A 111,451-nucleotide genomic window follows, 5' to 3' on the forward strand; every position below is an offset into this window, starting at 1 on the left:
ACTGATCTGGCGCCGCACTCCCAAGCCGAGCTGAACAGGATCGCGCGACGCCTGAACGAGCGGCCACGAAAAACGCTGGACTTCGCAACTCCAGCCGAGCGATTTAGCGAGTGTGTTGCATCGACCCGTTGAGACCGCCACGAAAAGCGGACGCTCAGAACATGCTTCTCCCGCATGGGCGGGAGAAGGTGGTCGCGAAGCGACCGGATGAGGCTGGGTGGTTTGGGATTGAGCGCGGCGTTGGCTGACGCGCTCTATTCTGATGCTCGCCCCCTCACCCGCTCGAACGCGTTCGAGCCCTCTCGCGGGGGAGAGGTGAGAGCGGCGCTCAGCGCACCAGCGGGTCGCCGTTGTCGAAGAATTTTTTCACGGTGTCGAAGAAGCCTTGAGTTTGTGGGTGGGCTTCTTCGCCGCAATCCTTGGCAAATTCCTCGAGCAGCTTGCGTTGCTTGGCGGTCAGATTCACCGGCGTTTCCACCAGCAATTCGACATGCAGATCGCCGCGCTCTTTCGAGCGCAGATGCGTCATGCCTTTGCCTTTGATGCGGAAGCGGCGGCCGGTTTGGGCGCCGGCGGGAATGGTGATCTTGGTGCGTTCGCCTTCGATGGTGGGGATTTCCATCTCGCCGCCGAGGGCTGCTTTGCACATCGGCGCGGGCGCGCGGCAATAGAGATCGGCGCCGTCGCGCTCGAACAGCGAATGCGGCTTGACCGAAAGGAAGAGATAAAGATCGCCCGGCGGGCCGTTGCGCAGACCTGAATCGCCTTCGCCGGAGAGGCGGATGCGCGTGCCGTCTTCGACGCCGGCTGGGATTTTGACCGAGAGCGTGCGCTCTTTCTGCGTGAGGCCGCGGCCGCCGCAGGATTTGCACGGGGTTTTGATGGCTTGGCCGCGGCCGTGGCAGGCAGGGCAGGTGCGCACGATGCGGAACATGCCTTGGCTGGCGCGCACTTGGCCGGCGCCGTTGCAGGTGCGGCAGGTCTCCAACGGAGCTTTGCCTTCGGAGCCGGTGCCGGCGCAGGGCTCGCACGCTTGAGCGCGCGGCACGACGATTTCGCGCTCCATGCCTTTAAAGGCTTGTTCGAGCGTGATCTCGACATCGTAGCGGAGGTCGGCGCCGCGTTCGGGGCCGTTGCGGGGCCCGCGCCCGCCGCCGCCGCGCGCGAACATGTCCTCGAAGCCGCCGCCGAAGATCTCGTTGAAGATGTCGGAGAAGTCGTTGAAGCCGGCGGCGCCCGGGCCGAAGCCTGGACCGCCGCCGCCATCGAAGGTCTTGCCGAAGCGATCGTATTGCGCGCGCTTCTCGGGATCGGAGAGCACGGAATAGGCCTCGCCGATCTCCTTGAACCGCTCCTCGGAGACCTTGCAGCCCGGATTTTGGTCCGGGTGCAATTTCATCGCGAGCTTGCGGAAGGCCGACTTAATCGTCGCCGCATCCGCGTCACGCGCAACGCCGAGGATTTCGTAATAATCGCGAGTAGCGGCGGTCATACGATTTTACCTGCACGCACGATCATGTTCGGCTCCGACCCTTACGAGTTCTTCTTGCCGTCGACTTCTTCGAAGTCGGCGTCGACGACGCCGTCATCGTTTTGCGCGCCGCCGCTGGGGCCTTCGCCGCCGGGGCCCGCGCCGCCATAGAGCGCTTCACCGATCTTCATCGACGCTTGCACCAGAGCTTGGGTCTTGGCGGCGATGTCGCTGGTGTTGTCGCTTTCGAGCGAGGTCTTGAGCGCGGCGATCGCGTTCTCGATCGCGGACTTGTCGCCGGCCGGGATTTTGTCGCCGTTTTCTTGCAGCTGCTTTTCGGTGGCGTGGACCAGGGCCTCGCCTTGGTTCTTGGCTTCCGCGAGCTCACGGCGCGATTTGTCTTCGCCGGCGTGCTCTTCGGCTTCCTTCACCATGCGCTGGATGTCGCTCTCGGACAGACCGCCCGACGGCTGGATGCGCATGCTTTGTTCTTTGTTGGTCGCCTTATCCTTGGCGCTGACCGAGACGATGCCGTTGGCGTCGATGTCGAAGGTGACCTCGACTTGCGGCATGCCGCGCGGCGCAGGGGGGATGCCGACCAGATCGAACTGGCCGAGCGCGCGGTTGTCCGCCGCCATTTCGCGCTCGCCTTGGAAGACGCGGATGGTGACGGCTTGCTGATTATCCTCAGCGGTCGAGAAGATTTGGCTCTTCTTGGTCGGGATCGTGGTGTTGCGCTCGATCAAGCGGGTGAACACGCCGCCCAGGGTTTCGATGCCGAGCGAGAGCGGGGTGACGTCGAGCAGGACGACGTTCTTCACGTCGCCTTGCAGCACGCCGGCTTGGATCGCGGCGCCCACGGCCACGACTTCATCCGGGTTGACGCCCTTGTGCGGCTCGCGGCCGAAGAATTCCTTCACCACCTGCTGGATTTTCGGCATCCGGGTCATGCCGCCGACGAGCACGACTTCCTTGATGTCGTTGGCGGTGAGGCCGGCGTCTTTCAGCGCGGCTTTGCAGGGGCCGAGCGTGCGCTGGACCAGGTCTTCGACCAAGCTTTCGAACTTCGCGCGCGTCAGCTTCATGTTGAGGTGAAGCGGATTGCGGTTGGCGTCCATGCTGATGAACGGCACGGAGACGTCGAATTCGGTGCGGCTCGACAGCTCTTTCTTGGCTTGCTCGGCCACTTCCTTGAGGCGTTGCAGCGCGAGCTTGTCTTGGCGCAGGTCGACGCCGTTCTGCTTTTTGAACTCGTCGGCGAGGTAATTCAGGATGCGGATGTCGAAATCTTCGCCGCCGAGGAAGGTGTCGCCATTGGTGGAGCGGACTTCGAACACGCCGTCGCCGATCTCGAGGATCGAGACGTCGAAGGTGCCGCCGCCGAGGTCATAGACGGCGATGGTCTTGGATTGGGTGGTCTTGTCCAAGCCGTAGGCGAGGGCGGCCGCGGTCGGCTCGTTGATGATGCGCAGCACTTCGAGACCGGCGATGCGGCCGGCGTCCTTGGTGGCTTGGCGTTGCGCGTCGTTGAAATAGGCGGGAACCGTGATGACGGCCTGCGTCACCGGCTCGCCGAGATAATCCTCGGCCGTCTGCTTCATCTTCTGCAGCACGAAGGCGGAGATTTCGGACGGCGCGTATTGCTTGTCGCGGCCTTCGATCCAGGCGTCGCCGTTCGGGCCTTTGACGATCTTGTAGGGAACGAGTTCCGAATCCTTCTTCGAGATCGGGTCGTCGTAGGAGCGGCCGATCAGGCGCTTCACGGCGTAATAGGTGTGCTGGGGATTGGTGATGGCTTGGCGCGCGGCTTGGATGCCGATCAGGCGTTCACCGCTCTCGGAAAACGCGACCACGGACGGCGTGGTGTTGGCGCCTTCGGCGTTGACGATCACCTTGGGCGTGGAGCCTTCCATGACGGCGACGCATGAATTGGTCGTGCCCAAGTCGATACCGATGACTTTACCCATCTCTCTTCCTCGTTCCTTTCAGCAGCGCGGCCCCGTTTCACGGACCCTGTTAGGCGTCCCCGAAGCGCGCGTCCTGTGTCTTCTCAGTTCCGATTGACCGACCCATCGCCCCCTCAAGCTTTAGGTCGTTCGTTTCCCGGTTCATGTGGTGTATCGCCCACATGGTGCAAGGCTTTGAAGAGCGACTATCCGCATTCGCCGCAGGGAAATAGAGCCAAGCCCCGCCGCGCTTGATCCTGCTCAGTTTTTGAGGGGAACAAAAAAGAAACCGAATACCTAGATGGGGCTTAGAACCTCGGTAAACAGCATGACCCGTCCCGCCTCCGACCTTGATGGTTTCCGCCTTTGGCCCGGTCTGCTGGATCGGGCCGAGCAGGAAGCGCTGCGCGACGCGGTGTTTCAGCGCTTCCGGGCGGGGCCGCTCTACATTCCACGCATGCCGAAATCGGGCCTGCCGATGCGGGTGCGGATGACCAATTTTGGGTCGCTCGGCTGGGTGACCGACAAGGAGCAGGGCTATCGCTATCAGGAGACGCATCCCGAGACAGGCAAGCCTTGGCCGGACATGCCGGAGAAGGTGCTGGAGCTTTGGGACAAGTTCGCCGCCTATCCGGCGCCGCCCGAAGCGTGCCTGGTGAATTATTACGAAGGCGACGCGCGCATGGGGCTGCACGTCGATAGCGACGAAGAAGCATGGGACGCGCCGGTGCTGTCGATCTCGCTCGGCGACACGGCGCTGTTTCGCATTGGCGGTTCGCTGCGCTCTGATCCAACGCGTAGCGTGCGCCTGGCGTCAGGCGATGTGTGCATGCTCGGCGGCGCGGCGCGACGTGCGTATCATGGCGTCGACCGCATCATGAACGGCACGTCGCGTCTGATCCCGAAAGGCGGGCGGATCAATTTGACGGTGCGACGGGTGACGGTTCCGCAGCTGGCGATGTAGCTGCGGCCGCTTCTCGTTCGCGCACGAAGTCCGGGACCCAGCCTTCGGGTGGACCGCCGGGGGAGGGCGCTAAACGGCCGGCCTGGATTTCGTGCGCTTTCCAGACCATGGCATTGTGCACGCGATTCCAGCCCGAGGGGTGGTCGTAGAAGAACCATTCCTCAAGCGCGCTTGGCTCCATCTTGCGATATTCGGAGAGCAGCACGGCGGCCTCGGCGAAACCGTCTGGCTCGCGCGCAACGTTCAGTCCGAACATGTCGGCTTGCTGTTCGTGAAAATAGACGATGTTGCGTTGAATGGGCGACGCAATCAGGCTCACGGCGGAGATCAGCACCAGGATCAGGGGCAGACCGGCGGGATCTGCGATATCGCGCACGCCCCAGCGCTCATTCTTGGCGAGTGCGCGGAAGCCGAAATGCACGATCGCGAACATGATGACGATGGTGATGCCCATCATGACGAGCAGGGAATAGGTGTGGCCAAGCACGTAATGGCCGATTTCGTGCCCCATCACGGCGCGCGTCGCCTCCGGGCTCGCGCGTTCGAGCAAGGTGTCGGCAAGCGAAATGCGCGTGGTGCCGAACATGCCGGAGACGTTGGCGCTGATCGAATTGGTTTGGCGCGAGCGATCGTACACAAAGACGTCGTCGGCGGGCACGCCGTTCGCTTGCGCCATGGCGATGATGTCGTCGCGCAGCTCGCTTTGCTCCATCGGCGTGTAGGTGTTGAACAGCGGCGAGATGAAGACGGGCGCGATCATGCCCATGATGGCGATGAAGACCAATGTGACCGCCGAGCCCCAAATCCACCACGTGTTCCGCGCGGCGCGGATGATAACGTAGAGAATGGCGATGAAGATCGAGCCGACGATGAGGCCGATGCTCGCGCCCATCATTTGCTCGCCGAACCATTCGGGAAAGGTCTGGGTCGAGAGTTCGTAGCGGTGCTCGCGCACGAAATCGACATAATAGCTGAACGGGAAGGTGAGCACGCTTGAGACGAGATTGACGAAGAAGGCGACGCCCAACGCCACGAGCGGAAACCACTTCACGGTCTTCTCAAGCCAGGCCCGGACGCCGCGCGCCCAACCGAGCGCGAGGATGAGCCCGGCGACGAGGATGGAGAGCAGAGTGCCGGCGAAATCGATGATGTAGCCGCCCTCGAAATACGCGTTCGAGCGCGCGGTCGCTTCGTCGCCCATGGTATTGAGCCAGGCATGGGTGGCGAGCTCGGGATCGAAGGGAAGGGGATTGGCGGCCCAGGCTGGTCCCGCAAGTGCGAATGAGGCCGCGAACGCAGCAAATCCAAGTACCCGCATCGTTCTCCCCCGAATGCTCTGGCCGGAAGCCTGAACCCGAACCATGTTGCTGTGCAAGGGGATGCGCGACGGGCGCGACCGAGGGAGAGATTAATGCGTCTGGATACGCCGGAAGGTAATTTGCCGCCGACCCGCCGCGCGATGGCGGCGTCCTTGTTTTTCGCCGGCTATGCGAGCGCGGCGGTGTCGTCGTGCGCCTCCCCGGTGACGACGCCCAGCGACGAGCTGATCGTCGAGGATGTGCACATCAATGGCGCTGGCGGCTACAGCCTGCCGGCGTACGTGGCGCGGCCAGCGGGGCGCGGGCGGCATCCCTGTGTGATCGTTGTGAATGAGATTTTCGGCATCCATGATTACATCAAGGACGTCTGCCGTCGTTTCGCGCGCGAAGGCTATGTCGCGATCGCACCGGACTATTTCGATCGCGCCGGCGATCCCGCGCCGATGACGGACTTCCAGCAAATTCTGGCGATCGTCGGCACGGCCAACCACGAACAAGTGATGGCCGACACGGAAGGCGCGATTGCTTGGCTCAAGGCGCAGAGCTTTGCGCGCAATGCGATCGGCATCACCGGTTTCTGCTGGGGCGGAACCGTGGTTTGGATGGCGGCTGCGCGTTTCCCCGACATTAAAGCGGGCGTGGCTTGGTATGGCCGCGTGGTGCGCCCGGCGGCTGGGCGCTGGGGCGCGGATGAAGATCGGCCGTGGCCGTATGATATTGGCGGCACGTTGCAGACGCCGGTGCTTGGGCTGTATGCGGAGAACGACAACGGCATTCCGCTGGAGAGCGTCGAGCAAATGCGCGCGTCGCTGCAGGCGGCGGACAATCCGTCGAACTCGCAGATCATTGTCTATCCCGGCGTGCAGCACGGCTTTCACGCCGATTATCGCGAGAGCTACAACGCAGAAGCGGCGGCGGATGGTTGGGCGCGTTGCCTTGCGTGGTTCCGCGCGAACGGCGTCGGTTGAAAGCATGAGCGCAGACATCTGCTCGCCCTTGATGGGCGAGCTGTCGCGGCGCGCAGCGGCGTGACTGAGTGGGTGACAGCGCGGCGGTTGACGGACTGCGCCGCCACCCACTCCGTCTCGCGTGCGTTCGCACGCGAGCCACCTCGCCCATCAAGGGCGAGGATGAGTGCGCCGGGATCTCCTAGACGTCCGTCAATTGCCAAAAACGCCTTCTTGTGTTAGCTAAGAGAAATCGCGCCGCATCCCCGGCGCGATTTTTTCGACCTCTGTATCGCTCCATCCAAGGCTGACGCCCGCGCCTGTTGCGCGCGCCGCTGCGATCGCGCGGGCTCTGGTCGTTTCTTGATTGTCATCACTCGCAGCGGGCCGTTCGGCCTCGGGAGAATGCGCATGCGTTATCGCAAACTCGGCCGCACTGGCCTTGCCGTATCTGAAATCTGCCTTGGCACTATGACGTTCGGCGGCGACGGCTTTTGGAAAGTCATCGGCGCATTGGAGCAGGAGACCTGCACGAAGCTGACGAAGGCGGCGTTCGATCAGGGCGTCACTTTCATCGATACGGCGGACATTTATTCCAACGGTCTGTCCGAGACGGTGTTGGGGGAGGCGATCAAGGAATTGCCGCGCGATGAATTGGTGATCGCCACCAAAGTGTTCGGCCGCATGGGCGCCTATGGCGGGGCCGACACGCCTGAAGCGCAGCGCCGCGCCAAGAACTCCAATCTGTGGGGCCTTGGGCGCAAGCACATTTTCGACGCGATCGACGCCAGCTTGGACCGCTTGCAGCTCGATTATGTCGATCTCTATCAGGTGCACGCATTCGATCCGGCGACGCCGATCGAAGAGACGCTGGAAGCGCTCGATGAGGTCGTCGCCTCAGGGCGAGTGCGCTATATTGGACTCTGCAATTTCGCGGCGTGGCAGATCGCCAAGGCGCTGGGCGTGTCCGAACGCAATGGGCTGGCGCGGTTTGAATCGCTGCAGATGTATTATTCGATCGCGGGCCGCGATCTCGAACGCGAGGTCGTGCCGCTCGCCAAGGATCAAGAGCTGGCGATCATGCCGTGGAGCCCGCTGGCGGGCGGCTTTCTGTCCGGCAAATTCACGCGCGACAATGCCGGGCCGAACGATGCGCGCCGCACTGCGTTCGATTTCCCGCCGGTGGATAAGGACAAGGCCTACGACATCATCGATGTGATGAAGCAGCTGGGCGATGCGCGTGGTGTGTCGGTGGCGCAAATCGCGCTTGCGTGGCTGCTTCATCAGAAGCACGTGACGAGCGTCATTATTGGCGCCCGCAATGAGGATCAGCTCGCGGACAATCTCGCGGCGACCAGCGTTGCGCTGACCAGCGACGATCTCGCCAAGCTCGATGAGGTGTCGAAGCTGAAGCCGGAATATCCAGGCTGGATGCTGGAGCGCCAAGGCGCCGAGCGTCTTGCCGGATTGGGCTAAGCCTAAAGAAAAGCGGCGGCGCTCTTGCCAGCGCCGCCGCCATCGCGTGCGTCCCCCGGGCCCTAAGCCCTGTTAACGCGCGATTTGAATTTGATACCCGCCGATCGAGCCGCCAAGGCCGCTCGCCTGCAGGACGAATGATCCGCTCTGCTCGGGCGTGAACCGCAGGCGGGCGTCCAAACCCGCGCCGCCGTCATCGTCCGAAGCAACGCGCTCGCCATTGCTGTCCAGCACCGCGACGAATGCATCGCTCAATGGGCTGTCGCCATGGCCGCGCACGTCAATCGTATAGCGTACGCCGGCTTCAAGTTCGACCTGGTAGGAGTCGACATCCCCAGGGATTTCGATGCGATTGATGCGATCGTCGCCATTGCCGTCCAAATATTCATCGGTATTGGCGCCGCCTGGCACCTCGGTGTCGAGCGCGCGGACATAATAGCGTCCCGTGCCGCCGCCATAGCCGGACACGGCCAGGTAGTAGCGACCGCCCGCAGCCGACGTGAACGCGAGGTATGAGTTCAGCCCGGCGCCGCCATCGTCATCGGACGCGACGGTCGCGCCGTTCTCATCGAGCAGCGTGACCATCGGATCGGCCAGGGGATCCGGATCGTAGCTGTCGATATAGAAGCGATGCGGACGGCCTTCGATCAGGTCGACGGCGAACCAATCGACGTCGCCGGCGGCGCCGATCATGCTGACGCGGCCTTCGCTGTTTGGCGCGAGATATTCGGCCGTGTCGGGGGTGTCGCCGACTTCGCCGCCATTGATGCCGATGATGTAGCGGCCGGCCGCATCATCGCCGAAGCCGCGCGCTTCGATGAAGTACGCGCCGGCGGTCGCGGCTGTGTATTCGAGCCACGCGCTCAAACCGTCGCCGCTGTCGTCATCGCGGGCCACTTCGGCGCCATCGGCGCTGTAGAGCACCAGATACGGATCGGAGAGGCCGTCGCCCGTCTCAGCGGAGGTCAGGCCGATGCGCACGCTCTGGCCTTCGGCGAGTTCGAGGCGATACCAATCCTTGTCGCCGGCAGGGGCGAGCACGCCTTCGCGATAATCGCCTTCCGCGCTGAGCGTGATGTCGGTGCTCGCGTCCGCCGGGGTGTCGCCTTCGAGCGCGGTGAGCACGTAATCGCCGACGGCGTCGTCCATATAGCCGCGCGCTTCGACGAAATAATTGCCAGTCGTGGGGGCGGTGAATTCGAGATACGAATTCAGCTGGCCGCCGCCATCGTCATCCATGGCGATTTCCACGCCGTCTGGGCCGATGAGTTTGAGCAGCGGATCGCCGAGCGGGTTGCCGGTTTCGGCGCTGTCCAAACGGAAGCGATAGGATTGGCCCTCGGTGAGGCGGATGCGATACCAATCGATGTCGCCGGCGAAATCGAGCGACGCATTGACGGGGCGACCGATATTCAAACGGCCGCGGGTGTTGCGGTCGGCGCTGGTGCCGTCCGTTGGCGCGCGCTCGGCGTCGACGCGCAGCGTGTAGCCGCCCTGGTAGGCGTTGGCGTAGGCGCTGGCCACCACGTAAACCGTGCCGCGCGCTTGCGGCGTGTAGTTCAGCAAGGAATTGAGGCTGCCTTCGCTGTCGTCGCTGGCGGCGAGTTCCATGCCCTCGGCGTCGACCAGGCGCAGATAGGGGTCGCCTAGCGGCGTCTCCGCATTGGCGTTGCTGTTGAGCGCGATGCGATAGCGTTGGCCCGGCCGCACGCTGAGGCGATACCAATCCTCGTCACCCTCATATTCCAGCGCGCCGTTGATGTCGCGGCCTGTCGCGGCGGTCGCGCGCGTGTTGGCGTCGTTGCCGGCGTCGTCCGGCGGAATGGCGGCGGCGCTGATGGTGAAGCGATAGCCGCCCGTGGAAGCCTGATTGAACGCGCGGGCCTCGACAAAGACATCGCCGGTGGCGTTCGCATTGTATGAGAGTTGCGAATTCAGCGTGCCGTTGCTGTCATCATTATAGGCGATCTGTTCGCCGGCCTGGCTGTAGACCGAGAGCACCGGATCGATCGCGTTCTCCGGCGCGTCCGAAACGGCGTCGAGCGCGATCGTGTAGCGCTGGCCTTCCTCGACGCGCAGACGATACCAATCGGTGTCGCCAGCGGGCGAGATGGCGCCGTCGGTCGCGCCCACGGTGAGGCGCGCTTCGGTGCTCGCATCGCCGGGCTGATCGACGTCTTGCGCGGCGGCGGGCAGGGCGAGCAGCAATGCGGCGGTGGCCGCGCCCAACAACAATTTTCCGCGCATGTAAGACTCCCCTGATCTGATTGGCCGGTATGGTTAACAATCAGCAATGCAGGAGGTAAAGGCGAAATTCGTCGGAACCGCGACTAATCCCGAGCAAGCTCGCATGGCGACGCGTGCGCCGCGCATAGCTCAGACCTTAATATCGACGGTTCCACTTGGCGCTTGCGCGCCGTTCGCGGGTCCGCTTGAGACCAGGACCATCGCCGCGCGCAAGGTGCGCTCGCCCAACACGAAGCCCGGCTGCATCACCTCGGCCACCGCCCCCGAGGGATAGTCCGAGGGCGCTTGCGCCACCGCTTGGTGGACGTTGGGGTCAAACGTCTCACCCTTTTCGCCGACGCGCTTCAAGCCGTGTTTGGCGAAGGCGTCGAGCATGGTGCGCTCGGTGAGTTCGAGGCCGGTGATGAGATTGCGCACGCTGACGTCCATGCTGTCGCGCGGCGCCGCGAGCAGTGCGCGTGACAAGGTGTCCGCGATCGGCAGCAAATCGCCGGCGAAGCGGTCGATGGCGTAGATGCGCGCTTCGGCGACTTGGCGTTCGGCGCGGCGGCGGGTGTTCTCGGCGTCGGCCAAGGCGCGCAGCATGTCGTCGCGCGCTTTGGCGAGCTCGGCCTGCAGCGTTGCGATGTCGGGCGTTTGCGATTCAGACGCTTCGGCTTGTTGTTGCTCTGCGTTGCTTTCGTCCGTCATTCCATTCCTCGTTCACCGTTCCGATCCGCGGGCGTCGAGCAATCTGCCGACGACGCGGGCCGTGTAGTCCACCACCGGGATCACCCGGGCGTAATTCAGTCGGGTCGGGCCGATGACGCCGAGAGCGCCGACGACCCGCCGCTCGGCGTTCATATAGGGCGCGACGATCAAACTCGACCCCGACAATGAAAACAGCGGGTTCTCGGAGCCAATAAAGACACGCACGGCCTCGCCAGCCTTGGCGAGGTCGAGCACTTGGATCAATTCGCGGGTCTTTTCCAGGTCGTCGAACAGCCGGCGCGCACGTTCGAGGTCGGCGATGGCCTGCTGATCCTGAAGCAGATTGCCGCGCCCGCGCACGATGAGCGAGCGGCCCATGGTCGGGTCTTCGCCGGACCATTCGACCAAGCCTTTCTCGACCAGCTTGGCCGCGGCCTGATCCAAGGCCGCGCGATCGCGGGCGATCGCTTCGGTGGCCTCGGTGCGCGCTTCGCTCAAGGTTTTGCCTTTGAAACGCGCGTTCAAATAATTCGCGGCTTCGACCAGCGCGCCGGAGGGGAGGTCGGGCGGCGTGTTGATGATGCGATTTTCGATTTGGTTGTCTTCGAACACGAGCACGAGCAAGGCTTGACCGGGGCCGATACCGACAATCTCGGCGTGGCGGACGGGCGCGTCGCGCTCCGGTGTGACGACAAGACCTGCGCCGCCGGCGAGACCCGACAACAATTCCGACGCCGCGCCAAGCAGGTCCTGAGGATTGGTGCCGGCCTGTGAAATGCGCGCGTCGATCTCGCGCTTCTCTTCGGGCGGCACGTCGCCGAGTTGGAGCAGGCTGTCGACGAAGAAGCGGAGGCCCGCCTGGGTCGGGCGGCGGCCGGCCATCGCGTGCGGCGCGTCGAGCAGGCCGAGCCCGGCGAGGTCGGCCATGGTATTGCGGATGGAAGCCGCGGAGAGGCCGACGCTGCCGAGCTTAGAGAGGGTGCGCGAGCCCACGGGTTCGCCGGTCGTCAGATAGGACTCGACGATCTCTCGGAAAATCTCCCGCGCCCGGGCGTCGAGCGAGGTGAGGTCGGGGGCAGGGGGCTGCGCCATCGCGCCTCTAGGTAGCGAACATGGGCGCTGGCGCAAGCCGGCGGCCCCGCGACTTGAAATCGCCGTCTTCCACCTAGAGGAACGCGGCCCATGCGATTGCGACTTTTCGGCTTTATCGCCGCCTTGAGCTTTGCCGCGCCGGCCCTGGCGCAGACCTCGTTCACGCTGGACGCCCGGAACGGCCCGCCCGTGGTGGAGGCGCAAATCAATGGTCGGGACGTGCGGCTGGAAGTCGACACGCGGGTGCCGGACATGCTGGCGGTATCGACGCCCAGCGCGGAACGGATTGGTCTGCGGCGGCTGCCGTTTGCGGCGGTGGCTGTCGGCATCGAAGGCGGCAGCACCATTCGCGGCCGGATCGCGCGCCCGCGCATCAGCTTTGGCGAACGCGCTTCGCGCGCGTTCGCGGGCGTGTTCCCGGCCCCCGCAAGCCATGTCGCCGAAGGGCTGATCGGGCCGGGGGCAATGCCCTACGACGTGATCACGATCACGCTTGACGCCGAGCCGGCGCAGGCGCGTGAGATTCGCTTTGCGCTGGAAGATGCGGACGTGTGGCGGGTGAGCACGCAAGTGGGCGGCGAGACGCTGCTGGTGACGTTTGACGTGACCAATCCAGCGAGTGTGTTCAATCGCTCGGCCGCGCGTTTGTTTGATCGCGCGGGCGCGATTCCAGCGGCTGGCGAATTGGCCGAGACGCCGATGGTGCTGGGCCTCACCACGATGATGCAGCCGGTGACGACGGAGTTCACCGTCGAAGGGCTGACGCTCGCGCCAGCGTTCGCGCGCACCAATGCGCCATTGCTGGGCGCGTTGGAGGAAGATGCAATTGTCGCGGCAGGGGAGACGGACGCGCCGCCGCCGTCGCTGGTGGTGGGCCGCGCGGCATTGGCGCGCGCCGGCTGCAGCTCGATCAGCGTCCATCGCCGCACGCGGCAATTGACATTGCGCTGCGCGGCATAAAACGCTGGTGCGCGTGTTCGATGGGCCGGTATGCCGGCTAGGCCTTTTTCTTTGCCTTCGGTGGTGTGAGCGGATCCATCGCGCGGCGCATATATTCGTCGAATTTCGGCACCGTGAAACCGATCAGGCCGCGCTCGGGCGAATAGGCCATGCCTTTCTTGATCAGCTCGTCGCGGATGGGCGCGGCTTGGCTCAGGCTTAGGCCCATCGCGTCAGCGATCTCCGAGGAATGCACGGGGTCCGCACCGAATTCGGCCATGGCGCGGGCGTAGGCTTTCTGGCGATCGGTAAGACGGGCGAGGCGCACTTTGAAAATGCCTTCATCGAGCGCGGCGACGGCGAGATCCGTGGCGCGCTTGGCGTCCGCGAGCGTGATCGGCGATTTCGCGGCGACCTCCCAGCAATGCGCACCCCACACTTGCAGGAAGAACGGATAGCCGCCGGTTTGCTTGACGACGAAGTCGAGCGCATCGGCGGCGTATTTCACACCTTCGCGTTCGGCGGGGGCGGTGAGGGCGAGCCGCGCGCCAGCGTCATCGAGCGGTCCGATCGGGGGATAATCGAACAGGCGCTCCGCGTAGGATTTGGCGTCGCCCGCGAGCTTGGCGAGTTGCGGCAGGCCGCCGCCGAAGAGGAGCAGGGGCAATTGGCGCTGTGAGATTTTGTGCAGCGCCATGATGAGCGCGCCCAGATCGCTCTTCTGCAGATATTGGATTTCATCGATCAACAGAATGATCGCGGTCTCGCGCTTCTTCGCGGCTTCGGCGATGGCGACGAAGAGATCGGTCAAGTCGATGGTGAGGTCGCCAGTGGCTTGGCCGGCGGCGAAGCTAAAATCGACGTCGCCGACGGTCGCTTTGAACATCGAGGCGAAGGCCTTGAGCGATCCAAACGCCTTTTGCAGTTCGGCGCCGGCTTTCTTGATGCGGTCGAGGCGGAAGAGGATTTGCTGAAGCTGCGGCGCGAGCTGCTGCGCCAACGGCATGGTCGGTTCGATTTCCAGCAGCGCGGTTTGGCAGCCTTCCTCTTCGGCGATGGCCTCGAAGGCGTTGAGCAGCACGGTTTTGCCGACGCCGCGCAGCCCCAACATGATGGCGCTTTTCGCGGGCCGCCCGGCCTTGGCGCGGACGATGGCGACGCGCGCCATTTCGATCAGCGCATCGCGGCCGGCGAGGTCCGGGGGAGGGACCCCGGCGCCGGGATTGTAGGGATTGTGGGTGGCTTTCATATGATTGTTTGGTCAAGTTAGGCGGGGTGAGCCTAACAATCCTATAGATTGCTATTGGGTTAAGGAGTTAGGCCGAGTCGGCCAAACTTGTCCAAACTGAGCTATGCGGCGCCCCAGGCCTCCCAGGGGTCGACTTGGGGGCGCTTTTCGGCCAATGGGCGGGCCTTCGGTTTCATAGAGCTCTGTAGGAAAGTTAGGTCGAGTAGGCCTAACTAGACCAAACAATCCGATAGAGACGTATTTTGGAGAAGTTCCCATGCGCCCGTCCGGCCGCGCCAGTGACCAATTGCGTGACATCAGCCTCGAGACGGCGGTGTCCCGCTACGCCGAGGGCTCCTGCCTGGCCAAGTTCGGACAGACGCACGTGCTCTGCACGGCGAGCGTTGAACAGGGTGTCCCCGGCTGGATGAAGGGTCAGGGGCGGGGATGGGTGACGGGCGAATACGGCATGCTGCCGCGCGCCACGCACACACGCGGCCGCCGCGAAGCAGCCCAAGGCAAGCAATCGGGGCGGACGCAGGAAATCCAACGTCTGATTGGGCGCTCGCTTCGTTCGGTGGTCGATCTCAAAATGTTGGGCGACCGCACCATCACGCTCGATTGCGACGTGATCCAAGCTGACGGCGGCACGCGCACGGCGGCGATCACCGGCGCCTGGGTCGCGCTGGCGCGGGCGTGCAAATATTTGGTCGAAGAGAAAGTGATCAAAGAAAACCCGATCACCGGGCAAGTCGCGGCGATCTCATGCGGCGTGTTCGAGGCTGCTGCCGTGCTCGACATCGATTACGCGGAGGATTCCAACGCCGAGGTCGATTGTAATTTCGTGATGTCCGGCGATGGCCGACTGATCGAAGTGCAAGCCACTGGCGAGAAGCGTCCCTTCACAGACGAAGAATTCGCGGAGCTGATCCGCTTGGCGAAGCTCGGCTGCGGCAAGCTGTTTGAGCTGCAGCGTCAGGCGATCGCATGAGCGTGCGCGCGCTTGTCGATGCGGGCCCGATCGCGCGGATCACGCGCGTCGGACATGCGCCGTTCGAGGGCGACGATCCGATCGAGATTTTCTTTGCGAACGGCGCGGTGTTTCACATCGACATCGGCTTTGAAGGCGCGACCGACATCGTGATCCGCGAAGGCGCGCTGCTGGATCACGCGTACGGCCATCTGCGCACGGAAGAGCCGGATACATACAGGGCGATCGCGCGCGATTGGACGCACGAAGATATCGACTTGCCCTGGCTGATCGGCGCGTCGCTGAAGCTGCCGCGCCGGCTGACCATGACCAATCCGTACAGCGTCGATGTTGGCTATGTGTTTGACGCGGGCGGGCGGGATTTCGCGCTGTTCGGCGAGGCCGATTACATCAATGCCGCCGCGCTTGAGGATCCGGAGTTGGAGAGCTTTCGCTTCGAAGTCGGCGCGCTGATCGTTTAGTCGGCGTCGGCTTCCTCGAGCGCGTCGGTGTCGCTCGGCTCGAAGCTGAGCAATTCGCCCGGCTGACAATCCAGCACACGGCAGAGCGCGTTGAGGGTGGAGAAGCGGATCGCTTTCGCCTTGCCGGTTTTCAGGATCGAGAGGTTCGCGAGCGTCACGCCGACCTTTTCGCTGAGATCGGTCAGCGACATGCGGCGTTCGAGCAGGATGCGGTCGAGAGTGACGCGGATCGCCATCAGATCGTCAGCTCCTGCTCTTCCTTGAGGCGCGCGCCTTCGCGGAAGACCTCGGCCAAGACGACCAGAATGAGGATCGAAAGCCAGGTGGTGAAATCGACCGAGATTTCGATCTGACCGTGAATGTCGGGTGCGAATGTCGTGATCAGCACGCCGGTCAGCGCCATCAGCGCATAACGCGCGAGTTCGATCGCGGTCATGGTGATCCAGATGACGCGAAGGTGGTGGGCGTTCTCGCGGCGAAAGGGCTCGCCAGAGGAGAAGCTCTCGAACAATTGTTTGAGCCGCCACACAATCACGAGCGAGCCGGCGATGGCGACGGCCCCGATCAGCAGAGCAGGGACCACGACGGGCCAACGTGCGCCGCCGGGTTGATCATAGGTGAGATGGAAATCGCCGGAGCCGCCGCCGACGCGAGCCGCGCCTTCGCCGCCTTCCAAGAGCGCCGGATCAATCGAACCGTTCGAGATTAAAAAGAGGATGACGCCATAGGCGATCGCGCCGATGACGAGCAGGCCGGCCATCACCCAAAGGACGACCCAAGCGATCTGCAGGCCCACCTGGACGATGGAAGCGATCGAGCCTTTGCCGAGGGCTTTCATGAATGGTCTGATCCTGCCGAACGCCGGAGCTTAGCCGGACTTTATTGATAAACGATATAGACGCTGGGCGGTCAGGTCAAACAAGTGTCGCTTATGCCCCGTCTTTCAGGCCGTCTCGTCGTCGCCAGCCACAATGCCGGAAAGGTGCGCGAGATCGGCGCGCTGCTGGCCCCGCTTGGCGTGGAGGCGGTTTCCGCAGCGGATTTGGGCTTGGCCGAGCCGGAAGAGACGGAAACCACGTTCATCGGCAATGCGGCGCTGAAGGCGCGGACGGCGGCGGAAGCATCCGGCTTGCCGGCGCTGGCCGACGATTCTGGGCTCGAAGTGTTTGGCATTGGCGGCGATCCGGGCGTGTACTCGGCGCGCTGGGCCGGGCCGAACAAGGATTTCGGCTTCGCCATGCAGCGTGTGCATGAGGAATTGCAGAAGCGCGGCGCGACCGATTTCTCGGCGCGCTTTGTGTGTGCTCTGGCGTTGGCGGAGCCGGGCGGTGCGGTGGACACGTTCGAGGGCGAGGCGCGCGGCACGATCGTTTGGCCGCCGCGTGGGACGCAGGGCTTCGGCTACGATCCGATCTTTCAGCCGAATGGTTTGGACCGCACGTTCGGCGAGATGAGCCACGACGAGAAGCTGCCGATGACGCATCGCGCGCGCGCGTTCGAGAAATTGCTCGCAAGCCTCAAATGAGCGCTTTCGGCATATATGTGCATTGGCCGTATTGCGCCGCGATCTGCCCCTATTGCGATTTCAACGTCTATCGCGCGCGCGGCGCCGACAACGCACCATTGCTTGACGCGATCATTGCCGACATGGAAGCGCACGCGGCGCGTTTGGGTCGGCGCGAGGCGGTGAGCTTGTTCTTGGGCGGCGGCACGCCGTCATTGCTACGCGGGCATGAGATCGCGAAACTGATCGATGCGGCGTCGCGCATCTACACGCTGGCGGCCGATTGCGAGATTACGCTGGAAGCGAACCCGGAAGATTACGCGCTCTACGCGGAGCAAGCGGCGGCGGGTGTGAATCGCTTTTCGGTGGGGGCGCAGGCGTTTGATGATGCGGCGTTGAAGGCGCTGGGACGTCGGCATGATGCACATGCGGCGCGCCGGGCGGTCGATGCGGCGGCGGCGACCGGGCAACGCGTGTCGCTCGATCTGATCTATGCGCGGGAAGGGCAGAGCGAAGCGGAATGGCGCGCAGAGCTGACGCGCGCGCTGGAGCTGCCGGTCGAGCATGTCTCGCTCTATCAGCTGACGATCGAGCCGAAGACCGCGTTCGCGCGGCGTGTCGATCGCGGCCAGCTTGTGCCGCCGGACGACGAGAAGGCGGCGACGCTTTACGAGCTGACGCAAGAGGTGTGCGAAGCGGCGGGTTTTCCGGGCTACGAGATTTCGAACCACGCGCGCAGCGAAAGCGCACGCGCGCTGCACAATCTGCTCTATTGGCGCAGCGCGGATTGGATTGGCGTTGGCCCCGGCGCGCATGGACGTTTCACGCAGGATGGCGCGCGCATCGCCACCGAAGCCCAGGCGCGCCCGTCGGATTATATCGACGCAGTGCGCGAGCATGGTGTGGGATGGATCGAGGATGCAACGCTGTCCAATGAGGAAAATGCAGACGAAGTGCTGCTCATGGGCGTGCGGACTGTTGAAGGCGCCGAGCTTCAGCGCATCGCGGACTTGCGCGGTCGCCCCGTCAATTCCGAAGCGCTCGCTTGGCTGAGCGCGCAGGGCTTGATCACATATGACGACGACCGCGTGCGTCTTACGGCGCGCGGTCGTCTGGTCGCGAATTCGATTGCGGCGGAGTTGGCGGTCTAGCTACCCTGACGCGCGAAGCGGCGCGGGGCGGCTTCCAGCACCGCGACGTCGTTCTGGCGCACTTCGATGATTGCAAGGCCGCGTTCGATCGCGCCGTTATTGCGGAATCGGAAGAGGCCGTCGGAGCCGGCGAAGCCTTCTGGGTTTTCGATCGCGGCGCGATTGAAGCCGCGCGCGCCTTGGTCGCGTGAGAGCAGGGCGGCGAGAGCGACAGCGTCGTAGCCCAAGCTGGCGAGGCGCGTCGGCGCCTGGCCGTAGATATTTTGGTAGCGGCCCTCGAATTCGCCGCGTGAGTTCAAATCGGGCGATACGTACCAGCCGCCCGCGAGCGTCGGTTCGCGTTGCGCTTCGCCCGCCCAGACGCTGGTGCCCATGAAGCGCACTTGGCGTTGATCGACGCCGCCGCGCACCAGAGCCGTCGCGATCGAGCGCAAAGGTTGGCCGCTTTCGGCGATCAGGATGCCTTGCGTTGGCGTCGTGCGCAGCGTGGCGGCCATGGCGGTGGCGGCGGCCGCGGCCTCTGTATCAGTGCGGCTGTAGAGTTGCGCGGATGTGATGGTCACGCCGTGGAGGCGGGCTTCGGCGCGCAAGGCGCTTTCGACGCGGCGGCCGTATTCGTTCGAGGGCGCCAGCAGCGCGATGGTGCGAATGTTGTGCTCAGACGCGTACGAGACGATGCGTGAGATTTCGTCTTCGAGCTGGAAGCTCAGCAGGTAGACGCCGTTGCCGGCGACGGTGCGATCGGACGAGAAGCCGATCACCGGAATGTTCTCGGTGCGCGCGGCGTTGCCAGCGCCAGCGACGCCTTCGCGCAGCACTGGGCCAATGATGATGTCGGCGCCGTCATTGACGAGCGCGCGGGCGGCGGCGGTGGCGGAGGCTTCATCGGCGCCGGCGTCGCGCGGGATCAGCAGCGTGTTCGGGCTGCCGTGATCGAAGAGGGCGAGTTCGGCGGCGTTGTAGAGCGCCGAAGCGTCCTGCGGCCGCAGCGAGAAGGGCAGCAGCAGGCCCACGCGCACGATCTGTTGGCCGCGCATGAAGGGTGGAGTCACGCCTTCGCGGCTGGTGACGTCGGTTCCTGGGGTCGGGGCCGGGCCGGGGCCGGGCATTGGCGTGGGGCCAGAGGGCGCGGTGGCGCAGGCGGCCATGAAAGCGGCCAAGCTCAAAGCGGCACCGAGCTTCAAATGACTTGGCGCAACGCGCGGCAGCGCCGATGATTTGGCGGAAGCCATGAACAACCCTTCGCAAGACCCCGAGGAAATCGCGCGCGACCGTATCGGCGCCCGCGAATCCAGTCCACCTCCCGAAACGGGCCTTTATGTGGTCGCGACCCCGATCGGGAACCTGCGCGACATCACATTGCGGGCATTGGATATTCTGGGCGGGGTGAGCCGGGTCTATGCTGAGGATACGCGCGTCGCCCGCAAGCTGATGGACGCCTATGGGCTGAAGCCGCGGCTCGCCGCGTACCACGAGCACAATGCCGAGGCCGCGCGGGAGGACATTCTCGACGCTTTGGCGCGCGGGGAGAGCGTGGCGCTGATTTCGGACGCCGGCACGCCGCTTGTGTCTGATCCTGGCTTCAAACTGGCGCGGGCGGTGATCGAGGCCGGGCATCGCGTGTTTCCGATCCCTGGCGCATCGGCTTCGCTGGCGGCGCTCGTCGTCTCTGGCCTGCCGAGCGACCGCTTCTTGTTTGCGGGCTTCCTGCCAAACAAGCAGGGCGCGCGCAAAGCGACGCTCGCGGAATTGGCCGACGTGGATGCGACGTTGATCCTTTACGAGAGTGGGCCGCGCCTGGCGGAATCGCTCGCGGACATGGCGGAGATGCTTGGCGCGCGGCCGGCGGCGGTGGCGCGCGAACTCACCAAGATGTTCGAGGAGACGCGGCGCGATACGCTCGATGTGTTGGCGGCGCACTATGCCGAAGCTGGTGGGCCGCGGGGCGAAATCGTCGTTGTCATTGGTCCGCCTTTGGAAAGGGGCGAGGTGAGTGAGGAGGCGCTCGATGCGTTCTTGCTCAAGGCCTTGCCGCGCGGTGTGAAGGATGCGGCGGCGGAGGCGGCGCGCGCATTGGGTGTGCCGCGCAAGCGCGCCTATCAGCGCGCGCTCGAACTCAAGGATCGCGCTTGAAACGGCAAAAGGCCGAGCGCCGCGGCCGCATCGCGGAATGGATCGCGATGTTCTACCTGATGGCCAAGGGCTATCGCATTCTCGGTCATCGCTGCCGTACGCCGCATGGCGAAGTCGATATCGCGGCGTGGAAGGGCGGGGTGCTTGTGATCGTCGAGGCCAAGGCGCGTTCGACGTACGAAGCCGGTATGTTTGCGGTGACGCCGATGGCGCAGCAGCGCATTGCGCGCGCGGCGCAGACTCTGGCCGGGCGCTGGCGTTTGCATTCAGCGCCGATCCGTCTTGACGTGATCGTAGTCGGCGCCAGTGTCTTACCCAAACATGAACGCGCGGCGTGGTTCGACGAGCCCTATCGTTAACGCGGGCGAAACGATCCGAGCGCACACTGCGCCTCATGCGCACCTCCATCGCCACTTTGGCCGCTCTTGCGGCATGCGCCGCCACGAGCGGCTGCGTCACGGCCGCGTTAGGCACAGCGGCGAGCGTCGGCGTCTACGCCGCGCAAGACCGCACGATCGGGCAGGGCATCGATGATGCGAATGCATCAAACCAAGTGAAGATGCGTTTGCTCGCAGCCGATCGCGCCGCCTTCCAGGAAGTCGATGTCGAAGTCGCCAATGGCAATCTGCTGCTCTCGGGCGTGACGCCAACAGAAGAGCATCGCCAAGCCGCCGAGACGATCGCGCGCTCGCTGCCGCTGGTGCAGAACGTGTACAACGAGATCTTCGTCGGCCCGCATTCAAGCATGATGCGCAGCGCGCAGGATGAATTCATTACCGCGCAAATTCGCGCCCGTTTGGCCGCGAGCCGTTCGGTGCGGGCGATCAACGTCAATATCGAGACCTTCCAAGGCAATGTGTATCTGATGGGCACCGCGCGGTCGGAAGAAGAGCTGCGCCGTGCAGCCGAGATCGCCAGCGTCGTCGGTGGCGTGCAGCGTGTTGTCTCGTTCATGCAAGTGCACGCCCCGCCCGTGCCATATTACGCGCAAAACAGCGCGTCGGGTCCGGCGCCAATCGAGCGCCCGGCCAACGACGATTTGATGGGATCGGGCTACTAATTTTCTCTCTTTAGCGGCGCGGATTTCCATGGCGTGCTCGCGCGCCTGGGGGTAGGCTCGACTATCGGTTGCGCTCACACGCGCCGATGTTCATTTTTAGTTGCTCATTTGTTCTGATTATGTACAAATGAACGCCCGGCTTGTGGATAAAGGGCGGGCGCTATGCAGACTTGCGCGAATGCGACCACGGTGGCGTTCCAAGGGCTCGAGGCCCGGCGCGTCGAAGTTCAGGTTCAGCTCACGCCAGGCACTGGCGCCATCGTTATTGTCGGCCTTGGCGATAAGGCCGTGTCGGAAGCGCGCGAACGGGTGCGGGCGGCCTTCGCTTCAATTGGTCTCGCCATTCCACCCGGACGCCTCGTCGTAAATTTGGCTCCAGCCGACATGCCGAAAGAGGGGACGCATTACGATCTGCCGATTGCGCTCGCCATGATGGCGGCGATCGGCGCGCTGCCGCATGACGCACTGGATGGTGTGGTGTGTTTCGGCGAAGTGGGGCTGGACGGCTCACTCGCCGCCGCGCCCGGCGCGTTGCCCGCGGCGATGGCCGCGCATGGCATGGGCGCCGCGTTCGTGTGTCCGGAGGTTTGTGGATCGGAAGCGGCGTGGGCCGGCGGCGAAGTGCTGGCCGCACCGAGCTTGCTCTCCCTGGTCAATCATTTTCGCGGCGGCGCGGCTTTGAAGCCGCCAGAGCGGGGCGATCTGATCGCGGGCGCGGGCGTGCCGGATTTGCGCGACGTGCGCGGGCAGGAGCAAGCCAAGCGGGCGCTCGAAATCGCCGCGGCCGGCGCGCACAATCTGCTTTTTGTCGGCCCGCCGGGGGCGGGAAAATCCATGCTGGCTCAGCGTCTGCCGGGGCTGTTGCCGCCGCTCGCCTCGGAAGAATTGCTCGAAGTTTCGATGCTGCATTCGGTGGCGGGCTTGTTGGAGCGCGGGCGTTTAACGCGCACGCGGCCCTTTCGCGCGCCGCACCATTCGGCGTCGATGGCCGCGCTTGTCGGCGGCGGATTGCGCGCGAAACCTGGTGAAATCAGCTTGGCGCACCAGGGCGTGCTGTTCCTGGATGAGTTGCCGGAGTTTTCCCAACAAGCGCTCGATGCGTTGCGCCAGCCGCTTGAGACCGGCCAAGTGCTGATCGCGCGCGCCAATCACCACGTGACGTATCCGGCCCGCATTCTGCTGGCTGCGGCTATGAATCCCTGCCGCTGCGGCGGCGGTGGCGTGGGTGTCGGCGCGTGTCGGCGTGGGCCGCGTTGCGCGATCGATTACCAGGCGCGCCTTTCCGGCCCGCTTCTGGATCGGATCGATATTCAACTCGACGTGCCGCCTGTGACGGCCGCGGACCTGGCGCTGCCGCCGCCGCCCGAGGGCACGGCCGAAGCCGCCGCGCGGGTGTTGCGGGCGCGCGAGGCGCAAAGCGGACGCGGCGCAGGCCTCAACGCGGTGCTCGATCAGCCTTCACTGGAGAAAATCGCCACGCCGGACGCCCCCGGCGCGGCCTTGCTGGCGAAGGCCGCTGAATCGCTCGCGCTGTCAGCGCGCGCTTATCACCGCACGCTCAAGGTGGCGCGCACCATTGCTGATCTCGACGGCTCGGATGGGGTGCGCCGCATTCATGTCGCGGAGGCGCTCAGCCTGAAACGTCAGTGGGCGGGCGCCGAGCAGCCGGGATTTGCTAAGGTTTCTTAACCAGCGGCGCGCCTTATCGGCGTCATGTCCTGGCCCGCTACGGCCTCCGCCTTCGATGCGTTCGACGCATTGCCCGATCCGGTCGCGATCCTCGCGGCGGACGGCGCGCTGGTGCGCGCCAATCCCGCGTTCCGCGCGACCTTCAAACATTGGATCGGTCCGCGCCGCGCGCCGTGGGGCAGGGTGATCCCGCCGCCGTTCGAAAACAAGGAGCGTCGCTTCGATGCGCCGGCGCCGGATGGGCGACACTTTGAATGGGTCGAGCGGATCTTGCCGGATGGCGCGCGTCTCGCGGCGGCGCGCGACATCACCCGCCACGTCACCGCCGCTGAAGATGCGTTGCGCGCGAAGACAACTTTGTTCGCTACGCTGACGCATGAATTGCGCACGCCGCTTAATGGCATACTCGGCATGGCCGGCTTGCTTGAACTCGGCAAACTCGAGCCGAACGCGGCCTCCTATGTGGATGCGATCAAGCAATCGGGCGAGCACCTGCTCGACCTGATTACCGAGATTCTGGATTATTCGCGCATCGAGGCCGGCCACATCGCGCTCGATTCAGCGCCCTTTGATCCCGAAGGGATCATGCAGGACGTGGCGGAATTGTTGTCGCCGAAAGCGCACGCCAAAGGTTTGGAGGTGGTCGTCACGCTGCGCGGCGAGACGCCTGCGCAGGTCGTGGGCGACGAGGGGCGATTGCGGCAAATCCTCTTCAATCTCGCGGGAAACGCGGTGAAGTTCACAGAATCCGGCGGCGTCACGATCGAGCTTGCGCGGCGGCCGGATGATCGGCTGCGCTTCAGCGTACGCGATACAGGGCCTGGCGTGCCGCCTGACAAGCAAGCGCTTATCTTCGAGGAATTCACGCAAGCAGACGCTGGCGTGGCGCGTCGACACGGCGGCACCGGGCTTGGGCTTGCCATTGTGCGCAGGCTTGCGCGTGCGATGGGCGGTGAAGTCGGACTGACGTCCCGGCTGGGCGCGGGCGCCAGTTTCTGGGTCGAGCTGCCATTCGAGAATGCACGCTATGCGCCGCCGCAAAATCTCGGCGGCGTGCGAGTCGCCGCGGCGACGCAATCACCGACGCTGATGCATTCGCTGCGCGCGGCGGCGGCCTCGCTCGGCTGTATTCCCGTGGAGGAGGACGAACAGCCGGACGTCATTCTGTTCGACTGGCGCGATGATGCGGACGCCGAGCAGATCGAGGCGCTGAAGCGCAACGCGCGCGCGGTGATCGCGGTGTGCGCGCAAGAGAAGCGCGATCACATCAAGCAGGCGCGCGACGCGGGCTTGGAGCACTATATTCTGAAACCAGTGCGGCGCCGGTCGCTGGTCGAACGGATCGAGCTGGCGCTCGGGCGCGACGTGATCGCAAGCGCTGAACCAAGGGAGCGCGAGCAGAACCGGCCCTTGGCGGGCATGCGCGTGTTGCTGGCGGAGGACAATCCGATCAATGCGCTGTTGGCGCGCACTTTGCTGACGCGCGAGGGCTGCGTGGTCTCGGCGGTGCAGGATGGGCAAGAGGCCGTCGATGCCGCCGCCAGCGGCGTTTATGATCTCATCTTGCTCGACATCCGGATGCCGCGCCTCGACGGGCTTGAGGCGGCGCAGCGGATCCGCGCCGGGCAGGGGGCCTCGGCGCGGGCGCCGATCGTGGCGCTGACGGCGGATGCGGGCGAGGCGGAGCGCGTGCAGGCGCTGCAGGCGGGCATGGACGATTTCATCACCAAACCAATCGACGCGACCCGGCTGCTCGCCGTCGCCGAACGCTTTACCGGCCGCCCGAACCCCGCCACGTTCGCAGGCGAGTAAGGCGGCGGAGACCCGCAGATGAGTGATCAGAGTTCCGGCGCCGCGGCGGCCAAGCCATCGACGTGGCAGGCGCTCGCGGTGTTTTTCGAACACCGCACGTTGGTGATGCTGGCGCTGGGTTTTTCAGCCGGTCTGCCGAACCTGTTGCTCTATGACACCATCTCCGCCTGGATGCGGCAAGCAGGCCTGCCGCTCGACGTGATCACGCTCTTCAGCCTGGTGACGATTACGTACGCGATCAAATTCCTTTGGGCGCCGATCGTCGATCGCGTGAAGATCCCCGGGCTCTATCAGATGCTCGGCAAGCGCCGGTCGTGGATGCTTCTGGCGCAGATCGGCGTCATCTTCGGTATTTGGGCGATTGCCGTGAATATGCCCGCGGTGTCAGCTGCTGTCGCCGGTGGCGTTGAAGGCGCGGTGCAGCCGCCGCCGAATGTGAATCTGATTGGCGTGGTTGCGATCTTTGCGGCGATGACGGCCGTGTTCGGCGCAACGCAGGACATCGCGATCGACGCGTGGCGTATCGAAGTGGCCGCTGTTGAGCGGCAGGGCGCGATGGCCGCTGCGTATCAATGGGGCTACCGCCTAGCCATCGTCGTCTCGGGCGCGGCGCCGCTCTTCCTTGCATCGCGCATCGGTTGGACCGCGTCATATTCGGCGATGGCGATCGTGATGGGCGTCGGCGTGCTTGGCGTGCTGTTGGCGCCGAGGGAAAAGAGTGTTGAGCCCAAGCCGTTTCCGCCCGCGACGACGCCGATCTGGATGGAAGCGCTGGAATGGATCGGCCGCGTGGCTCTGCTTGCATTCGGCGCCTGCTTCATTGGCGCGGGTCTCTCCGGCAAGGCCGAACCGCTCACCTTCATGTTTCCATGGATCGGCATGGAGGGCGGGATTGCTGGCTTCACGGCATGGTGGACTGGCAAACCATGGGGCGCGGTGTGGCAGGTCTTCGGCGTGGCGATCGGCTTGGCGGTGGTGGCGTTCGCGACCTATCCCATGTTCAAGTCGCGGCCGAGCGCTTATTTCGCGGGCACGCTGAAAGAGCCGCTTGAGGATTTCTTCAAGCGCTATCGCGGCACGGGCGCGCTGATCCTGGCCATGATCTGCGTTTATCGCATCGCCGATTTCGTGCTCAATTTGATGACCGCGTTTTACGTCGACGTCGGCTTCACGCTCGATGAAATCGCCGGCGCCCGAAAATTGTTCGGCGTGGTTATGTCGATGCTTGGCGTGGGTCTGGGCGGTTGGATGGTCGCGCGCTTCGGGCTCATGCGCTCGTTGATCGCCGGCGCGATCGTGCAGCCGCTCTCCAATATCGCCTTCAGCGGGCTGGTCTTCACCGGGCCGTGGCTGCCGGGGCTCTATGCCTGCATCGCGATCGATAACGTCTCCGCCGGCATCGCTGGAACCGCGCTCATCGCCTACATGTCGAGCCTCACCAGCCTCGGCTTCACGGCGACGCAATATGCGCTGTTCTCATCGCTGTACGCGCTGCCAGGCAAAATTCTCGCGGCGATATCCGGGCGTATCGTCGAAGGCGCCACGGCCGCGGCGGCGGCAGGGGAGACGGAATGGTTGCGCGCTTGGTTCGCCAACATGTCGCCCACCGCGTTCGCGCATCTTGTGCAAGAGCGTGGCATCCCCGCAGAGGCCTATGCGGCGGGGTACATGACGTTCTTCATCTATTCGGGCGTCATCGGCATCGCCGCGTTTGTGTTCGCGGTCGCCGTGATGCGGCGCCAGCCGCCAGCGACGGAGAGCGCGCAGGAAGCCCCAGCGCCCGCCTAATCGGTCTTGTCTTCTTGCTCGGCCGCTTGGAAGGCGGCGACAGTGGCGAAGGTGACGATGTCCGACACGGTGGCGCCCAGCGGCGCGATCTGGATTGGCTTCGCTAGGCCGGTGAGCACCGGGCCGATGACGGTCGCGCCGCCAGCGCTGGCGAGCAGGCTGGTTGAAATCGAGGCCGAGTGAATCGCCGGCATCACCAGCACGTTGGCCGGCTCCGAGAGGCGCGAGAATGGGTAGAGTTCGCGCATGTTCGGATTGAGCGCGACGTCGACGCTCATCTCACCTTCGTATTCGAAATCGGTGTCTTCGCGGCGATCGAGGATCGAGACGGCTTCGCGAATTTTCTCCGAACGCTCCATCTTCGGATTGCCGAAGGTGGAGTGCGAGACGAGCGCCACGCGCGGCGTAACGCCGAATTGCTTAGCCATTGAAGCGGCTTGCAGCACGATCTGCGCCATCTCCTCGGCGCCGGGAAATTCCGCGACCGAGGTGTCCGCCACGAACAAGGTGCGGCCTTTCGAGAGAATGATCGACATGCCCATGGCGCGTTCGCCGCGGGCGGGGTCGATGACACGGAGCACGTCATCGAGCGCGGTGGCGAAATTGCGCGTCACGCCAGTGACCATGCCCTGAGCGTGCCCGAGTGCGACCATGCAGGCGCCGAACACGTTGCGGTCCTGGTTCACGAGACGCTGGACATCCCGATACAGCAGGCCGAAACGCTGCAGGCGCTTGTAGAGATAATCCGCAAAGACCGCGTTGTGCTCGGACAGGCGTGCGTTGACGATCGTGAGCTTGGCGCCATCCGGCACGCCGACCTGCGCCATATTCGCGCGCACCAGCTCCTCACGGCCGATCAGAACGGCGCGGCCGAGCCCGCCTTCCTGGAAGGCATAAGCGGCGCGGATCACGGATGGTTCTTCGCCTTCGGCAAACACGATGCATTTGGGTGCGCGCCGCACCAGGGTTTGCATGCGTTGCATCATCGCCGCAGTCGGGTCGAGCCGTTGGGCCAGGCCTTGCTTGTAGGCTTGCATGTCGGCGATCGGCTTGCGGGCGACGCCGGAATCCATCGCCGCTTGCGCCACGAACGGCGGAATTTCGGAAATCAGACGCGGATCGAACGGGCTTGGAATGATGTAGTCGGGGCCGAATTTCGGGCGCCGGCCATGATATGCGGCGGCGACTTCATCGGGCACGTCTTGCTTGGCGAGTTCCGCCAGCGCGTGCGCGGCGGCGACTTTCATTTCTTCATTGATTGTGCGTGCGCGCACATCGAGCGCGCCGCGGAAGATGTAGGGAAAGCCCAGAACATTGTTGACCTGGTTTGGGTAGTCCGAACGGCCCGTGGCGACGATCGCGTCCTTGCGGACTTCGTGCACTTCCTCCGGCGTGATCTCAGGATCGGGATTGGCCATGGCGAAGATGATCGGCTTTGCCGCCATCGACTTGACCATGTCCTTGCTCATCGCGCCGGCCGCGGAGAGGCCCATGAACACGTCCGCGCCTTTGAGCGCTTCGGCGAGCGTGCGGAGTTTGGTGTCGACGGCGTGCACGGACTTGAATTGGTCCATGCCTTTCTCGCGCCCGCGATAGACCACGCCTTCGCGATCGCAGACGATGACATTGTTGTGCGGCACGCCGAGTTGCTTGATCAGGCCGATGCAGGAGAGGCCCGCCGCGCCCGCGCCGCTGACGACGACTTTGATGTCTTCAAGACGGCGTCCGGTGAGTTCGCACGCATTGAGCAATCCGGCGGCGGCGATGATCGCGGTGCCGTGTTGGTCGTCATGGAACACCGGAATGTCGAGTTCGTCGCGCAGACGGCTTTCGATGACGAAGCACTCGGGCGCCTTGATGTCCTCCAGATTGATGCCGCCGAAGGTGGGGCCGATATTGCGGACGGTGGTGATGAATTCCTCGACATCCTGCGTGGTGACTTCGATGTCGATCGAATCCACGTCGGCAAAGCGCTTAAAGAGGACGCTCTTGCCTTCCATCACCGGTTTCGAGGCCATCGCGCCGAGATTGCCGAGGCCAAGAATGGCGGTCCCGTTCGAGATCACGGCGACCAGGTTGCCCTTCGACGTATAATCGTACGCCTTATCCACATCCTCGGCGATCGCCTTCACCGGCACGGCCACGCCCGGCGAATAGGCAAGCGAGAGGTCGCGCTGCGTGGCCATCGGCTTGGTCGGCGTGATGGAGATTTTGCCCGGCGTCGGCAGGCGGTGAAAGTCGAGCGCCTCGGCGTCGGTAAAACTCTTTTTCGTATCGGGCATGGGTGGGAGAGTTCCGTGAAGAGGGCCGCACCCTAGCCGGGGGGTCTGCCCCGTCAATTGGAAGTCCCTGCGACATGAGGCTAAAGCTGGCCCGTGGCTGATTCCTCTAGCTCTCCGCCCGTCCGCGTGACGCCCTTCATGGCGCAATATCTTGCCGCGAAGGCAGATCATCCGGATGCGTTGCTGTTCTTCCGCATGGGCGATTTCTACGAGCTGTTTTTTGACGACGCGGTGAAAGCCGCGGGCGCGATCGGCATCACGCTGACGAAGCGCGGCAATCATGACGGCGAACCGATCCCAATGGCCGGGGTGCCGTGGCATCAGGCGGAGAATTATCTCTCCAAGCTGATCCGCGCGGGTTTCAAGGTCGCGGTGTGCGAGCAATTGGAAGATCCCGCCGAAGCGAAGAAGCGCGGCGGCAAGGCGATCGTGCAGCGCGGTGTGGTGCGTGTGGTCACGCCGGGTACGTTGACGGAAGAGGGGCTGCTCGACGCACGGACCGCGAACCGGTTGGCGGCGGCGGCATTTGCCGGCGAGATGGCGGGCATCGCGTGGGCCGATGTCTCGACCGGCGCGTTCGAAGCGCGCGTGCTTAAGGCGAGCGAGGTCGAGGAAGAACTGGCCGCGCTCGCGCCCGCCGAATTGCTCGTGGTGGAGGCCGACGGCGCGTTGGTCGCGGAAGCGGCGCGGATCGCCGGCGCGACGGTCACGACGCGGCCGGCGGTGAAGGCGGACGCGAAATCGGCCGAGCGGCGGGTCAAGGCGGCGTTCGAAGTAGCGGCGCTCGACGCGTTCGGCGAGTTCACGCCGCCTGAACTGTCGGCGATGGGGCTGTTGCTCGACTATATCGAGCTCACGCAAGCGGGCGCTGCGCCGCGTCTGACCCCGCCGCGCCGCAATGCTGAGCGCGCGTTCATGGCAATTGATGCGGCGACGCGGGCGGCGTTGGAGATCGAGCGCTCGGTGCGCGGGGGCAGGGATGGGTCGCTGCTCGCCTGCGTCGATCGCACAGTGACGTCGGCCGGCGGGCGCCTGCTCGCTGAGCGCATTTCGCGGCCGTTAACGAGTGTTGACGCGATCCGCGCGCGTCTCGACGCGGTGGAGTTCTTTATTGCCGAACCGCATCGCCGTTCTGGCGTGCGCGAGGAATTGCGCGCGGCGGGCGATCTGGCGCGTGCGTTGACGCGGTTGGCTTTGGGCCGTGGTGGTCCGCGCGATTTGGCGCAATTGCGCGATGGTTTGCGGTCTGGTGATCGCGCCGCTGCGCGCTGTATGGGGCTAAGTGAAGGGGCGCCTGCGGAGATCGCGAGCGCATGCGCGGCGCTGTCGCTCTCATCGCACGCCGGCCCAGCGAGCCTCGCGAAGACTCTTGAAAGCGCGCTGGCGCCGGAGCTGCCGCTGCTTGCGCGCGATGGCGGTTTCATTGCCGCCGGCTATGACGCCACGCTTGATGAGACACGCGCGCTGCGAGACGACAGCCGCAAAGTGATCGCCGCGTTACAAGCGAAGTACGCGGAAGAAACCGGCATCGCGGGCCTGAAGCTGAAGCACAATAATGTGCTGGGCTATCATATCGACGCGACGACGAAGCAGGCCGAAGCGCTGATGGCGCCGCCGCACAATGCGCGCTTCATCCATCGCCAAACCAATGCCGGCTCGATCCGGTTCACGACGACGGAGCTTGCCGAACTGGACGCGAAGATCGCACGCGCCGGCGAAGCCTCGCTCGCGCGTGAGCTGTCGCTGTTCAAGGATTTCGCCGCGCGCGCCGCCGAGAATGAAGTCGAGATTCGCGCCGCCGCCGAAGCGTTGGCGGCGCTCGATGTCGCGGCTGGCCTCGCCGAATGGGCCGAGGAAACGCAAGCGACGCGGCCCGAGATCGATGAAAGCGCGGCGCTGCTGGCGGACGCGGCGCGTCACCCGGTGGTCGAGCAGGGCGTGCGCCGCGAAGGGCAGGGCTTCACGCCGAACGATGCGCGGCTGGATGCGGAAGGCCGGTCCGGGCCGCGCCTTGTGGTGGTCACCGGCCCCAACATGGCAGGTAAGAGCACCTATCTGCGGCAGATCGCCCTGCTGGCCGTGCTGGCGCAGGCGGGGTCGTTCGTGCCAGCGCGGAAGCTGCGCCTGGGCGTGGTCGATCGGGTGTTCGCGCGGGTCGGCGCCTCGGACGATCTTTCGCGCGGGCGCTCCACCTTCATGACCGAGATGGTCGAGACCGCCGCAATCCTGAACCAGGCCGGGCCGCGCGCTTTGGTCGTACTCGATGAGATTGGCCGGGGTACGGCGACGTTCGACGGCCTCGCCATCGCCTGGGCGGTGGCCGAGCACCTGCACGAAGCCAATCGCTGCCGCGCCGTCTTCGCCACCCATTACCACGAGCTGACCCGGCTCGCCGACAAGCTGGAAGCGGGGGCCAATGCGCACCTGCGGGCCAAGGAGTGGAAAGGCGATCTCGTCTTTCTGCACGAGGTCGCGCCAGGGGCGGCGGATCGGTCCTACGGGATTCAGGTCGCCAAGCTGGCGGGGCTGCCGAAAAGTGCGGTGGAGCGCGCGCGTGCCGTGCTCGCCCGGCTGGAGGCCAATGGCGGGGCGACGCGCGTTGAAATCGCTGAGGATTTGCCGCTGTTCGCGCAGATCATGGAAGACACAGCGCCGCATCCCTTGGACGCGGCGCTGGCGGGCGTGAACCCGGATAATCTCTCACCAAAAGAAGCGCTTGAGCTTCTCTACCGGCTTAAGGCTGTGGCTGCGGACGCGCCGGATCGCTGAGGATCGGCTCGCGGTTGTCGACGCTGTTGCGGGCGTTCTCGACGGCGATGCCGCGGGTCACCGCTTCCGAGGCCAACGGCAGCGCTGAATCCATCGCCATGAACATCATGTACGCGCCGAGGATGGCGCCGAGGACGAGACCGCTGACGCCCCAAAGCGAAGCGGCGAACCAATAGGCCGCTGAACGCTCGCTGCGGATGCGCTGCGCGAACAGTTTTTGGTCCATCAGCGCTTCGAGGTTCGCGCGGGCCGGGTGATCCGTCACCTGATGGTCCTCGTCGACCGGGTTGAGCCGAATGGTCTTGCCGCCTTTGCTGCGCATCGAGCTTATGTCTCCCGGAACCGTCGTTCCCGTTTCCTTTTTGGATGTGCCCGCGGATTGAGGCAAGTTTGCGTTGTGCGATTTACAGAGAAGTCACGTCTGGCGCCTGCGCTGCTGGCGCCTTGCTTTCCCAGGTGACGAAATGGGCGGGAATGACCAAAGTGCAATAGGATGTCTGTCGCCCGCCTGAAACCTGCACGTATCGAACACGTCGTCGACGGCCTCCGGCTGCGTGCGCAATTGAGCGCGGCCTACCAATCCGAGGGCGCCGAGGCGGCGCGGCCGCGCGTGCGCGCGCTGCTGCACGGCGCATTGTTTCGGGGGCGAATGATTGCCAAGGAGCGGCTGGAGGAGGGCGAAAACGGCCTTGCCGTCGCACGTCTGCTGGCGGCCGTCGCCGATGAAGTCGTCGCCGCGCTCTATGATTACACGACGACCCACATATTCCGGGCGCGCAACCCAACCGAAGGGGAGCGCTTCGCCGTGATGGCGGTGGGCGGCTATGGGCGCGGAGAGCTTGCGCCGTCGTCCGACCTCGATCTGCTGTTTTTGCGCGCTTACAAGACGACGCCGCACGCTGAGAGCGTCACCGAATATATGCTCTACATGCTCTGGGACATGGGCCTCAAAGTCGGCCATGCCTCACGCAATGTTGATGAGTGCCTGAAGCTCGCGCGCGAAGACCACACGATCCGCACCGCGCTACTTGAGGCGCGCCGGCTCGCCGGCGATGAATCACTCGCGGCCGAACTGGCGACGCGGTTCCGCAAGGAGGTCGCCGATCGCGATCAAGCCGGCTTCATCGCCGCGAAGCTGAAAGAGCGGGATGAGCGCCATCAACGCATGGGCGCGACGCGCTACATGGTCGAGCCCAACATCAAGGAGGGGAAGGGCGGTCTGCGCGATCTGCACACGCTGTTCTGGCTTGCGCGCCATCGCTACGGCTTCACCACGCCGCGCGATTACGTGGATCATGGCGTGTTCACGGTGGAAGAGCGCAACGCTTTCCGGCGCGCGGCCGAGTTCCTTTGGACGGTGCGCTGTCATCTGCATTTCATTACCGGTCGCGGCGAAGAGAAGTTGACCTTCGATCTTCAGCCGGAGCTGGCGAAGCGCTTGGGCTACGGCGCGCGCGCCAATCACACGGCGGTCGAGCGTTTCATGAAGCGCTATTTTCTGGTCGCGAAGGAAGTCGGCATGCTGACGCGCGTGCTGTGCGCCAAGCTGGAGGCCGACAACGCCAAGAACGCGCCCAAGAGCATGCAGCGCCTTTTCCCCGGCGGAAAGAAGACGCCGACGCGGATCGAACCTGGCTTTCACGTTGAAGGCGGCCGATTGAACGTCGACTCGCCGGAGGTTTTCGATAACCCCGCCAACCTCATTCGGTTGTTCGAGATCGCCGACAAGCGGGATCTCGATGTGCATCCCGCCGCGCTTGGAGAGGCCAGCCGGCGTGTGCGCGCGCTCTCGCCGGCATGGCGCAAGGATGCGGAGGCGCGCGAGTCGTTTCTCGAAGTTGCGGCGTCCAAACACCATCCGGGCGCGGCGTTGCGCCTGATGAATGAAGCCGGCGTGCTGGGGAAGTTCCTGCCGGAGTTTGGCCGCATCGTCGCGCAGATGCAGTTCAACATGTATCACCACTACACCGTGGATGAGCATACGCTGCAGGCGATCGACGCGATGTCCGAGATCGAGCACGGCCATCACAACAAGCAGCACCCGCTCTCGACTGAAATCTTCTCCAAGATCATCAATCGCCGCGCGCTCTATCTGGCCATGCTGCTCCACGACACTGGCAAGGGCGAGGGGGACCAACAGATCGAGGGCGAGAAGTCGGCGCGCATGGCGTGCGAGCGTCTGGGCCTGCCGCAAGAGGAGATCGACCTCGTCGGCTGGCTCGTCGGCAACCACCTTGTCATGAGCGACGTGGCGCAGAAGCGCGACATTGGCGATCCGCGCACGGTGGCGCAATTCGCGAAGCTCGTAGGCACCGTCGAGCGGTTGCGGTTGCTCTTGGTGCTGACGGTCTCCGACATCCGCGCGGTTGGCCCCAGCGTCTGGAACGATTGGAAAGGCCAATTGCTGCGCGACCTCTATCGCCTGACGGAAGCGGCGTTGCATGGCGGCCGTTCGGACGAAGAGGGCGTGCGCGAACATCTGGCGGAGATCGCTGGCGAAGCGAAGACCCGGCTGTTGGCCGATCTCGGCGCCGACGCCGGCGTGCTCGACGGCTGGCTTGATGTGTTGGATGACGGCTATTGGCTCAGCCACGATGCAGAGGCGCTGCGCTGGCATGCGCAGGAAGTGATGAGCGCGCGTCGGGACAAGACTATCCCGCATGTGGCGACCCGAGTGAGGCCAGTGCAAGGCGTCACCGAAGTGCTGATCTATGCCGGCGATCGGCCCGGCCTGTTCGCGAGTCTGGCCGCGGCGATTTCCGCGTCCGGCGCCGACATCGCGGGCGCGCGCGTGCACACGACGAAGGACGGCGCCGCCTTTGACGTGTTCTCGATCCAAACGACCGATCACAAGCCTTTCGGCGCGCAAGAATCGAGCGTGCTTGAAGGCTTGGTGGCGCGGCTGACGCGCGCGGCGCTTGCCGATCACGCGCCGCCGGCGGCAAAGCCGCCATCGCGCCGCAACGCGGCCTTCGCGATCGAGCCCTGGGTGCGCATCGACAACGAACTCACCGCCAACGCCACGGTGATCGAGGCGTCGGGCCGGGACCGCTTGGGCTTGCTGGCCGATCTCGCCCACATCTGCGCCGAGGCTGATCTCTCCATCAACAGCGCGCATATCGACACGTACGGCGAACGCGCCGCGGATGTGTTCTACGTCGAGGAACGTGGCGGCGGTCAGATTACCGATCCGCGCCGGATCGCGGCGGTGCGCGCAAAGCTCGAGGAAGTCTTGCGCGCGGCGGAGCCTCAAGCGCCGTCCGATCCAGCACGTACGCCTTTGGCTGTGGCGCGGGCGTCGACGGCGCGCTAAACACGCGCGCCGCTGCTTGGGGAATCCATGAGTCTCGCCCGCAACACTGCCGTGATCGGCGGTCTCACCCTCGTGTCGCGCCTGTTTGGTTTCGCGCGCGATCTGGTGCTCGCGGCGGCGCTGGGCGCGGGACCGGTGGCGGACGCGTTCTTTGCGGCGCTGCGGTTTCCCAATTTGTTTCGCCGCTTGTTCGCCGAAGGCGCGTTCAGCCAGGCGTTCGTGCCGGTCTATTCGAAGACGCTTGCCGCGGAAGGGCAGGACGCGGCGGATCAACTCGCGGCCGAAGCGCTGTCGATCCTGCTGCTTGTCACCGGCGTGCTGAGCGCGATCGCGATCGCGGCGATGAGCTGGATCAACCGCGTTCTGTTCGTCGGCTATATCGACGATCCGGAAGCGATGGCGTTGGCCAATCTGCTGACGCAGATCGCAATGCCTTATCTGGTCGCGATGTCGGCGGCGACGTTGTTTTCGGGCGTGCTCAATGCGCGTGGCAAGTTCTTCGCCGCCGCCGCCGCACCGATCCTGTTCAATCTTTGCCAACTCGTGGCGGTGGCGCTGGTGCACGACACGCCGGAGCGTGCGGCGCTGGCCGCCATTATCGGCGTCTCGGTCTCGGGCGTGTTGCAGGCGATTTGGGTGTGGGCCGGGGCGCGGCGCGCGGGCATGAAGTCGCGCGTGCCGCGGCCGCGTATCACGCCCGGCGTGCGCCGCCTGGTGGCGCTTGCGGCGCCCGGCGCGATCGCCGGCGGCGCGCTGCAGATCAATGTGATGATCAGCCAGGCGCTCGCATCGTTTGAACAAGGGGCGATCACCTATCTCAACGTCGCGGACCGTTTGTATCAATTGCCGCTTGGCTTGATCGGCATCGCCGTCGGCGTCGCCATGTTGCCGCGCCTCTCGCGCCTGGTGCAGGAAGGCGATGGGCCGGGCGCGCGTGGCGCGTTGGATGAAGCGGTGGCGCTCTCGATGGCGTTCACGCTGCCCGCCGCGGCTGCTATCCTGGCCATGCCCGGCTATTTGCTGGAGGGCTTGTATTCGCGCGGCGCCTTCACCGTTGAGGATGCCAACAATGCAGCGCTGGCGTTGATCCATTATGGGTGGGGCGTGCCGGCCTTCGTGCTCGCGAAGATCTACGCGCCGGCTTTCTTCGCGCGTGAAGATACGAAGGCGCCGATGCGCTACGCCATCACCTCCATGGTGCTGAACGTCGTGTTTGGCGCGGCGTTGTTCTTCGGCTTGCGTTCGGTCGGCGTCGCCGGCTTTCCGGGGCTCGCGATCGCCACCTCCACGGCGGCTTGGCTCAACGTGCTGCTGATGATCCGAGCGTTGGTGAAGCAGGGCGCCTACGGGCCGACACCGGCCGCATTCGGTCGCTTGCTGCGCATCGTGCTCGCCTCGGCGATCCTGTTTGCCGTGCTGTGGTTCGGCAATGCCAACCGGGCTTGGCTCGAAGCGCAGCTTGGCTCGAAGGAGGCCTCGATCGCGCTGCTCATCCTGGCCGGCGGCACGTTCTATTTCGTGGTCGCGTTCCTGGTCCGGGCGGTAACCATCTCCGAGGTTCGGGCCGCTTTTAAGCGCGAGCGGGGGCCCGCGGGCGGGGGAGGCGGCTTGCCGCCGGGCTTCGACGGCTGATAAAGAGCGGCCATGAACACGAGATCGATGATCTGGCGATGGCGGGCCTGACCACCTGACGCCGTTTCCCGCGCCCGTTGGCGCGCGCTCGATTCCATGTTCCGGAGTTTCCCATGACCGACGCAGCTCAGCCCGAATACAAGGGCCCGCAACGCGTATTCTCAGGCATGCAGCCGACCAACGGCCTGCATCTCGGCAATTATCTAGGCGCCCTGCAAAAGTTCGTGCGCCTGCAAGATCAGTACGAGAGCATTTATTGTATCGTCGACCTGCACGCGATCACGACGGGCCCCGATCCAGAAAATCTCGCCAGCCGCTGCCGCGAAGTCGCCGCCGCATACATTGCCGCCGGCGTCGATCCCACGCGCTCGACAATCTTTATCCAATCCGCGGTGCGCGAGCATACGGAGCTGGCCTGGTTGCTGAATTGCGTTGCGCGCATGGGCTGGTTGGAGCGCATGACCCAGTTCAAGGACAAGGCTGGCAAGGATGCACAGCGTTCGTCCGTGGGGCTGTTCGACTATCCGGTGCTGCAGGCGGCGGACATTCTGCTCTACAAAGCCACGCACGTGCCGGTCGGTGAAGACCAGAAGCAGCATTTGGAGCTTTCGCGCGACATCGCGCAGAAGTTCAACAACGATCACAACGCGCCGGGCTTCTTCCCGCTGCCGGAGCCCTTGATCCAAGGGCCGGGCGCGCGGATCATGTCTCTGCGTGACGGTTCGAAGAAGATGTCGAAGTCCGATCCCTCGGACATGACGCGCATCAATCTCACCGACGATGCCGATACGATCATGGCGAAGGTGAAAAAGGCGACGACCGATCCGTTGCCAGTGCCGGAAAGCAAGGAGGGGCTGGCGGGCCGGGCCGAGGTCGAAAACCTTGTCGGAATCTTCGCGGCGGTGACGGAACGCAGCGTCGAGGACGTGCTCGCCGAATATGGCGGCAAGGGCTTCGGCATATTCAAGCCGGCTTTGGCGGAAGTGCTCGCGGCGAAACTTGCGCCGATCGCGGCGGAGATGCGCCGGCTCACGGCCGATACGGCCGCACTGGATGCAATCCTGAAGGACGGTGCGGAGAAGGCGCGCGCGGTGGCGCAGCCGATCATGGCGGAGGTCCGCGACGTGGTCGGCCTCTGGCGCGCTTGAAGGCGCGCGCCCTTTGAGCGACCATCCACCCATGAGCGACAAGACGTTCGCCTGCCTGGTCATCGCCGACGAGAGCGAGGAATTCCCGGACGCGCTGATCTATGCCGGTCTGCTCTGCAGGAGCACCGGCTGGCGGCTCGTCATGCTGCGTGTGATCGAGCCCTCGGATCCTGCGCCGTGGGCCTCGATCACCGAGGAAATGCGCCGTCAGGCGTACGATGCGGCGGAATCGCTGACGCAGCGCTTCGGGGCCGAGGTCTGGGCCGAGTGCGGCGTGACCGCTGAGCCAATATTGCGCGAGGGCGACCTGAAACCGGAGCTCCGCAAGCTTCTCGAACACGACACCTCCATCCAACTCGTGGTGTTGGCCTCGGCGGCGGGGCCGGGCGGACCCGGGCCGCTGGTGGCGCAGCTGGGAAAGACCGCGGGGCTTGGCCCGCGCCCGGTGCCGGTACTGGTGGTGCCTGGGGCGTTGTCGCGCGAGGAAATCCGCAAGCTGGCGCTGCCTTTAGCGGCCTCGCTCCATCCGCCAGAGCCGCCGTCGGCTTGACCGTTTGCCGGGAAAGTCCCACCTGGGCGCTATGTTTATTCAGACGGAATCCACGCCCAACCCGCGCACCCTGAAATTCCTCCCCGGCCGAGACGTGCTGGGGCAGGGCAGCCGCGAATTCGGCGACGCCGACGCCGCCTTGGCTTCGCCGCTGGCCACGGCGCTGTTTGAGGTCGACGGTGTTGAGCGGGTCTATCTGGGCTCGGATTTCATCACCGTCACCAAGGCAGAGGCGATCGAATGGCCGCATCTGAAGCCGCACGTGCTGGCGGCGATCATGGATCATTTCACCTCGGGCCGCGCCGTGTTGCGCGACGCGAATGCGCCCGCCGACGCCACTGACGAAGCGGACATCGTCTATGAAGGCGAAGCCGCCGATATCGTGAAAGAACTGAAGGAAATCATCGACGCGCGTGTGCGCCCAGCCGTGGCGCGCGACGGCGGCGACATCACCTTCCATTCCTGGGATCATGAGCAAGGCATTGTGCGGCTCAACATGCGAGGCTCATGCGCCGGTTGCCCGTCTTCGACGCTCACGCTGAAGCAAGGCATCGAGAACATGTTGCGCCATTACGTGCCTGAAGTGCTCTCGGTGGAGCAGGTGGTTTGAGGCGAGCCCAGCCTTGATTGTGCTCGCCATTGATTCCGCACTGGATGCGTGTTCCGTCGCCATCGTGCGCGATGGACGGACGGCGGCCCATGTTTCCGAGCAGATGACCCGTGGCCAAGCCGAACGTCTGGCGCCGATGGTGCGCGAGGCGGCTGAGCGGGCGGGCGTGATGTTCGAGCAGATCGATCGCGTTGCGGTGACAACGGGGCCGGGCTCGTTCACCGGCGTGCGCGTCGGGCTTTCCTTCGCGCGCGCTCTGGCGCTCTCCTTGGACAAGCCATGCATCGGCGTCTCAACACTGGAGGCGCTCGCGCTGGAGGCTGGCGAAGACGGTCTGCGCGCGGCGCTGATCGAAACGCCTGGGGCCTCGTATGTTGCCCTCTACGAGAACGGTGCGCCGCTGCTCGCGCCGCAGCCGGTTGAGCGCGGTGAGCATGAGACTCTGCTCACCGGCGCGGCGCATGGACGCCCGTTCGCGCTGACAGGGCCCGGTGTTGCCGCCAATGCGGCGGCGCTCGCCGTGCGCGCGGCGCGCCTCGACCCCGCGCGCTATCCTGCCGACCCGACTTATTTGCGCGCCCCGCACGTGACGTTGCCGAGCGCGTCATGATCGAGGCGGCCGGGATTGAGGCGTGCGGATTGCTCGCGGAAATCCATGCGCGCGCGTTCGACAAACCTTGGAGCGCCGTCGAGATCAGCAAATTGCTGGAAAACCCCGCGGTGTTTGCGCTTATTTCGCGCGACAGCGCGCCGCGCGGATTCATCCTGGCGTGGGCGGCCGCCGGCGACGCCGAGATCTTAACCGTGGCGGTCGTCCCGGAGGCGCGCCGCAAAGGCGTCGGCGCCGCCCTGGTGACATCGGCGGGCGTCGCCGCTTTGGTCAGAGGTGCGGCGTCGATGCACCTCGAGGTCGCGGAAGACAATGACGCGGCCCGCGCGCTCTACATGAAGCTTGGGTACGAGGAAGCCGGTCGGCGCGCCGCTTATTACGCGGGCGAAGGGGGCGCTGTGGACGCCATCGTCATGCGCCGCACGCTGCCGAGACCGGTTGTTTGACTTGTGCTTGGTGGACATAGCGCCGCCCGAAGGGGTATTCCTGGGCGCGGAGAGGACATTATGGATCGGATCGAAAAACTCTGCGTCGAGAAGGGCATGCGCATGACGGAACAGCGCCGCGTGATCGCGCGCGTGATTTCGTCAAGTCATGATCACCCCGATGTCGAGGAATTGCACCGGCGCGCGTCGGCGATCGATTCCGGCATCTCCATCGCCACAGTGTACCGCACGGTGCGCCTGTTCGAGGAAAGCGGCATTTTGGAACGCCACGACTTTCGCGACGGTCGTTCTCGCTACGAAGAAGTGCCGGATCAGCACCACGACCATCTGATCGATATGAAGACCGGTCAGGTGGTGGAATTCGTCGATCCGGAGATCGAGCGTCTGCAGCAGGAGATTGCGCGGCGTTTGGGCTATAAACTGGTCGATCACCGCCTGGAGCTCTATGGCGTGCCGCTCGACGATAAAGGCAAGGCCGGCAAAAAGGCCGGCTGAGAAGGTTAGATGTTAGAACCCAAGCGGCCAGAACCGAAGCGTCTCTTCATCGAGACCTATGGCTGCCAAATGAACGTGTATGACAGCGAGCGCATGCGCGACGTGCTCTCGCCGCTTGGTTACGCGATGACGGAACGGCCCGACGAGGCGGATTTGGTCATCCTCAACACGTGCCACATCCGCGAGAAGGCGACGGAAAAGGTCTATTCCGAGATTGGCCGCCTGCGTGTGCACAAGGAGCGCCGCGTCGCGGAAGGGAAAGCCATGACCATCGCCATCGCCGGCTGCGTGGCGCAAGCCGAGGGCGAGGAGATCATCAAGCGCGCGCCGGCCGTCGATCTCGTTGTCGGCCCGCAGGCCTATCACAAGCTGCCGGAATTGATCGCACGCGCGGCCCGCAAGACCGGTGAGCGTTTGGCGGCGGATTTCACCGCGCAGGAAAAGTTCGATGCGCTGCCGGCGCGTGCGCCCGATGGTGTGACCGCTTTCCTGTCGATCCAGGAGGGCTGCGACAAGTTCTGCACCTTTTGCGTCGTGCCCTATACGCGCGGCGCCGAATTTTCGCGGCCGCTGGCCGACGTCCTGCGCGAGGCGCACGCACTTGCCGAGCGCGGCGTTCGTGAAATCACGCTGCTCGGCCAGAATGTGAACGCCTATCATGGCGAAGGCGGCGCGGGCTTCGCCGATTTGCTCCGACGCTTGGCGGCGATCGAAGGCGTCGATCGGCTCCGCTACACCACCTCACATCCCATCGAGATGGACGACGATTTGATCGCGTTGCACGGCGAAGAGCCCAAGCTGATGCCGTATCTACATCTGCCCGTGCAATCTGGCTCCGATCGCATACTCAAGGCGATGAATCGCAAACACGATGGCGCGTTCTATCGCGACATCATCGGGCGCTTGCGCAAGGCGCGGCCCGATATCGCGCTCTCGACGGATTTCATCGTGGGTTTTCCGGGCGAGACTGAGAAAGAGTTCGAAGCGACCATGCAGCTGGTGCGCGACGTGAACTTTGCTTCGGCGTTCTCGTTCAAATATTCGCCGCGTCCCGGCACGCCGGCGGCGGCGATGATGGCGCAGGTGGACGAAGAGGCGAAGACCGAACGCCTGCAGCGTTTGCAGGCGTTGCTGTTCGAACAGCAACGCGCGTTCAACGCCGACCAAGAGGGGCGGGTGTTGCCGATCTTGGTGACAGGCGACGGCCGCAGGCCGGGCCAGAAACACGGGCGCTCGCCGTATCTGCAAGCGGTGCACTTTGACGATACGCGCGCCCAGAACGGCGAGATCGTGCCGGTCCGCATTCTGGGCTCGTCGCAGAACTCGCTCTCGGGCGTGCGCGAAGAAATGGCGCTGGCATGACCTCGACCACAAACGATTTGGAACGCGTGATCGTGCTGGGCGAGGCGGCGCAGGCGGTGTTCGGGCCGCTGCATCGCCACCTCGCGCATATCCAGGAGGCGTTCCGGGACGCGAACGCGCCGCGCGGTACGCCGGCCTATGCCGTCACGCTCGACGCGCAGGGCGATCGGCTGATCGTGCGCGCGCGCACCCACGCCGACCTCGAGCGCGCGCAGCGCATCATCGATGCGCTCGCGGACCTCGCGCGCCGCAAAAGCAACATTCGCGAAGGCGAAGTGTTGGCGGCGATCTCGTTCTCGGAAGGGCATGTCGCGGATTCGACGCCGATGAAGTTGCCGCAATTGGGCGGCCTTACATTGCGCACCCCGCGTCAGGTGCATTACGTCGAGGCGCTCCGTGACGAGAATATCGATCTCATCTTCGGGGTAGGTCCGGCCGGCACGGGCAAGACCTTTCTCGCCGTCGCCGCCGCTGTCGAAGCGCTGAAGCAAGAGCGCGTCGATCGAATCATCGTGACGCGGCCGGCGGTCGAGGCCGGGGAGAAGCTTGGTTATCTGCCGGGCGATCTATCCGAAAAGGTCGATCCGTATCTGCAGCCGATCTGGGATGCGTTCCGCAGCCAGATGAGCGAACTTGATCTGAAGGCGCGCCGCGAGCGGCGTCAGATCGAGGTGGCGCCGCTTGCGTTCATGCGCGGACGCACGCTGTCGAACGCGTTTGTGATCGTCGATGAATCGCAGAACGCGACGATACTACAGATGAAGATGGTGCTCACGCGCCTGGGCGAAGGCTCGCGCATGGTGGTGACGGGAGATCCCTCACAGATCGACTTGGTGCGTCCTGATCAATCCGGCCTCGCGCACGCGATCTCGATTTTGAAGGATTTGGAAGCGGTGGAGGTCATTCACTTCGCCGCGCAGGACGTCGTGCGCCACAGGCTGGTCGCCCGCATTGTGCAAGCCTACGACCGCGATGAGGCTGGCCGTGGCTGAAGAAGTCCCGTTTGAAGTCGATATCCTCGGCGGTTCGCCGCTGTGGAAAGGGCAGGAAGAAGCGCTCGCGAAGGCGCTTTCCGCCGCCGCCACCGCGCAAGGCGTCGGCGGTACGGTGTCGCTGCTTTTGGGCGACGACGAAACGATCGCTGGGCTCAACAAGGAATTCCGCGGCAAGGACGGGCCGACCAACGTGCTGTCGTTTCCGCCGGGCGAGCAAAGCGAGCCTGGCTTCCTAGGCGACATCGCTCTGGCGGCGGAAACCATTGTCCGAGAAGCCGAAAGCCAAGGCAAACGGTTCGAAAACCATGCCGCCCATCTTGTTGTGCATGGATTTTTGCACCTGTTGGGCTTTGATCATATGAATGAGGCCGACGCCGAGGCGATGGAGGCGCGCGAACGCGCGATCCTTGCTAGTATTGGGATAGAAGATCCCTACCTTGAGGCGGGCTGAAGGAGTGCGACCCACTTATTATGGTTGATGCAGCAGACGATTCCGAACCTTCCTCGCGAAGGCGTGCGGGTCTGGTTCAAAAGCTGACGCGCGTGTTCGCGCGTGAAAAACTGGGGTCCGCCGCCGCGGTCGAGGAAGCGCTCCGTGCGCGCGAAGAGAACGGCGAACAGATTGAGCTTGCGCACAAGGACATGATCCTGCGCGCGGCGCGTTTCGACCGGCTCAAGGTCGCCGACGTGATGCGGCCGCGCGCTGAGATCGTCGCGATCGAGGCGAACGCCACCCTCGGCGAAGCCGCGCGCGTGTTTTCCGAAAGCCAGCACTCGCGCCTGCCGCTTTACGGCGAGACGCTGGACGACCCGCAGGGCTTCATCCACGTGCGCGATGTGCTCTCGTTGCTGACGCCTGATGAAGAGGGGACGGCGAAGGCGCAATTCGGCGATCGCGCGCTTTCGCGCATCCGCCGCGAAATTCTTTATGTGCCGCAATCGATGACGCTGGCGACGCTGTTTTTGAAGATGCAGTCGAGCCGCATTCACCTGGCGCTTGTCGTCGACGAATATGGCGGCACCGATGGCCTGGTCTCCATGGAAGATTTGGTCGAACAGATCGTAGGCGCCATCGAGGACGAACACGACGAAGACGCCGCGCTCGTCTTGGAGCGGCCCGGCGGTGCGTTCGAGGTGGACGGTCGCGCGCCGATCGATCAACTTGAGGCCAAGCTTGGCGCCTCGCTGGAAATTCCAGAGCACGAAGACGAATTCGACACCGCCGGCGGTCTCGCCGTCGCTCTGGCTGGCCGTCTGCCGCAACGGGGCGAGATTTTGCACCACCCGTCCGGATTTGATGTGGAGATCATGGATTCCGATCCGCGGCGCGTGAAACGGATCCGCGTGCGGCGGTCGCCTGAATCCGGCGCCGGCAAGCTCCTGACGGAGACCGCGCCGAGCAAGGGCGCGCGCTCGGGCGGTTGAGAGTTGACGCCGCGCTTGCGTCGCGCTCCAAACGCTGCGCCGCCTTGGGCGCGTAGGAGACCTGCAATTTGAACGCGCCGCTGACGAACGAACCGAGTTCCCGTCTTCATGTCTGGCTCGGCGAACGCTCGGTATGGCAGCGGCGCGGCTTGGCGTTTGGCTTTGGCGCGCTCGCGACGCTTGGGCACGCGCCGTTCCAACTTACACTGCTCTACGTGGTCGCGATCACTGCGCTTGTGTGGCTGCTCGACACCGCAGCGCGGCGCGACAAGCCCATCGGGTCGGCCTTCGCCACGGGGTGGTTCTTCGGCCTCGGTCATCTGGCGACCGGGCTCTACTGGGTGTCTTCCGCCTTCAATGTCGACAGCGCGGCTTGGGGCCCAATCTGGGGGGTGCCCGCGACGATGGCGCTGGCTGCCGGTCTCGCGCTCTTTTGGGGCGCTGGCTGTGCGCTGGCGGTGGCGTTTTGGACGCATGACGTCCGACGCATCGCCTGGTTCGCCGCGTGCATTTTCGCGACTGAATGGCTGAGGGGACACCTGTTCGGCGGCTTTCCGTGGCTATTGCCCGGTTATGTCTGGACCCCCGGTGAGCCGATCTCGCAGAGCGCGTCTCTGTTTGGAATTTACGGCCTGAGCCTGCTCACGCTGCTTGTGTCGGCAACGCCCGCCGCGGTCGCCGACATGGGGCAGGGCGCTGGGCGTCGGTTCGCGCCGGTGCTCGCCGCCGCCCTCGTGCTCGGCATGAGCTGGGGTTGGGGCGCTCAGCGACTCGATCGGGCGCTTGTTGACCTGCCCGGCGCCCAACCCATCGTGCGAGTCACCGACTCAGGATTGTCGCAGGCAGAGAAATGGGTCACACGCTCCGACCAGGAATGGCGCGTGCTGCAGCGCTACCTAGAGGCGAGCGGACCGGCGGAGGACAGCCGCGCTTCGATCGTGATTTGGCCGGAGGGGGCTATCCCGGCCATCAACTTCCTCATGCTTGAGAACCCCGATTTCATGGATGCGATCGGGCGCGGCATGGGCGATCGCGTGCTGGTCACCGGCCTGACGCGGCGCGAGGCGCGAGAGGACGGCGTCGCCTATTTCAACTCAGCGGCGGTGATCGATGGGGTAAGCGGCATGGCTCGGTTGAGCCAGACTTACGACAAGAACAAGCTGGTCCCGTTCGGTGAATTCATCCCGCTGTGGTCGCTGGTGAGCCGGTTCAATATCGCGCCGCTGCAGCGGATTGGCGCCGGGTTTGAGCCCGGGGCGCGGCCGACGCGGCTCGTCATTCCGGAGGCGCCGCCGGCTGTCGTGCTGATCTGCTATGAGGCCATCTTTCCGGGTTTTATTCCGCGCGGCGCCGAGCGTCCGGGTTGGATCATCAGCGTCACCAATGACGCATGGTTTGGCGGCGGTTCCGGGCCGTATCAGCACTATGCCATGGCGCGGTATCGCACGATCGAGGAGGGCCTGCCGTTGGCGCGCGCGGCGTCCGGCGGGGTGTCGGCCATTGTCGACTCCTACGGTCGCGAAGTACGCGCAACCTTAAGGCGCGGAGGCTTTGCAGAGGCGCAAATCCCTCCCGCATTGGCCGAGACACCCTTTGCCCGTTTCGGCAATTTTTTGCTTTTGGGGTGGCTTGTCATCCTCGTGACACTAAGGTTCCTTCCGCGCCGACAGATTACGAAGGGCTAAAGGCATGAATGACGAGCGCGCGGCAAACGCGATCGACAGAAAAATCGGCCAGCGCGTCAGAACTCGTCGGCTTGAAATTGGCATGAGCCAAGAACGACTTGCGGATCTACTTGGCGTCACCTTTCAGCAAGTTCAAAAATACGAAAAGGGCGTCAATCGAATAGCCGCCAGCCGCCTGTATGATATTGCCGCAGCGCTGGATATGCCCGCCGCGCGTTTTTTCGAGAATCTGAGCGGCCGGGCCGGCGTCGCCGAGAGCAAACAAGAATTCGTGGACGATGTGCTCGCCACACCGGAGGGCACCCAGCTCGTGTCGCTGTTTTCCTCGATCAAAAGCCTCAAAGTCCGTCGCCGCGTCGTCGAATTGGTTAAGGCGCTCGCGGAAGAAGCGGCTGAAGGCGGCAAGCGCGGCTAAACAGGCCCGGAATTTGCTTTGATGGGGTCAAACCCCTATGAGGGCCGCTCATTTTGGGCCGGTTCCGGAGAATCCGCGTGGCGCGCAGCAATTACGTCTTCACCAGCGAAAGTGTGTCTGAAGGTCACCCCGACAAGGTCGCGGACCGGATTTCGGACACGGTCGTTGACGCCTTCATCGAGGCCGACCCAGAAGCGCGCGTGGCGTGCGAAACCATGGTGACGACCAACCGCATCATCCTCGCGGGCGAAGTGCGCGCGGGCAAGCCTGGCAAGTCGAAAGCCGAGAACAAGGCTTTCACCAAGGAAATCATCGCCAGCCTGCAGCCCAAGGTGCGCGCGGCGGTGAAAGACATCGGCTACGCGCAGAAGGGCTTCCATTGGGAGAAGGCCAAGTACGCTTGCTACCTGCACGGCCAATCCGCGCACATCGCCCAAGGCGTCGATGCGAGCGCGAAGAAGGATGAGGGCGCGGGCGACCAGGGCATCATGTTCGGCTACGCCTGCAGCGAAACGCCGGAATTGATGCCGGCGACGCTCCAGTATTCGCACAACATCCTGAAGCGTTTGGCGGAAGTTCGGCACTCGGGCGAGCGTCCAGAGCTTGAGCCGGACGCCAAGAGCCAAGTCACGCTGCGCTACGAGAACGGCAAGCCGGTGGAAGTGATCGCGATCGTGGTCAGCCACCAGCACACCAAGAAGCTTGGCGGGGCAAATTATTCCACGAAGCGAATGGAAGAGCTGCTGAAGCCGTACATTCTTTCGGTCTTCCCGAGCGGCCTGATCACCAAGAAAACTAAGTGGATGATCAACCCGACGGGGAAGTTTGAAATTGGCGGTCCCGACGGCGACAGCGGTCTGACCGGCCGCAAGATCATTGTCGACACCTATGGCGGCGCGAGTCCACACGGCGGCGGCGCGTTCTCTGGCAAGGATCCAACCAAGGTTGATCGCTCGGCGGCGTATGCGTGCCGCTATCTGGCGAAGAACGTGGTGGCCGCCGGCTTGGCCGAGCGCTGCACGATCCAGATCAGCTACGCGATTGGCGTGGCGAAGCCGACGAGCTTCTATGTCGATCTGCACGGCGCCGACACGATCGATCCAGCGAAGCTTGAAGCGGCGCTGCCGGAGATGATCGGCGGGGCGACGCCGCGCGCGATCCGCACGCATCTGAAGCTGAACCGTCCCATCTATGCGCGCACGGCGGCCTACGGGCATTTTGGCCGCCAGCCTGACAATGAAGGCGGCTTCACCTGGGAGCGCGACGATTTGGTGGCCGAGCTGAAGCGTCTCGCCTAGATCAGGGGGATGTCCTCATCCCTCGGTCTCACGCCGGAGCTCGTCGCTTATCTCGCCCGCGCGAATCCGCCGGAACATCCAGCACTGAAGCGCTGTCGCGAAGAGACTGCGCGCCTGCCTCAAGCGCAGATGCAGATCAGCGCTGAGCAGGGCGCGTTCATGCAAACGCTGCTGCGCTTGATGAACGCTAGGCGCACGTTTGAGGTCGGCGTCTTCACCGGCTATTCCGCGCTCGCGACAGCGCTCACGCTGAAAGAGATGCATGGCGCAGCGGCGCATGTTTTGGCGTGCGACATGTCATTGGAATGGACCACCAAGGCGCGCGATTATTGGCGCGAAGCCAATGTCGATGACGCGATCGAACTCGTGATCGCGCCGGCGATGGAAACGCTGAAAGCGCGCATCGCCGAAGGGCAGGGCGGCGCCTACGATTTCGGCTTCATCGACGCCGACAAGACCGGCTACGCGGATTATTACGAAGCCGGTCTTGAACTGCTGCGTCCAGGCGGCGCGCTGTTGTTCGACAATGTGCTTTGGTCCGGTCGTGTGGTCGATCCGGCGGACACCAGCGCCGACACGACCGCCCTCAGGGCGCTCGCGGCGAAGGCCAAGGCCGATCCCCGGGTCCATGCCGTCATGACCAATATCGGCGACGGTTTGCTGATCTGCGTGAAGCTTTAGCTTTCGGCATATTGGCCGGGTGTGACGCCGAACTCGCAACGAAAAGCGGAGACGAATGCGCTCACACTGGCGTAGCCAACCTCAAACGCTGTCTGCGTCACATTCAATCCAGCGCCGAGCCGTTCCATCGCGACAAGCAAACGCAGCCGTTGGCGCCATTGCGCGAACGCCATGCCTGTCTCGCTCAAAAACAAACGCTGGGCTGTGCGCACGCTTGCGCCCGAGCGGCGGGCAAGCATCGCGAGCGGCTCGTTGTTGCCCGGTTCGCTTTGCAGATGCTGCGCGATCGAGAGAGCACGCCGGTCGCGGGGCATGGGCAGAACTTGCGATGCCTTGGGCTCAAGCAAAGCGATACGATCGACGATGATCTCCGCCAATCGTCTCTGCGTTGGTTGCGTTGCGTCCAGCGCACTGGTCTCGGCGACCTCGAGAATGAGTTCGCGCAAAAGCGGCGGGACATTCAGGACGGCGCATACGGAGGGCAGGGCCCCGCAAATCGCGCTCGCCAAATAGAGGCTGCGCACGGAAGCGCCGCCGCGCGTCTCTTCACGGTGCGCTACGCCAGCCGGCACCCAGACGGCGCGATGCGGCGGCGCGACCCAAGCGCCCTCCGGCGTTACGACACGCAACACGCCGGCCGACGCGTAACAGAGCTTGTGCCAGTCATGCCTCAACTCGCCGGACGCGTAGGGCGTGGTGAATCGCACGGCCATGGACCGCACCCAGATGGCCCCGTCTGGCTCCGAGGAGATGGGCGATTGGCGCATTTGAGACATTGGATGTCATGTTAGCGCAAGGCCGCCAGCGCTGTCGTCTCGCATTGTGGGGCTGGAGCAGGAGGATTCCCATGGCGCACGTCGCCCATTTCTCGATCAATGCAGACGATCTCGATCGCGCTAAGGCGTTTTACGACGCGGCCTTCGGTTGGGGCTTCCAGGCTTACGGGCCGCCAGGCTTTTACATGATCCAGGGCGCCGGCGGTCCGGCCGGCATGTACGCGAGCTTGCAGCAGCGCCGCGAAATTGTACCCGGGAAGCCGATGCATGGGCTTGAGTGCACGCTGGCGGTGGAAGACAGCGCGGCGGCCGAGGCGGCGGTGCTGAAAGCGGGCGGCAAGATCGTCATGCCGCGTACCATTCTGGCGGGCGTCGGCACGCTCTTCTTCTTCGAGGACACAGAAGGCAACATCATGGGCGCCATGCAGTACGACTCGGCGGCGCGCTGAGGCGCAAAGGCCGCGTTGCGTCAGGGGAAAACCGGGTCTAGACCACGCCCGATTTTCCCTCCCCGACACCCGGAGACGCATACATGGCTCGCGCAAAGATCGCCCTTATCGGTTCAGGCATGATCGGGGGCACTTTGGCCCATATCGCCGCGCGCGAAGAATTGGGCGATGTCGTGCTGTTCGACGTGGTCGAGGGTGTGCCGCAGGGCAAGGGTTTGGATATCGCCGAAGCCTCGCCGGTGTTCGGCAAGGATAGCGCGCTGAAGGGCGTGAACGATTATGCCGGCATCGCTGGCGCAGATGTCTGCATCGTCACCGCTGGCGTGCCGCGCAAGCCGGGCATGAGCCGCGACGATCTTCTCGGCATCAATCTCAAAGTCATGAAGGCGGTGGGCGAGGGCATCGCGCAACACGCGCCGAACGCGTTCGTCATCGTCGTCACCAATCCGTTGGATGCAATGGTGTGGGCGCTGCGCCAATTCTCGAAGCTGCCGCACAACAAGGTCGTTGGCATGGCCGGCGTGCTCGACAGTGCACGTTTCCGTTATTTCCTCGCGGAAGAGTTCAAGGTCTCGGTTGAAGACGTGACGGCCTTCGTGCTCGGCGGCCACGGCGACACGATGGTGCCGCTGGTGCGCTATTCGACGGTCGCCGGCATTCCGCTGCCGGACCTCGTGAAGATGGGTTGGACGACGCAAGAGAAGCTCGATCAGATCGTGCAGCGCACGCGTGATGGCGGCGCCGAGATCGTCGGCCTCTTGAAGACGGGCTCGGCCTTCTACGCGCCGGCTGAAAGCGCGATCGTGATGGCGAAGTCCTATCTGCGCGACAAGAAGCGCGTGCTTCCGTGCGCCGCGAATTTGAAGGGCGAGTACGGCCTGAACGACATGTATGTCGGCGTGCCGTGCATTATCGGCGCGGGCGGCGTGGAGAAGGTGATCGAAATCGAACTCGGCGCCGAAGAACGCGCGATGTTCGATCACTCGGTGAACGCCGTGAAGGGCTTGGTCGAGGCGTGCAAGGGGATCGATCCGTCGGTCGGCTAACGCATCGTCGCAAGCCTGAAGGGACGCCGCCGCAAGTCTTTGGCTTGCGGCGGCGTTTTGTTTAGGCTCGCGCACATGAGCCTTGGCCCGACGCTTACAACTGAACGCCTGATCCTACGTCCGCCGATCCACGCGGATTTCGATGGCTTTGCCGAGATGGCGTCCGAAGAGGATACGATGCGCTTTATCGGCGGCGTCACGCCGCGCGATGGGGCGTGGCGGATGATGGCGACGCTGACGGGCGCGTGGGCGTTGTTGGGCTATTCGATGTTCTCGGTGCTGCGACGCGACACGGGCGAATGGATCGGCCGGCTTGGACCGTGGCGTCCAGGCGGCAAGGAAGGCGGCTGGCCAGGCGATGAAGTGGGCTGGGGTTTGAAGGCGAGTGCGGCGGGGCAGGGCTTCGCTGCTGAAGGCGCGACAGCCGCGATCGATTGGGCGTTCGATCAGCTCGGCTGGGAGAACGTGATCCATTGCATCGACAAGGAGAACGCGCCGTCGATCGCGCTAGCGAAGCGCCTGGGCTCATCGGTGCAGCGCGAAGACGTGGCGCTGGCCCCGCCGTTCGAGATGCATAAGGTCGACATTTACGGCCAAAGCAAAGCCGACTGGAAAGCGCGCCGCGCACGCTGATCGTCGCAAACGCCCTTGCATCGCTGGCGCGCGTCGCCACTTTGGCGGCACGATTTTGGGGGATTGCATGCGGAACTTGGCGCTGAGTTTGGCGGTATTGGCGTTTGCATCGGCGGCGCAGGCGCAGACGCCGCCCCCTGGGCATGTGGTTGCCGTGACTCCGCCACCGTCGCCGCAAGTTGCGCCGATCAGCGCTGAGCAACAGCGCAACGTGGATCGTTTGCGCGAGCGGGCGCTGCAGAGCGATCTGGCTTGGGACATTGTTGAAGACCTGGTCACCGAAATTGGCCCGCGTCTGGCGGGCTCGCCCGAAGAAGCGCGAGCGCGCGTGTGGGCCGAGGCGATGTTGCGCGAGAACCGCTTCGCCAATGTGCGCACCGAGGATTTCACCATTCCGTTCTGGCACGCACGCCGCCAGGAAGCGTTCATTGTCTCGCCATCGCGCCAATACATGGTGACGGCCGCACTCGGCGGCTCGCCATCAACGCCGCAAGGCGGGCTTGAAGCTGAGGTTGTGCGCTTTGCCGACATGGCGGCGTTGGAGGCTGCGCCGAATAGTGCGGTTGCCGGCCGTATCGTGTTCATCGATGAACGCATGACGCGCACGCAGGATGGTTCGGGCTATGGCGCGGCCGTCGCCAAACGCGGTCGCTGCGCGCCAGTGGCGCAAGCGAAGGGCGCGGTTGCGTGCCTCATTCGCTCTGTTGGCACCGACCCGCATCGTTTTGCGCACCAGGGCGGCTCATCGCGGCAAGCCGACGGCGCCTCGCTGCCCGCCGCGGCGATCTCGCCGGCTGACGCCGATCAACTCGCGCGTCTGATCGCGCGGGGACCAACGCGCGTGAACCTCAACATAGAAGCCGACATTCGCGACAATGCGCCTTCAGGCAATGTGATCGCCGAAGTGCGCGGCCGCGAACGGCCGGACGAGATCATCGTGCTCGCCGCGCATTTGGATTCCTGGGATTTGGGGCAGGGCGCGATTGATGACGGCGCCGGTGTCGCGATTATCACCGCCGCGGCGCGCCTGATCCAGGACCTGCCGCGTCGTCCGCGCCGCACCATCCGCATTCTGCTTGCGGGCGCGGAAGAAAACGGCGTGCATGGCGGCGCTGCCTATGGGCGCATGCATGCCAACGAAAACCACATCGTCGCCGCCGAGAGCGATTTTGGCGCGGGCCGTATCTATCGCTTCCGCACACGCTTTTCTGATGCGGCGCTGCCCTATGGTCGCGCGATCCAACGCCAACTCGCGCCCCTCGGCATCAATATGGGCGACAATGCGGCAACTGGCGGCGCCGACACGGGCGCGTTGCGCGCGGCGGGTGTGCCAGTGGTTGATCTCGGCCAAGATGGCTTGGATTATTTCGACTATCACCACACGGCCGACGACACGCTCGACAAGATCGATCCCGAAGCGCTTCGCCAGAACGTGGCTGCATGGGCGATCTTCGCGTACCTTGCCGCCGATAGCGATTGGGTGTTCCGCGCGACGGAGTAGGTGATGTTCGATCTTCGCGACGTGCCGCGCATCGAGACGGAGCGTCTGGTGCTGCGCGGGTGGCGTGAGGACGATCTGGACGGCGGCTTCGCGGCGATGATGGCGGATGCGGAGGTCGCGCGCTTTCTCACCGGCGATCAGCGGGCGAAATCACGGGCGGAGGCTTGGCGCGACTTAGCGTTGTTTGTTGGCCATTGGGCGCTGCGCGGCTATGGCCTGTTCGCGGTGGAAGAGAAGGCGAGCGGCGCGTTCGTCGGCCGCGTCGGCGCTTGGCAGCCAGAATGCTGGGTCGGCTTTGAACTCGGTTGGGGGCTGCGGCGCGAATATTGGGGCAGGGGTTATGCGTTCGAGGCGGCGCGCGCGGCCGGCGATTGGGTGTTCGCCAATTTTGGCTTGGACGAGATCGTCAGCCTGATCCACGCGGCGAACGCGCCGTCACAGAAGCTGGCGGAACGCCTCGGCATGCGGGTTCGCGCCAGCACATTGCACGCCGGTATGCCGCACGACATCTGGAGCGTTACACGCTCGGATTGGGCTAGAACCAGCCAGCCTCGCGCAATGGCCTGACATTGGGGCGGCTCACCGGCGCCTCCACGCCGCCTTTGAGAACAAGCACCATCTTGTCGCCGTCGCGCCGGCTGCTTTCGACCGCGTCCTTCGCCACCCACCAGGAGCGATGGGTCTGCGCGCCTTCGAGGCCCTCCAATTCGCCGATCGCGTCGCTGAGGCGCATCAGGATGAGGTCGCTGCCCTTCGAGGTGTGCAGGCGTAAATAATGATCTTCCGAGGAGACCGCGTAGATCACCGCACCCCTCAGCTTGGGCGGCAAGCGCTCCATGAAGCGGATGCTGGGGACGGGCGCGCCGGCGGGGGGCGCGTGCGTGACGCGGCCTGGCCAATTCACCAGGATCATGATCGCCGTCATGGCGACGCAGATGATGAACACGCTGCCGGTGATTTGGGGAATGACCCGCCAGTTCAAATCCGTGCCGACCATCCAGGTCGTGTAGAGCCACACGATCAGCGTGATTGGCAGCGTCAGCGCGGAGGAGAGGAGGGCGCCGAACACCCAGGGGTTTTCGCTGAGGCGTGGAAAGCGGCCCATGGCGATCGTGATTATGTGGGCGACGCCGCTACCGCCGACCATGAGCGGCACCCAATAGAGCAGGCGTGTCGTCAGCGGCAGGCTGTCCATGCCCATCGCCCCGACCAGCGCCAGGAATACGCCGGCGCCGGCGGCGATGCCGATGTTCCGTAGCGTCTTGTTTAAAGGCTCGGAATTCTGGACCGCATTTGGCGAAGCGTGAGCTGCGGTGGCTGGCGTTTGGCGCAAAGGATCGGTTGGTTCGCGCATGGTCGAGTGCGAGGGCTCCTAAGTTCGGTCAGGGCTCTAGCAGACCCGGACTGGAGCATCGACCCCGTGACCGAACAAGCCTCTCTCTTTCATCGTATCCGCCCGCACTTAGGGTGGCTTGTTTTGCTGGTCGCGGTGGCGGCCTCGCTCTGGCCTATCCGGAATGATCTGGCGCGCTACCTCGGCCACGTGGGCTTTAAGCCGCACGCGCCGGACTGGGCGCTGGCCGCGGAATTGCCGCTCAAGGTGCAAATCCACATCGTGGCGGCGCTGGCGGCGCTCGCCATGGGAACGATCATCCTGGTCCAGCCCAAGGGGAGCCGCTTCCACAAGACGCTGGGTTGGGCCTGGGTGATCGCGATGGCCGTGACTGCCGTGTCGAGCCTGTTCATCACAGGCATCAATGGCGACACCTGGTCGTTCATCCATTTGCTGAGCGGCTGGACGATCATTGGCCTGCCGATGGCGATCTACGCCATTCGCCATAGGAAGGTTCAAGCGCATCAGCGCGCCATGACCGGCATGTTCCTGGGCGGACTGATCGTTGCAGGGTTGCTGACCTTCATTCCTGGCCGGTTCTTCTATGCATTTTTCTTTGGGTAGAAGCGTGGATTGACCTGTTTCGCACGTCGGCGAACACACCTATGTAGCCAGCGTTCCAATGACGAACCTGCTGCGCAACGTCGCCGCGCTGATCGCCGCCGTTACAATCCTGCAATTGGCGGGGGGATTGCTGGGCGTTCGCCTTCCGCTCGCTGTGGCGGAAGACGGCCATTCGCGCACGGCGCTTGGCTTGATCGCGGCGTCGTATTCCGCCGGCTTCATGATGGGCGCGATGATCGCGACGCAGATGCTCGCGCGCGTGGGCCACATTCGCGTTTATGCGGGCAGCGCCGCCGTGTTCGCGGTGTCGACACTGGCGTTGCACTTTAGCACCGACATCTGGGTCTGGGGCGTCACGCGCATGGCCGCCGGCGTTTCGGTCGCGCTGATGTTTGCGGTGATCGAAAGCTGGCTCAGTCATTCGATCGACACCCGCGTCCGCGGCGAGGTGATGAGCGTCTATATGGTGCTCACCAAGGGCGCTCTGGCGGTCGGCCCGTTTCTGGCCTTCGACTACGCCGCCGATGCGCCGGAGCCGTGGATGATCGCCGCATCGCTTGCCGCGCTTTCGATGCTGCCAATTTGTTTCACCGTGGCCGAGCAGCCCGCGCCGCCGAAGGCGCAGCCCTTGGCGCTTGTCGAACAATTCGCGACCGCGCCTGCGGCTGTCATCGGCAGCTTCGGGGCAGGGCTGGTGAATGGCGGCGTGCTGGCGCTCGCGCCGCTCTATGCCGCGCAGCATTATGGCGACAACGCCGCAGCTGAATTCTATTCGGTGGCCTTCATCGGCTCGCTGTTGCTGCAATGGCCGGCGGGCCGGTTGTCGGATCGCATTGATCGGCGTCTGGTGATCGCGGGTCTCGCCGTGATCGCGGCGTCGTCCGCCTATGCGCTGGCGATCTGGAGCGGGCAGTTGCTGCATTGGTCGGCGGCGCTGCTGTTCTTCCTGTGGGGATCGGGCGCGCTCAGCTTCTACGGCATCGCCGTGGCGCACATGGCCGATCGCGCTGAGCCAGGGAGGCTTGCGCAGTCGGCGGCGGGGTTGCTGTTCGTGTGGGCGGCGGGCTCGGTGCTTGGACCGCTGATCATGGGACCGTTGGTCGATTGGTTCGATGTTGCGGGGATATTCTGGTTCGCGGGCGCGGCGGCGACGCTCGTGTGCGCGGCGATGTTCTGGCGGCGGACAACGCGCGAGCAATCCACGAGCAAAGAAGAATTCGCACCGCAGCTCGGCACATCGGTGTCGGCGGGCGAGATCGCCTATGGCGAAGATAAAGCGCCGTCCGAAGCTGGCGCGATTGCGGGCATGAACAAACCGAGCTAAATATCGATGCGCGGGACGCGCGATCTCCCGCTGTCAGGCGCCTCGCCCAAGCATCGCGCGATGCTTCATGGGTGAGGGTATGTCTGCAAGCGCGCCAAGTCTTTCGACGCTGTTTCGGGAATCTCTGAAGGTAGGCTGCCTCGGCTTTGGCGGGCCGGCTGGTCAGATCGCGCTGATGCATCGCGTGTTCGTGGATGAGCGTCAGTGGATCGATGAGACGCGGTTCCAGCGCATGCTGGCGTTCTGCATGTTGTTGCCCGGGCCGGAGGCGCAGCAGCTTGCGACTTATGTGGGCTGGCGCTTGCGCGGCTGGGCCGGCGCGCTGATTGCTGGCTGGCTATTCGTACTGCCGGGCGCGCTCGTGGTGCTGTGCCTGAGTGCGCTTTACGTTGTGTATGGGACACAGCCGCTTGTCGCCGCCGCGTTTGATGGCGTGAAATGCGCGGTGGTCGCCCTTGTTGCCGAGGCGCTGTTCAAGGTCGGCAAACGCGCGCTGAAAACGTCGCTCGCGCTGTGGATCGCGATCGCTGCGTTTGTCGCGCTGCTGTTCAACGCGCCGTTTCCAGCGGTGATCGTCATCGCGGCCTTGGTTGGCGCGCTTACTCCTCCCCCGCGTGCGGGGGAGGTCCGAGCGGAACGAGGGGAGGGCGATGTGCACGCCCCCCTCAGTCAGTCCGCTGCGCGGCCTGACAACTCCCCCGCGCGCGGGGGAGCATGGAAGCACGCACGACTTTGGTTCGTCCTCTGGCTCGCGCCGCCAGCGCTGGTCGCGCTCACGGTCGGTACGGAGCACGTGCTGTTCCAAGTCGCGCTGCTGTTTTCGATCCTCGCCTGCGTCACCTTTGGCGGCGCGTATGCGCTGTTGGCGTATCTTACGGCGGAAGCGGTCGCGCGCGGCTGGTTGACGACGGCGCAGATGATCGACGGCTTGGGCCTCGCGGAGACGACGCCTGGTCCATTGATCCTCGTGAATGAATTTGTGGGCTTCATGGCGGGCTGGAGCGCGGCCGGTTGGGGCTTGGCGCTCGCGGGCGCGGCGATGGCGCTCTGGTGCACGTTCGCGCCGAGCTTTGTCTGGATCTTCGCCGGCGCGCCGATGGCGGAGCGGTTGGAGAACAATCGCCGCGCGGCTGGCGCCTTGGCGGCGATTACCGCTGCCGTGCTTGGCGTCATCGCGAAACTGGCGCTCTTTTTCGCGGCGCATGCGCTGTTTGAGCGGCAGCTGACGCTAGGGCCGGTCGAGTTGCCGGATTTGGGCTCGGCCCGGCTCTGGATGATCGCCCTGGCGGTTGTCGCGACGGTGGCGCTGATCCGGTTCAAGGCCAATTTGCTGGCATTGATCGCCGCATGCGCATTGGCGGGGTTGGCGGCGGCGCAAATTGGCCTGTAAGAACGCGGCGACCATTTCGAGGGGCCCCGATGAACATCCACGAATACCAAGGCAAAGCCGTCCTGAAGAGCTTTGGCGCGCCGGTGCCGCGCGGCTTCCCGGCCTTCACGCCTGAGGAGGCGGTGGACGCCGCGGCGAAGCTTGGCGGCTCGGTTTGGGCTGTGAAGAGCCAGATCCATGCGGGCGGCCGCGGCAAGGGCAAGTTCAAGGAAGCGGCGGCAGGCGAGAAGGGCGGCGTGCGCATCGCCTTCAAGCCGGAAGACGTGGGCCTCTACGCGCAGCAAATGCTGGGCAACACGTTGGTGACGTTGCAGACCGGCGAAGCTGGCCGCGTCGTGAAGCGCATCTACATCGAAGAAGGCATGAAGATCGCGAAGGAGTTTTACCTCTCCGCGCTGGTCGATCGTGAAACCGGCCGCGTCGCCTTCGTGGCGTCCGAAGCTGGCGGCATGAACATCGAAGAAGTCGCGCACGACACGCCGGAAAAGATCACCACTGTCGCGATCGATCCGGCCACGGGCCCCACCGCCGCTGATGCGGCGAAGGTGTCCGCAGCACTTGGCCTCTCGGGCGACCTGGCCGGGCAATGCGCCGATCTCGTGGGCAAGCTCTACACGGCGTTCGTGAAGAGCGACATGAGCATGCTCGAGATCAATCCGCTGATCGTCACGGAAGACAACAAGCTCGTTTGCGCCGACGCGAAAGTGAGCTTCGATTCCAACGCCGGCTTCCGTCACCCGGAATGGGCTGAGCTGCGCGACCTCGGCGAAGAGGACGAAAAGGAAATCGAAGCCTCCAAGTATGACCTCGCCTACATCGCACTCGATGGCGACATTGGCTGCATGGTCAATGGCGCGGGCCTGGCAATGGCGACGATGGACATCATCAAGCTGTTTGGCTCGGAGCCGGCCAACTTCCTCGATGTCGGCGGCGGCGCTTCGAAAGAGAAGGTGACGGCGGCGTTCAAGATCATCACCGCCGACCCGAAGGTGAAGGGCATCCTCGTCAACATCTTCGGCGGCATCATGAAGTGCGATGTCATCGCCGAAGGCGTGATCGCGGCGGTGAAGGAAGTGGGACTGAAAGTGCCGCTGGTCGTGCGCCTTGAGGGCACCAATGTCGAACTCGGCAAGAAGATCATCAACGAAAGCGGTCTGAACGTGATCAGCGCGGATGATCTGGAAGACGCGGCCCGGAAGATCGTGAAGGCGGTTAAGGGGTAGGCGATGTTGCTTCTCGCCCTCGCTGCTTTTCTGCCGGGGGCGATTGGCGCGCTGATTGCCATCGACAAGCGTCTGAGAGGATGGGGCGCGATATTGACCTTCGCGCCTATGATTGGCGGCGTCTTCTTTATGCTGTCGCTGCCCTTCCTCGGTTTCTTTCAAGGTGCGTCAGGCGCCTTCGCGGTCGCGTCGTTTCTTGTCCCGACGCTCAGTGCATTGCTCGGGTTCGCCTTCGTACGCCTGACTCGGTCAGAGCCGCGCGTTTGAATGGCGCGTCAATTCATCGACGCGTAATTGGTTCCACCGCGCTGAGTGCTATGGTTCCCGAACAAAGAGGAGGAGACGCCATGATCGGTTACGTGACGCTTGGCACCAATGATCTTGAACGCGGCGCGAAATTTTATGATGCGATCGCCAAGGAGCTTGGCACGGGGCGGATGATGGAATGGCCGGGCGCAATTGCCTGGGGCACGCCGGGCGGCGGCGCGGGCATTGGCCTCACCGCCCCGTTCGACGGCAAAGCAGCGACGGTCGGCAACGGCGTCATGGTGGCGCTTGAGTGCAAGGACAAGGACCAAATCCACCGCGTCTATGAGATCGCGCTGGCGCACGGCGGCTCTTGCGAAGGCAAGCCTGGCCCACGCGGCGACGGCGGCTTTTACGCCGCCTATTTCCGCGATCCGGACGGCAACAAGCTCAACGCCTTCATTATGGGCTGAGCCGGCGCCGCTGCTTCAGCGGCGCTGATGCACGGCCGTGACTTGCGGGGCGTCGAGGCGCAGCAGCGCGTCTTCCAGCGCTTCGCTACGGCAGGCGCGCTCTTGGCGGCGATAATCTGGCGCTTGGCGCTCAACTTCGTTCGGGTCGCACACGGTGTAGGCGGCATAGCGCAGCCGGCTCAGCATGGCGCGCGCGTCCTGGTCGCTTGAGAAATTGAGATCCGCGTAACGGACCGGGATGGCGCGTTCGCCATCGGCGACCTGCACCACAGGCTCCGCGCTTGCGACGCCGACACAGGCGATGGCAGCAATAACACCAGAAATCAGGGACTTAAGCATGTGCATGACCTCCCAAGGGCGGCGCGGGCTGTTGTCAGCCTTCATCAAGCCGTCATCGAGTTGTCATAAAACTGTCATTCGACAGTCATGTAAACGCACGGCTGCGTGTTGAGGCTGAGCTCAGCCCCAACCGGTTGATTTCGCAGCTGGAAATTTTGCCTAGGCCAGGGTTGCGCTGGCGAAGGCGGCTTCCACGTCCGGCAGCAGGCGCGCGTAATAATGCTCGCGCGGCGCCAAATAGAGCATGACGTGAAGCTTGTCGCTGGCGCCACGCGCCGCGAGGGCCGCGCCGCCGATGTCGAGGCCCGCTTGAGTGCGCGTCGCTAGATCAAAGCGCACACCGGGGAGCGAACCAAAATTCTGCGGCCGCAGCGCGCTGGCTTCCGGCGACTGGAATTCGACCGCGACGCAATCAGTGATGAATTCGACGATTTCCGTGTCGCCCATGTCGGCGCGATAGGTCGGGCGGGGCGTGTCGCGATCGGCTGGGCGCACCAGCGAGCCGCCGGGCTCGATGGTCGCCAGATAGAGGCGATTGAGCATGGGGCCGTCGATCGACAGCATGCGCACGCCTGGCGGACGCGGCATCATGTAATTGGTCAAATCGGACCACGGGCGCTGTAGTGTGATGCTGAATGCATCGTTGGCCGTGTATGCGCCTTGCGGCACGAGCGTGGACGTGGCGCAGCTACTGAGCGCGGCGCCGCTGGCGACGACGCCCCATAGTGCGGCGCGCCGCGTGACTGTAAAGCTCATTGAACCCCTCCCGTCTGAGCATTGATTTGCGCGAGGCGCGCTTCGACCAAGGCGCGGTCTTCCGCGTTCGGCGCGCGCTCCAGATACGTTGTGAAATGCGCCGCCGCCTCGGCGTGGCGGCCGTCGCGCGCGGCGAACTCGCCGAGTTCGCGCCATGCAGCCGCAGGCGCGTCCGCGTGGGCAATGGCGTTAGCGTAATGCTGCAGCGCGCTTGCGCGATCGCCTTCGGCGCGACGCAAGCGACAAATCTCACCGCGATAATACTCGATCACGCCGAGGTCTTCGCCGTGCGCGGCGAGCTGATTCAGAAGATGCGCTGTTTGACCATAATCCCGCCGACGCAGATCGGCGCGCAGCCATTCGTCCAAGAATGGGCGGATTACGGCGCGATAGCGCTCGCGGTGCGTTTGCCCTGTGCCGCTGTGCGCGGCCGCGCGCGCGCTGAGCGCTTCAACGCGCTCGGCCGAAAGCGGGTGCGTGCTGAAGATGCTGCCGCGGGTTTCGCGGCGGCGCGTGTCCGGATTATCCGAGGCCGCGGTCTCGGCCATCAGCGACGTCCAGATACGTTGACCGGCGCTGGGATCGTAGTTCGCCGCCACCGCGTGGTCGAAGCCCACATTGTCCGCCTCCGTCTCATTCTCCCGCGAGAATCCGAACAATGAGGCGATCGTGCCGAGGTACACCGCATCGACGGCGATGCGCGTGACGTCTGAAATGGATGAGGCGGAGTTTGGGGAATTGACGGCGGCCGCTGTGCCAGCAGCCGCAATGACGACGCTTGCGATCATCGCGCCCGTCGCCCGTGCGCGTGTCGCGCGCAGCGCCTCCAGCGAATGGCGCTCGCCGTAATGCGCGGTTTCGTGTCCCAGCACGAAGGCAAGCTGCGCTTCATCCTCGGCGCGCAGCAGCAGCCCGGACCACACTTCCATGTAGCCGTTCGGCGCCATCGACGCGTTAAAGAACGGCCGGTTCATGATGTAGAGCCGGATGTCGCCGCAATACTCAGCGGCGACGCGGCAGGCGACGTCGCGGACATAAGCGTTCAGCGCGGGGTCGGTCTCAAGTTGGCCGGATGCGCGCGCCTGCTGCTCGGCGCGGTCGGAGACGCCCCACAATCCGCCTTCGTCCGTCGATGACTCGGGGCGCGCGCGCGCGGGTGGAGGAGGGGGCGGCGGCGACGCCATTGCGGGCGCCTGCGCGAGCGGCTCCACTGGCGGCCCCACGAGCGGCGGCGCCTCCTGCGCGAATGCGAGACTAGTCGCCGCGATCAGGAGCGTGCTGGCGAGCGCAAGCCGTCTCACAGCGGCGCACCCCGCATCAGGGTCTCCGCCAACGAAGCGGCGCCTTCAATCTGACGCATATCCTGGTTCGGCGACGCGGTGACGACATTGAACCAAATCACGTTGCCGGTGCGCAGATCGACAAGTGAGGCAAAGGCTTGTTGTCCGCCAAGCGGCACGCCAACGCCTAGCATGGCCAAGCCGACCATGGCGGCGACACGACCTGCGCTCGCGTAGGAGCCGCGCGCGGTGACGAAGAGCGCGTAGTCGGCATTGTACGTGGTCGCGAGTTCCTGGACGCCTTCGCCCAGGGTCCAGGTGAAATCGTCGTTCCGCGTGGGCACGCTGTAGAAGCCGTAATTGATGGCGAGGATCGAGGTGCCAACCGCGTCATGCAAACGGATGACTTGACCAACGCGCCCCTCCATCGCCGTGGCGGGATCAAGCGACGACGTGGTGTGGCTTTGCGCCTGAATGAGCGTGGCGACGGCTGTGGTGAGATTGTCGCGCCCCGAAATCGACCAATCTTCGCGCGGCTCTTGCAGCCCGGCGGCGGTCAACACCGCGAGTTGGACGTCGGGTGTCATCACCAGGATACGGGAATTGTCCGCGGGCCGCTCGAACTCACCTTGAAATGTGCGCGGCGCCGCGGTCGCGCACGCGGTCACGGCGACAAGCATCGCAAGCGCGGCGAGCGCGCGGACATGTTTCAGCATTTTCCCCTCCCCACGGCCGCAGGCTTCCGCCGCCGCATCTCGGCTACCTTAGATTGACGCCAGATCGAGTTCCAGTCTCGAAACGAGAATTCTTTACGAATGACGCGCCTGCCCACGGACTGAGCGTTCTACGCTGATGATGGAGCAGGGGCGACGTTCGGGCAGGGTTTGCAAGATTTCGCGGCTGCGTTATGCCGCTGGCCGCATTCTCGATTTTTCCAGCGCCACGGGGGCCGCTTAGCTCATGTCTATTCTCGTCAACGCCGCCACGCGCGTCATCTGCCAGGGCTTCACCGGGAAGAACGGCACGTTCCACTCGGAACAGGCCATCGCCTACGGCACCAAGATGACGGGCGGCGTGTCGCCGGGCAAAGCGGGCACGACGCATCTGGGCCTGCCGGTGTTCGCAAGTGTGGCTGAGGCCAAGGAAAAAGCCGGCGCCGACGCGACTGTGATCTACGTGCCGCCGCCAGGCGCCGCGGCCGCGATCGAAGAAGCGATCGACGCGGAAATCCCGCTCATCATCTGCATCACCGAGGGCATCCCGGTGCTGGATATGGTGCGGGTGAAGGCGAAGCTGGAAAAGTCCAAGTCCCGCCTGATCGGCCCCAATTGCCCGGGCGTGCTGACGCCAAACGAGTGCAAGATCGGCATCATGCCGGGCTCGATCTTCTCGAAGGGCAAGGTTGGCGTGCTCTCGCGTTCTGGCACGCTGACTTATGAGGCGGTGTTCCAGACGACGAACGAAGGCTTGGGCCAAACCACGGCCGTCGGCATCGGCGGTGACCCGGTGAAGGGCACCGAATTCATTGATATGCTGGAGCTTTTCCTGGCAGACCCGGAAACGCAATCGATCATCATGATCGGCGAGATCGGCGGCACGGCGGAAGAAGACGCCGCCCAATTCCTGGCCGACGAGAAGAAGAAGGGCCGCTGGAAGCCGACCGTCGGCTTCATTGCTGGCCGCACGGCGCCTCCCGGCCGCCGCATGGGCCACGCCGGCGCGATCATCTCGGGTGGCAAGGGCGACGCGGAATCCAAGATCGCCGCAATGGAAGCCGCCGGCATCAAAGTCGCGCCGCACCCGGCCGCGCTCGGCCGCACGATGGCTGAGTTGCTGAAAAGCTAATCGCGCTGGCGCCATTTCTGTAGCCCTGCGTCAGCGCAGGCCTTCAATCCTCTGGCGACGCACTTTAGAAGGGGCGCGCCCGCGAGCGCGCGCCTATATCCCTGCTGCGTTTCGCGAAATTCCGAGAGGTCCAGCGCACCCATGGCGGACGACGCCCGTAGCTTGCCGAACACAGCCATGCTCGAGACGAGTTTCCTCGATGCGGCCAACGCCACGTTCGTGGAGCGCATGCACGAGAAATATCTGAACGACCCGAATTCGGTCGATCAGTCTTGGCGCAATTTCTTCTCGCAGTTGCGCGACGATCCCACCTCCATTCGCAAAGCCGTGTCTGGTCCGGCATGGTATCGTCCAGAATTGGCGCAGCCGCAGACGACGGAAACGACCGCGCTGTTGGACGGCAATTGGGCGGGCCTCGCCGCGAAGCTTGAACAGAAAGTCGCCGCCCGCCTGCCGGCTGGCGCATCGCAGCAGGACGTGCAGCAAGCGGCCCGCGATTCCGTGCGCGCGCTGATGATGATCCGCGCTTATCGCACGCGCGGTCACTTGGCGGCGACGCTTGATCCGCTCGGCATCGAGGTGCGCCAGCCGCCGGCCGAACTTGATCCGGCCAATCACGGTTTCGGCCCGCGCGACATGGACCGGCCGATCTTTATCGACGGCGTGCTTGGTCTGCAGACCGCCACCGTCAATGAGATGCTGGCGATCCTGAAGCGCACCTATTGCTCGACCGTCGGCGTCGAGTTCATGCACATCACGGACCCGGCCGAGAAGGCTTGGCTGCAAGAGCGCATCGAAGGGCCGGACAAGCAGATTGCGTTCACCGCCGAAGGCAAGCGCGCGATCCTGAAGAAGCTGATCGAAGGCGAGACCTTCGAGAAATTCGTGCACAAGCGCCATCCCGGCACCAAGCGCTTCGGCCTCGACGGCGGCGAAGCGATGCTGCCGGCGCTCGAACAGATCATCAAGCGCGGCGGCGCGATGGGTGTTGAAGAGATCATCCTCGGCATGGCGCACCGTGGCCGCCTGAACGTGCTCGCCGCCGTGATGGGCAAGCCTTATCAGGCGATCTTCCACGAATTCCAAGGCGGCTCGGCGACTCCGGATGACGTGCTCGGCTCGGGCGACGTGAAGTATCACTTGGGCGCTTCGAGCGATCGTTCGTTCGACGGCAACAATGTGCACTTGTCGCTGACCGCGAACCCGTCGCACCTTGAGATCGTCAATCCGGTCGTGCTCGGCAAATCGCGCGCCAAGCAAGCTAAGCGCGCAACCTGGGCCGAGGATGCCGAAGCGCTACACAAGCTACGCTCGCGGGTGATGCCGCTCTTGATCCACGGCGACGCCGCGTTCGCGGGGCAGGGCGTGGTGGCCGAGTGTTTCGCGCTTTCCGGTCTGCGCGGTTATCGCACCGGCGGCACGATGCACTTCATCATCAACAACCAGATCGGCTTCACGACGGCGCCGCACTATTCGCGCTCGTCGCCGTACCCGTCCGACGTCGCGCTCATGGTGCAGGCGCCGATCTTCCACGTGAACGGCGACGACCCGGAAGCGGTGGTGTTCGCGGCGAAGGTCGCCACGGAATATCGTCAGATCTTCGGCAAGGACGTCGTCATCGACATGTTCTGCTATCGCCGCTTCGGTCACAACGAAGGCGACGATCCGACCATGACGCAGCCGATCATGTATCGGCGTGTGAAAGACCAGCCGACGACGTTGACGCTCTATACGCGCCGACTTGTCAATGAAGGCGTCGTCAGCCAGGCCGAGGTCGAGGCGTGGGAGAACGAGTTCAACGCCTTTCTCGATGTCGAATTCGACGCCGGCAAGGCGTTCAAGGTCAACAAGGCGGATTGGCTCGATGGTGAGTGGGCCGGTCTTTCGACGCCGAAGGATGACGACCGCCGCGGCGCAACCGACGTGCGCATTGATCGCCTGCGCGAGCTGGGTCGTGCGATCACCAAAATTCCGCGCGAATTCGACATGCACAAAACCGTACAGCGCGTGGTCGAGACACGCCGTAAGGCGATCGATGACGGCCACGGCGTCGACTGGGCGCTCGCTGAACATCTGGCGTTCGCGACGCTGTTGGACGAAGGCTACAATGTACGTCTGAGCGGCCAGGATTCCTGCCGCGGCACGTTCAGCCAACGCCACTCGCATTTCATCGATCAGACCACGGAAGAGCGCTACACGCCGCTCAACAATATCCGCCCCGGCCAAGCGCATTACGAAGTCATCGACTCGCTGCTCTCTGAAGAGGCGGTGCTGGGCTTCGAGTACGGCTACACGCTGGCCGATCCGAAAACGCTGACGCTCTGGGAAGCGCAGTTCGGCGACTTCGTAAACGGCGCGCAGGTCGTGATCGACCAATTCATCTCGTCCGGGGAGCGCAAATGGTTGCGCATGTCCGGTCTCGTGATGCTGTTGCCGCACGGCTATGAAGGGCAGGGGCCGGAGCACAGTTCGGCGCGCATTGAGCGCTTCTTGCAGCAATGTGCGGAAGATAATCTGCAGGTCGTCAATTGCACGACGCCGGCCAATTATTTCCATGTGTTGCGCCGCCAGCTGCATCGCGAGTTCCGCAAGCCGCTGATCGTATTCACGCCGAAATCGCTGCTGCGGCACAAGAAGGCGGTCTCGTCGCTGTCGGAGATGGCGGAAGGGACTTCGTTCCACCGGGTCTTGTGGGACGACGCCCAATTGCACAACGGCCACACCACGATCCAACTCAAGGGCGACAGCGAAATCCGCCGCGTGATCATGTGCTCGGGCAAAGTCTATTATGATCTGCTTGATGAGCGCGAGAAGCGCGGCCTGGATGATGTTTACATCCTGCGCCTGGAACAATTTTATCCCTGGCCGATGAAGTCGGTGATGACGGAGCTGCAGCGCTTCCCGAACGCCGAACTCGTCTGGTGCCAGGAAGAGCCCAAGAACATGGGCGGCTGGACGTTCGTCGATCCGTGGATCGAGCTGACGCTTGAGAAGCTCGACGTGAAGGCTAAGCGGGCGCGCTACGCGGGCCGTCCCGCCAGCGCCTCGACCGCGGCGGGGCTCATGTCCAAGCATTTGAAAGAATTGGACGAGCTGCTGCAGGCGGCTTTGGGGTGATTTTTAGCGCATCGCGCTCTAAGTGAGCGCTGAAGCGAGGAGCTAGAGAATTTCGATGACCGATATCGTTGTGCCGACTTTGGGCGAAAGCGTCAGTGAGGCGACCGTCGCCAAGTGGCTGAAAAAGGCCGGCGACAGCGTGAAGAAAGACGAGACCTTAGTCGAACTCGAAACCGATAAGGTTTCGGTCGAAGTCTCGGCGCCCGAAGCTGGCGTGTTGGGCGAGATCGTCGCCAATGAAGGCGACACGGTTGGCATCGGCGCATTGCTCGGCCGCATGGGCGGCGCAGGCGCGCAGCCGGCGGCCGCCGCGCCGAAAGCTGAAGCGCCGAAGCCCGCCGCCGCGCCCGCGCCGCAACAGCCGGCCGCGAGCGCCGGCGCCAAGCAAGCGCCGCCGTCGGTGCAGCGCATCGCCTCCGAGGCCGGCGTGGATGTTTCGGGCATGACCGGCAGCGGCAAGGATGGCCGTCTCACCAAGTCCGACGCGCTCTCGATCATCGAAAATCGCGCCGCGTCGGCGCAACCCGCGGCGCCACAGCAAACGCTCGTGGCCCGCCCGGTCGGCGAGCGCGAAGAGCGCGTGAAGATGACGCGTCTGCGTCAGACCATCGCCCGTCGCCTAAAGGAAGCGCAGAATTCGGCGGCGATGCTGACGACGTTCAATGAGGCCGACATGTCGGCCATCATGGCGGCGCGCAACAAATACAAGGACAATTTCGAGCGCAAGCACGGCGTGAAGCTCGGCTTCATGAGCTTCTTCGTGAAGGCCTGCGTCGCGGCGCTGAAAGAGATTCCGAACGTCAACGCCGAGATCGACGGCGACAGCATCATCTACAAGAATTTCTACGACATCGGCATCGCCGTCGGCACCGATCGCGGCCTCGTCGTCCCGGTGATCCGTGAAGCCGATCGCAAATCGATGGCCGAGATTGAGCAGGAGATCGGCGAACTCGGCGTCAAGGCCCGCGACGGCCATCTGAAGCTGGAAGACTTGCAGGGCGCGACGTTCACGATCTCGAATGGCGGCGTCTATGGCTCGCTCATGTCCACGCCGATCCTGAATGCGCCGCAATCGGGCATTCTCGGCATGCACAAGATTCAGGATCGCCCCGTCGTCGTCGACAAGCAGATCGTGATCCGGCCGATGATGTACCTGGCGCTGAGCTACGATCACCGCATCGTCGACGGCAAGGAAGCGGTCACGTTCCTGGTGCGCGTGAAGGAAGGCCTGGAAGATCCTGAGCGCATGCTGCTCGATCTCTAAGCGCTACATCGAAAGCTGGACTTCGCTCCGCGGGTATGTGTTCGCGCGTGCGGCGGAGGCGCGGCGATAGCGGGTCTCTAAGCGCGCATCTTCGGCGTCGAGTTTTGCTTGCAGCTTGGCTTCGCGCACGCTGGCTTCTTCAAGCTCAGCGGCGATGCGCGCGAAATACTGGCCCACAGGAACGAGGCCGGTCGTCTCGCTACGGGCGCGCAATTTCGTTACTTGCATTGGGCAATCTCCAGATCACCCGCCCGCACCAATAACTTTTGGTCACGCGCGCGGTTGCGCGTTTCGCACGCGGATCATTGTGGGTAACTCACTTCTCCTTGTGCAGCACCGTGAGCGCAAGGCATGCGGCGGAGATGAGTGTGATGGCGAGCATGGCGTAGGCGAGGGGGCCGAAATCCTCGAAGAAGCTGTCGAACGCGCCCGCTTGGGCGAGTGGAACGAGCGAGAAGCCCGCCGCTAGACCCCACGCGCCGGACAGCAAGCGCAGGCCGCCGGACATTTTGCGCAACGTGCGGAAGCCGGCGAGCAACAACAGTGCGCCGATCACGATCATGGCGAAGATGCCGATTTCCAGGTCGAAGCCCACAACAGCGACGCCAATCAGCAGCGCACCCATCGCCAGCGCCGCGATCCCGCTGACTTTGCCCATCCACATCATGTCGTTTCCCTCCACTGGCGCAGGCTAGCCGCGCCGCTCGCCCCTTAGAAGAGCCTGACTCGAAAGGCTTTCTCGGACTCCATTGGCGCATGCCCGCCGCCGCGTATAGATTGTCTCGCGCTCGGGGGAGCGAGGGGATAGGGGAACGTCATGACGTTCATTCTGCGCTGGCCGGCCATTCTGGTGCTCCTGGCTTTGGTGCTGCTGAGCTTTGTCGGCGCCTTGGGCGCAGCAGGCGTCATCGCCGATATTCACGCGCCGGCGAGCGGCGTCTCGCAGGTCGACAGCCAAGTGGCGCAGGCGCAGAGCGCGGCCGCTGAAAGCGCCGCGAGCGCGAGCTGGATCGATGTTGGCCTGTTGGCCGCGGCAGGGCTCTTCTTCCTGATCGCCGCCGTGCGCCTCATGCGCCGCACGCAGGGCTTCTGGACCTGGCTGCTGGGCTTTGCTTGCTTCGGCGGCCGCTGGGCTTGGCAGCAGCAACAGAGCGGCGGGCTCGTCGCCACCGTGCAGGGCATCGATGTCAGCGCCTATACGCAGCCGCAGGCGGTGCTCGCGAATATCGGTTCGCCGGAATCGCAGATCGCGCTTTTGGCCATTGTGCTGATCGTCGGCCTGTTCGTATTCATCGTCGACGCGGCCGATCGCGCGTATTGGGATAAGCAGGGCGCCTAGTTGGACCGCCGGCTCCCAGCTGGCATGCTGATGCGCAAATTTGCCGGCTAGAAGCCGGCGGTCCGAACACATATGTTCCGGCCATAAGTTCATGCGCGCCGAATGCTGCGCCGCGTCTCCATTGGAGCTTTCATGTCGTACGATCTCGTCATCATCGGGGGCGGCCCCGGCGGATACAATTGCGCCATCCGCGCCGGCCAATTGGGGCTGAGGACCGCCATCGTCGAGAGTCGCGGCAAGCTCGGCGGAACTTGCCTAAACGTCGGTTGCATCCCGTCGAAGGCGCTGCTGCACGCGAGCGAGTATTTCGAGGCGGCCGCCAAGACCTTCCCGTCGATGGGCATCAAGGTGAGCGGCGTCTCGCTCGATCTCCCGCAAATGCTGAAGCAGAAGGACGACGCCGTCGACGGGCTCACCAAGGGCGTCGAGTTCCTGATGCGCAAGCACAAGGTCGACTACGTCAAAGGCTTTGGCCGCATCGTCGGCGCGGGCCGCGTCGAAGTGAAGGGCGCTGACGGCGCGACGCAGACGCTTGAGACCAAGAACATCGTCATCGCCACGGGCTCCGAGCCGATGGGCTTGCCGGGCGTGACGATCGATGAAGAGAGCGTCGTCACTTCGACGGGCGCGCTTTCGTTGCAGCGTGTGCCGGGCAAGATGATTGTGATCGGCGCGGGCGTGATCGGGCTAGAGCTTGGCTCGGTGTGGCGCCGCCTCGGCGCGGAAGTCACCGTGGTCGAATTCCTCGATAAGATCACGCCGACGATGGACAACGAGATCTCCACGGCGTTCCTGAAAATTCTCAAGAAGCAGGGCATGAAGTTCGAGCTCGGACACAAGGTGACGGGCGTGGAGAAGACGGGCGGCGGTCTGCTCGTTTCGATCGAGCCGGCGCAAGGCGGTGCGTCGCGTACGCTGGAAGCCGACGTCGTTCTCGTCGCCATTGGCCGTAAGCCCTACACGCAAGGGCTTGGCCTGGAGACGATCGGCGTCGCGACTGACAAGCGCGGCTTCATCGAAACCGATCACTTCAAGACCAACGTCGCCGGGGTCTACGCGGTCGGCGATTGCACGCATGGGCCGATGCTGGCCCACAAGGCGGAAGAGGAGGGCATTGCTGCTGCTCAAATCATCGCTGGCCAGTGGGGTCATGTGAACGCCGACATTATCCCGAGCGTCATTTACACCGATCCGGAGGTCGCCAGCGTCGGCAAGACCGAGGAAGAGCTGAAAGCGGCGGGCGTTCAGTACAAGGTCGGCAAATTCCCGATGATGGCCAATTCGCGCGCACGCACGAACCACGAGACGGACGGCATGGTCAAAGTGCTGGAAGACACCGCGACCAAGCGCGTCGTCGGCGTGCACATGATTGGCGCGGGCGTTGGCGAGATGATTGGCGAGGTCTGCGTTGCGATGGAATTCGGCGCCGCCGCCGAAGACATCGCCCGCACCTGCCACGCGCACCCGACCATGAGCGAAGCCGTCCGCGAAGCGGCCAAGGGCGTTGATGGCTGGGTGATGCAGGCTTAATTCGCCGCGCCCAACATCCCCCTGTGGATATTGCAGAATGCTCACTTTGCTGTGAGCACATCCTGCGTTTTCCTCACACGCCTAGCGAGCGGGGAGGACGGGTCTTGCTCATTCTGAACACGGGGCGCTTGGCGCTTCTGGCGTTGGATCACGAATTGGCGGCATTGCAGGCGGGCAGCCGCACGGCCTTCTTCAACGCGATCGCGGTGACGCACGAGCCGATATGGCCGCCTGCGCCGTTTGAACCGGCCGCGTTTGACTGGGCCGTCAATCACCTCGCGCATGATCCGGAAGGGCAGGGCTGGTACGGCTGGGCCTTGCTCGCCAACGAGGGCGAACGCGCGCCGCCGCGCCTGGTGGGCATCGCTGCTCTAATCGGTCGGCCCGACGATGACGGCGATGTCGAGCTCGCGTTCGGCCTGCTGCCGGAGTTTCGCGGGCGCGGCTATGGCGGCGAGACCGTCCAGGCATTGGCGACCTGGGCGTTCGCCAATGGCGCAAAGCGCGTGATTGCGCATCTCGATGCCGAGGATGAGGGCGCCGCGCACACTCTGTCGCGTGTGGGCTTCGCCGATACGCGCGAGCAGCCTTATCCGGGTGTCGCGCGTTGGGCGCTGAGCGCCGCGGCTTAGTTCGCGCCTTCGGCTTCGCCGCCGATCGCGCCCTGAATGGCCGCATGCGTAGCGCATTGCACCAAGGCGTCGCGCGTTGCGGGCTCGATGTTCGACGTGCTTTCAGCGGCGGCTTCGACGCTGCGGCCTTCCAGCGTTTCGCGCGCGACCGTGGTGATGGCCGTGACGTGCTCTTCGGTGATCTCCGAACCCAGGCGGTCTTGCACGCAGCCGCAGAAGGCTTCGGATTGACCGGCTAACATGCAGGCCGTGCGCGTGTCGACCGCGCCGCGCGCGGTGTCGATTACTTGGCCGCCAATATCGGCCGCCTGTTGCTTTGCCTCTTCCAGATTGCTGGGGACGTCACAGGCGCTGAGCAGAACGAGCGCGGCGAGGGCGGTCAGTATTCTCATGGAACGCAAGGTGGCGAGCCACGCCGGTTCCCGCAAGCGGTCACTCCGCCGCGCTCAGAAGCGACTGGATGCGGTTGAGATAGGCAATCCAGGCGTTGCGGCCCGATTTGGTCAGATGCACCAGGGTCAGCGGCTTCTTGCCTTCGAACTTTTTCTCGATGCGCACATACTTCGCTTCTTCGAGCTTCGAGAGATGCGTCGACAGATTGCCGTCCGTCGCGTTCACCTTCGCCTTGAGTTCAACGAACGGGGCGGGGGAGGCGGTGGAGAGATACGCCATGATCCCCAGCCGCAAGCGGCCGTGGATCACGTCGTCGATTTCGGTGTGATCGAAGCGAGACAAGGCGCTCAGACGATCGCGGAGGGTTCGCGCTTCAGCAAGATCGCGCCCGGCCACGCCAGCACAAGCAGGCTGCCGATGGCGGCGTAGATGTATGCCCAATCGTCATTGGCGAAGAGGCAGAGCGTGAGGCCAAATCCAATCGAGAGCCACGCGAAGCGTCGCATCCACCCTTGCTCCGAGAGCGCGGCGACGGCGAACAGCGCGGCGCCATAGATAGCAAACGCCGCGCCGAAGATGGCGTTGGGCGCTGTTGGGTCGTTGGTCATCAGCATGCGCGCGAGCGAGCCGATCACGACCGCCAACAACGCGATGCCAGCGCCGCCCCAAACCGCGCGCTCGGCGCGCACGCCAATCGTGGCGCGACCGGGCTTTTCACACATGCGTTGGCGCAGCGCGTACATGCCCATACCGGCGATCACGCCATATCCGGCCCAAATCAATGCGAAGATCCAGCCGTTCAGCTCTGGCAGCTGGCCGGCGAGCGCCGCCCGGTGCAGCGAGAAGGCCAAGGCGTTCAACACGCCCCAAAACATCAGATAGGCGCCGCCGAGCAGAGGCGCGTGACGCCCTTCCTCCGCGAGCGTGCGCGCGTAGGCCAAATCCTGCATCAATTCTTCGCGGGTCATGGTCCGCTCCGGCTGTGGACTTTGAAAAACAAAGTACTTGGCCGTGTTCTGGGCGTCAAGCGGTGGGGCAAAAATGAAGAAATCCGCAACGCGGCGCGCGTGCGGATTGGGTGGGCGTTCTAGAGGAGAAGGGGAGAGCCGCGTAGGCGGCGTCAGATCAACGTTTTCGGAAATGGCGGCAAAGGCGGCGGCGTTCGAAGCGGGAGCGGGGAGAGCGTATCACCGGAGAACGCATGTGATCCTTTGCGCGATCGATGGTCCTAAACGGCGAAGGGGGCGCTCGTCAGCGCCCCCTTGCCTTTGCGTCTATTAGACGGCAGCCGCAGCAGCCTTCGCCGGCTTGCGAGCGACCTTGCGGGTCGTCTTGCGGGCGGTCTTCTTCGCAGCCTTGCGAACCGTCTTGCGGGCCGGCTTCTTCGCCGCCTTGCGCACGACCTTCTTCGCCGACTTCTTGGCAGCCTTGCGGACGGTCTTCTTCGCAGCCTTGCGAACCGTCTTCTTGGCGGCCTTACGAACGACCTTCTTCGCCGGCTTCTTCGCAGCGGCCTTCTTTACCTTCTTAGCCATTTTCATTTCCTCATCTTTACTAGTGTTGGTACTGGGTTGGATGGGAGTTGTTTGACTCTCCGAGGATTTTTCTGACGCAATTTGGTTTGCAAGTCGTTTCCGCAAGTACTCGCGCGCATTTTTCTGCGTGTTCGATTTGTTGTTTGCGCGAACACTCTGCGAGATCGTCGCGCGCCTTATTTTTCAAGGCGCGCAGAGCAATTGCGCGATGCGTTTTTCGTCACGCGCGCGGATGCGCACGACGATACAGCTGCAAAATTTTTTTCGCTTCGACGCTCGCGTACGTCTGAGTCGTCGAGAGCGATTCGTGTCCGAGCAGGTCTTGGATGGCGCGCAGATCGCCGCCGTTCGCGAGCAAATGTGTTGCGAAGGCATGCCGAAGCGCATGCGGTGTGGCGCTCGAAGGCAGACCCAAACGTCCGCGCAGACGCTGCATCAAGTCCTGCGCCATGCGGGGAGAGAGCGCGCCCCCACGCACCGCACGGAAGAGCGGGGCGTCTTCGGTCAGCGCATAGGGGCAGAGCGCGGCATAGCGTTCGACGGCCTGACGCGCAGCCGGGAGGAGGGGCACGATCCGCTCTTTGCTTCCCTTGCCGACCACGCGCAACATGTCCGGCAAGGGCAGATCGGCGCCTGTGAGCGCCAGCGCTTCGCTGATGCGAAGTCCGGCCGCGTAGAGCAAGGTGATCAGCGCCGCGTCGCGCGCGCCGATCCAGTCTTGGCTCGCTGTGTCGCTCGCTTCAACGATCAGATCGCGCGCCGCGCCTTCGGAGACGGGGCGTGGCAAGGGCCGCTTAAGCTTTGGCCCACGCACCAGGGCTAGGCGTGCATTGGCGACGCCGTGACGGCGTTCCAGATAGCGATAGAAGCTGCGGATCGCTGCGAGGGCGCGGGAAATCGAGCGATCGGCAAGCGCGTCCGGGCCTTGGCGGCGATACGCGAGATAGGCGCGCAGATCGCGCGGTTCTAAATGGGCGAGGTCGTGGGCTGAAGGCTCACCGCCCAAATGGCCTTGCAAAAAGCCCAGAAACGCCGCGACATCACGCTCATAGGCTTCAACGGAATTCGCTGCAAAGCGCCGCTCATCGCGAAGGTGTGCGATCCAATGTTGGAGGAGGGCGGCGGCGTGCATGCGTGCGATTGAACGCCGCGCGCGTCAATATCTCGTCAACGTCTTGGCGCGACGTGCGCGAGCCAATATTCGTAATGATAGTGCAGCCGCCCGTCGGACACCGTGTACTTTGGTTGGTGCGGGCGGCCCTCGTGATGGAGCAAATCGCTCGGCAGCACCCATGGGCTCACGCGCGTGCGGCGTGCGATCGCCATCTGCTCGGCAAAGGCGACGCGGGTGCGCATGGAGATCGGGAGGGCCAAATCCGCAGCCGGGTAGAAGCCGTCCTCCAGTCGCGCGGCCAAGGTGCGAATGAAGGCGTCGCGCGCCTCCACGCGACCTTCCCGATGGGTCGCGACGTCGCCGGGGGCGCCCTGGCACATGACATAGAGTGCGGTGGCGCGGTCGCAGGCGCGCTGGGCGGTGAGCCATTCCATCTCGGCCGTGCCGTCGCGCCAATCCCAGCGGAGCGCGATCTCGTGCCAATCGTCCGGCTGCATCTGGGCGAGGAGGTTGATGCGGCTATAGCCCCCGATGTCGAGCGGAGCGGCGAGGCATTCGTTCCAGCGCGCATAATGGGTGATGCGCGCCGCCTCCGCCTCGGCCTGCGCGGTAAGGTCTGCGACGACGTCCGTGCGCGATTGGAGCAGGCGGGCGGCGAAGTCAGGCTCATTGCGCCAGAGCGACAACTGAAACTCGAACGCCTCCGCTTTCTCGAAGCATGTGACGTAGGCGGAGTTCACACGCCGCAGGTCGAGATCGCGCATGTTGCGCACCGCACCGCCCGCGACGATGGCGTCGACCAGCGCGCGATAGTGCCGGTGCTGCGGCGGGACGGGTTCGTCCGGGTAGGCGCCGGCATATTGCTCGTACAGGCTGCACAGCACCCGCGCCGGCGCACCTTCGGGTGCGTAGGTTGTAAACAGGTGGTCGTGGGCGCTATGCGGCGCCGGCGACCCCGTCACACGGGAGAATAATTTCGCGAACACAGCGCGCCCAGGCTGCGCTCGTGTGCCTAACAACCAATAAGTTACCAGAGTTAAGGGCCGTTCAGTAACAGCGGCGCAACATCTGGCGCTTTCACCGAATCCACCGACCCCCTAGATTCACCCTATGAATTCCACCGCCCGCCGCCGCGCCATGGATGCGTTGAAGCGTCAGCGCGCGCCCGCGCCGGCCGGCCCGCTGTTCGCGGTCGCCGAGGATGGCGCGGCGTTCGAGCACGACACTATGGATAAGGTGTCGGTGTTGTTTCCGCTGCCCTTGCCGGAGCCGTTCGACTACCGCGCCGCGAGTGCGATGGGCATCGAGCCGGGCATGCATGTGATCGCGCCAATTGGTTCGCGCCTCGTACGTGGCGTGGTCTGGGGGGTGGAGCGCAACAATCCCGCCGCCGCGAACCTGAAAGCGATCGAAGAAGTGCTGCCTGGGCCGCCGGTGCCAGAGATCTCACGCACGTTCGTGGATTGGGCGGCGAAGTACCTGGTGCGTCCGCCGGGCGATCTCATGCGCATGGTCGTACGTTCACCCGACGCGCTGTTTCCGCCGCCGACCTACACGGTGCTCGCGCCGACGGGGGAGACACCGCCGAAGCTTACGGAAGCGCGCGCGCGGGTGCTGGAGGAAGCGGCGAAGGAGCAGGTCAATGCGGCTGAGCTCTCGCGCCGTGCTGAAACCTCATCGGCTGTGGTAAAGGGGCTCGTCGATTGCGGCGCGCTGGTGAAGCTGGAGATCAGCGAAGACCCGCCATACCCGGCGCCCGATCTCAGCCGAACCGGTAAGGACCTCTCCGACATCCAGCAAGCCGCCGCGGAAGAAGTCTGCGCCAGTGTGCGCGCCGGCGGCTTTCATGTCGCGCTGCTCGATGGCGTGACGGGGTCGGGCAAGACGGAAGTCTATCTTGAAGCGGTCGCCGAAGCTTTGAAGCTCGAGCCTGACGCGCAGGTGCTGGTGCTGTTGCCGGAGATCGCGCTGACGCAAGCGGCGATGAGCCGCTTCAATGCACGCTTTGGCGTTACGCCTGTCGAATGGCACTCCGCCATTCCGCAAAAAGCGCGCCGCCGCGCCTGGCGGGAGATTACAGCAGGCCGCGCGCGGCTTGTTGTCGGCGCGCGCTCGGCGCTCTTCCTGCCGTATAAGAATCTCAAACTCATCGTCATCGACGAAGAGCACGACCCTTCTTACAAGCAGGAGGAGGGCGTCATTTATCAGGCGCGCGATCTCGCTGTGGCGCGCGCGAAGCTCGGCGAATGCATGGTCATATTGGCCAGCGCCACGCCGTCGCTAGAAACGCTCGTCAATGCGCAGCTCGGCCGCTACGCGCACGTGAAGCTCGCGGCGCGTCATGGCGTGGCGGAATTGCCCGACGTCGAACTGGTCGATTTGAAAGACTCGCCGCCCGAAAAGGGCAAATGGCTGTCGCCCAAGCTGGTGCGCGGGGCCGCTGAAGCCCTGCTGCGCGGCGAGCAGGCGCTCTTTTATATGAACCGTCGCGGCTATGCGCCGCTCACGCTCTGCCGCGCGTGCGGCCACCGCATGAAATCGCCGGAGACCGAGAGCTGGCTGGTTGAGCACAAATATTCGGGCCGCCTAGTGTGCCATCTCACCGGCTTTTCGATGCCGAAGCCGAAGGCGTGTCCGGAATGTCTGACGCCGGATAGCTTCACCTCGATCGGCCCCGGCGTGGAGCGCATCGAAGAAGAAGTACGCGAGCATTTCCCGGAAGCGCGCATCGAAATCTTCTCTTCCGACACTACGCCCAATGGGGATGCCGTGCGCGATCTCGTGGCGCGCATGGAGAACAACGAGATCGACATTCTGATCGGCACGCAGATTGTCGCGAAGGGCCACAACTTCCCCAACTTGACGTTCGTGGGCGTGGTCGATGCTGATCTTGGCTTGAAGGGCGGCGATCTGCGCGCGGGAGAACGCACGTTCCAGCTTGTCAGTCAGGTCGCAGGTCGCGCCGGCCGTCATGAGAAGAAGGGCCGCGCGCTCATTCAGACCTACGCGCCGCACGAGCCGGTGATGCAGGCGCTGGCAGCGCAGGATCGCGACGCTTTCTTCGCCGCCGAAATCGCCGAGCGCGAAGCCGCCGGCATGCCGCCCTATGGTCGTTTGGCGGCCGTGATAGTTTCCGCGCCCAGCGAGCAACTCGCGAACGAAGCCTCCAAGACGATGGGGGAGAAGGCGCCGATCGTGGAGGGGCTCGACCTCTGGGGGCCGGCGCCGGCGCCGCTTTCGGTGATCCGCGGTATGCACCGGCGCCGGTTTCTCATCCGCGCCAATCGCGGCGTCGACGTTTCGGCCTTCCTTGCCGCTTGGGCAGGCCGTGTAAAACTGCACAGTGCGGTCCGCGTGCAAATCGACGTGGACCCGTACTCATTCCTTTGAGGAGGCCGCGATGGCGTACAAACCTTTCGATCTGACCGGCAAGGTCGCACTCGTCACTGGCGGCAATGGCGGCATTGGCTTGGCGATGGCGGATGCTCTGGCCCAGGCCGGCGCGAGCGTCGAAATCTGGGGCACAAACCCCGACAAGAACGCCAAGGCGCTGGCGCAGCTCAAGGCGCACGGCGTGAAGGCGAATGCGCGGATCGTCGACGTATCGAAGGAAGAGAACATCGTCTCCGGGATGCAGGCGACGCTCGCTGAATTTGGCCGCATTGATGCGTGCTTCGCCAATGCCGGCGTCTCCAATCGCTGGAAATCTTTCCTCGACATTGGCGGCGAAGATTATCGCCGCGTGATGGCGATCAATCTCGACGGCATGATCTGGACGATGCGTGAAGCCTGCCGTCACATGAAGACGCGCGCCGAAGCCGGTGATCCGGGCGGGTCGGTTGTGGCCGTCGCGAGTATGGCGGCCGTGTTTGGCGCCGCCCGCAATCAGGATTACGGCGCGACGAAAGCCGGCATTATTGGTGTGACGAATGCGATCGCGGTTGAGTTCGCGCGCTACGGCGTGCGTTCAAACTCCATTCTGCCAGGCTGGATCGCCACGGATATGACGGGGCTTGCGCAAGAGAACGAGCAATTCACCAAGAGCGTCATTAGCCGTGTGCCGATGCGGCGCTGGGGGAAGCCGGAGGAGTTTGGCGGCATCGCCGTCTATCTCGCCAGCGACGCCTCCAGCTTCCATAGCGGCGACTCGATCCTGATCGATGGCGCCTACGGCAAATTCTAAACGTCGTCGTCGCCAACGACGCCGCCTTCGCCTTCGAGCCGGTTGAGCTGTTTCACGTCGCGGCGCGTGAAGCGCAGCCGTACGCCGGCGCCCATATCATCTTCGTCCAGGAAGACGGCGCCGGCCGTCTCCAATGCATGTCTCAGCGCGGCGCGCCCCTTCTTGCCTGGGTCGGCGCCGCCTGTCTCGAAATCGCGGATGGCTTTCTTGGAGACGCCAGAGGCCTCCGCCAATTGCTCGCGCGGCCATTGCACCAGAGCTCGACCCGCGCGGCACAAGGCGCCTGTTAATTCCACATCCGCCTCCAATTCCCGTGCGCCGAGTGTGGGGCCACGCGGCGCGCGCCTCAAGGCCGCACGGCGCGCGCCGGAGCGGTTTTTCATTCTAGGTCTGCAAACGGTCAGCGCGCACGGCGTGGACCCTCATTTTCCGCTCGGAGAGGAGAAGACGATGGGTTCGCACAATCACATATCGGCGATCGCGGCGCCCGATCAGTCCGCCGCCGGAAGAGGCGCCGTTAGAGGCCGTTGATTAGAAGCACGACAGCGTCGGCGCCAGCTTTCCGGTCTTCGGCGATCTCGGTGTATTCGGGCGAGGTCGCCCAAGCGCGGAACGCGGCGGCGTCCTCGAACTGCATCAGCACGACCTTGTTGCGGTCCCACCATTGGCCCTCCAATACGAGGGGCGTGTTGTCGGCGGCGAGCAGTCTGCCGCCATACTGGCTCAGCACCGGCATGAAACGGCTCATGTAGCGGCCGTAGCGTTCCAGATCATGAATGCGCAGCTGCGCGAGGGCGTAGACGGTCATTTGATCAATTCTGGCGGAAGCGCAGGCGCGCGCAGACCTGGTCGGGTGAGTAGGGCAGCGCGTAGGTGACGCCATCGACTCGCGTTTCGAACTCGATGGGCTGCCGTAGGCCAACCACAAGCAGCGTGCCATCCGTTCCGGCGTACGTGCCGATCGCGGCGGGGCCTTGCGGGCCGCAGAAGAACGCGGCCTCGGAAGGCCCTCCGGCGCTTGCTGCCTGGTAAAGGGTCGGCGTGGCGTCGCCAGCCAAACCCATGATCTGCGCCAGCGCGCCGCCGGCGCTTTGCGCGATCACGTCGTTCGGCGAGTGGTTGGCCTCTTGAAACGCAAGGCGCCGTCCGTCGGCATGGCGCAATGCGACATTGACGACCGGGTCCATCCCGTCGCCGGCGGCGTGAACGGAGCGCTCTTCCACAATGCTTTCGCCGACCGCAAGGGAGGTCGCCGCATCCGCGGAAACCAGGGTGCGTGTCGTCACCGGAACCGCCGGCGCGGCGCACGCAACGAGCGCAAGCGCGCCCGCGGCAAGGAGGATGGATCGCATACTGCTCTCCTTCAGTGCGCCGCCGGCGGCGTTTGTTGCGCTTGTGCGAGCTTCTTCATCTGCGCGTTGCGCGACAGCATGTTGAGGCCCTCGACCAAGGCGGAGAACGCCATTGCCGCGTAGATGTAGCCCTTCGGCACGTGCACACCGAAGCCCTCGGCGATCAGCACCATGCCGATCATCAGCAGGAAGCCGAGCGCCAGCATCACGACAGTCGGATTGGCGTGGATGAAATTGGCGACGGGATCGGCGGCAAGCAGCATCACGGTCACGGCGACGATGACGGCGACGACCATGATTGGCACATGGTCGGTCATGCCGACCGCCGTCAGGATCGAGTCGATCGAGAAGACGAGGTCGAGCAGGATGATCTGGAAGATGGCCGCGCCAAAATTCATCGCGATGGGCGCCTTCTTGTCGAGCACATCGCCTGTCGGGGTCGGATCGACATTGTGGTGGATTTCCTTGGTCGCCTTCCAAACGAGGAACAGGCCGCCAGCGATCAAGATCAAGTCGCGCCAAGAGAACGCGGTCTCGAAGCTGGGATTGCCGTGATCGTCGGTCGACCCCACGAGGCCCAGATCAAAGAGAGGGGCGGTGAGACCCACGATGAACGCGATAGTCGAGAGCAGAATAAGCCGCATGCCCAGCGCCAAGCCGATGCCGATGCGGCGCGCGCGCTGACGCTGATGTTCCGGCAACTTGTTGGTCAGGATTGAAATGAAAATCAGGTTGTCGATGCCGAGCACGACTTCCATCACGATCAACGTGATAAGCGCAGCCCAAGCGGCCGGGTCCGACAACAGCGGGGCGATATTCCAATCCATGCGGTGAATCCCTCTCCAGAGGACGGATGTAGGGGATTGCCTTCGCCCCGGGAAGGGCGTGAGAAGGCCGGAGGAGGCCGTTCATGAAAGCTGAAGTTTCCGCAATCGCGACCGTGCGATCCCCCCGCAAAGACCTTTCGGACGACTTTTGGGGCGCGGTCGAGGCCGAGATTGTCCTGGAAGAGGCTTTTGGCCCGGAGGCGCTTTTTGGCCTAACTGATTTCAGCCACGTGGAAGTCTTGTTCCTGATGCATCAGGTCGATCCGGCCAAGATCGAGACGGGCGCGCGGCATCCGCGTGAGCGGGCGGACTGGCCGCTTGTTGGCATCTTCGGTCAGCGCGGTAAGGCGCGGCCGAATCGGATCGGGCTGACACGGGCGACGATCGCCGCGGTTGAAGGACGGGTGCTGCGCGTCCGTGGGCTCGATGCGATCGACGGCACGCCGGTGCTCGATATCAAACCGTGGATGGACGAGTTCGCACCCATTGGTGAAACGCGCCAGCCCGCTTGGGCCAGCGAGTTGATGCGCGACTATTTCAAGGAATAGCGCTTAGCGCGGCGGCTCGCGCCCGATCGAGAGCAGGGCGTCCCACATTTCATCGGCAAAGCGGATGATGGCGACGCCAGCTTTCGCTTGCGTTTTCGCTTCAGTCATCTCGACCAAAGCATCGCCCAAGGCGACATCATCAGCGCCAGTGGCCGCTTCGACCGCGCGAGAAGCAGCGGCATCGAAGCGACCAAGGGCGCTGGTGAGGGCCACGGCGGCGTGGGGGATCGCCGTCATGTAGAGGAAACTACACGAGCAGGTTTAAGGTTCTGTTCAGAAGTCTGGTGAATGCGTGAAAACCATGCGCTTTGCGCATTTATGCATGGATGTCGCGGTTCTTCGTCTCTGGCCAGAAGAAGAAGGTGACCAGCGCGGCGATGGCCGTTGCGATCGCTGGAAACCATAAGCCCGAATAGATCGAGCCGGTCGCCGTGTTGATGGCGAACACAATCGCTGGCAGCAGGCCGCCAAACCAACCCGTGCCGACGTGATACGGAAACGACATCGCAGTGTAACGAATGCGCGTAGGGAAGAGTTCAACCAAAGCTGCCGCTTGCGGTCCATAGAGCGCACAGGCTGCCACGATGAAGAGCACCATCACGGCGATGACGCCGAATTTCTCGCTAAAGACGCGGCTGACTTCCGCGACGCTCCAATTTTGCATCGGGCCTGGCGCCGCTGAAGGATAGCCCGCTTCCGTCAACGCCGTGCGCAGGCGGCCGCTAAACGCGCCACGGGTCGCGCGGATTTCAGAGAGCGACTGGCCGACGGCGCTCACGCTCTCCAATTCGATCTGGTCGCCGATGCGGATGCGCGCGAGCGCGCCTGCGGGGCCGTCTTCTGTGGTGTAGGCCACGCCAGCATTCGAGAGGGCGCCCTTGGCGATGTCGCATGAGGTTGAGAATTGTTGCGCGCCGCCGGTGAGGTCGAGCTGGAAGGTGCAGTCCGCGGGATCGGCGATGACGACAACGGGCGTGTTGCGAGACGCCGCGTCGAGTGCGGGGTTGCCGGCTTGCGTGATGAAATGGAAGCCGGGGAAATAGAGCGCCAGCATGAAGAGCATGCCGAACAGCATCACCGGCTTGCGGCCGATTGAGTCCGAGAGGCGCGCAAAGAAAATGTAGAGCGGCGCCGAGATCAGCACGACCGTGATCATGATCAGGTTCACGGTCTGGCTGTCGATCTTGAGAATCCGCTCCAGATAGAATTGCGAGTAGAAGTGCGCCGTGTACCAGACGACGCCTTGCGCCATCATCACGCCGAAGAGCGCGATCAGCACGATCTTGAGATTGCGCCATTCGCCAAAGCTCTCCGCGTAAGCGCGCTTGGTGATGGCGCCTTCTTCCTTCAGCTTTTGGAACGCCGGGCTTTCTTCAAGCTGCATGCGGATCCAAACGGAAATCGCCAACAGACCGATGGAGACCAAGAAGGGGATTCGCCAGCCCCATTCTCGGAAGGCGTCTTCGCCGAGGATCGCGCGCGTCAGGAGCACCACCGCCAGCGCGCCAATCAGACCGACAGACGCCGTCCCCTGAATCCAGCCCGTCGCCGCGCCGCGGCGATTGTTTGGCGCGTGCTCGGCTACGTAGATCGCCGCACCGCCGTATTCGCCGCCCAGCGCGAAGCCTTGCAGCACCCGGCACGTCACCAGGAGGACGGGCGCCCAAACGCCGATCGTCTCCGCCGTGGGCAGGATGCCGATCGCGAAGGTGGCGAGACCCATAATAGTAATGGTGATGAGGAACGCGCCTTTGCGGCCCGTGGAATCCCCGATCTTGCCGAAGACCAGCGCCCCGATCGGCCGGACGATGAAGCCAACCGCGAAGGTCAGCAGCGTGAAAACAAAGGCTTGGGCGTCCGGCAGGCCGGCGAAAAAGTGGGCGCTCATCACCGAGGCGAGCGCGCCATAGACAAAGAAGTCATACCACTCGAACACGGTGCCGGCGGCGGAGGCCGCGACCACCTGGCGCAGCTTGGATGGCGGTACGTCGTCAGTGCTGGGCGGGCTCGCTGGCGCGTCGGTCATGTATGCGTTTCCCCCTCAAGCCATGCGGCTCTTTTGTCGCTGATCGGGGGGGCTTAGGCCCCGTTGTCAAGCCCGAACGGAGCGTGGTACGTCGCGCGCGCGTCACATAGAGCCGCGCGCGCTGCGTTGCGGGCTATGTGCGTTTGGGGATTTATCCCCAGTGGCGTCACCCAAGCCGCTGGATTTTCGCGATCGCCGCGCACGAAGCGCAGCGGTACGAGGGGCCGGCGGCGGAACCAGCGAGATAGATGTGGCCGAAGGGTTCGACGGCGTAGCTTCCGAGGCGGCAGCGCGCTACGCGCAAGCCGTGTTCGACTTGGCCAAGGAGGCCAAGGCGCTGGAGGCTGTGGAACAAGATTTTGTAAAATTTTCAGTGGCTTGGGCTGAGAGCGCCGACCTGCGCGCCACTGCCCGTTCGCCGCTGATCGATCCCGACACCAAAGCCAAAGCGCTGGTCGCTGTTGCGGCAAAGCTCGGCCTGACGGATCTGGGCCGCAAAGCCATCGGAACGATCGCGAAGAATCGCCGGGCCGCCGAATTGCCCGGCATCGCCGCGGCGTTCCGTAAACTGGTCGCCCGCGAGCGCGGCGCCCGCCAAATCGAGATCATTTCCGCCAAGCCGCTGGCCGAGGCGGAAAAGACCGCCATCGTTGACGCGCTCAGCAAGAAGTTGGGCGCCAAGGTGGAAGCCGAAACGTCCGTGGACGAAAGCCTCATTGGCGGCTTCGTCGTGCGCGCCGGCTCCCGCCAATTCGATGCTTCCGTAAAATCCAAGCTGGACGCGCTGCGTCTCGCACTGAAATCCGCCTGAGGGGTTACATAGATGGACGTCCGCGCCGCAGAAATATCCGCAATCCTCAAGGAACAGATCAAGGGCTTCGGCTCCGAAGCGCAGGTGGCTGAGGTCGGCCGCGTGCTCTCGGTCGGCGACGGTATCGCCCGCGTCTATGGTCTTGAAAGCGTCCAGGCCGGCGAAATGGTCGAGTTCCCGGGCGGCATCAAGGGCATGGCGCTCAACCTGGAGCGCGACAATGTTGGCGTCGTCATCTTCGGCGAAGATCGCAGCCTGAAGGAAGGCGACACGGTCAAGCGCCTCGGCGAAATCGTGGACGTGCCAGTGGGCAAGGGTCTGCTCGGCCGCGTCGTGAACCCGCTGGGCGAACCGATCGACGGTAAAGGCCCGATCCAAGCTGCCGAACGCCGCACGGTCGACGTCAAGGCGCCGGGCATCATTCCGCGTAAGTCGGTGCACGAGCCGATGCAGACCGGCATCAAGGCGATCGATGCGCTGATTCCGATCGGCCGCGGCCAACGCGAATTGATCATCGGCGACCGTCAAACCGGCAAGACCGCCGTGGCGCTCGACACGATCCTCTATCAACGCGAAGCGCACGACCGCAACGCGCCGGAAAGCGAAAAGCTCTACTGCATCTACGTGGTCATCGGCCAGAAGCGCTCGACGGTGGCGCAGCTCGTGAAGACGCTCGAAGACAAGGGCGCGCTGAAGTATTCGATCGTTGTCGCTGCGACCGCTTCCGAGCCGGCGCCGCTGCAATTCCTCGCGCCGTTCGCTGGCTGCGCCATGGGCGAATATTTCCGCGACAATGGCATGCACGCGCTCATCATCTATGATGACTTGTCGAAGCAGGCCGTCGCCTATCGCCAAATGTCGCTACTGCTGCGCCGTCCGCCGGGCCGCGAAGCTTATCCGGGCGACGTGTTCTATCTGCACTCCCGCCTGCTTGAGCGCGCGGCAAAGTTGAACGAAGACAACAAGGCGGGTTCGCTAACGGCGCTGCCGATCATCGAAACCCAAGCCAACGACGTTTCGGCCTACATCCCGACCAACGTGATCTCGATCACCGACGGCCAGATCTTCTTGGAGACGGACCTGTTCTTCCAAGGCATCCGTCCGGCGCTCAATGTCGGTATTTCGGTGTCGCGCGTCGGCGGCAACGCCCAGATCAAGGCAATGAAGCAAGTCGCCGGCCCGCTGAAGGGCGAGCTCGCGCAATATCGTGAAATGGCCGCGTTCGCGAAGTTCGGCTCGGACCTCGACGCCGCCACGCAACGTCTGCTGAACCGTGGCGCGCGCCTGACGGAATTGCTGAAGCAACCGCAATTCTCGCCGGTGCCGGTCGAAGAGCAGATCGTGCTGATCTATGCAGGCACGCGCGGCTATCTCGACAAGGTCGCGGTCAGCGATGTCGGCCGTTTCGAGCAAGAGCTGGTGTCTTGGTTCCGCGCCAAGAAGGCCGATATCTTGAAGGCGATCGTCGACAAGAAGGACATCGGCAAGGACGGCATTGAAGACAAGCTCAAGGCCGCCCTCGACGAATTCACGGCCTCGTTCGCCTAAGGGATCGCAATGCCGAGCTTAAAAGAGTTCCGCAATCGCATCGCCAGCGTGAAATCCACGCAAAAGATCACGAAGGCGATGCAGATGGTGGCGGCCGCCAAGCTGAAGCGGGCGCAAGCGTCGGCGGAAGCCGCGCGTCCATACGCTGACCGCATGGCGCGCGTGATCGCCAATCTTGCAGCGGCGGTGAAGGGTGACGATGCTCCGGCGCTGTTGCGCGGCACCGGCAAGGATCAAGTGCAACTCGTTGTCGTGATGACGAGCGAGCGTGGTCTCTGCGGCGGTTTCAACACGCAGATCGTCCGCGCCGCGCGCGAGAAGATCAGTGAGCTGATCGCTGCGGGCAAGACCGTGAAGATCCTCGCCGTCGGCAAGAAGGGCCGCGATCAGCTGCGCCGGCTCTATGGCGATAGGATCATCGGCTACATTGATCTCTCGGGCTTCCGCAACATTTCGAGCGAAGCCGCGCAGATCGTTGGCGACAAGATCAACGAACTTTACGCCGCTGGCGAGTTCGACGTCGCGACGATCTTCTTCTCGCGCTTCAAGTCGGTGATCAGCCAGGTGCCGACGGCGCTGCAACTGATTCCGGCGAAAGCCCCGGAAGGCGTGAACCCGCCGGATCTCAAGGGCGCCGCCTACGAGTACGAGCCGGGCGAGGGCGAAATCCTCGAAGCGTTGTTGCCCCGCTACATGAACGGCCAAATCCTGCAGGCGCTCTTGGAGAACCAAGCGGGCTTCTTCGGCGCGCAGATGAGCGCGATGGACAACGCCACGCGCAACGCCGGCGACATGATCAAGAAGCTGTCTCTGCGCTACAACCGCCAGCGCCAAGCCAACATCACCAAGGAGCTGATCGAAATCATCTCCGGCGCCGAAGCTTTGTAAGGAGGCGACAATGGCAGACGCACTCTTCACGACGACAGCGATTTCCAAGGGCGGCCGCGCGGGTGGCAAGATCGCTCTGGCCGAAGGCGGTCTCTGGATTCACACCGAGCACTCCAAGGGGCTTGGCGGTTCGGGCGAGGGCACAAACCCCGAGCAACTTTTCGCGCTGGGCTGGTCGAATTGCTTCAACAGCGCGGTGCTTTTCGTCGCGACACAAAAGAAGATCGACGCCTCGAAGGCCGTCGTGAAATGCGAAGTCGGCATCGGCCGCGAAGAAGGCGGCCTGGGCCTTTCCGCGAAGCTCACGCTGGCGATCCCCGGCATGGATCGCGCGCAAGTGCAGGAACTCATCGAAGCGGCGCACCAAGTTTGCCCCTATTCGAAGGCCACCCGGAACAACATCCCCGTCGAGCTGATCGTCGAGGGCTAACCCAGATTTCGCGGCGCGAGCCGCCGCACACGAACTGACCGAGGAAGAGAAATGGCACAGCAAGGAAAAGGCCGCGTAGCCCAGGTGATCGGCGCCGTCGTCGACGTCGAATTCGATGGCGCGCTCCCGAACATCTACAACGCACTCGAAACCACGAATGGCGGCAACCGCCTCGTGCTCGAAGTGGCGACCCACCTCGGGGAGAACACTGTCCGTACGATCGCGATGGACGCGACGGACGGCCTCGTGCGCGGCCAAGCCGTGACCGATACCGGCGCGCCGATCTCGGTGCCGGTCGGCGAAGAAACGCTCGGCCGCATTCTGAACGTCATTGGTGAGCCGATCGATGAGGCGGGCCCGGTGAAGGCCACAGCGACGCGTGCGATCCACCAACCGGCGCCGGACTTCGTCGACCAAAAGCCGCTGCCGGAAATCCTCGTCACCGGCATCAAGGTCGTTGACCTGCTCTGCCCGTACTCGAAGGGCGGCAAGATCGGTCTGTTCGGCGGCGCAGGCGTCGGCAAGACGGTGTTGATCCAAGAACTCATCAACAACATCGCCAAGGCCTACGGCGGCTATTCGGTGTTCGCCGGCGTCGGCGAGCGCACGCGCGAGGGTAACGACCTCTATCACGAAATGATCGAGTCGGGCGTCAACAAGCACGGCGGGGGCCAAGGCTCGCGTTGCGCGCTGGTGTTCGGCCAGATGAACGAACCGCCGGGCGCCCGCGCCCGCGTGGCGCTCTCGGGCCTCACCATCGCGGAACACTTCCGCGATCAGGGCAAGGACATCCTGTTCTTCGTCGACAACGTGTTCCGCTTCACCCAAGCCGGCTCGGAAGTGTCGGCGCTCTTGGGCCGTATTCCTTCGGCGGTCGGCTACCAGCCGACGCTCGCGACCGAAATGGGCGCGATGCAAGAGCGCATCACCTCGACCACCAAGGGCTCGATCACCTCGGTGCAAGCCATCTACGTGCCCGCCGACGACTTGACCGACCCCGCGCCGGCGACGTCGTTCGCGCACTTGGACGCCACGACCGTGCTTTCGCGCGACATCGCGGCGAAGGGCATCTACCCAGCCGTCGACCCGCTCGATTCCACCTCGCGTATCCTCGATCCGAACGTCGTGGGTGAAGAGCACTATCAAGTGGCGCGTCAGGTCCAAGAGACGCTGCAGCGTTACAAAGCGCTGCAAGACATCATCGCCATTCTCGGCATGGACGAGCTCTCGGAAGACGACAAACTCGTCGTCGCTCGCGCGCGTAAGATCGAGCGCTTCCTGTCGCAGCCGTTCCACGTGGCGGAAGCCTTCACCGGCTCGCCGGGCGTGCTCTGCGATCTGAAGGACACGATCCGCGGCTTCAAAGGCTTGGTGAACGGCGATTACGATCACCTTCCCGAACCGGCGTTCTACATGGTCGGCTCGATCGAAGAGGCGATCGCGAAGGCGCAACGTCTGGCGGCAGAGGCGGCTTAATGACCGATCTTTCCCTCGGAGCCATGGCGGCGCGTTTGCTCATCGAAGGCGCGTTGCCGACGGTGGAAGACGACACAATCATGCGTGAGCCGATTTTTCCCGGCCGCGACTTGCTGCCTGAGGAGCGGGATAAGCTGAACCTGCCGAACAGCGGCGTGGGCATTGCCTATCCGAACAATTCTGGAGGCGCAGTTTTTGCGCACCTGCTGGGTTCGGACGTGAACATCTGGTTCTTCGGCGGCGACTATCAGACGACACCGGCGCTGGTTGAGTCGGAGCTGAAGCGCGCTTATCCGCAGGTGTCGATCCGGCCGGAGATCAAGCACCCTGAGAAGGCGCATCTGCGGTCGCGCGGTTATCGCGTCGATTTCAGCAACGGACGCGTAGGGTTCATCGAGGTTATGTACCCGACGCCGGACGCAAAACAGGATCGTGGTCTCTGGATCAAGATTCGCGCCGCGCAGCGCCAAAACTGAAGCTCAGGGCTGAACATTGCGGTGTCAGCACAGGATTGAATGATGGCTGATAAACTCAACTTTGCCCTCGTGTCGCCGGAGCGTGAGCTGTTTCACGGCGATGTCGATCAAGTGGTCGTTCCGGGTTCGGAAGGCGACTTTGGCGTGCTGCCGAACCATGCGCCGGTGATGAGCGTGATCAAGCCAGGCGCGCTGCGGGTGATCGACGGCGGCTCCGAGCGCCGCATCTTCGTCAATGGCGGCTTCGCGGACGTGACGCCGGATGGCCTCACCGTACTCGCCGAAGAAGCGATCGATCTTGTCGACATCGACCGCGCCGAAGTCGAGCAGCAACTGAAAAACGCCCAAGATGACTTGCGTGACTCGTTGGGCAGTGATGCGAAGCGCGAGGCCGCCGAGCGCGCACTGGCGCGTATCGAAGCATTAAAAGCCGCGCTGCACTAGATCTGCACTAAGGCTGCGCTTGCCGGCCATAGCTGGCCGGTTCAATCTCGCCGCGATGCTGCACCCTCAATTGCTGCCGGCGCTGATTGGCGCAATTGTCGGCTTTGCGCTGATCGCGTGGGCGAGCGTTTGGCTCGTGCGTCGCTGGCGTTCGCTGACGCCGCGCACGCGCTGGCTGGCGTTCGGCGCGATCGCCGTTGTTGAAGTCGGCTATTGGCTCAACATCTACGCCTGGTTCGTTGAACCCAACACGCTGGTCGTGCGTCAGGTCGAAATCGTCAGCGACGATTGGCGCGGCGCGCCGTTGACGATCGCTGCGATCAGCGATGTGCATGTCGGCGGTCCGCATGTGGATGCGGCGCGGATGGGGCGCATCGTCCAACGCCTGAACGAATTGCGGCCCGAGCTGGTCGTCATGCTCGGCGACTTCGTGAACGGGCACGCGCCCGTAGCGGAGCGCACGCCGGCGGAGAACCAGGAGATCCTCGGCGGCATCGCGACACTTGGCGCGCTCAACGCGCGCCATGGCGCAGTCGCCGTCATTGGCAATCACGATTCCTGGTATGGCCGAGGCGCAGTCACTAGCGCGCTGCAAGATGCCGGCGTCGCGGCGCTTTGGAATAGACACATTGTCGTCCGCCGCAGTGGTGGCGCAATCGTTATCGCCGGCATTGCCGATGCGTGGACTGGCGATCCCGACTTCGACGCCGCACTCGATGGCGCGCCCGCCGATACGGACACGATCATCCTCGCGCATAACCCCGACAATTTCGCTGACATGCCGGATGGCCCAGCGCTCATGCTCGCAGGCCACTCCCATTGCGGGCAGGTGACGATCCCGCTGATCGGCCGTCCAGCGAGCGTGGTGCAAAACCGGGCCTACGAATGCCATCTCGTCGAAGAGAATGGCCGCACGCTCTACACAACGGGCGGCATCGGCACGAGCACGCTGCCCGTGCGATTTCGATCGCCGCCAGAGATTGCACTGATCACAATTCGCGGCGCCTCAGCCCACGCGGAAGCAGACTAAGCGCCGGCGCCGTCGCCGAAGCCAAATAACGACAGCTGTCTGCGCTTCGCCTTCACCGGCTTCGGCCCAATGCCGCGCGCTTCAAGCCATTGCAATGTAAGCGCGGCGACGTCCGGCGCTTCTGGTTCACCGACCAGCCAATGGCTCATGTTCGGAAATTCATGGAAGTGCGCCTGATTGCCTGGGAAGCGCGAGATCACGCGCCGCACCGTGCTCGATGGATTCACGCGGTCGCGCCCGCCCACCAGGCCCAGCACCGGCGCTGCAATGCGATAGACAGGCGCCTGCGCCGACATCGAATGATCCGACCACCATTGCACGGCCTCACGGATCGCGCGGCCGCTCTCTGGCACGAAACGCGCGAACGCACGGCGCGCATCTTCGCGCTCCAAACGATCAAGCGTCGTGTTGCGCGCAACGCGATAATCCGGGGGGATAGGCCTGCGCCAGTAATCGCCGAGCAGCGACAAGCCAAACTGGCTGCCGTGCTCTTCCAGCGTCGTCGGCATCACGCCCCACGGTGCGCTCGGCGCGAGCAATACAAGGCCAGCGACGGGCGTGTGCATCGCCGCCATTTGCGACACCAACCCGCCCAGCGAGTGGCCCACCAATACCGGCGGCGCGCGCAGACCATGCAGATAATGCACGATCGATTTCGAGTAATCCTTCAGACCCGCTTGCGCGAGTTGCTCGAGATCGGCGCCGCGTTCGTGATGCGGAAGATTAGGCGCGTGCGTTTCGAATCCCGCCGCTTCAAACGGCTCGCGAAATGCATCGAACGCCCAACCGCCGCAAAACGCGCCGTGCACGAACACCACGGGCGTTACGACAGTATTGCTCTTCATGCGCGGGCGGCCTCAGCGGCGCCCATCGGGCAGAGATTCATTTGGAGTCCCCCACGCTGTACTTCTTAAACCGCTGCACCACTTGTTCGTACGTCGGGCGCTTGAATGGTATCACCAAGCCGGGCGCTGTCTCCAACGCGGCCCAGCGCCAATCGCTGAACTCAGGCGTATGCGTGTCGAGTTTAACGTCGGCGTCGCGGCCTTTGAAGCGGAACGCGAACCATTTCTGCCGTTGGCCAAGGTAACGACCGCGTGGCTTCATTTTTGTGCGCACGTCGATGGGGAATTCGTAATAAAACCAATCTGCCGTTTCTTCGAGCAGATCGACGTGCTCTGACCTTACGCCAATCTCTTCTTCAAGTTCGCGATACGCCGCTTCCAGCGTGGACTCGCCGCGGTCGACGCCGCCTTGGGGCATCTGCCACTGATAGGGGCCTTCGGCGCCTGCGCGTTTTCCAAGGAAGATCAGGCCGTCGCGGTGGAACAGCGCTAGGCCGACATTGGGGCGATACTTTTTGGGATCGCGTGACTCTGTCATCGGCGCGCGGCGCGTGCGTTCAGCACGGCCGAAGCTGGCGCCAATTCATATCCGCGCGATTCCACCTCACGGGCCCAGCGACCGACCTGCTCCATAGTGACAGGATACGCAAAACCAGCCCCGACCGCGCTCTGATTTTGCAGCGCAAGCGCCTCCAAATTGAGCAATTGGTCATCGATCGCCTCGGCCTCCCGGCGCGCGTCGATGATGCGGTCCGCAGCGGTGCTCGGAAGACCAGCGCGCTGCGCTTCAACGCTGAGGGCGGTACGCTGGCCAATGCCAGTGGAAAGGAAGACCAAACCGCGGCGGCGCAATTGTTGTACAACTGGGGCGGATGCTTGCGCCGACGTTGCGAAGCGTGCGCCTTGGTAGTTCGTGACGCCAAAATAGCCGGCCGCGCGCGAAAGCAATTGTTCTAGCCGCGCTGTGTTCTGCTGCGGCGTTGCGGAGGCGAGCAGGGTCTGTGGACCGGTGTCGTCGGCGTCTGGATCGAACGGCTCCATCGGCAATTCGATCAGCACCTCATGGCCGCGCGCGCGCGCGCGATCGATCCAGCCCTGCAAATCGTTGGCGTAGGGGACGAAGGAAAGGGTGACCTCCGCTGGAAGCTCATCGATCGCTTGCGTGGTGGCGCGTGCGTTGAAACCTAGGCCGCCAATCACGATCGCGATCATCGGGCGTCCCTGCACGGGGGTGTAAGGCCGCGCATAGGCTTGTGCAGGCGTGCGGCCGTTCGCGGCGATGATCGGCAGGACGCCGTTTGGGCCGGGTTCGGTCATGCCGGCGATCGGCGCGCGCGGCAGCGGTGACGCTGGCGGCGGTCGACGCGAGGCTTCCGGCGCTTCGACGACAGCCACGCGCAATTCACCGTCGGGGCCGATCTCACCGATTTCAGCGCCGACGCCGGCGTCGGGCAGTTCGTCGATGCCGAACATCTGATAATCGCCGGATTCATCAATCGCGGCGTCGGCGAAGCTTACGGTCGGTGCATCGGCGGCGGCGTCGGTCGGCGCCAAGGCGACGACGCGGCGAGGGCCGGCAGCGCTCGGATCGCCAAAGACTTGGATCGCCACGAACGCGCCCAGCGCGATCAGGGCGGCGACCCCGAGCGCGAGAAAGCGGTGATTGACTTGCGGTGCGCTGCCCGGCTTTGCCGCCGACGCGGGTTTCCGCGCAAGCCCGGGCGCGCTTGTTCGCGGGCGAATCATGGGTCCGAAACATCCATGAATTCGCGGCGCGCGTCACTAGGCCGGACGACCTGAAACGCCTTGAGTCTAAAGTGTTAACGCTTAGCCGGCGCGCTGGCGCAGACGTTCCGCAACCGTGCCTTGGCGCAGGAAATCCATGGCCCGCTTGAGCTGGTAATCCTCGTCCTCGTCCCAGTTTTCCGGCGGCATGTCCTCTGGCACGTGCACGGCGCGACGTTGCGCGCCCGAATCGTTGTCGAGCGCGTTTGGCAGATCGGCTTCTGACACGCCGAGGCGTTCCAGGCGCGCGATCTGTTCCGCGTCGATGCGGCGGGCGGCCACTTCCATATCGGGGGTGATGCCGGCGCCTTGGATCGAGCGGCCGGCGGGGGTGTAGTAGCGCGCCGTGGTCAGCCGCAATGCGCCGTCGCGGCCGCCTTGCAGCGGGATCACCGTCTGCACCGAGCCCTTGCCGAACGAGTCCGTGCCGACGATCAGCGCGCGATTACGGTCCTGCAGCGCGCCGGCGACGATTTCCGCCGCGGAGGCGCTGGCCCCGTTGATCAGCACGACGACCGGCACGCCGGCGAGGTCCTCGCCGCGGCGCGCGTTGTAGCGCTGCACGTCTTCCGGCTGGCGACCGCGCGTGGAGACCACTTCGCCGCCATCGAGGAAGGCGTCGGAGACTTCGATCGCCTGATCGAGCAGACCGCCCGGATTGTTACGCAGATCGACAACGACGCCGCGCAGACGTCCGCCCGTATCGCGACGCACGGTGCGGATCGCATCCTGCAGCATGTCGCTGGTGCGCTCGTTAAAGGTGGAAATACGGATGATGCCAATATCACCGTCGACGCGCGCCGTTACGGCGCGCACGTTGATGATCTCGCGCTGCAGCGTCACGTCAAAGGGATCGGTCCCTTCGCGCGCGACCGTGACGGTGATGCTTGACCCCGCCTCGCCGCGCATGCGCCGCACGGCGTCGTTCAGGGTGAGACCGACAATGCTCTCGCCGTCGATCGCGGTCAGATAATCGCCGGCCTGGATGCCAGCGCGCGCCGCCGGCGTGCCGTCGATTGGCGAAACCACGCGGACAACGCCTTCCTCGCTCGTGACTTCGATGCCGAGGCCGCCATACTCGCCGCGCGTTTGGGTCTGCATTTCGCGGTAGTCAGTGGCGTTCATGTAAGAGGAGTGCGGGTCGAGCGAAGCGAGCATCCCTTGGATGGCCGCCTCCATCGCCTCTTCTTCGTTGATCTCGGTGACGTAATCCTGCTCGACGCGGGCGAGTACGTCGGCGAATAGTTCGAGCTGGCGGTAAATATCGCCGCGACCGGCGTCTTCAGGCGCGGACCAAGCCAGAGCGCCGACAAGAGCCGCCATGCCGGCGACGGGCGCTGCAATCCACGCAATCCGCATATTCAAATCCCCCAGGGCGATATCTCGCCCGCAAGGTGTTAACCAGCCCTAACGTTCGATCCGCCCGCAAGCCGTGCGCTGAGCCACCGCCCAGGATCCACGGGCTGCCCGGATCGCCTTACTTCGACATACAAATCCGGCGCCGCCGTGTCCGAACTGGGCATTTGTCCGATCGTCTGGCCGGCGCTGACAGTCTGCCCCACGCGGGCTTGGATCGTTTCAAGTCCGGTGAGGACGAGAGCGTAACCACCGTCCACGTTCAGGATCAAGACTTGGCCGTAGCTTCTGAACACCCCCGCATAGGCAATTTCAGCGTTGGCCGGCGCAATGACGCGCGCGCCGGACGCCGTGCGCACCATGACGCCTTGTGAGGGCAGCCCGTCGGCGTCCCGTGCGCCATAATTGCGTGTAATACGGCCCTCGGCGGGCGCCATCCATGCCGCTGGAATCGCGGAAGGTCCGCTGGGCGCCGGTGTTGTGCTGGCGGCGGCGCGCGGCGTCGCCTGCTGCACCCGTTGCGCGAGTTCCCGCAGGGTCCGCGCTTCAGCCGCGAGCTGGCGGGCGCGGCGGTCGGCGGCGCTGGCCTCGCGCGTGAGTTGAGATTGCGCCGCGCGACGTTGGGCAATGAGGCCTGCGATTTCAGTGCGCTCGGTCTCAAGCGCCTGCTGCGCCTCGGCAAGCGTGATCTGTTCTTGGGCGATGGCGATCTCAAGCTGGCGCGCTTGCGCGATGGAAGCCGCGGAAGCGCGCTCAACGCGGGCGAAACTCGGCGCCGCGGCGCGGGCGAAAATCCCGGCGCGTGTGGCGCGCGGCTCCACGCGACGCTCGGCGAAAGCAGCGGCGATCAGCGCTGATTCAAGCGCGCTCTGCGCGTTGCGCCGACGGACCGTGTCCGTGTCAATTTGCGCGCGCAGCGCATCGAGGCGCGCCTGAGCCTCGATGGCGGCGATTTCGGCTTCCTGGCGGCGTTGGTTCGCGGCGGCGAGGCGGGCATCGAGTTGGCGAACTTCACGGCGCGCGGCGTTGGCTTCCGTGCGAAGACGCTCCGCGCGCGCGGTCTCGACGCGGCGTTCGCGCTCGGCCTGGCTGGCCGTTCGTCGGGTCTGGGCGTCCGCGTTCCCTAGGCACATCGCGAGCGTGGCAAACGCACATGCGACGAGGGCGCGGGCGCGTCCTGCGCCTCGAGCCATAATCCACCATCACCAAAGCCGGGATCTTTCAGTCCCGATGGTAGGGATTACCGCTCAAAATCGTCACAGCCCGGTAAATTTGCTCGGAAATCATCACACGCACGAGGCGATGCGGCCAAGTCTGTCGCCCGAAAGCCAGCTTTTCGTCAGCTTGGTCCTTAAGGCTTTGTGACGCGCCGTCGGCGCCGCCTATCCAAAACGTTAAGGCCGGCACGCCATCGTCGCGCCAGCGCGCGAGCTTTTCGGCCATTTGCCGCGACGCCCATTCCGCGCCCCGCTCATCAAGCAGGATTTTGCGCGAATTGTCCGGGGTCGCTTTGAACAGCGCGGACGCTTCCGCGCGCTGATCGCCCGCAGGTTTACCTTCGACCTCAATGAGTTCGAAACCTCTAAAACCGAGCGATCGCGCGGCGGCGTTTGCGCGCGCGATGTAGTCCGCCGTCATCGCCGCTTCCGGCCCATCGCGGAGCCGGCCCACTGCAGCAATGATCACACGCATGGCTTAGCTCGGCAGCGCCGTCGTGTGATTGCCGGACCAGATTTTCTCAATGTTGTAGAAGCTGCGCACTTCTGGGCGGAACAGATGCACGACCACGTCGCCCGCATCGACCAACACCCAATCAGCTTGAGGCATGCCTTCGACGCGCACGTCCTTCACGCCCGCTTCTTTGAGCTTGCGCATGACATGATCGGCCAACGCGCCGACGTGACGTGCCGAGCGACCGGAGGCCACGACAAGCATGTCGGCGAAGGAAGATTTGCCACGTATATCGATCGAGACGATTTCCTCGGCCTTGTCGTCCTCAAGCGAGCTGAGAATGACTTGCGTGGCGGCTTCGACATCGATCCCGGGCGCAGGCCGGTTCGGATCGCGCGGCTTGCCAGCTTCGGGCGCGGCGGCTTCGCGTTTCATTTCAGGCGACAGAACGTGGGTTCCTTCTTCATCCCCAGGATAAATTGAACGCTATCACTTCTGGCCCGGTTTCGCCACAGCCTGGCGGCGGCGGCCCCGGAGCGAGGTGGAGGACTGGAAATTGTGCCTTGCATTCAAGTGGCTCCAGCCCTTGGGCGCTGAGAGGCGCAGCCGCGGACCAGCGCCGGGACGGGCGACAATGGCGATCGGCACGGCGCGGGCGACCTCGCGCCATTTTCGCCATTTGCGGAAGTTGGCCAGATTGTCCGCCCCCATTACGAGCGTAAACCGCACCCCGGGATAAAGCCGCTTCAACTGCCGGAGGGTCTGATAGGTGAAAGCGCAATCGAGGCGGCTTTCAATATCCGTGACGACCATCCGCGATCCACGCGCCACGCCTCGGGCAGAGGCGAGGCGTTGTCCAATGGGACTCGATTTCGGCTTGAGCGGATTCTGCGGCGACACCAGCCACCAGACCCGATCAAGTCCGAGCCGTCGCAACGCCGTCTCGGCCACGTGCGCGTGGCCTTCGTGCGCGGGATCGAAGCTGCCGCCGAACAACCCGATCTTCATGCCGGGATAGGCGATCGGCAGCCCCCGCCTCACGGCCGCGTCTGCCCCGAACCGCGCACGACGTACTTGAACGTCGTCAATTGTTCAGCGCCCACCGGCCCGCGCGCATGCATGCGCCCGGTCGCGATGCCGATCTCGCCGCCAAAGCCGAATTCACCGCCGTCGGCAAATTGCGTCGACGCATTGTGCAGAACGATCGCGCTATCGACCTCGCGCAAGAATTTGTCTGCGACCGCTTGATCTTCGGTGACGATGCATTCGGTGTGCTGCGAACCGTATTTGGCGATATGTGCGATGGCCTCATCGACGCCGCCAACAATGCGCACGGAAAGGATCGGCGCGAGATATTCCGTGCTCCAATCCTCTTCCCGCGCCGCGTTCATCTCAACAATCGCGCGCGCCTCGTCATCGCCGCGCAACTCGCAGCCGCGCTCAACCAGCGCCGCGGCGATCTTCGGCAACAATGCGGGCGCAATCTCGCGATCGATCAGAAGCGTCTCCGTCGCGCCGCACACCGATACGCGCCGCATTTTCGCGTTCACCGTCAACGCAATCGCTTCGTGCGCTTTCGCTGCCGCGTGGATGTAAGTGTGGCAAATGCCTTCCAGGTGCGCGAACACCGGCACGCGCGCTTCGTTCTGCACGCGCGCCACCAGCGATTTGCCGCCGCGTGGCACGATCACATCAATCGCGCCGCCCAAGCCGGCCAGCATCATGCCCACAGCAGCACGGTCCGCGCTCGGTACGATCTGCACCGTATCTTCCGGCAAGCCCGAGTCGCGCAATGCGCCGCGCAACGCCTCGCCAATCGCTGCAACGGACGCCGCGCTGTCCGAGCCGCCACGCAGGATAATCGTATTGCCCGCACGCAGCGCCAAAGCCGCAGCGTCCGCCGCCACGTTGGGCCGGCTCTCGAAGATCATGCCGATCACGCCAATCGGCGTCCGCACTCGAGCGATGCGCAGGCCGTTCGGCCGCGTCCATTCCGCGAGCGTGGCGCCGACGGGGTCGGGCAGTGCGGCCACGACATCCACGCCTTTGGCCACGCCTTCAAGCCGCGTCTCATCCAGCGCGAGGCGATCGATGAAGCTCTCGGCCAAGCCATTAGCGCGACCGCGCTCCACGTCTTCGGCATTGGCGCGCAAGATTTCTGGCGCCGCGTCGCGCAGCCGCCGCGCCATCGCTTCCAGCGCCGCGGTCCGCGTTGCGCCATCAGCGTCGCGCACAGCACGACCCGCAGCGCGCGCGCGTTGGCCGAGCTCCAGCATCTGAGTCTCAAGCGTGCTCATGGCGCTCATCTTACGACCAGATCGTCCGCATGCACCAGCGCCGCGCCCGCCTCATAACCCAACGTTTCTATGATCGCCGCGCTTTTCAGCCCTTTGATGCGCGCCGCATCGCTGGCGTCATATCGCGCCAATCCGCGACCGATCTCGACGCCGTCGGGCCCGGTGATCCGCACCGCGTCGCCCTTCTCGAATGCGCCGCGCACCTCCGTGACACCCGCCGGCAACAAGCTCTTGCCCGCGCGCAGCGCCGCCACGGCGCCTGCGTCGACCACCAATGTGCCCTGTGGATCAAGCCGCCCAGCAATCCAAGCCTTGTAGGCGGCGCGCGGCGTCGCATGCGGCAAGAACCAGGTCGCGCGCGCGCCCGCCTGCAGTCGCGACAGCGGATTGAATTCGGCGCCTTTGGTGATCGCCACGGCGCAGCCCGCGGCCGTCGCGATCTTCGCCGCTTCGATCTTGGTGCGCATGCCGCCGGAACCTACCCCCGCCGTCTCGTTCACGCCGCCGGCCATTGCTTCGATGGTGGGCGTGATCTCCGTCACCTGCGGCACGAAAGATGCGCTCGGATCGCTACGTGGATCGCGCTCATACAATCCGTCGATATCCGACAACAACACGAGCGCATCCGCCGACACCATCTGCGCCGCGCGCGCCGCCAAGCGATCATTGTCGCCATAACGGATTTCCGCTGTCGCCACTGTGTCGTTTTCGTTCACGATCGGCACGGCGCCCAGATCGAGCAGCGTATCCAACGTCGCGCGCGCATTAAGCCAGCGCCGTCGCCGCTCTGTGTCGTCCGGTGTGAGCAGGGCTTGCGCCACTGGGATACCATGGCGTGCAAAGGCTTCTTCATATGCGCCCATCAAACGCGCCTGGCCCGCCGCCGCCGCCGCCTGCTTCTCTTCAAGCCGTGCGCTTTTGTTCAATCCCAGTACGCGCCGCCCCAAGGCAATCGCGCCTGACGAAACGATCAGCACGCCCTGGCCGGCTTTGCGCGCTTCGGCGACGTCGTCCGCCAGCGCGGCGAGCCAAGCGCGCGCCGGTTGCCCTGTCGCGCCATCGACCAAGAGCGCGGAACCAATCTTGATGACGATGCGCTTCGCGTTGCTGAGCGGCGTGCTCACGGCGTCCACTCGCCAGCGGGAGAGCTTTGCTCTTCTTCTTGCCGAATCTCATCCGCACGACGCGCACGCAGCATCGCGGCGATATCGTTCACCAGTTCACGGACGCCGGTTCCGGCCACGCCAGACACTAAGCGCACCTCTTTGCCGATCGCGCGCGACAGCGCCGCGCGTTTGCGGTTCGCTTCCGCCGGTGTGAGTGCGTCGATCTTGTTGAGCGCGACGATCTCAGGCTTTTCGGCCAGACCCGCCCCATACGCCTCAATCTCGTGGCGCACGGTGCGGTATGCTTCCGTCGCGCTGTCCGCTGTCGCGTCGATCAGATGTACGAGCGCCACGCAGCGTTCGACATGACCCAAGAAGCGGGTGCCAAGGCCTGTGCCTTCCGCCGCGCCTTCGATCAGGCCGGGCAAGTCCGCCATGATGAAGCGTTCGCTGTCGCTCACTGTCACCACGCCCAAATGCGGGTGCAAAGTTGTGAAGGGATAATCCGCCACTTTCGGTGTCGCGGAGCTCACGGCGCGCAAGAATGTGGACTTGCCGGCGTTCGGCAATCCTACAAGTCCTGCATCCGCGATGAGCTTCAGCCGCAACCAGAGGGTTCGCTCTTCACCTTCTTGACCGGGATTGGCGTGGTAGGGCGCACGGTTGGTCGACGACTTGAAATATTCGTTGCCGAAGCCGCCATTGCCGCCCTTGGCGATCAGGATACGCATGCCCGGCTTGTCGAGATCGGCGATCACCGTCTCTTTATCTTCCTCAAGAACCTGCGTGCCGGTCGGCACTTTCAGGGTGATGGATTGGCCGTCGGCGCCGTGGCGGCTCTTGCCCATGCCGTGTCCGCCGGTGGCGGCTTTGAAGTGCTGCTGGTAGCGATAATCGATCAGTGTGTTGAGGCCGTCCGCGCTCTCGATCCACACGTCGCCGCCGCGGCCGCCGTCGCCGCCATCCGGGCCGCCATACTCGATGAATTTCTCGCGCCGGAAGGAAACCGCGCCGGCGCCGCCGTTGCCGGAGCGCACGTAGATTTTGGTCTGATCCAGGAATTTCATGAGGAGGCAATGACAGGGGTAATGGGCAATAGGGTATCTGGCGCCCCAATCGCCCATTGCCTACCGCCCGCTGCCCATTTTCTCAATCACTCTCGCGCCGCCAACGCAGCGAAACGCGCTGGTCGCCGCTGCTGAGGAAGCTCGTGATGAGCACCAGGCGCGGGCGGATCGTCCATTCGACGGTCGATTGCGCTTCGCCGAGCCCGGTGCGTGCGACTTCGATGTAGACGTCCCGCGTAAGGTAAACGCCGCCGGCGACGAGGAAGCCGCCGTCTTCGTCCTGGCGCACATTGAACCGGTCGAGCCCGGCCGCCGCGCGTGCGGCGTCAACCAAGTCAAGCGACGCGTTGCCCGAAAGAGCCGCGAGGCTCGCGGCGAGCTGCGCCGCTTCCAGCGCCGAGAGATCCTCGACCGAACGGCCGAACAGCACTTGCGGCAGGATTTCATCCTCTGGCAGTCCAGGGTCGCTGGTGAAGGACACTTCTGGATCACGCGCCGTGCCCGTGAGGTGCGCGTAAGCGGTGAGGTCGGCTGTGTCGCGCGTCGCGCGCAGATTGATCTCCGCGTCGAGCGGATCGCCGTTGAAGGTTATCCGTGAGTCGTCCTCGATTTCGAACGGCTGGCCGGAGAGGGCGAGGGTGCCGCGCACGGTGCGCGCTTCGCCGTAGACGAGCGGATTGCGCGACGTGCCGGCCAGCCTGAGATCGAGCGCCCATTCCGCATCGACCCCACGTCCACGTGTAAACACGCGCCCAGGCGCAGTCACGCGCACGTCGAGCGTCGTTGCCCCGTTGCGGCGCGGCGCGATTTCAATCTCGCCGTAATCCTCTTCGTCGGGCCGATTGATCTCCACGACGTCGATCGTCGGGATGCCCGCATCGGGGCTGGATGCGATATCGAGTTCAGCCGAGCTGATATTGAGGGCGCCGGTCAGCGAGGAGTGCAGCCCTTCCCACACCAGCTCCAATTCGCCACTCGCCACCGCGCGCGCATCGGGCCGATCGGCGACGCGCAGATCCTGTACGTTCACCGCGATGCGCCCTTCGCGTTGGTTGGCGCTGCCGCCCGTCGCTGTGAGTCGCCCGCCGCGCGGACCCGCTGCCGCGAAATTTTCGATCGTCACGCCGCGATCGTCGAGCGCTATGCGCGCATCGAGGTCGACGAGTCTGATGCCGGTGAGCTTGTCTTCGAAACGGCCATCGACAATCTCGATGTGGCCATCGCCAGAAAGATAGCCAGCGCCAAACGCGATTTCGCCTTCTCCGTCGAGTTGACCCTGCAGCGACTGGTCGGGCAGTCGCGCAGCGGCCCAGAGACTCTCAGCAGGTCCCCGCACCGACCATTCCGCGCGTCCGCGCCGTTCGCGGGCGAGCGCAATGCGGATCGGCGCAGCACTCGTCTCTACCGGCGCGTCCGCTTCAAACCGCGCGACGAGACCTTCTGTGGACGTGGCGTTCACGTTGGCGCGCAAGCGGCTCGGATCGAGGTCGGCGACGATGTGCATGTCCAGGCGACCACGTTGTCGTCCAGCAAAGCGCGCATCGTCGAGCCGCACATCGGCGGCCCCGCTCAGGCCGCCGCCTCGGTTGGCGAGGGTAACGCGTCCATCGATGCGACCCTCGGCGCGCTCACCCCAGATTTGCGCCAACGGCATCAACGGCGCGTCCTCAATCTGCGCCGTGCCGGACAGGGCGCGCCCGCGTTCCTCCCATTGCGCTTGTACGACACCGTCGCCGATCGCGACATTCATTGACGCGTCCATGCGACCGTTGCGCCAGGCGGCTTGGATGGGCGCCCGCGTGAATATTTCGGCGTCCGCGAGCGTGCCGCGCCCCTCGACGCGCAGCGTGTTTTCGCCGTCGAGATCAAGCGCCGCGCCGCCTGCGAAGGCGAGCGGCGCCTGTCGCAAGCGTCCACGCATGTCAAAGCGCGCGGCAATCGCGTTAAACGGCCCCTCGGCGCGAAGGTTCGCCGCGCGCACACGCAACTCGCCCATGCGTGCGTCGGCGATCTGCGCGTCGAGGATCAACGTCTCCGGCGTCAGCGAAAGATCGCCCAACATGCGGCCTGTCACACCAGGCACGAGCCCGTCGATGAGCCCATTGACGGCCAGTTCGGCGCTGACCCCTTCGCTGCCGAACATGGCCGAACCTTGCGCCCGCATCGCCGCGACCTGAGCATCGAGATTGTCCAACGCAACAGCGCCGCGGACGAGGGCGACGTTCGAACTGGCGCTGACAGGCTGCCCGGACGTCGCGCCCTGCACTTGAGCGCGGCCGGTGTAGCCGTCGGCGCCGGGGGCCAGCGTCAGGGTAAGGGTGGGCTGTTCAATCACGACGCCGCCGGCGCTGAAACTCGACATGCTCGCATTGGCGGTCAGAGTCGGCTGCGCGATGCGGCCGGTGAGGCGGCCTGTGGCGTCGATCACACCGGCGATCTCTGCGCCGCCCAGATCAAGCGGTCCGCGCGCGCTTGCTTCCAGCGCCAAGTCCGCTTGTCCTCTGACAACGCGTCCGGTCGCGGCCGCGCGCAGCTTCGCGCCGTCAATGCGTGCATGCGAAACGGTGAGGCCGCCATTCTCGGCGCGCAGTCGCGCGTCGAGGCGCGGCGATGAGCCGAGCAATTGCGGCACGATCTGGGGTGCGCCGCCGACGCGTTCACCTGCGCCTTGAATGGTGACGGTCCAGCTCCGCGCGGGGGCGACGTTCTCGGCGAACGCCCGCCAACGGCCGCCAATCTGTCCCTGCATGTTACGCGAGAATGCAGCCAGCGTGTTCACTCGCCACTCGCCAGCAAACTCGCCGTCGCTGCGGTTGGTCCAGCCTTGCGCCTGCATGTCCAGGGCGTCGCTGGTCAATTGCGCGCGCGACAATTCAAAGCGCCCGCGCCTGCGATCGAAGGACATCTCCGTGCGAAGCCGCGCGCGCGTGAAAATCGGCGCCGTCCGCGCGGGCGCGCGGAGGTCGGCCTCCAGCTGGAAGAGCTCTGGCGAAAGCGACATTTCCACCGGCCCGCGTAGGGGGGTACTCTGTCCGAACGCGTTCACGCTTTCCGCGTCCAGCGTCCCTTGAATGGCGGTGGCGCCGCGTGCGCGTCTTAACTCGCCCTCAAGGCGCGCCGCGCCGAGCTCAAAGGGGGATTCGCGCGCGATGTCGGAGACGCGATTGCTCGTCGCGACGAGACGCGCCGGGCCCACAAGCTGGCGCTCGGCGTCGAGTTCGCCTTGGAGATCCAGCGCCAGAAAATTGGTTTCCGCGCGTAGGGTGAATTCGCCCAGGCGCGCCCCAGATGCTTGAAGCGAGGCGGCGTCGCCAATCCGCGCGGCGAGGGCCTGGAAGCTGGGCAGTAGATCAAGACGTCCGCGCGCCTCGAGTGTCCATTCCATAGGCGTCCATCGCGCCGCCCCCTCGAGCAGAGACGTTTCGCCAATCCGTGCGGCGAATGTGGCGGCGCCTGTCTGTGCATCGCCTTCGCTCCGGGCCTGAGCGCGCACGCTTTGCTCCGGCACGCCCAAGGCGCGGGCAAAAACACCGCCAGCGTCTCCGCGCGCATCCAAGCGCAACGCGTATTCGATGTCAGGTCGGTAGACGGCCGCGAGGTGATCGGCATCGGAATCCGTGCGGCGGAGATTGAGATCAAGGCCCTCCAGCGAGCGATCGCGGTAGTCCAGGGCGAGATCGACGGAGAACGTCGCCGGCTCGCCAAGAACCGCCTCTTCCAGCGCAAGCGTTTCGACCTCCAACGCGCCAATACGCACGTCGAAGCTCGCTCCACTTGATGGACGCTTCTCCAACAAAGCGGGCTGGCGGAAGATTGTGATGCTTCGCGCGCGCGCCACGTCGAGCCGCACCGCGCCAAACGCAATGTCTTGCGGCCGCCAGCCGAGCGCGACATCGCGGGCTTCGATCCAGACGCCTTCCTCGTCCTCGAGAGTGACGCGCCCGGCGCGCAGATCACCCAGCCAGCCGCCGCGAACTTCGTGCACCTCGATACGTCCCAGCCGCCAGACGCGCTGTCCGTCGGCAAGCTGGTCCACGATCCAGGCGGCGCCCGGCCCAATCGCTGTCGCCAAGCCCGCGCCGACGGCAACGCCGCCCGCCGCATACGCCCACCAGCGTCGCCGTTTCCGCTTCGGAGTCTCGGGCGCATCGCTCATCAGAACGCCTGCCCGAGGCTGATATAGAGCGCGAAATCCGCATCCGATTCGTCGCCGTCCAGCGGGAAGGCGATGTCGGCGCGCAAGGGTGCGAAGCCCAAATCGTAGCGCACGCCAAAACCGGCGCCGTAGCTCAAATCGGTCGCTTCACCCCAATCGTCAAACGCCGCGCCGCCATCCAGGAAGGCGGCCACGCCCCAGCGCTCGGTCAGGCGCCAACGCACTTCGAGTGAACCTTCGAGCAAACCCTGACCGCCGGGCGTCAGGCCGAGCAAATCGCGCTCGGCGGGATAGATGGAGTTGTATTCGTAGCCGCGCACGGATCCGCCGCCGCCCGCGTAGAAGCGCCGATCCGGCGGCACGTCGTTCACATCACCAGACACCGCTTCGAGCCAGCCCGCCTTGATGCGCGCGGCGAGCGTGATGCTGTCCTCGCGGCCGAACGATTCATAGATGCGCCCTTCGGCGGTGCCGCGCACGAAGCCCAGTGTTTCGTCGCCCGTCGACACCGAAGGCTCGACGCGCAATTCCACCAACGAGCCATCGCGCGGATCGAGCGTGTAGCCGGTTGAATCATTCCGCACATTCGCGAAGCCCGACAGCACGACTGCGTCGCGGATGCTGCCCTGCAGATCATCATATTGGTCGGCGGCAAGTTGAACGCCGTAGCTCAGCCCAAGCCGCAGCCTCGTCGAGGCATCCACCGAACCGTAGAGCGCCACGCCCTGGCGCGTGTAAGCCTCCAGCGCTTCGCGCTCCGCTGTCGCGCCGAAAGTGACTGTGTGGCCTAATCCCGCCGCGTGTGGCCGCGCAAGTTCAACGCTTACTCCTTGGGTGAGTTCGGCCAGCGTGCCTTCGACAGTCAGCGCATCGGCGCGTCCCGTGAAGTTGCGGCGCGTCCAAGCAGCTTGCACGCCGACGCCCTCGGTCGTCGAGTAGCCGACTCCAAGCTCGTACGCGTTACGTTTCGCGGGCTCTAGCTCGATAATCACATCCCTGACGCCATCTGCGTTCGGGGCATCGAGGCGCGTTGTCACACGAGACACCGCGCCGGTCGCACTCAGATCTCGGCGCAAGCGCTGCAGCGCGTCTGGCGTGTACGCTTCGCCGTCGTCCCAATTCTGCAGGTCGCTGATGAATCCCGGGCGAAAGACGTCCGCAGGCTCCGCTCGAACCGCGCCCAACCGCGCCACGCTGCCGGCGTTGAAGCGGAAGTCCGTGGAGACGCGTGCGGTGGCATGATCCACCACCACACGCCGTTCGCCCGAGTTGGCGTCCGCATAGCCGGCGTTCTGCAACGCCGCGAGCGCGCTGCTTTCGGCCAGCAGCACCGCTTCAGCGCGCGCCGCCTCGCCCGCCTGCACGGGCTCCAGCGCAGTCCGCGCGGCCTCCGCGCTGGCTTGATCCGGCGATGCGCCGATAAAGGTGATTTGCGGCGCCTCGAAGCGAAAGCGGGGACCGGGCGCGATCACCAGTCGCGCTGACACGGGCTCTTCGTTCGCTTCCGGTGTCACGATCGCTGCGTAATAGCCCTCGGAGCGCAACCACGCGCGCGCGCGCGATGCGGCTTCCTCTGCGATGCGTTCGGCTTCGAATAGACTCGTCGGCGTCTCGCGATCGGGCAGCAGATTGAGGATCGCTTCGCGCGTTTCCTCGTCGGCGCCTTCCATGATGACGGGCGAATCCGCCCATGCGGGCGGGGCGTCGGCGGCGAAGCCGATCACCGCGGCCAAGGCGGCTGGAAGGACGGGAAAAAGGCGCATCGCGAGCTTCAGCAATGCTCGCGCGACGACGGTTAGCGCATCATTAACCATAAGGCCCGGCCTGCGTTCTGCGGCCAGGCCAAATTACTTACAAAATCAAGACGTAAGGAAGGCAGTCGGCGAACTTGCCGCGCTTTAACCCCAAGGCCCCTTCGGACGCCCGCTACGCGCGCCCCAAGGGCCGGTATCAGAGGCTTGCTGGGCGCTCATCGTTGGTCGACCGAAACGGCGCGCGATCTCGCTCAGTTGGGCGATGCGGTTCCTCGTATTGGGGTGAGTGGAGAACAAATTGTCCGCGCCCCGACCCGAGAGTGGGTTGATGATGAAGAGGTGCGCCATCGCCGGGTTGCGCTCGGCGTCCATGTTCACGCGCTGGCGTGCGTAAGCTTCGATCTTCTCCAACGCCCGCGCCAACGCTTCTGGTTCGCCGCCAATCTCCGCGCCAATGCGGTCGGCTTCGTACTCGCGCGCGCGGCTGATCGCCATCTGCACCAACGACGCCGCGATCGGCGCCAGGAACATAATCGCCAAACCGACCAACGGATTGCGGTCGCGATCGCCGAAGAAGAGCGCGAAATTGGCCAGCATCGCCACCGCGCCCGCAATCGTCGCCGTCACGGTCATCGTCAGCGTGTCGCGGTTTTTCACGTGCGCGAGTTCGTGCGCCATCACGCCGCGAATTTCGTCGCGCGACAAAAGCCCAAGCAAGCCGCTCGTCGCGGCCACGGCGGCATTCTGGGGATCGCGACCGGTCGCGAACGCATTGGGTTGCGGGTTGTCGATAATGTATATCTTTGGCGGCGGTATATCAGCCCGCTGCGCGAGCGCCAGCGTGTCCTCGTAATAGGCGCGCACCCGAGGATCGGGGTGGCCCGGCGCCACCGGCTGCGCGCGGAAATGGCGCAGTACCATCTTGTCGGCATTCCAGTACGCGAACGCGTTCATCGCGGCTGCGACAACCAGAGCGATCAGCATGCCGCCGGTTCCGCCGACCAGATAACCGACGCCGCCAAACAGCGCCGTCATCGCGGCCAGCAGGATGTAGGTCTTGAGATGGTTCATCTTTCTCCTCACGTACGAGCGATGATATCGAGTGCGTACAGGTGAGGTTCAATATGGACGATGCGAAACCGGACGCTGCGGAGCCCGCAAAGGAGCCCAAGGTGCTAACACCGGAGGCCCAGCGCGCGCTCGCGGAGGCAGCGGAGCGTCGCCGCGAGGCCGAAAAGCTCGCCAAGGAGATTGGCGGCCCTAGCGGCCCGGAACCGACCCGTTATGGCGACTGGGAGCGCAAAGGCATCGTCTCGGATTTTTGACAAGGATGAACGCTGGACGCCTCGGCAACGGAAAAGCCGTCCCGCTAACCAAACCACAAGCCCCCTGGTCGCAATGATTTGCCCCTCTAGGTGAAAAGGCGTAAACGCGCGCCCCGGGATCGGGCCGCATTGTCCGCCCGAAGGGGAACACGACATGGCGCAGGCGTCCGCCGACGCGCCCAAGCCGGAAAGAAATGCAGAAAGCGGCGGCCACGGCCACGCTGCGCATACCGGATTCTGGGCGCTCCTCATCGGCTCGATCGGCGTCGTCTATGGCGACATCGGCACCAGCCCGCTCTACGCGTTGCGCGAGTGCCTGCGCATCGTCACCAACGATTATGCGACACTGCCGACGCGCGCAGAAGTGATAGGCATCGTGTCGCTGATCTTCTGGGCGCTCATCATCGTCGTCACCATCAAATCGGTGTTCGTGCTGCTGCGCCTTGATAACAAGGGAGAGGGCGGGACGCTCTCTCTCATGGCGCTGGTGCGCAAGGCGTTCGAGAAGCCGAGTGTTTTCCTGCTCGGGGCGGGGATGCTGGGCGCTTCTCTCTTCTATGCAGACGCGCTGATTACGCCTGCGATCTCCGTCATCTCGTCGGTTGAGGGCTTGCGCGCCGTGCCTGGTGTGGAGGCCTATATCAATCCGTGGATACTGCCGATCAGTATCGTCATACTGATCGCGTTGTTCTTCGTTCAGAGCCACGGCACAGCGAAAATCGGCGCCCTGTTTGGCCCCATCACCTTGGTATGGTTTCTAACCATGGCGGCGCTCGGTGTTCTGCATATTGCCGATGACCCCGGCATAATTGAAGCGCTTTCGCCCGCGCCGGCATTGGCGTTTTTCGTTAGTCATGCGGGCCTTTCGTTCGTCGTGCTCGGCGCGGTTTTTTTAGCCGTCACCGGCGCGGAAGCCCTCTACGCCGATATGGGCCATTTCGGCCGAAAGCCTATCAGCCGTGCTTGGATTTTCGTGATCCTGCCGTGCCTCACGCTCAATTATCTTGGGCAGGGGGCATTGGCGCTCTCGAATCCGCAGGCGCTCGATAATCTCTTCTTTATGCTGGCGCCCGATTGGGCGCGACTGCCGGTCGTGTTGCTGGCGACGATGGCCACGATTATCGCCAGCCAAGCGGTGATAACGGGCGCCTTCTCCATTACGCAACAGGCCATTCAGCTCGGCATCCTGCCGCGCATGGAAATTCGCCGGACATCCGAGACCCAGGCCGGTCAGATTTATATGCCGCAAGTCAATTGGCTGATGCTTGCGGGCGTTCTCATCCTGGCGCTGGCGTTTGGTTCGTCCAGCCGCCTGGCTTCAGCGTATGGCATCGCCGTGTCGGGTGAGATGCTGGTGTCGACCGCGCTGATCTTCTTCGCGATCTGGAAGCTCTGGAAACGTCCCGTATGGCTGGCGGCGGTGGCCTGCGCGCCGTTTGCCTTGATCGAAATGACGTTCTTTTCGTCCAATATGCTGAAGGTGTGGTCAGGCGGCTTCGTACCCTTGATGGTGGCGATGGGACTCGTGCTGATTATGTGGACGTGGGTGCGCGGTTCGCGCCTGCTGGCCGAGACCGTGCGTCGCGACGAACCGCTCGCAAAACTGTTCGAGACACTCTCACACCACCCGCCGCACCGCGTGCGTGGCGCGGCGATTTTCTTGACTGGTGATCCGGAGGTGGCGCCGGCGGCGCTGCTACACAACCTAAAACATAATCAGGTGCTGCACGAGCAGATCATCATCCTAACGGTGCGGACGCTCGGCGCCCCGCGCGCACCCGAGAGTGAGCGCGTGAAGATCGAGGACTTTATGCCGGACGTAAAGCGCGTCCAGCTCACGTTCGGCTTTATGGAAACACCGAACGTCGTCAAAGCGCTCACCGAAGCGCGCAAGCACGGCCTGAAGTTCGATATCATGAAGACGAGCTTCTTCCTCTCCCGTCGCACCATCGTGCCAAGCGAGAAGAGCGGCATGCCGCTCTGGCAGGATCACCTCTTCATCTTCCTCGCCCGCAACGCCACCAACGCGACGGACTTCTTCCACATCCCGTCCGGACGGGCCGTGGAGTTGGGCAATCAGGTGATGGTGTGACGCCTGCCGCGTTGATTTGAACGCGTGCTTGTGAAAGGAAAGCCCCGCTTTTCAATGCGGGAACGCGCGTCATGTCTCAGTCCAAGGTCAACAAGGTTGTGCTCGCCTATTCGGGCGGCCTCGACACCTCCATCATCCTGAAATGGCTGCAGGAGACCTATGGCTGTGAGGTCGTCACCTTTACCGCTGACCTCGGCCAGGGCGAGGAGCTGGAGCCCGCCCGCGCGAAGGCGATCAAAGCCGGTGTGAAGCCGGAGAACATCTTCATCGACGATCTGCGCGAGGAATTTGTCCGCGACTTCGTCTTTCCGATGTTCCGCGCCAACACGCTCTATGAAGGCCAATACCTGCTCGGCACCTCGATCGCGCGCCCGCTGATCGCCAAGCGCCAAATCGAGATCGCTAACCTCGTGGGCGCCGACGCCGTGAGCCACGGCGCCACCGGCAAGGGCAATGATCAGGTCCGCTTCGAGGTCAGCTATTACGCGCTGAAGCCGGACGTGAAGGTGATCGCGCCATGGCGCGAGTGGGAATTCGAGGGTCGCCCCGCGCTGCTCGATTACGCGCGCAAGCACGGCATCGAGATCGCTAAGAACAAAGAACAAGAAGCGCCGTTCTCGATCGACGCGAACCTGCTGCACACCTCGTCCGAAGGGCTCGTGCTTGAGGACCCGGACGTTGAAGTGCCGGATATCGTCTCCAAGCGCGGCGATCGCCGCACCATCACGCCGGAAGAGGCGCCCGACCAAGCTGAGGTCATCACCCTCAATTTCGAGCGCGGCGATCTCGTCGCCATCAATGGCAAGCCGATGAAGGCGCACGAGCTGCTCACCGAACTCAATCGCCTCGGCGCCAAGCACGGTATTGGCGGCCTTGATCTGGTCGAGAACCGCTATGTCGGCATGAAGTCGCGAGGCTGCTATGAAACGCCGGGCGGGACGATCATGCTGAAGGCGCATCGTGCGATCGAATCCGTCTGCCTCGACCGCGAAGTCGCGCACCTGAAGGACGACTTGATGCCCCGCTATGCCAGTCTGGTCTACAACGGCTACTGGTGGGCACCCGAGCGCAAGGCGCTGCAGGTGCTGATCGATCACACGCAGCAGGTCGTCAACGGCTGGGTGCGTGTCAAGCTGTACAAGGGCAACGTCATCGTTGTCGGACGCGACTCG

108 protein-coding genes and 1 pseudogene are annotated in these 111,451 nt (G+C 64.3%); 63 read left to right on the top strand and 46 right to left on the bottom strand.

Going from position 1 to position 111,451, the window contains the following annotated elements; genetic code table 11:
• A pseudogene (locus VF769_RS00040) lies at positions 1-132 on the top strand (IS30 family transposase); the annotation flags it as partial.
• Positions 133-328: 196 nt separating this feature from the next.
• Here the strand turns inward: VF769_RS00040 and dnaJ are convergent.
• A complete protein-coding gene (dnaJ, locus tag VF769_RS00045; protein ID WP_331006315.1) occupies positions 329-1,492 on the bottom strand; it encodes a molecular chaperone DnaJ in 1,164 nt (387 codons plus the stop codon).
• A gap of 41 nt (positions 1,493-1,533) precedes the next feature.
• Complete coding sequence (gene dnaK, locus VF769_RS00050) at positions 1,534-3,438, bottom strand: molecular chaperone DnaK (RefSeq protein ID WP_331006316.1); 1,905 nt, start codon at positions 3,436-3,438, stop codon at positions 1,534-1,536.
• Between the two features lie 307 nt (positions 3,439-3,745).
• Between dnaK and VF769_RS00055 the strand changes: the two genes are divergently transcribed.
• On the top strand, positions 3,746-4,381 hold the full coding sequence (locus VF769_RS00055; protein ID WP_331006317.1) for an alpha-ketoglutarate-dependent dioxygenase AlkB: 636 nt from the start codon (positions 3,746-3,748) through the stop codon (positions 4,379-4,381).
• Here VF769_RS00055 and VF769_RS00060 read toward each other — a convergent pair.
• Entirely contained in the window at positions 4,335-5,699 is a 1,365-nt protein-coding gene (locus VF769_RS00060; protein ID WP_331006318.1) for a M48 family metallopeptidase, read from the bottom strand. The two genes, VF769_RS00055 and VF769_RS00060, sit on opposite strands and share 47 nt — an antisense overlap.
• Positions 5,700-5,792: 93 nt before the next feature.
• Between VF769_RS00060 and VF769_RS00065 the strand changes: the two genes are divergently transcribed.
• Both VF769_RS00065 and VF769_RS00070 read left to right on the top strand, forming a co-directional pair.
• On the top strand, positions 5,793-6,668 hold the full coding sequence (locus VF769_RS00065) for a dienelactone hydrolase family protein (RefSeq protein WP_331006319.1): 876 nt from the start codon (positions 5,793-5,795) through the stop codon (positions 6,666-6,668).
• A 390-nt stretch (positions 6,669-7,058) separates the two neighbouring features.
• Complete coding sequence (locus tag VF769_RS00070; protein WP_331006320.1) at positions 7,059-8,123, top strand: aldo/keto reductase; 1,065 nt, start codon at positions 7,059-7,061, stop codon at positions 8,121-8,123.
• A gap of 72 nt (positions 8,124-8,195) precedes the next feature.
• On the opposite strand, the gene VF769_RS00075 is transcribed toward VF769_RS00070, so the two are convergent.
• The 3 genes from VF769_RS00075 to hrcA all read right to left on the bottom strand — a co-directional run bounded on the left by VF769_RS00075 (position 8,196) and on the right by hrcA (position 12,152).
• On the bottom strand, positions 8,196-10,370 hold the full coding sequence (locus VF769_RS00075; RefSeq protein WP_331006321.1) for a PPC domain-containing protein: 2,175 nt from the start codon (positions 10,368-10,370) through the stop codon (positions 8,196-8,198).
• A 129-nt stretch (positions 10,371-10,499) separates the two neighbouring features.
• Positions 10,500-11,060 (bottom strand): nucleotide exchange factor GrpE, encoded by a 561-nt coding sequence (locus VF769_RS00080; RefSeq protein ID WP_331006322.1) that lies wholly within the window; start codon positions 11,058-11,060, stop codon positions 10,500-10,502.
• A 12-nt stretch (positions 11,061-11,072) separates the two neighbouring features.
• Positions 11,073-12,152, bottom strand: coding sequence for a heat-inducible transcriptional repressor HrcA (hrcA, locus tag VF769_RS00085; protein ID WP_331006323.1), 1,080 nt, complete (start codon positions 12,150-12,152; stop codon positions 11,073-11,075).
• 90 nt (positions 12,153-12,242) lie between these two features.
• Between hrcA and VF769_RS00090 the strand changes: the two genes are divergently transcribed.
• Positions 12,243-13,112 (top strand): hypothetical protein, encoded by an 870-nt coding sequence (locus VF769_RS00090; protein ID WP_331006324.1) that lies wholly within the window; start codon positions 12,243-12,245, stop codon positions 13,110-13,112.
• Between the two features lie 37 nt (positions 13,113-13,149).
• On the opposite strand, the gene VF769_RS00095 is transcribed toward VF769_RS00090, so the two are convergent.
• Complete coding sequence (locus tag VF769_RS00095; protein ID WP_331006325.1) at positions 13,150-14,340, bottom strand: ATP-binding protein; 1,191 nt, start codon at positions 14,338-14,340, stop codon at positions 13,150-13,152.
• 256 nt (positions 14,341-14,596) lie between these two features.
• On the opposite strand from VF769_RS00095, the gene rph reads away from it, so the two are divergent.
• Positions 14,597-15,310, top strand: coding sequence for a ribonuclease PH (gene rph / locus VF769_RS00100; RefSeq protein ID WP_331006326.1), 714 nt, complete (start codon positions 14,597-14,599; stop codon positions 15,308-15,310).
• On the top strand, positions 15,307-15,771 hold the full coding sequence (locus VF769_RS00105) for a hypothetical protein (protein ID WP_331006327.1): 465 nt from the start codon (positions 15,307-15,309) through the stop codon (positions 15,769-15,771). Before rph ends, VF769_RS00105 begins: the two co-directional genes overlap by 4 nt.
• Here the strand turns inward: VF769_RS00105 and VF769_RS00110 are convergent.
• Complete coding sequence (locus tag VF769_RS00110) at positions 15,768-16,007, bottom strand: helix-turn-helix transcriptional regulator (protein ID WP_331006328.1); 240 nt, start codon at positions 16,005-16,007, stop codon at positions 15,768-15,770. The two genes, VF769_RS00105 and VF769_RS00110, sit on opposite strands and share 4 nt — an antisense overlap.
• Positions 16,007-16,609 (bottom strand): DUF2975 domain-containing protein, encoded by a 603-nt coding sequence (locus tag VF769_RS00115; protein ID WP_331006329.1) that lies wholly within the window; start codon positions 16,607-16,609, stop codon positions 16,007-16,009. Before VF769_RS00115 ends, VF769_RS00110 begins: the two co-directional genes overlap by 1 nt.
• 93 nt (positions 16,610-16,702) lie before the next feature.
• Between VF769_RS00115 and rdgB the strand changes: the two genes are divergently transcribed.
• Positions 16,703-17,296: an RdgB/HAM1 family non-canonical purine NTP pyrophosphatase gene (rdgB, locus tag VF769_RS00120; protein ID WP_331006330.1), complete on the top strand. Its 594-nt coding sequence runs from the start codon at positions 16,703-16,705 to the stop codon at positions 17,294-17,296.
• Positions 17,293-18,426 carry a radical SAM family heme chaperone HemW gene (gene hemW, locus VF769_RS00125; protein WP_331006331.1) on the top strand — a complete coding sequence of 378 codons (1,134 nt, stop codon included), beginning with the start codon at positions 17,293-17,295 and terminating at the stop codon, positions 18,424-18,426. The genes rdgB and hemW overlap by 4 nt, the downstream gene beginning before the upstream one ends.
• Here the strand turns inward: hemW and VF769_RS00130 are convergent.
• The gene (locus VF769_RS00130; RefSeq protein WP_331006332.1) at positions 18,423-19,658 is read right to left on the bottom strand and encodes a penicillin-binding protein activator; all 1,236 of its coding nucleotides are present in this window, start codon (positions 19,656-19,658) and stop codon (positions 18,423-18,425) included. The two genes, hemW and VF769_RS00130, sit on opposite strands and share 4 nt — an antisense overlap.
• On the opposite strand from VF769_RS00130, the gene rsmI reads away from it, so the two are divergent.
• From rsmI to VF769_RS00160, 6 genes are all read left to right on the top strand, one after another.
• The gene (rsmI, locus tag VF769_RS00135; RefSeq protein WP_331006333.1) at positions 19,657-20,559 is read left to right on the top strand and encodes a 16S rRNA (cytidine(1402)-2'-O)-methyltransferase; all 903 of its coding nucleotides are present in this window, start codon (positions 19,657-19,659) and stop codon (positions 20,557-20,559) included. The genes VF769_RS00130 and rsmI overlap by 2 nt on opposite strands.
• On the top strand, positions 20,556-20,918 hold the full coding sequence (locus VF769_RS00140; RefSeq protein ID WP_331006334.1) for a YraN family protein: 363 nt from the start codon (positions 20,556-20,558) through the stop codon (positions 20,916-20,918). Before rsmI ends, VF769_RS00140 begins: the two co-directional genes overlap by 4 nt.
• A gap of 35 nt (positions 20,919-20,953) precedes the next feature.
• Positions 20,954-21,619 carry a BON domain-containing protein gene (locus tag VF769_RS00145; protein ID WP_331006335.1) on the top strand — a complete coding sequence of 222 codons (666 nt, stop codon included), beginning with the start codon at positions 20,954-20,956 and terminating at the stop codon, positions 21,617-21,619.
• Between the two features lie 162 nt (positions 21,620-21,781).
• Positions 21,782-23,308 (top strand): YifB family Mg chelatase-like AAA ATPase, encoded by a 1,527-nt coding sequence (locus VF769_RS00150; protein ID WP_331006336.1) that lies wholly within the window; start codon positions 21,782-21,784, stop codon positions 23,306-23,308.
• Positions 23,309-23,332: 24 nt separating this feature from the next.
• Positions 23,333-25,120, top strand: coding sequence for a response regulator (locus tag VF769_RS00155; protein ID WP_331006337.1), 1,788 nt, complete (start codon positions 23,333-23,335; stop codon positions 25,118-25,120).
• Positions 25,121-25,138: 18 nt separating this feature from the next.
• On the top strand, positions 25,139-26,908 hold the full coding sequence (locus VF769_RS00160; protein WP_331006338.1) for an AmpG family muropeptide MFS transporter: 1,770 nt from the start codon (positions 25,139-25,141) through the stop codon (positions 26,906-26,908).
• Here the strand turns inward: VF769_RS00160 and VF769_RS00165 are convergent.
• A complete protein-coding gene (locus VF769_RS00165) occupies positions 26,905-29,190 on the bottom strand; it encodes an NADP-dependent malic enzyme (protein ID WP_331006339.1) in 2,286 nt (761 codons plus the stop codon). The genes VF769_RS00160 and VF769_RS00165 overlap by 4 nt on opposite strands.
• Positions 29,191-29,328: 138 nt before the next feature.
• On the opposite strand from VF769_RS00165, the gene mutS reads away from it, so the two are divergent.
• A complete protein-coding gene (gene mutS / locus VF769_RS00170) occupies positions 29,329-31,959 on the top strand; it encodes a DNA mismatch repair protein MutS (protein ID WP_349258065.1) in 2,631 nt (876 codons plus the stop codon).
• Here mutS and VF769_RS00175 read toward each other — a convergent pair.
• Positions 31,925-32,281, bottom strand: a complete 357-nt coding sequence (locus VF769_RS00175) for a hypothetical protein (protein WP_331006341.1) — start codon at positions 32,279-32,281, stop codon at positions 31,925-31,927. The genes mutS and VF769_RS00175 overlap by 35 nt on opposite strands.
• 171 nt (positions 32,282-32,452) lie before the next feature.
• Here VF769_RS00175 and VF769_RS00180 point away from each other — a divergent pair, with 171 nt between their 5' ends.
• The 16 genes from VF769_RS00180 to VF769_RS00255 all read left to right on the top strand — a co-directional run bounded on the left by VF769_RS00180 (position 32,453) and on the right by VF769_RS00255 (position 48,624).
• On the top strand, positions 32,453-35,272 hold the full coding sequence (locus VF769_RS00180; protein ID WP_331006342.1) for a [protein-PII] uridylyltransferase: 2,820 nt from the start codon (positions 32,453-32,455) through the stop codon (positions 35,270-35,272).
• 27 nt (positions 35,273-35,299) lie between these two features.
• The gene (gene murJ, locus VF769_RS00185; protein ID WP_331006343.1) at positions 35,300-36,904 is read left to right on the top strand and encodes a murein biosynthesis integral membrane protein MurJ; all 1,605 of its coding nucleotides are present in this window, start codon (positions 35,300-35,302) and stop codon (positions 36,902-36,904) included.
• A 113-nt stretch (positions 36,905-37,017) separates the two neighbouring features.
• A complete protein-coding gene (gene trpS / locus VF769_RS00190; RefSeq protein WP_331006344.1) occupies positions 37,018-38,052 on the top strand; it encodes a tryptophan--tRNA ligase in 1,035 nt (344 codons plus the stop codon).
• Positions 38,053-38,065: 13 nt separating this feature from the next.
• Positions 38,066-38,602, top strand: coding sequence for a universal stress protein (locus VF769_RS00195; RefSeq protein WP_331006345.1), 537 nt, complete (start codon positions 38,066-38,068; stop codon positions 38,600-38,602).
• Positions 38,603-38,633: 31 nt separating this feature from the next.
• Positions 38,634-39,212 (top strand): NifU family protein, encoded by a 579-nt coding sequence (locus VF769_RS00200; protein ID WP_331006346.1) that lies wholly within the window; start codon positions 38,634-38,636, stop codon positions 39,210-39,212.
• A 19-nt stretch (positions 39,213-39,231) separates the two neighbouring features.
• A complete protein-coding gene (gene tsaB, locus VF769_RS00205) occupies positions 39,232-39,822 on the top strand; it encodes a tRNA (adenosine(37)-N6)-threonylcarbamoyltransferase complex dimerization subunit type 1 TsaB (protein ID WP_331006422.1) in 591 nt (196 codons plus the stop codon).
• A complete protein-coding gene (gene rimI, locus VF769_RS00210) occupies positions 39,819-40,268 on the top strand; it encodes a ribosomal protein S18-alanine N-acetyltransferase (RefSeq protein WP_331006347.1) in 450 nt (149 codons plus the stop codon). The genes tsaB and rimI overlap by 4 nt, the downstream gene beginning before the upstream one ends.
• 60 nt (positions 40,269-40,328) lie before the next feature.
• On the top strand, positions 40,329-40,763 hold the full coding sequence (locus tag VF769_RS00215; protein WP_331006348.1) for a Fur family transcriptional regulator: 435 nt from the start codon (positions 40,329-40,331) through the stop codon (positions 40,761-40,763).
• Between the two features lie 9 nt (positions 40,764-40,772).
• Positions 40,773-42,125 carry a tRNA (N6-isopentenyl adenosine(37)-C2)-methylthiotransferase MiaB gene (miaB, locus tag VF769_RS00220; RefSeq protein WP_331006349.1) on the top strand — a complete coding sequence of 451 codons (1,353 nt, stop codon included), beginning with the start codon at positions 40,773-40,775 and terminating at the stop codon, positions 42,123-42,125.
• On the top strand, positions 42,122-43,117 hold the full coding sequence (locus tag VF769_RS00225; RefSeq protein WP_331006350.1) for a PhoH family protein: 996 nt from the start codon (positions 42,122-42,124) through the stop codon (positions 43,115-43,117). The genes miaB and VF769_RS00225 overlap by 4 nt, the downstream gene beginning before the upstream one ends.
• Positions 43,110-43,571 (top strand): rRNA maturation RNase YbeY, encoded by a 462-nt coding sequence (ybeY, locus tag VF769_RS00230; protein ID WP_331006351.1) that lies wholly within the window; start codon positions 43,110-43,112, stop codon positions 43,569-43,571. The genes VF769_RS00225 and ybeY overlap by 8 nt, the downstream gene beginning before the upstream one ends.
• A 20-nt stretch (positions 43,572-43,591) precedes the next feature.
• Positions 43,592-44,545, top strand: a complete 954-nt coding sequence (locus tag VF769_RS00235; RefSeq protein ID WP_331006352.1) for a hemolysin family protein — start codon at positions 43,592-43,594, stop codon at positions 44,543-44,545.
• A gap of 68 nt (positions 44,546-44,613) precedes the next feature.
• Entirely contained in the window at positions 44,614-46,230 is a 1,617-nt protein-coding gene (lnt, locus tag VF769_RS00240; RefSeq protein WP_331006353.1) for an apolipoprotein N-acyltransferase, read from the top strand.
• A gap of 4 nt (positions 46,231-46,234) precedes the next feature.
• A complete protein-coding gene (locus tag VF769_RS00245) occupies positions 46,235-46,645 on the top strand; it encodes a helix-turn-helix transcriptional regulator (protein ID WP_331006354.1) in 411 nt (136 codons plus the stop codon).
• Between the two features lie 77 nt (positions 46,646-46,722).
• Positions 46,723-47,943, top strand: a complete 1,221-nt coding sequence (gene metK / locus VF769_RS00250; RefSeq protein WP_331006355.1) for a methionine adenosyltransferase — start codon at positions 46,723-46,725, stop codon at positions 47,941-47,943.
• Between the two features lie 9 nt (positions 47,944-47,952).
• The gene (locus VF769_RS00255) at positions 47,953-48,624 is read left to right on the top strand and encodes a class I SAM-dependent methyltransferase (protein WP_331006356.1); all 672 of its coding nucleotides are present in this window, start codon (positions 47,953-47,955) and stop codon (positions 48,622-48,624) included.
• Here the strand turns inward: VF769_RS00255 and VF769_RS00260 are convergent.
• Positions 48,621-49,337, bottom strand: a complete 717-nt coding sequence (locus VF769_RS00260) for a helix-turn-helix transcriptional regulator (protein WP_331006357.1) — start codon at positions 49,335-49,337, stop codon at positions 48,621-48,623. The two genes, VF769_RS00255 and VF769_RS00260, sit on opposite strands and share 4 nt — an antisense overlap.
• 134 nt (positions 49,338-49,471) lie before the next feature.
• Between VF769_RS00260 and VF769_RS00265 the strand changes: the two genes are divergently transcribed.
• The 5 genes from VF769_RS00265 (at position 49,472) to VF769_RS00285 (ending at position 53,596) form a co-directional block, all read left to right on the top strand.
• Entirely contained in the window at positions 49,472-49,849 is a 378-nt protein-coding gene (locus tag VF769_RS00265; RefSeq protein ID WP_331006358.1) for a VOC family protein, read from the top strand.
• Between the two features lie 83 nt (positions 49,850-49,932).
• Positions 49,933-50,895, top strand: coding sequence for a malate dehydrogenase (mdh, locus tag VF769_RS00270; RefSeq protein WP_331006359.1), 963 nt, complete (start codon positions 49,933-49,935; stop codon positions 50,893-50,895).
• 75 nt (positions 50,896-50,970) lie between these two features.
• Positions 50,971-51,528: a GNAT family N-acetyltransferase gene (locus VF769_RS00275; RefSeq protein ID WP_331006360.1), complete on the top strand. Its 558-nt coding sequence runs from the start codon at positions 50,971-50,973 to the stop codon at positions 51,526-51,528.
• Between the two features lie 67 nt (positions 51,529-51,595).
• A complete protein-coding gene (locus VF769_RS00280) occupies positions 51,596-53,029 on the top strand; it encodes a M28 family peptidase (RefSeq protein ID WP_331006361.1) in 1,434 nt (477 codons plus the stop codon).
• Positions 53,030-53,032: 3 nt separating this feature from the next.
• Positions 53,033-53,596, top strand: a complete 564-nt coding sequence (locus VF769_RS00285; RefSeq protein ID WP_331006362.1) for a GNAT family N-acetyltransferase — start codon at positions 53,033-53,035, stop codon at positions 53,594-53,596.
• On the opposite strand, the gene VF769_RS00290 is transcribed toward VF769_RS00285, so the two are convergent.
• Positions 53,565-54,383: a LytTR family DNA-binding domain-containing protein gene (locus tag VF769_RS00290; protein ID WP_331006363.1), complete on the bottom strand. Its 819-nt coding sequence runs from the start codon at positions 54,381-54,383 to the stop codon at positions 53,565-53,567. The genes VF769_RS00285 and VF769_RS00290 overlap by 32 nt on opposite strands.
• A 66-nt stretch (positions 54,384-54,449) precedes the next feature.
• Here VF769_RS00290 and VF769_RS00295 point away from each other — a divergent pair, with 66 nt between their 5' ends.
• From VF769_RS00295 to VF769_RS00320, 6 genes are all read left to right on the top strand, one after another.
• Entirely contained in the window at positions 54,450-54,986 is a 537-nt protein-coding gene (locus tag VF769_RS00295) for a DUF2306 domain-containing protein (protein WP_331006364.1), read from the top strand.
• Between the two features lie 58 nt (positions 54,987-55,044).
• Positions 55,045-56,310 carry an MFS transporter gene (locus tag VF769_RS00300; protein WP_331006365.1) on the top strand — a complete coding sequence of 422 codons (1,266 nt, stop codon included), beginning with the start codon at positions 55,045-55,047 and terminating at the stop codon, positions 56,308-56,310.
• A 79-nt stretch (positions 56,311-56,389) separates the two neighbouring features.
• Entirely contained in the window at positions 56,390-57,700 is a 1,311-nt protein-coding gene (gene chrA, locus VF769_RS00305) for a chromate efflux transporter (RefSeq protein ID WP_331006366.1), read from the top strand.
• Positions 57,701-57,729: 29 nt separating this feature from the next.
• Positions 57,730-58,923, top strand: a complete 1,194-nt coding sequence (sucC, locus tag VF769_RS00310) for an ADP-forming succinate--CoA ligase subunit beta (RefSeq protein ID WP_331006367.1) — start codon at positions 57,730-57,732, stop codon at positions 58,921-58,923.
• 3 nt (positions 58,924-58,926) lie between these two features.
• A complete protein-coding gene (locus VF769_RS00315; protein ID WP_331006368.1) occupies positions 58,927-59,190 on the top strand; it encodes a hypothetical protein in 264 nt (87 codons plus the stop codon).
• An 80-nt stretch (positions 59,191-59,270) separates the two neighbouring features.
• Positions 59,271-59,642, top strand: a complete 372-nt coding sequence (locus tag VF769_RS00320) for a VOC family protein (RefSeq protein ID WP_331006369.1) — start codon at positions 59,271-59,273, stop codon at positions 59,640-59,642.
• Between the two features lie 15 nt (positions 59,643-59,657).
• Here VF769_RS00320 and VF769_RS00325 read toward each other — a convergent pair whose 3' ends face one another.
• The 4 genes from VF769_RS00325 to VF769_RS00340 all read right to left on the bottom strand — a co-directional run bounded on the left by VF769_RS00325 (position 59,658) and on the right by VF769_RS00340 (position 62,733).
• A complete protein-coding gene (locus tag VF769_RS00325; RefSeq protein ID WP_331006370.1) occupies positions 59,658-59,981 on the bottom strand; it encodes a UrcA family protein in 324 nt (107 codons plus the stop codon).
• A 159-nt stretch (positions 59,982-60,140) separates the two neighbouring features.
• A complete protein-coding gene (locus VF769_RS00330; RefSeq protein WP_331006371.1) occupies positions 60,141-60,737 on the bottom strand; it encodes a hypothetical protein in 597 nt (198 codons plus the stop codon).
• Positions 60,734-62,038 (bottom strand): M48 family metallopeptidase, encoded by a 1,305-nt coding sequence (locus VF769_RS00335; RefSeq protein WP_331006372.1) that lies wholly within the window; start codon positions 62,036-62,038, stop codon positions 60,734-60,736. The genes VF769_RS00330 and VF769_RS00335 overlap by 4 nt, the downstream gene beginning before the upstream one ends.
• Complete coding sequence (locus tag VF769_RS00340) at positions 62,035-62,733, bottom strand: hypothetical protein (protein WP_331006373.1); 699 nt, start codon at positions 62,731-62,733, stop codon at positions 62,035-62,037. Before VF769_RS00340 ends, VF769_RS00335 begins: the two co-directional genes overlap by 4 nt.
• Positions 62,734-62,977: 244 nt before the next feature.
• Here VF769_RS00340 and sucD point away from each other — a divergent pair, with 244 nt between their 5' ends.
• The 3 genes from sucD to odhB all read left to right on the top strand — a co-directional run bounded on the left by sucD (position 62,978) and on the right by odhB (position 68,243).
• The gene (sucD, locus tag VF769_RS00345) at positions 62,978-63,862 is read left to right on the top strand and encodes a succinate--CoA ligase subunit alpha (protein ID WP_331006374.1); all 885 of its coding nucleotides are present in this window, start codon (positions 62,978-62,980) and stop codon (positions 63,860-63,862) included.
• 141 nt (positions 63,863-64,003) lie between these two features.
• Complete coding sequence (locus VF769_RS00350) at positions 64,004-66,979, top strand: 2-oxoglutarate dehydrogenase E1 component (RefSeq protein ID WP_331006375.1); 2,976 nt, start codon at positions 64,004-64,006, stop codon at positions 66,977-66,979.
• A 55-nt stretch (positions 66,980-67,034) separates the two neighbouring features.
• A complete protein-coding gene (gene odhB, locus VF769_RS00355) occupies positions 67,035-68,243 on the top strand; it encodes a 2-oxoglutarate dehydrogenase complex dihydrolipoyllysine-residue succinyltransferase (protein WP_331006376.1) in 1,209 nt (402 codons plus the stop codon).
• 3 nt (positions 68,244-68,246) lie between these two features.
• Here the strand turns inward: odhB and VF769_RS00360 are convergent, their stop codons facing one another.
• Together VF769_RS00360 and VF769_RS00365 are read right to left on the bottom strand one after the other, a co-directional pair.
• Positions 68,247-68,471, bottom strand: coding sequence for a hypothetical protein (locus VF769_RS00360; RefSeq protein ID WP_331006377.1), 225 nt, complete (start codon positions 68,469-68,471; stop codon positions 68,247-68,249).
• A gap of 88 nt (positions 68,472-68,559) precedes the next feature.
• Positions 68,560-68,910 carry a hypothetical protein gene (locus VF769_RS00365; protein ID WP_331006378.1) on the bottom strand — a complete coding sequence of 117 codons (351 nt, stop codon included), beginning with the start codon at positions 68,908-68,910 and terminating at the stop codon, positions 68,560-68,562.
• Positions 68,911-69,060: 150 nt separating this feature from the next.
• Here VF769_RS00365 and VF769_RS00370 point away from each other — a divergent pair, with 150 nt between their 5' ends.
• The 3 genes from VF769_RS00370 to VF769_RS00380 all read left to right on the top strand — a co-directional run bounded on the left by VF769_RS00370 (position 69,061) and on the right by VF769_RS00380 (position 71,744).
• Positions 69,061-69,582: a hypothetical protein gene (locus VF769_RS00370; protein ID WP_331006379.1), complete on the top strand. Its 522-nt coding sequence runs from the start codon at positions 69,061-69,063 to the stop codon at positions 69,580-69,582.
• Positions 69,583-69,714: 132 nt separating this feature from the next.
• Positions 69,715-71,112 carry a dihydrolipoyl dehydrogenase gene (lpdA, locus tag VF769_RS00375; RefSeq protein ID WP_331006380.1) on the top strand — a complete coding sequence of 466 codons (1,398 nt, stop codon included), beginning with the start codon at positions 69,715-69,717 and terminating at the stop codon, positions 71,110-71,112.
• A gap of 104 nt (positions 71,113-71,216) precedes the next feature.
• Positions 71,217-71,744: a GNAT family N-acetyltransferase gene (locus VF769_RS00380; protein WP_331006381.1), complete on the top strand. Its 528-nt coding sequence runs from the start codon at positions 71,217-71,219 to the stop codon at positions 71,742-71,744.
• On the opposite strand, the gene VF769_RS00385 is transcribed toward VF769_RS00380, so the two are convergent.
• The 6 genes from VF769_RS00385 to VF769_RS00410 form a co-directional block, all read right to left on the bottom strand.
• Positions 71,741-72,136, bottom strand: coding sequence for a hypothetical protein (locus tag VF769_RS00385; RefSeq protein WP_331006382.1), 396 nt, complete (start codon positions 72,134-72,136; stop codon positions 71,741-71,743). The two genes, VF769_RS00380 and VF769_RS00385, sit on opposite strands and share 4 nt — an antisense overlap.
• 40 nt (positions 72,137-72,176) lie before the next feature.
• Entirely contained in the window at positions 72,177-72,479 is a 303-nt protein-coding gene (locus VF769_RS00390; protein WP_331006383.1) for a transcriptional regulator, read from the bottom strand.
• 5 nt (positions 72,480-72,484) lie between these two features.
• Positions 72,485-73,105, bottom strand: a complete 621-nt coding sequence (locus tag VF769_RS00395; protein WP_331006384.1) for a hypothetical protein — start codon at positions 73,103-73,105, stop codon at positions 72,485-72,487.
• A gap of 309 nt (positions 73,106-73,414) precedes the next feature.
• Complete coding sequence (locus VF769_RS00400; protein ID WP_331006385.1) at positions 73,415-73,672, bottom strand: hypothetical protein; 258 nt, start codon at positions 73,670-73,672, stop codon at positions 73,415-73,417.
• A 220-nt stretch (positions 73,673-73,892) separates the two neighbouring features.
• Entirely contained in the window at positions 73,893-74,804 is a 912-nt protein-coding gene (locus VF769_RS00405; protein ID WP_331006386.1) for a tyrosine recombinase XerC, read from the bottom strand.
• 35 nt (positions 74,805-74,839) lie between these two features.
• Positions 74,840-75,772 carry a hypothetical protein gene (locus tag VF769_RS00410; RefSeq protein WP_331006387.1) on the bottom strand — a complete coding sequence of 311 codons (933 nt, stop codon included), beginning with the start codon at positions 75,770-75,772 and terminating at the stop codon, positions 74,840-74,842.
• Between the two features lie 241 nt (positions 75,773-76,013).
• Here VF769_RS00410 and VF769_RS00415 point away from each other — a divergent pair, with 241 nt between their 5' ends.
• Both VF769_RS00415 and VF769_RS00420 read left to right on the top strand, forming a co-directional pair.
• Positions 76,014-78,176, top strand: coding sequence for a primosomal protein N' (locus tag VF769_RS00415; RefSeq protein WP_349258066.1), 2,163 nt, complete (start codon positions 76,014-76,016; stop codon positions 78,174-78,176).
• A gap of 10 nt (positions 78,177-78,186) precedes the next feature.
• Positions 78,187-78,969, top strand: coding sequence for an SDR family NAD(P)-dependent oxidoreductase (locus tag VF769_RS00420; RefSeq protein WP_331006389.1), 783 nt, complete (start codon positions 78,187-78,189; stop codon positions 78,967-78,969).
• Here VF769_RS00420 and VF769_RS00425 read toward each other — a convergent pair.
• From VF769_RS00425 to VF769_RS00440, 4 genes are all read right to left on the bottom strand, one after another.
• Positions 78,966-79,352: a hypothetical protein gene (locus tag VF769_RS00425; protein WP_331006390.1), complete on the bottom strand. Its 387-nt coding sequence runs from the start codon at positions 79,350-79,352 to the stop codon at positions 78,966-78,968. The genes VF769_RS00420 and VF769_RS00425 overlap by 4 nt on opposite strands.
• 134 nt (positions 79,353-79,486) lie before the next feature.
• Complete coding sequence (locus VF769_RS00430; RefSeq protein WP_331006391.1) at positions 79,487-79,777, bottom strand: DUF1330 domain-containing protein; 291 nt, start codon at positions 79,775-79,777, stop codon at positions 79,487-79,489.
• Positions 79,778-79,781: 4 nt separating this feature from the next.
• On the bottom strand, positions 79,782-80,321 hold the full coding sequence (locus VF769_RS00435; RefSeq protein WP_331006392.1) for a hypothetical protein: 540 nt from the start codon (positions 80,319-80,321) through the stop codon (positions 79,782-79,784).
• 11 nt (positions 80,322-80,332) lie between these two features.
• Positions 80,333-81,148, bottom strand: a complete 816-nt coding sequence (locus VF769_RS00440) for a TerC family protein (RefSeq protein ID WP_331006393.1) — start codon at positions 81,146-81,148, stop codon at positions 80,333-80,335.
• A gap of 83 nt (positions 81,149-81,231) precedes the next feature.
• Between VF769_RS00440 and VF769_RS00445 the strand changes: the two genes are divergently transcribed.
• Positions 81,232-81,696 carry an SAM-dependent methyltransferase gene (locus tag VF769_RS00445; RefSeq protein WP_331006394.1) on the top strand — a complete coding sequence of 155 codons (465 nt, stop codon included), beginning with the start codon at positions 81,232-81,234 and terminating at the stop codon, positions 81,694-81,696.
• Between the two features lie 3 nt (positions 81,697-81,699).
• Here VF769_RS00445 and VF769_RS00450 read toward each other — a convergent pair whose 3' ends face one another.
• Positions 81,700-81,933 (bottom strand): hypothetical protein, encoded by a 234-nt coding sequence (locus VF769_RS00450; RefSeq protein ID WP_331006395.1) that lies wholly within the window; start codon positions 81,931-81,933, stop codon positions 81,700-81,702.
• 79 nt (positions 81,934-82,012) lie between these two features.
• The gene (locus VF769_RS00455) at positions 82,013-83,722 is read right to left on the bottom strand and encodes an MFS transporter (protein WP_331006396.1); all 1,710 of its coding nucleotides are present in this window, start codon (positions 83,720-83,722) and stop codon (positions 82,013-82,015) included.
• Positions 83,723-83,972: 250 nt separating this feature from the next.
• Between VF769_RS00455 and VF769_RS00460 the strand changes: the two genes are divergently transcribed.
• Genes VF769_RS00460 through VF769_RS00495 form a run of 8 tightly spaced genes read left to right on the top strand, consistent with a single transcriptional unit; the run spans position 83,973 to position 90,825 of the window.
• Entirely contained in the window at positions 83,973-84,533 is a 561-nt protein-coding gene (locus tag VF769_RS00460; protein ID WP_331006397.1) for a F0F1 ATP synthase subunit delta, read from the top strand.
• A gap of 12 nt (positions 84,534-84,545) precedes the next feature.
• Complete coding sequence (atpA, locus tag VF769_RS00465; protein ID WP_331006398.1) at positions 84,546-86,081, top strand: F0F1 ATP synthase subunit alpha; 1,536 nt, start codon at positions 84,546-84,548, stop codon at positions 86,079-86,081.
• 9 nt (positions 86,082-86,090) lie between these two features.
• The gene (locus VF769_RS00470; RefSeq protein ID WP_331006399.1) at positions 86,091-86,969 is read left to right on the top strand and encodes a F0F1 ATP synthase subunit gamma; all 879 of its coding nucleotides are present in this window, start codon (positions 86,091-86,093) and stop codon (positions 86,967-86,969) included.
• Between the two features lie 10 nt (positions 86,970-86,979).
• Positions 86,980-87,399 (top strand): organic hydroperoxide resistance protein, encoded by a 420-nt coding sequence (locus VF769_RS00475; protein ID WP_331006400.1) that lies wholly within the window; start codon positions 86,980-86,982, stop codon positions 87,397-87,399.
• A 51-nt stretch (positions 87,400-87,450) separates the two neighbouring features.
• Complete coding sequence (atpD, locus tag VF769_RS00480) at positions 87,451-88,875, top strand: F0F1 ATP synthase subunit beta (protein ID WP_331006401.1); 1,425 nt, start codon at positions 87,451-87,453, stop codon at positions 88,873-88,875.
• On the top strand, positions 88,875-89,351 hold the full coding sequence (locus VF769_RS00485) for a hypothetical protein (RefSeq protein WP_331006402.1): 477 nt from the start codon (positions 88,875-88,877) through the stop codon (positions 89,349-89,351). Before atpD ends, VF769_RS00485 begins: the two co-directional genes overlap by 1 nt.
• 42 nt (positions 89,352-89,393) lie before the next feature.
• Entirely contained in the window at positions 89,394-89,795 is a 402-nt protein-coding gene (locus VF769_RS00490) for a F0F1 ATP synthase subunit epsilon (RefSeq protein ID WP_331006403.1), read from the top strand.
• A gap of 19 nt (positions 89,796-89,814) precedes the next feature.
• Positions 89,815-90,825 carry a metallophosphoesterase gene (locus tag VF769_RS00495; RefSeq protein ID WP_331006404.1) on the top strand — a complete coding sequence of 337 codons (1,011 nt, stop codon included), beginning with the start codon at positions 89,815-89,817 and terminating at the stop codon, positions 90,823-90,825.
• On the opposite strand, the gene VF769_RS00500 is transcribed toward VF769_RS00495, so the two are convergent.
• The 14 genes from VF769_RS00500 to htpX all read right to left on the bottom strand — a co-directional run bounded on the left by VF769_RS00500 (position 90,822) and on the right by htpX (position 107,933).
• The gene (locus VF769_RS00500; RefSeq protein WP_331006405.1) at positions 90,822-91,670 is read right to left on the bottom strand and encodes an alpha/beta hydrolase; all 849 of its coding nucleotides are present in this window, start codon (positions 91,668-91,670) and stop codon (positions 90,822-90,824) included. The two genes, VF769_RS00495 and VF769_RS00500, sit on opposite strands and share 4 nt — an antisense overlap.
• A 37-nt stretch (positions 91,671-91,707) precedes the next feature.
• Complete coding sequence (locus VF769_RS00505; protein ID WP_331006406.1) at positions 91,708-92,208, bottom strand: RNA pyrophosphohydrolase; 501 nt, start codon at positions 92,206-92,208, stop codon at positions 91,708-91,710.
• Complete coding sequence (locus tag VF769_RS00510) at positions 92,205-93,416, bottom strand: divergent polysaccharide deacetylase family protein (protein ID WP_331006407.1); 1,212 nt, start codon at positions 93,414-93,416, stop codon at positions 92,205-92,207. Before VF769_RS00510 ends, VF769_RS00505 begins: the two co-directional genes overlap by 4 nt.
• An 81-nt stretch (positions 93,417-93,497) precedes the next feature.
• Positions 93,498-94,814, bottom strand: a complete 1,317-nt coding sequence (locus VF769_RS00515; RefSeq protein ID WP_331006408.1) for a S41 family peptidase — start codon at positions 94,812-94,814, stop codon at positions 93,498-93,500.
• Positions 94,815-94,852: 38 nt separating this feature from the next.
• Positions 94,853-96,004 carry a murein hydrolase activator EnvC family protein gene (locus tag VF769_RS00520; protein WP_331006409.1) on the bottom strand — a complete coding sequence of 384 codons (1,152 nt, stop codon included), beginning with the start codon at positions 96,002-96,004 and terminating at the stop codon, positions 94,853-94,855.
• A gap of 28 nt (positions 96,005-96,032) precedes the next feature.
• A complete protein-coding gene (gene rlmH / locus VF769_RS00525) occupies positions 96,033-96,503 on the bottom strand; it encodes a 23S rRNA (pseudouridine(1915)-N(3))-methyltransferase RlmH (RefSeq protein WP_331006410.1) in 471 nt (156 codons plus the stop codon).
• Between the two features lie 3 nt (positions 96,504-96,506).
• Positions 96,507-96,917 carry a ribosome silencing factor gene (rsfS, locus tag VF769_RS00530; RefSeq protein WP_331006411.1) on the bottom strand — a complete coding sequence of 137 codons (411 nt, stop codon included), beginning with the start codon at positions 96,915-96,917 and terminating at the stop codon, positions 96,507-96,509.
• Between the two features lie 54 nt (positions 96,918-96,971).
• On the bottom strand, positions 96,972-97,523 hold the full coding sequence (locus VF769_RS00535) for a nicotinate-nucleotide adenylyltransferase (RefSeq protein WP_331006412.1): 552 nt from the start codon (positions 97,521-97,523) through the stop codon (positions 96,972-96,974).
• Positions 97,520-98,779 (bottom strand): glutamate-5-semialdehyde dehydrogenase, encoded by a 1,260-nt coding sequence (locus VF769_RS00540; RefSeq protein WP_331006413.1) that lies wholly within the window; start codon positions 98,777-98,779, stop codon positions 97,520-97,522. The genes VF769_RS00535 and VF769_RS00540 overlap by 4 nt, the downstream gene beginning before the upstream one ends.
• Positions 98,780-98,784: 5 nt before the next feature.
• Entirely contained in the window at positions 98,785-99,912 is a 1,128-nt protein-coding gene (proB, locus tag VF769_RS00545) for a glutamate 5-kinase (RefSeq protein ID WP_349258064.1), read from the bottom strand.
• Positions 99,900-100,952 (bottom strand): GTPase ObgE, encoded by a 1,053-nt coding sequence (gene obgE, locus VF769_RS00550; protein ID WP_331006415.1) that lies wholly within the window; start codon positions 100,950-100,952, stop codon positions 99,900-99,902. Before obgE ends, proB begins: the two co-directional genes overlap by 13 nt.
• An 82-nt stretch (positions 100,953-101,034) precedes the next feature.
• On the bottom strand, positions 101,035-105,108 hold the full coding sequence (locus tag VF769_RS00555; protein ID WP_331006416.1) for a translocation/assembly module TamB domain-containing protein: 4,074 nt from the start codon (positions 105,106-105,108) through the stop codon (positions 101,035-101,037).
• Entirely contained in the window at positions 105,108-106,871 is a 1,764-nt protein-coding gene (locus tag VF769_RS00560) for an autotransporter assembly complex protein TamA (RefSeq protein WP_331006417.1), read from the bottom strand. The genes VF769_RS00555 and VF769_RS00560 overlap by 1 nt, the downstream gene beginning before the upstream one ends.
• 135 nt (positions 106,872-107,006) lie before the next feature.
• A complete protein-coding gene (gene htpX / locus VF769_RS00565; RefSeq protein ID WP_331006418.1) occupies positions 107,007-107,933 on the bottom strand; it encodes a zinc metalloprotease HtpX in 927 nt (308 codons plus the stop codon).
• A gap of 53 nt (positions 107,934-107,986) precedes the next feature.
• On the opposite strand from htpX, the gene VF769_RS00570 reads away from it, so the two are divergent.
• From VF769_RS00570 to VF769_RS00580, 3 genes are all read left to right on the top strand, one after another.
• A complete protein-coding gene (locus tag VF769_RS00570; RefSeq protein ID WP_331006419.1) occupies positions 107,987-108,187 on the top strand; it encodes a succinate dehydrogenase assembly factor 4 in 201 nt (66 codons plus the stop codon).
• A gap of 154 nt (positions 108,188-108,341) precedes the next feature.
• Positions 108,342-110,279 carry a potassium transporter Kup gene (locus tag VF769_RS00575; protein WP_331006420.1) on the top strand — a complete coding sequence of 646 codons (1,938 nt, stop codon included), beginning with the start codon at positions 108,342-108,344 and terminating at the stop codon, positions 110,277-110,279.
• A 71-nt stretch (positions 110,280-110,350) separates the two neighbouring features.
• Positions 110,351-111,451 (top strand): argininosuccinate synthase (locus VF769_RS00580; protein WP_331006421.1); only part of this gene is annotated, 1,101 nt, incomplete at its 3' end.

The organism is Vitreimonas sp., assembly GCF_036392335.1.
Taxonomy (GTDB): Bacteria; Pseudomonadota; Alphaproteobacteria; order Caulobacterales; family Aquidulcibacteraceae; genus Vitreimonas.

Excerpts from the sequence above, each read along its gene's own strand:
- VF769_RS00275 (WP_331006360.1), top strand. The coding sequence starts at position 50,971 with ATGAGCCTTGGCCCGACGCTTACAACTGAACGCCTGATCCTACGTCCG.
- VF769_RS00330 (WP_331006371.1), bottom strand. The coding sequence starts at position 60,737 with ATGAGCTTTACAGTCACGCGGCGCGCCGCACTATGGGGCGTCGTCGCC.
- trpS (WP_331006344.1), top strand. The coding sequence starts at position 37,018 with ATGACCGACGCAGCTCAGCCCGAATACAAGGGCCCGCAACGCGTATTC.
- VF769_RS00440 (WP_331006393.1), bottom strand. The coding sequence starts at position 81,148 with ATGGATTGGAATATCGCCCCGCTGTTGTCGGACCCGGCCGCTTGGGCT.
- VF769_RS00070 (WP_331006320.1), top strand. The coding sequence starts at position 7,059 with ATGCGTTATCGCAAACTCGGCCGCACTGGCCTTGCCGTATCTGAAATC.
- miaB (WP_331006349.1), top strand. The coding sequence starts at position 40,773 with ATGTTAGAACCCAAGCGGCCAGAACCGAAGCGTCTCTTCATCGAGACC.
- sucD (WP_331006374.1), top strand. The coding sequence starts at position 62,978 with ATGTCTATTCTCGTCAACGCCGCCACGCGCGTCATCTGCCAGGGCTTC.
- VF769_RS00290 (WP_331006363.1), bottom strand. The coding sequence starts at position 54,383 with ATGCGCGAACCAACCGATCCTTTGCGCCAAACGCCAGCCACCGCAGCT.
- rdgB (WP_331006330.1), top strand. The coding sequence starts at position 16,703 with ATGCCCCGTCTTTCAGGCCGTCTCGTCGTCGCCAGCCACAATGCCGGA.
- VF769_RS00415 (WP_349258066.1), top strand. The coding sequence starts at position 76,014 with ATGGATAAGGTGTCGGTGTTGTTTCCGCTGCCCTTGCCGGAGCCGTTC.
- VF769_RS00455 (WP_331006396.1), bottom strand. The coding sequence starts at position 83,722 with ATGACCGACGCGCCAGCGAGCCCGCCCAGCACTGACGACGTACCGCCA.
- mdh (WP_331006359.1), top strand. The coding sequence starts at position 49,933 with ATGGCTCGCGCAAAGATCGCCCTTATCGGTTCAGGCATGATCGGGGGC.
- VF769_RS00515 (WP_331006408.1), bottom strand. The coding sequence starts at position 94,814 with ATGCGGATTGCGTGGATTGCAGCGCCCGTCGCCGGCATGGCGGCTCTT.
- VF769_RS00315 (WP_331006368.1), top strand. The coding sequence starts at position 58,927 with ATGTTGCTTCTCGCCCTCGCTGCTTTTCTGCCGGGGGCGATTGGCGCG.
- odhB (WP_331006376.1), top strand. The coding sequence starts at position 67,035 with ATGACCGATATCGTTGTGCCGACTTTGGGCGAAAGCGTCAGTGAGGCG.
- VF769_RS00260 (WP_331006357.1), bottom strand. The coding sequence starts at position 49,337 with ATGGCCGTGCGATTCACCACGCCCTACGCGTCCGGCGAGTTGAGGCAT.
- VF769_RS00115 (WP_331006329.1), bottom strand. The coding sequence starts at position 16,609 with ATGAAAGCCCTCGGCAAAGGCTCGATCGCTTCCATCGTCCAGGTGGGC.
- dnaK (WP_331006316.1), bottom strand. The coding sequence starts at position 3,438 with ATGGGTAAAGTCATCGGTATCGACTTGGGCACGACCAATTCATGCGTC.
- hrcA (WP_331006323.1), bottom strand. The coding sequence starts at position 12,152 with ATGGCGCAGCCCCCTGCCCCCGACCTCACCTCGCTCGACGCCCGGGCG.
- VF769_RS00575 (WP_331006420.1), top strand. The coding sequence starts at position 108,342 with ATGGCGCAGGCGTCCGCCGACGCGCCCAAGCCGGAAAGAAATGCAGAA.
- VF769_RS00340 (WP_331006373.1), bottom strand. The coding sequence starts at position 62,733 with ATGCTGAAACATGTCCGCGCGCTCGCCGCGCTTGCGATGCTTGTCGCC.
- VF769_RS00370 (WP_331006379.1), top strand. The coding sequence starts at position 69,061 with ATGACGTTCATTCTGCGCTGGCCGGCCATTCTGGTGCTCCTGGCTTTG.
- VF769_RS00430 (WP_331006391.1), bottom strand. The coding sequence starts at position 79,777 with ATGACCGTCTACGCCCTCGCGCAGCTGCGCATTCATGATCTGGAACGC.
- VF769_RS00520 (WP_331006409.1), bottom strand. The coding sequence starts at position 96,004 with ATGGCTCGAGGCGCAGGACGCGCCCGCGCCCTCGTCGCATGTGCGTTT.
- VF769_RS00165 (WP_331006339.1), bottom strand. The coding sequence starts at position 29,190 with ATGCCCGATACGAAAAAGAGTTTTACCGACGCCGAGGCGCTCGACTTT.
- VF769_RS00510 (WP_331006407.1), bottom strand. The coding sequence starts at position 93,416 with ATGATTCGCCCGCGAACAAGCGCGCCCGGGCTTGCGCGGAAACCCGCG.
- VF769_RS00475 (WP_331006400.1), top strand. The coding sequence starts at position 86,980 with ATGGCAGACGCACTCTTCACGACGACAGCGATTTCCAAGGGCGGCCGC.
- VF769_RS00255 (WP_331006356.1), top strand. The coding sequence starts at position 47,953 with ATGTCCTCATCCCTCGGTCTCACGCCGGAGCTCGTCGCTTATCTCGCC.
- htpX (WP_331006418.1), bottom strand. The coding sequence starts at position 107,933 with ATGAACCATCTCAAGACCTACATCCTGCTGGCCGCGATGACGGCGCTG.
- VF769_RS00160 (WP_331006338.1), top strand. The coding sequence starts at position 25,139 with ATGAGTGATCAGAGTTCCGGCGCCGCGGCGGCCAAGCCATCGACGTGG.
- VF769_RS00300 (WP_331006365.1), top strand. The coding sequence starts at position 55,045 with ATGACGAACCTGCTGCGCAACGTCGCCGCGCTGATCGCCGCCGTTACA.
- VF769_RS00060 (WP_331006318.1), bottom strand. The coding sequence starts at position 5,699 with ATGCGGGTACTTGGATTTGCTGCGTTCGCGGCCTCATTCGCACTTGCG.
- VF769_RS00150 (WP_331006336.1), top strand. The coding sequence starts at position 21,782 with ATGCAGACTTGCGCGAATGCGACCACGGTGGCGTTCCAAGGGCTCGAG.
- sucC (WP_331006367.1), top strand. The coding sequence starts at position 57,730 with ATGAACATCCACGAATACCAAGGCAAAGCCGTCCTGAAGAGCTTTGGC.
- VF769_RS00445 (WP_331006394.1), top strand. The coding sequence starts at position 81,232 with ATGAAAGCTGAAGTTTCCGCAATCGCGACCGTGCGATCCCCCCGCAAA.
- VF769_RS00130 (WP_331006332.1), bottom strand. The coding sequence starts at position 19,658 with ATGGCTTCCGCCAAATCATCGGCGCTGCCGCGCGTTGCGCCAAGTCAT.
- VF769_RS00265 (WP_331006358.1), top strand. The coding sequence starts at position 49,472 with ATGGCGCACGTCGCCCATTTCTCGATCAATGCAGACGATCTCGATCGC.
- VF769_RS00095 (WP_331006325.1), bottom strand. The coding sequence starts at position 14,340 with ATGAAAGCCACCCACAATCCCTACAATCCCGGCGCCGGGGTCCCTCCC.
- VF769_RS00175 (WP_331006341.1), bottom strand. The coding sequence starts at position 32,281 with ATGCGCAGCAAAGGCGGCAAGACCATTCGGCTCAACCCGGTCGACGAG.
- VF769_RS00325 (WP_331006370.1), bottom strand. The coding sequence starts at position 59,981 with ATGCTTAAGTCCCTGATTTCTGGTGTTATTGCTGCCATCGCCTGTGTC.
- VF769_RS00505 (WP_331006406.1), bottom strand. The coding sequence starts at position 92,208 with ATGACAGAGTCACGCGATCCCAAAAAGTATCGCCCCAATGTCGGCCTA.
- VF769_RS00500 (WP_331006405.1), bottom strand. The coding sequence starts at position 91,670 with ATGAAGAGCAATACTGTCGTAACGCCCGTGGTGTTCGTGCACGGCGCG.
- lpdA (WP_331006380.1), top strand. The coding sequence starts at position 69,715 with ATGTCGTACGATCTCGTCATCATCGGGGGCGGCCCCGGCGGATACAAT.
- VF769_RS00400 (WP_331006385.1), bottom strand. The coding sequence starts at position 73,672 with ATGGCTAAGAAGGTAAAGAAGGCCGCTGCGAAGAAGCCGGCGAAGAAG.
- VF769_RS00395 (WP_331006384.1), bottom strand. The coding sequence starts at position 73,105 with ATGACCCGCGAAGAATTGATGCAGGATTTGGCCTACGCGCGCACGCTC.
- VF769_RS00075 (WP_331006321.1), bottom strand. The coding sequence starts at position 10,370 with ATGCGCGGAAAATTGTTGTTGGGCGCGGCCACCGCCGCATTGCTGCTC.
- rsmI (WP_331006333.1), top strand. The coding sequence starts at position 19,657 with ATGAACAACCCTTCGCAAGACCCCGAGGAAATCGCGCGCGACCGTATC.
- VF769_RS00155 (WP_331006337.1), top strand. The coding sequence starts at position 23,333 with ATGTCCTGGCCCGCTACGGCCTCCGCCTTCGATGCGTTCGACGCATTG.
- obgE (WP_331006415.1), bottom strand. The coding sequence starts at position 100,952 with ATGAAATTCCTGGATCAGACCAAAATCTACGTGCGCTCCGGCAACGGC.
- VF769_RS00065 (WP_331006319.1), top strand. The coding sequence starts at position 5,793 with ATGCGTCTGGATACGCCGGAAGGTAATTTGCCGCCGACCCGCCGCGCG.
- VF769_RS00080 (WP_331006322.1), bottom strand. The coding sequence starts at position 11,060 with ATGACGGACGAAAGCAACGCAGAGCAACAACAAGCCGAAGCGTCTGAA.
- VF769_RS00090 (WP_331006324.1), top strand. The coding sequence starts at position 12,243 with ATGCGATTGCGACTTTTCGGCTTTATCGCCGCCTTGAGCTTTGCCGCG.
- VF769_RS00425 (WP_331006390.1), bottom strand. The coding sequence starts at position 79,352 with ATGAAAAACCGCTCCGGCGCGCGCCGTGCGGCCTTGAGGCGCGCGCCG.
- VF769_RS00450 (WP_331006395.1), bottom strand. The coding sequence starts at position 81,933 with ATGACGGCGATCCCCCACGCCGCCGTGGCCCTCACCAGCGCCCTTGGT.
- VF769_RS00385 (WP_331006382.1), bottom strand. The coding sequence starts at position 72,136 with ATGAGAATACTGACCGCCCTCGCCGCGCTCGTTCTGCTCAGCGCCTGT.
- VF769_RS00435 (WP_331006392.1), bottom strand. The coding sequence starts at position 80,321 with ATGCGATCCATCCTCCTTGCCGCGGGCGCGCTTGCGCTCGTTGCGTGC.
- VF769_RS00225 (WP_331006350.1), top strand. The coding sequence starts at position 42,122 with ATGACCTCGACCACAAACGATTTGGAACGCGTGATCGTGCTGGGCGAG.
- VF769_RS00180 (WP_331006342.1), top strand. The coding sequence starts at position 32,453 with ATGTCTGTCGCCCGCCTGAAACCTGCACGTATCGAACACGTCGTCGAC.
- rimI (WP_331006347.1), top strand. The coding sequence starts at position 39,819 with ATGATCGAGGCGGCCGGGATTGAGGCGTGCGGATTGCTCGCGGAAATC.
- VF769_RS00110 (WP_331006328.1), bottom strand. The coding sequence starts at position 16,007 with ATGGCGATCCGCGTCACTCTCGACCGCATCCTGCTCGAACGCCGCATG.
- rlmH (WP_331006410.1), bottom strand. The coding sequence starts at position 96,503 with ATGCGTGTGATCATTGCTGCAGTGGGCCGGCTCCGCGATGGGCCGGAA.
- VF769_RS00555 (WP_331006416.1), bottom strand. The coding sequence starts at position 105,108 with ATGAGCGATGCGCCCGAGACTCCGAAGCGGAAACGGCGACGCTGGTGG.
- VF769_RS00235 (WP_331006352.1), top strand. The coding sequence starts at position 43,592 with ATGGTTGATGCAGCAGACGATTCCGAACCTTCCTCGCGAAGGCGTGCG.
- atpA (WP_331006398.1), top strand. The coding sequence starts at position 84,546 with ATGGACGTCCGCGCCGCAGAAATATCCGCAATCCTCAAGGAACAGATC.
- hemW (WP_331006331.1), top strand. The coding sequence starts at position 17,293 with ATGAGCGCTTTCGGCATATATGTGCATTGGCCGTATTGCGCCGCGATC.
- VF769_RS00405 (WP_331006386.1), bottom strand. The coding sequence starts at position 74,804 with ATGCACGCCGCCGCCCTCCTCCAACATTGGATCGCACACCTTCGCGAT.
- VF769_RS00105 (WP_331006327.1), top strand. The coding sequence starts at position 15,307 with ATGAGCGTGCGCGCGCTTGTCGATGCGGGCCCGATCGCGCGGATCACG.
- VF769_RS00420 (WP_331006389.1), top strand. The coding sequence starts at position 78,187 with ATGGCGTACAAACCTTTCGATCTGACCGGCAAGGTCGCACTCGTCACT.
- chrA (WP_331006366.1), top strand. The coding sequence starts at position 56,390 with ATGTCTGCAAGCGCGCCAAGTCTTTCGACGCTGTTTCGGGAATCTCTG.
- VF769_RS00215 (WP_331006348.1), top strand. The coding sequence starts at position 40,329 with ATGGATCGGATCGAAAAACTCTGCGTCGAGAAGGGCATGCGCATGACG.
- atpD (WP_331006401.1), top strand. The coding sequence starts at position 87,451 with ATGGCACAGCAAGGAAAAGGCCGCGTAGCCCAGGTGATCGGCGCCGTC.
- VF769_RS00055 (WP_331006317.1), top strand. The coding sequence starts at position 3,746 with ATGACCCGTCCCGCCTCCGACCTTGATGGTTTCCGCCTTTGGCCCGGT.
- VF769_RS00470 (WP_331006399.1), top strand. The coding sequence starts at position 86,091 with ATGCCGAGCTTAAAAGAGTTCCGCAATCGCATCGCCAGCGTGAAATCC.
- VF769_RS00365 (WP_331006378.1), bottom strand. The coding sequence starts at position 68,910 with ATGATGTGGATGGGCAAAGTCAGCGGGATCGCGGCGCTGGCGATGGGT.
- VF769_RS00485 (WP_331006402.1), top strand. The coding sequence starts at position 88,875 with ATGACCGATCTTTCCCTCGGAGCCATGGCGGCGCGTTTGCTCATCGAA.
- VF769_RS00560 (WP_331006417.1), bottom strand. The coding sequence starts at position 106,871 with ATGCGCCTTTTTCCCGTCCTTCCAGCCGCCTTGGCCGCGGTGATCGGC.
- VF769_RS00285 (WP_331006362.1), top strand. The coding sequence starts at position 53,033 with ATGTTCGATCTTCGCGACGTGCCGCGCATCGAGACGGAGCGTCTGGTG.
- VF769_RS00360 (WP_331006377.1), bottom strand. The coding sequence starts at position 68,471 with ATGCAAGTAACGAAATTGCGCGCCCGTAGCGAGACGACCGGCCTCGTT.
- dnaJ (WP_331006315.1), bottom strand. The coding sequence starts at position 1,492 with ATGACCGCCGCTACTCGCGATTATTACGAAATCCTCGGCGTTGCGCGT.
- VF769_RS00145 (WP_331006335.1), top strand. The coding sequence starts at position 20,954 with ATGCGCACCTCCATCGCCACTTTGGCCGCTCTTGCGGCATGCGCCGCC.
- rsfS (WP_331006411.1), bottom strand. The coding sequence starts at position 96,917 with ATGAAACGCGAAGCCGCCGCGCCCGAAGCTGGCAAGCCGCGCGATCCG.
- VF769_RS00245 (WP_331006354.1), top strand. The coding sequence starts at position 46,235 with ATGAATGACGAGCGCGCGGCAAACGCGATCGACAGAAAAATCGGCCAG.
- mutS (WP_349258065.1), top strand. The coding sequence starts at position 29,329 with ATGGCGCAATATCTTGCCGCGAAGGCAGATCATCCGGATGCGTTGCTG.
- VF769_RS00350 (WP_331006375.1), top strand. The coding sequence starts at position 64,004 with ATGGCGGACGACGCCCGTAGCTTGCCGAACACAGCCATGCTCGAGACG.
- VF769_RS00200 (WP_331006346.1), top strand. The coding sequence starts at position 38,634 with ATGTTTATTCAGACGGAATCCACGCCCAACCCGCGCACCCTGAAATTC.
- rph (WP_331006326.1), top strand. The coding sequence starts at position 14,597 with ATGCGCCCGTCCGGCCGCGCCAGTGACCAATTGCGTGACATCAGCCTC.
- VF769_RS00280 (WP_331006361.1), top strand. The coding sequence starts at position 51,596 with ATGCGGAACTTGGCGCTGAGTTTGGCGGTATTGGCGTTTGCATCGGCG.
- VF769_RS00320 (WP_331006369.1), top strand. The coding sequence starts at position 59,271 with ATGATCGGTTACGTGACGCTTGGCACCAATGATCTTGAACGCGGCGCG.
- VF769_RS00490 (WP_331006403.1), top strand. The coding sequence starts at position 89,394 with ATGGCTGATAAACTCAACTTTGCCCTCGTGTCGCCGGAGCGTGAGCTG.
- VF769_RS00540 (WP_331006413.1), bottom strand. The coding sequence starts at position 98,779 with ATGAGCACGCTTGAGACTCAGATGCTGGAGCTCGGCCAACGCGCGCGC.
- murJ (WP_331006343.1), top strand. The coding sequence starts at position 35,300 with ATGAGTCTCGCCCGCAACACTGCCGTGATCGGCGGTCTCACCCTCGTG.
- VF769_RS00570 (WP_331006419.1), top strand. The coding sequence starts at position 107,987 with ATGGACGATGCGAAACCGGACGCTGCGGAGCCCGCAAAGGAGCCCAAG.